Raw genomic sequence first — 113,524 nt, 5'->3', positions numbered from 1 at the left:
CGGCGGTCAGGGAATTGCTGCGGCGCGGTCTTGCCTCCGAAGGCTTCCTGACGGCGGAGCATGGCGTCAAGTCACAGGAATTCGGCGTTCTCATGCCCGATAGCGGGAACGGCAAGGTAAACGGTCAGCCCGGTAAAGCGGCCGATCGGTCGTCGGAGTGAGGGGCGCTTTGGCTGGGATGCGCCAAATGCACGGGGAGCGATTGCCTTGATCCGTTTGCGCGCTACCTCATGGCAATGAGCGAAGTCGTGGCGGCGGTAACCGGCATTATGGACGATGAGAGGCAGGACGCGACCGCCGATGCGCGTCTCGCGGCCATTGTCGATTCCTCGTTCGACGCCATCATCAGCAAGGATCTCAACAGCATCATCACCAGCTGGAACTCGGCGGCCGAGCGCATGTTCGGCTACAGCGCCGAGGAAGCGGTCGGCCAATCGATCCTCATGCTGATCCCCGATCACCTCAAGAGCGAGGAAACCGAGATCATCAGCCGGATTCGCAATGGCGGACAGGTGGCAAGCTATGAGACGACGCGACGGCGCAAGGACGGCGTGCTCATCGCCGTCTCGCTGACCGTGTCGCCGATCAAGAACGCGCGTGGCGAGATCGTCGGCGCCTCGAAGATCGCGCGCGACATTTCCGCCGCCAAGGAGAGCGAGCGCCGGATCAGGCTGCTGATGCGCGAGGTCAACCATCGCGTCAAGAACCAGTTCGCCGTCATTCTGTCGATGGTGAGGGAGACGAGCAAGCGTTCGAGCGATCCGCGTGAGTTCGAGGAACTGATCCGTGCCCGCATCATGGCGCTGTCGCGCTCACATGACCTGCTTGTGACCTCGGAATGGGCGGGCGCCAGCCTCTTCGACTTGATCCAGGAACATTTGAAGCCTTTCGGCCGCGAGGAACAGATAACGCTCTCCGGCCCGGTTCTGACGCTGCAGTCGAACGCGGTGCAGAATCTCGGCATGGCGTTCCATGAGCTTGGCACGAATTCGTCCAAATACGGCGCGCTGGGCACCGAAGACGGCCGGGTCGAGATCACCTGGACGATCGGCTCGGGGGGCCAAGGTTCGCGTGCTTCAGGCGAACGGGAATTCCAGCTGTTGTGGGAGGAGACATCCAAGCCCCGCCCAGGAACCAGGCGCGACGAGACCGCGCGCAAGGGTTTCGGCACGGTCGTGCTGCAACGGGTGGCGCCGCAGTCACTCGGCGGCTCCGCCATCCTGGAACGGTTGCCCGGTCATCTCAGTTGGCGCCTCAACGCGCCGCTGACATCGATTATCGTGCCGCAAGTCGGCTCCGACAACGAGGCCGCGGTGGGCTTCGGCCCCTGAAGAGCGTCCCGGTTGACGCTGGTCTGGCCGTCGGGAGCCGTGTTGGTCGGCGACCACGGTTTGGTTCAGTGCCGCTTGAGCGGCCTTGTACCGGGCGGGGCGGCGGGCTTCCCACCACCCCGCCTTTACCGGTCACGGATGATGGAGATGCCTTTCGGCATCGACTTCTCCAACCGTGAAGCTCTGGAATCCCGGCATCAACTGCCATATGGCGGCAAGGCCGATGATTACATAGGCCAGGCGAGCCAGGGTGGCCCCCCCGAAAACCATGCCGATCACGTCATGGCCCGTCAATCCCATGACCAGCCAGTTGAGACCGCCAAGGATGATGAGGGCGAGAGTGACGAGGTTCATGACACGCATAGACGCCTCCTGATGTTGCCCGACAAACGTCTGCGAAAAAAACGCCTGTGGTTTCAGGCGGTTCCATTGGTCACGACATTGTGAACGATGGCAACGATCCGTGGGTGCCTCGCGAAACCAGGCCGGCGGGGTGGGACGGGCCGTTCGAAAGGCGTTCCAACAGCCCGCCCCGGCGCCAGGACGAGTGGCGGGGCAACTCACTCAACCAGGATATGCGCCTCGCGCGCGGCCTCGACGAAGGCCTCCCTGGCGGTATCGGGAGAGACGTCGCCACTTGTCGCACGGCGGCAGGCGCGCAGTGCCGACTGATGCTTCGGGCTGCCTGCGTCGCGCCAATGTGTGGTCAGCAATTCGATGGCCTGCTGTGTATTGGACAGGTTGCGGGTGGCCCCGGTGACGCCGACCGAAACCACCACGGGCTTGGAGAACCACGCAGTTTGCATTGGAACCTCGACAAGGTTGCGGGCTTAGAACGCGTGCCGCCGCGCGTGGTTTCATGCCTGCCAATCACTCTAGCGTGAGGCCAGGGAGCACCGGCCCGTGGCATGGCCCAAGGCCTGGTTAGACGCAATTGCGGTCGCGAAACCGTTTCACGCTTTTCCTGGAATGCTTCAAAGGATGTTGGTCGTCACCTCGACGATGATCGCGGCACCTTCCAGTTTGCCGTCGGGGACGTGCACGACGCGCGAGACCCGCAGGTCCTGGGGACTTCCGTCGACCGACAGGGAAACGCTTTCTCCAATCCGCGGCACCGCCTGGAAAATGGCGTTGGTGGCGTCCGGCCGGTTGTCGATGGATATACGGCAGTTGACGGTCATGGAATGTCTCCTGTCTGGCCATGCCCCCAATCGTCAACGCCGGGGTCCATCAAATGGTTTCAGGAGGGGCGGCGCAAAACCGGTGCTGCCCTGATGAAGGGCTGGTTCCCGCTCATGGGCTCGAACCACGATTCACGCCTTCAAAGGGCGCTGTCCTACCATTAGACGAAGCGGGAGAAGCGAGAACGGTTATGACGCCGGCGCGGCGGAGCGTCAATTCGGGAAGTTGTTGACCGGCTCTTCGCAACGATAGACCGGGCAATGCCCGTCGCGGGACGGGATATAGGCCGACATCGGCACTTCCGGCCAGTCGCATTCATTGCCGAACTGCCTGACATAGCGGTCATAGGTGTTCGGGCCGGTGGTCAGCACCACGGCGCGTTGGCTCTGGATCATGGCCCGGATCTCGGCGCAGCTCATGCCGCGGCTGTCGGGCCGGGCCTCGGCCAGACCGGTCGCCGCGAGCATGGGGACCAGGGTCATCAACAGGATTCGAACGCGAGCGGACATGGCGGTTTCTCTTGGTTTTTGATGCGGTGCCAGGCTCTTGAGGCAACCGTGGGCGGACGACCGCTTCACACCTTTGCGGGAGTTGCCCGAGCGGACATGCATTGTCGCACAAAACCCATTATCTGTCCGCCAGTTCCGCGACAGGCTGTGCGTTGCGCCAGCGACGCTTCCAGCTGGCGGGAGGGAAGTGGCCAACCTTTTCGGCCGATGGACGTTGTTCCTGCGAAGGGAAGGCCGCCGTGGGCGGCCGCGCAAGAAAGGAGGCCGGGATGAAACCTCTCGCCATCGCGTCCCTGATGTTGGCGCTGGCAGTGCCGGCGGCGGCGCAGACGCAGCCGAATACCGACAGCCAGGCGAAACAGACCGACAAGTGCCGTGCACAGACGGATCAAGGCGGCAAACAGCCGCTTGGCGGCGGCAATTTGACCGAAAAGCTCAATGATTGCGGCGGCGTGCTGAAGCCGCCGCCCACCGGCGACCAGGGCATGGCCGCGCCGGCGCCTGACGAAGGCAATACACCGATCATCAAGCCGGGCGAAGTGCCGGCGCAGCCGCCACAGAAGTAAAAGCCAATTCGTCAGCATTATTGCTGGGCAGAGGAACCTCGTACAAGGCCAAACGTTTCTTTTGACAATTGGATTTGAAAGGAACGGATCGTGAGAGATATTGTCATCACCGCCACGTTTCTTGCTTCCATCGCCATCGTGATCGTTTTGATGTTGATGGCGCCTAAGAGTTTCGGGTTCGAGACTTCCCATCCGATCGTGAGCGGCGATCTGCCTACCCCATAATCAGGAGCGGTTCGGCAACAGAAAGGCAGGCGGGAATTCGCCTGCCTTTCTGTTTGAAACCGGACTGTTTCCTTGTCCTGGCGCGATTGCGGACGGAAAACCGCTACGCGATTTTACCGGAACTGCTCTAACGAATGAGAAGGCCGGCGTGATCGCACAGCGCCGTGAAGGCCTCCTGTGCCTGAGCCGCGCCGGCATTGCTTTCGAGCGCCGCCTCGATCTTTTCGCGCGCGGCCTGATAGAAGGGACCGCGCTTGGCATGCGGCCAGTCGATCAGGATTTCACTGGCGTCCTGAAGCGTGGTCACCTCACGGATCGTGTCCGAGCCATGGGGCTTGACCCGCATCGGGGTCGGCAGCATCAAATCGGCCATTGGTTTTGCCCGCTATTGCAGGATCCGCGCTTCGCGCGCGGCGTCGATCATTGCCTCCATCGCCTTTTCCGGCGCCGTCCAGCCATCCAATGCATCGCGGCAGCTGCGCCACGCCGCCCGGTATCGGCGGCCCCGGCCGGCCGGCCAGTCGCCGAGGCATTCCAGACCCTCCCAGGCGCTGCGCACCACGCGCTCCCGCTCGGGGGCAAATTTCAGGCGGATTGGTCGGGGAAACATCTTGTCGTTCAACGGTGGTCTCCGTGACTGGTAATTTCGCCCGGCCGAGCAGCGTTTTTTGGACAACGCAATGCAGCAAGGGCGGCGGATAACGCCGCCGACAACGGAGGGTTCCAATCCGAAAAATCAATTTTCAGTCCTGCGCGACGGCGTCCGACAGAGGTCTGGCCGCCGGCAAATCGGCGTCTGGCGCCTCCGGCCGGTCATGTTCGAATTGTTCGGTGCCGGGCAAGGCATGCAGCCAGGCCTCGCGCCGGCCGATCCACAATTCATATTCGGGAGTAAGGTCGGTCGGCGCGACGTCGAGGCTGCCAAGCATCACCTCGGCCTCATTGTCGCCGACCCAGGCAACGCGGCCGCCGCAGGTCGGGCAAAAGCTGCGCGTGCCATAGGAGGCGACTTCGCCCGATGTCTCGAAAGCGTCGCGCGGCCAGATGGCAAAGGCCGAATAGACCGAGCCGCCCGCCTTGCGGCAGTCCTTGCAGTGGCAAAGACCGACCCGCGACGGCTGGCCGGTGACGACGAACTGCACGCCGCCGCACAGGCAACTGCCGGTCCTGCGTGTGGTGTCGGACATGGTGGCGGCCTCCCTTCGTCAGTCTGCCATGCCGCCGGCTATCCGCGCGCGGCCATGTGATTGTCAAGCTTCTTCCTCGAGGGGCCATAGCGCTTGATGATGGTCTGTGCTTCGCTCTGCGGGATGCCGTATTTGCGGGCGAAGGCGGCGACCTCGTAGGTCTCCTCGCTCGAAACCAGCCTGCGGTCCTGTTTGATCTTCGATTTGTCGTCGGGCATGCCAGGCCTCGCTTTCCGTCAGCGGCCGGTCGCGAAGGCGTCGAATTCCCCGGTTCGCCACGCAATGCCGCGGTCAGACATAACAGCGATCGACGCCGCTGGTTCCATGGAAGGCGGCGGACGGACCGGATAAGGCCTGCCCGGCGCCGGTCGCAAGCGGTCGGTTCAGGCCGAGGGGCAGACGGGGTCAGCGTCGTGCCGGCTGGCGTCGCCGCATTCGGCGCAAGGTGCGCTGGCGCCAGGGCAGCCGCGCTGGTGCGTGCCGGCCGGGCAGCAAAGGCCGTTGGAACTCGTCCAGCGCGGGCATTGGAAAACCTGCCCGGTGCCACCGCAGCCGCTGCACTCCAGAACCGGTGACCGGACCAGATGGGACACCGTCCCCAATCTGACGCTCGCGCCCAATTTTTTTGCCCACCCAACACCGCACCGGTCATGCCCGTGCATTAGCCCCGCCTTGACGATAGCACGATCATGGTTACGAGCAAGTTCGTGATTTCGTCAGCGCCGCATGCCGCGGCGCGCCGATGGTCAAGGCCTTGGCCAGGCTTGATCCTTCCCTTGAACGCTGGGTACATCAGCTGGCAAACCGGAATCAGTTGTGCCGGATTAGCCAGGGGCGGGGACAGCCGGGGAAAAATTTGCCGAGGCCTGTCGGATCGGTGCCTGCCGGCACGTCCTGTGGGCGAACCAAACTGGAGAACGACCATGCCCTCGCAAATCGCTCAATCGCCGTGGCAGACGGCGGCCCTTCTCATTGCCCGCCTGATCTTTGCCGCCGTCTTCCTCATGGCGGTGACCTTCAAGTTCATGGGCATGGGCGCCACCGCGGGCTACATCGCCGCCGCCGGTTTTCCGTTTCCGCTCTTGCTTGCCTGGTGCGCGGCGATCCTGGAGGTCGCGTTGGTGCTGTGTCTCCTCAGCGGAGCCTTCTTCTCGCAGGCGGCCCTTATCGCCGCGGCCTATGTGCTGTTCCTGGCCTTTGCCTTCCACGGCCCCAGCCACTGGGCCGGCAACCAGGCCGAGTTCGGCTTTTTCGTCGACCATTTTTCCTTCCTGGCCGGCCTGCTGTTCGCGGCGGTGCACGGACCGGGAAGGATGCTGGCGCTGAACCTGGGATGGCCGGGCAGGGCGTGAGGCCGAGACCGCTGTCCCGGCCGATGCGGCCCAGGCCGGTCTGGGTTCACATCTGGTCGTTATAGGCCTCCTTCATCTGGCCCACCATGCGGGCCAGTTTCGAAAAGGAGGGTATGTCCGCCTCCGGCTGACACTGGTTGGCCAGCTCCAGCAGCCTGATGGGAAAATTGACGGCGTCCCTGCTCGACGACGACATGCCTTCGGATCGTTCCTCGCTGGTCTCGCTGGCTTCGGCTTTACGCAAGGCGATGTCGATCTCCTCGGCCGACAGCACCCCCTTTCGGACAAGGGCGTGGTTGATGGCGGCGATGGCCATCAGCAGACCTTCGATTTGCAGATTGGCGACGTTCATGGTTTTGCTCCCATTCGATGGATTCCAAACGCATGAAGGCCTATTCCGATCCGGATGACGGTGCGATGCCCCTTGATCGGGCGGCTGACGTTCCATCGGGCGCGCCGCGATGGAGCCGCGTGTCCGCGATGCCTTGTGCGGGAAAAGAGACTATACTGGCGCGGGCCGGGTAGGAAGCAGGAGGTCTGTATGCGACTTGCTCTAGCCTTTGGTTTTATCATGGCGATGACGACGGCCGCGGCCGCCGGCATGACGATGACGTTCGAATGGGGGCCGACAGCCAAGTGCTTTGATCCGAAATCGCCGCCGATAACACTCTCGGGCGTTCCCGCCGGGACGAAGACCCTGGCGTTCAGGATGACCGACCTGGACGCGCCCGACTTCAAGCATGGCGGTGGAACGGTGGCCTTCGCCGGTCAGAAAACCTTGCCCTATGGAACCTTCAGCTATCGCGGGCCATGCCCGCCCAAACCGCACACTTACGAGATCTCGGTGAGGGCGCTCGATGGCACAGGTAAGATCCTCGCCACGGCGAAGGCGCGAAAGCGTTTTCCGTGACACTGGGGTGCAACGGCCTCGACGGGGCCGGATCCACCATTCGGGATCGTGCGCCATCTCGCCGGTTTGACGCAATCCGGGCGGAAACCGGCCACGCGCTTTTCCCGGGCTGCTGAAAAGCGGCGTGCATGTCAGTCTCGGATCACGCCGTTTCGACGCGATGTGAATTTTTTCCTAGGAAATCGTTGACCGGCTGAGGGCAGCCATGCTACATATTTGTCCATGGTGCTGATTTGCGCCAATGACCCGCCGCCGAGGCGGGTTTTGTGTTTCTGGCGCTTTGGGACCTCGGCTGCACTTGTGCGCCAGCGCTCTACGGCGCCCCCTCTGTCCTGCCAGGCATCTCCCCCACAGGTGGGAGATTGGCCGTCCTCCCGGCTTTCGCCAATCGCCCAAGCCGCCAGATCGGGCGACGCGCCCGAACCGCAAACTCCCCAGATGGGGAGGCAGAACAGGGGGCGCGACAGAACGCGACTTCCGCGAAATGTGAGAGACCTCATGCCACGTTACGCCACCATCATCACCGACGATGACGGCCGCGAGGTCGTCAGCGCCATCGGCGAGTTCGAGGGCGCGGCGCCGCAAGCGCGCCTGTGGCGGATCGAGCAAGTCGCATCCGGCGTGCTGATCGGCATGGTGCGGGACGCGGCCGGTGGCTTTTGCTTTCCGCAACCGGGCAGCGGCGCGCGCCCTGCTGGCCTTACCCTGGTGGGGCTCAAGGCCCGAACCAAGGCGACGAAGCCTGCCGGGACGGCAAAGCCCAGGAAGCCCAGGAAGAAAGCCGCCCGCTCGAGGAAACCGGCAAGGCGGGTGCCGAAGGCGGGCAGGGCGGTCTCCGCCAGCGATACCGCCGTAAAGGCGATGGGCGAGGCCAATGGCTGATGAAGTCGCCGGCAGGCCGGCACAGCGCAAGGCAAGGCGCAAACCCGTCGCCAACCCGGCCTCTGCCCCAAAGTCCCGCCCCAAGCGGACGAAGAAAACGCTCGGCGACGATTTCCTGACCGCGGTGCGGGCCGATTTCCGCGCGCACGGCGCCGGCGTCATCGCCGAGGTGCGGGCCGACAAGCCGGACCAGTATCTGAAGATCGTGCTTTCCGTACTGCCCAAGGATTTCGATGTCGCCATCAACCAACTGGATGCCCTGAGCGATGAGGAGATCCGCAACCGCATCCGCGCCCTCGAGGCCGTCGTCAGGCCGTTCCTCGATGAGCCAACTGAGCTCGGCCCGGACGGAATATCTGGCGCTGCTGGCGGAGCTTGACCGCCGTCGCCGCGCGAACCAACTGGCGGCCTATAAGCCGTATCTGACGCTGCCCGTGGTCCAGTATTCCCGCGCCACGGGCCTGCCGCTGGCCAATGACGACACGACCACGCTGGCGGCGGCCTTTCTCATCGGCGTCTGCGCCATGTGGATATCTGATATTTTGTTCGAGGTGATCGTGCGGAAATTCAGGCCAGCCCCGGAGGAATAGCCCCGGTTCTGCCAGCGTCGATAACCGTGCCTGACGGCCCGGTCGATTGAAGCCCGCCTCGGTTCGCCGGGGCGGGCCTTTTTGCGTTTGTGGCTCCTGATCGGCCGCTGCTATATCCCCGCGCAACGCTGCCGAACTGGCAGTGGCATTGATCCAGAACAGGCCCGCGAATGCACATCGAACGATATGACGGGAATCGCGACGCGTTGCTGCCGCTGTTTGCCCTTGCCGACGATTCGCCCACGCAGGTCGCAAGCTATATCGAAGAGGGCGAGGTGGTGGTCGCTCGCGCGGGCGACGAGATCGTCGGCCATGCGCTGATCATCGATACAGGCGATGCCGCCACCTTCGAGCTCAAGAGCATTGCGATCACCCAGGCGCGGCAGGGCGAAGGGCTGGGCCGGGCCCTTGTCGCGGCGGCAATCACCTACTGCCGCGAGCGCGGCGGCAGGCACCTGATTGTGTCAACGGCAACCGCCGATATCGGCAATCTGCGATTTTATCAGCGCCTGGGCTTTCGGATGGCCAGTATAGTCAAGGACGCCTTTGGGCCGGCCACCGGCTATCCCGAAGGCTTGCTCATAGATAGCATTCCGCTGCGCGACCAGGTGGTCTTCGAACTTGATCTGGGCGCCGATTGAGGCAGTGGATGGTTGCCAACCATCAGCGTGCCATTCCCTCTTCCAACTATCAAGACAACCAAAATAGCCCGCTCCGGCTCGCCGGGCGGGCTATTTTGTGTTTCTGGACCTGGATCGCGTCGCGTTTGAACGCCCAAAGCCGTGGCCAGCTTTGGGCGAGATGCATCAGGCGAGAATATTGACGGCGCGGGCCGCGACCAGCGCGATCGTCAGTAGCGAGATCGTCGCCTCCGCCATCATCAGCAGCTTGGCGCGTTGCGAGAGCGGCAAGGTGTCGGTCGGCGAAAACGCCGTCGCATTGGTGAAGGCCAGGAAGAAATAGTCGACGAAGCCCGGCAGCCAGTCGCGGATCTCGCGGTCGCTCAGGGTCATTTGCGGGAACAGGAAATCGGAATGCGCGCGTGCGACGAGGCCGCAGGTCGGCGGCCCGCCGCGGTCGGTGCTCCAGAACCACAAGGCAAAGACGATGACATTTGTGACCCAGATGTTGAGCGCGTCGACCAACAGCGTCTGGCCGCTGGAGCCGGCATGGCCCGCCAGCAGCGCGCGCACCAGGAACACCAGCGAACCGCAATTCATGATGCTGACGACGCCGGTCATCACCAGGGCCGTCCTGCGGATCATAACACGAAACCGGCCGACCAGATACCAGTGCTCCTCCTCGACCGCCTTCCGGGTGGCGACCTGCGTCCAGGCAGTGGCCACCGACAGGGGCACCAGCAGGGCAGCTTCCAGGGCCGGCGCCAGCCAGCGCGGGCCGAAGGAAAGATCGTTGATGACCAGAAGCTGCAGGCAGATGATGACAAGCACCGCGGCACGCGCCAGCCAGAAGTCGAGCGCGCGGTGGTGGATGACGGCATGCTGGTGACGCATCGAGTGTCCGGGAGGTTCAGAGGGGATCGGGTGTGCGGGCTGTTTGCTCGGGGAGGCGGTGTTACGCCGAAATTCCTGCTCAATCTTGGTGTCGCAATGGCACGCAGCTATACTTTTTTGTAAGCTTTGATGTTAGGGCTGTTCGGCAAACTGGGCGATGTGGTTTAAGCGCCGCATGGTGGGAATTGATGACTCCATGGATCGTTGGGTGCCGGCAGGACTGCCCGGCACAGGCTTGGACCCGTCATCGGTCTGGCGTGGCCTGCTTCGTCATCCCTGGTATTTGCTGACGCTTTTGTGCCTGGCGCAGATCCTGTGCTGGACGGTGGTGCCATCGCTGGTCGATCCCGCGCCGCCTGGCGACGTCGTGGAAGGCTTCATGTGGGGCCGCGAATGGGTGCTTTTGACCTATAAGCATCCGCAACTGCCCGCCTGGCTGCTCGAGACCAGCCACCTTCTGACCGGATCGTTCCGCTGGCCGCAATATCTGCTTGCCCAGCTGACGATCTCCACGACTTTCGTCCTGGTCTATCTGCTGGCCCGCGACATGCTGGGGCGAAACCGTGCGCTGGCTGCAGTCTTGCTGATGCCGTCGGTCTATTTCTTCGGCTGGCCAACCCCGCAATTCAATCATGACTACGCGCAGATGCCGTTCTGGGCGGCCATCTGCTGGCTGCTCTGGCGCGCCGGCCGCGGCGGCGGGCCGGGCTGGTGGCTGGCGCTCGGACTGGTGTCGGGCGTCGGGCTCTATGCCAAGTTCTCCACCGGCCTGCTGCTTGCCTTCGGCGCACTCTGGCTGTTGTCCGACGCACGCGCGCGCAGCCGATTGGCGACGCCTTGGCCATGGCTTGGCTTTGCCGTTTTTCTCGCCGTGGCCGCGCCGCTGGCCGTCGAGCTTTATCGCGTCGATTTCTTGCCGCTGACCTATTTCGCCGACCGCGACGCGTGGGTGACCGAACACCGTGCGCGCCTCTACTATATCGGTGTCCAACTGGCCGGGCTCTCCGGTTTCCTCCTGGTGCTGGCCATATCAGGGCTGCTGCGGCGCACGCCAGCTCCGCAAGAGCCCGTCGAGCGCGGTAAGCTCGCCTATCTCGTGTGGATGGGGCTCGGGCCGGCGATGCTGATCATGGTCGCCTCGTTGTTCACCGGCACCGGCGAATCCTGGGGCGCGCCGATGTACAATCTCATTGGCGTCGTGGTGCTCGCTTTCCTTGGCCATCGGCTTGGCGCTGTCCAGATGCGAAGGCTGGCGATCTGCGCCTTCACCTGCATCGTCACCATGTCAGGCGCCTATGCGGCCGTTCGCTGGACGGATTGCAACATAAGGGGGCGCATGGACGCTGTCTGCTGGCCCGCGCAGCCGATCTCGGACGAGGCGGAGGCGATCTGGCACGCGGCGGCACCTGGCCGGCTCGACATTGTCGGCGGCGATACCAATCTGGCCATGCTGGCCGGCCTCAACGCGTATGACAAGCCCTCGATCTTCACTGACCTGAATATGAAGTTCGCGCCCTGGATCACAAGCCAGCGGCTGCATGACCACGGCATGCTGATGGTCTGGTCGGGTCGCGGCGTACCGTTGCCGCTGCGGGCATGGCTGGACAACATCCCGGTCAAGACCGTTCTTTTCAACTGGTCGCGCGGGGCGCCGCCAATAGCCATCAACTTTGCTGTCATTCCGCCCGGCACGCGGTATCCGCGCGGCTGAAGCCTGTCGTCCGGTTCCCACTGGCCGAGGCCGCCGCCCATTCCCAGGCGACTGGACGAAACGGGCGGCAATGCCCATTTATGGGGCAACTCAATTTTCTTTGCGCAATTCCTGACGGGAAACCGTCAAACAGCCGGAATTGCTTTTTGGGAGACGAAACATGGCGACTTCGAGCGAACGAGCGGTACTTGCCGGCGGCTGCTTCTGGGGCATGCAGGATCTGATCCGGCGCTTTCCGGGTGTCCTTTCCACCCGGGTTGGCTACAGCGGCGGCGATGTGCCGAACGCCACCTATCGCAATCATGGTACCCACGCCGAGGCGATCGAGATCAATTTCGATCCGGCCAGGATCAGCTACCGCACGCTGCTGGAATTCTTCTTCCAGATCCACGATCCGACGACGCGCAACCGGCAGGGCAACGATGTCGGGATGAGCTACCGTTCGGCGATCTACTATACCAGCGACGAGCAGAAGCGCGTCGCTGAAGACACCATCGCCGACGTCAATGCTTCTGGTCTGTGGCCCGGCAAGGTCGTCACCGAAGTCGCGCCGGCCGGTGCCTTCTGGGAGGCCGAACCCGAGCATCAGGACTATCTGGAGAAGTATCCCAACGGCTATACCTGCCATTTCGTCAGGCCCGGCTGGAGGCTGCCGGTTCGCGAAAAGGCAGCGTCCTAACGTTTCGGCACAAAGCATCGAACCTTGTTGCGTCCAGAAGGACGCTTCGGCCGATACCTGGCGAAATCCCTGATGCGGTGCGAATCCCTTTCGGGAGCGTTGGGAGCGATATCGAACGGAGAAAGCCGCCAGGCGTCCGCCCGGCGGCTTTCTCCGTTTTTGGCAATGATTTACTTGCCGCAGTTCTTGTCGTTCAAGGTCGGCGCCGTGGCGTTGCCATTGGCATCGGACTGCGCACCTTGCGGGTTGGTCGGGCAATTCTGGTCCGCATTGGAATCGAATCCGCCCGGCGCGATGGTCGTGCTGTTGGTCATTGCCGGATCGAGCGCATCAGGCGAAGCTGGCGTACTCGGTTCTACAGTGACCGACTTGCCGCTGCCGCCAGAGCCATCGTTGCCGCTCGCGCTATTGCTTTGCGCCATCGCGGAACTGGCAAGAGCGACAGTGAGCGCCGAAGCTGCGAGGATTTTCATGAACATGGCTGGTCTCCATTGAACTCGTCGCGTAGCGACTGGCGGGACAATCTCTCGACCAGGTGAAGGTTCCCGGAAAATTTCTCGCCGGCGCAGCCAGCTGCCACTGCTCTGGCGCAACGCTTTTGGCGTAGCGCGCTGAAAAAAACCGCTTCCCCAATCGATCGAATGGTGCTTTAACGCGCTCATCCACAGGGGTGCTCCGTACGGTCGGGGCTGAGACGGGGGCGGCAAGCCCACAGACCCTAGAAGCTGATCTGGGTAATACCAGCGGAGCGAGGCGGGCAATGTTTTCAGGCGCACAGATTTCCCTATATCCCATGGCCGACGATTTCGTCGGCGTCATCCTGGGCGCGCTCGGCGCGCTCGATCCCTACCGGGACAGGCTGCGGATCGAGACCGACGACATCGCGACGCTGCTGGTCGGGCCGCCCGAAGTGCTGTTCCCGGCCATGCGCGACCTGTTCGTGGCGGCCGCGAGGAGCGGCAAGCATTGCGTGCTGTCGGCCGCCGTCTCGCGCGGCTGCCCCGGCGAGCCGGACGACCCGATCTGCCGCTCCGACGAGGTCGGCGGCCCGACAATCCCGCTCGACGAGCGCAAGCTGGCCGCGATCCGCGCCGTGCAGTCGACACTTTCGACCGACCAGCCGGCGGCCGCCCAATTCTCGCTCTATGTGATGGGCGCCGGCGACCACATGGACGAGATCTATGGCTGCATCGACTTCCTGAAGCAGTCGGGCGTCTTCGAACGCTCAAAGCATTTCTGCACCAAACTGCGCGGCGATGCCGGCGCGATCTTCGCCACGCTCAACGAAGCCTTCTGCCGCTTCGGTCCGGGCGCCGGCCACGTGACCCTCGACATCACCATTTCGGCCAACAGCCCGACCGCGGGTTGAGCGGCGGCTGGCGCCGTCGAGGATATTGTCGTGGTTGGTTCGTTTGATCCGCCTGGGGAAAGCGTCCCTACCCCCATCCGCCTCCCACAGGGGGCAGCGAAGCCCTTGGTGATTGGCGAAGGCGGCGGTGACGGCCTATCTCCCCCCTTGTGGGGGAGATGCCTGGCAAGGCAGAGGGGGGCGCTGTCCCGCCGACCCATCAGGTGGTTACGCTCAGCACCTTCAGCACAAGTTTCGAAGGTTGGCGATCCTTCGCGCCCCCCTCTGGCCTGCCGGCCATCTCCCCCACAAGGGGGGAGATCAGCCTTCACGCGAGCTCTCGCCAAGGCCGCCCCCGCGGCCCTCGCTTTCGCCCTGCTGCTTGCCGCCTGGGAACTCTGCGCCCGCTTCGGCGGCGTCGCGCCCGTGCTGCCGGCGCCGTCGCGCGTGCTGGCGCAGGCCTGGGAAAATCGCGCAGCGCTGGCCGACAACACGCTGCCCACCATCCGCGCCACGCTGGCCGGCTTTGCCTGCTCGGTCGTCGCCGCCTTCGTGCTTTCGGCGCTGGTCGATTTCCTGCCGAGGCTGCGCCGCGCGCTGTTCCCGATCCTGATCGCCAGCCAGACCTTGCCGCTGGTGGCGATCGCGCCGCTGGTGGTGCTGTGGTTCGGCTTCGGGCTGCTGCCAAAGATTCTGCTCGTCGCGCTGGTCACCTTCTTCCCGATGATGGTGGCGCTGGTCGAAGGTTATGTGTCGACCAGCAAAGAGATTGCCCAGATGCTCGCCGCCATGGGGGCGGGGCGATGGCGCATTTTCTGGCTGGCTCGCCTGCCTTCGGCGCTGCCCTATTTCTTTGCCGGCCTGCGCATTTCCATCACCTATGCCGTGGTCGGCGCGATCTTCGCCGAATATGCCGGCGCGGCGAAGGGGCTGGGCATCTACATGCTGAGCGCCAAGAACAATTTCCGGCCCGACCTGGTGCTCGCCGCGGTCGCCGTCAGTTCGGCGCTGACGCTTGCCTTGTTCGGTCTGGCGGTGCTCGTTCAGCGCCTTGCCATGCCGTGGGAAAGGGCTGGGCGCGATGCAAAGCCGGAGCCGACCGAGGAGGAACGGCCATGACCCGGCTGGAACTCCGCGACGTGCGCAAGAACTTCGGCACGCTCGAGGTGCTCTCCGGCATCTCGATGACCGTGGACGATGGCGAGTTCGTCTCTATCCTCGGGCCATCCGGCGCCGGCAAGTCGACGCTCCTCCAGTTGCTGACCGGTGCGATTGCGGGCGAGGGCGAGATGCGTTTCGACGGCGCGCCGCTCGACGATCACGGCCGACATTTCGCTTTCATGCCGCAGCGCGACGCGCTGATGCCGTGGCGGCGCGTCATCGACAACGCCGCGCTTGGACTGGAAGTGCAGGGCGTGAGGCGCCGGGCAGCGCGCGAGCGGGTCGCGCCCCTGTTCGCCGAGTTCGGCCTTGCCGGCTTCGAGCGCGCCTGGCCGGCCGAACTGTCCGGCGGCATGCGCCAGCGCGCCGCCTTGCTGCGCACCGTGGTGCAGCGGCGCGACATGCTTCTGCTCGACGAGCCTTTCGGCGCGCTCGACGCGCTCACCCGCACGGCCATGCAGCGCTGGCTGGAGAAGATGTGGGCGAGCCACCGCTGGACGGCGCTGCTCATCACCCATGACGTGCGCGAGGCGGTGCTTCTGTCCGACCGCATCTATTTGCTGTCGGCGCGGCCCGCGCGTGTCGTTGCCGAAGTGGCCGTGCCGCTACCGCGCCCGCGCACCGAAAGTGCAGCGCTCGCCCGCGAGGCGGCGGCAATCGAGGCCAGCATCCTCGACACGCTGCTTGGGGCAGGCCGAACCGAATTCCCGATCGTTTGATGGCCCGATTGTTTGATGGAGAGAAAAATGACTGAACTCAACCGCCGCCAGGCGCTGCTCCTGGCTTTGGCCGCCGGCCTGCCGCTGGCTCCGCTCGCCGGGGCCGCGCGCGCCAGGGCGGAAGCGCAAAAAATCACCGTCGCGCTCGACTGGACTGTCAACACCAACCACATCGGCCTGTTCGTCGCTCGCGACAAGGGTTTCTACCGCGATGCCGGGCTCGATGTCGAAATCCTGCCCTATGGCGATACCGGCTCGGGCACGCTGGTCGCCAACCGCGTCGCCGATTTCGGAATTTCCGGCGCGCTCGGCCTGTTCACGCAGAAGAGCGCGGGCGCGGATCTCAAGGCGGTCTATGCCGTCGTCCAGTCGGAGACCGGCCGCGTCGTCTTCAACGCCGACCGCGCCGCGATCAAAAGCCCGAAGGATCTTGACGGCCTGACCTATGGCGGTTTCGGCAGCGCCTGGGAGAACGCGCTGATCTCGACCATCATCCGCCATGACGGCGGCAAGGGCGATTTCAAGACGGTGACGCTCGGCACCTCGGCTTATGATGCGCTGGCGAGCAGCGCCGTGGATTTCACGCTGGAAGTCTCGACCTGGGAAGGCGTGGAGGCCGGGCTCAAGGGCCTGAAGCAGCGCAGCTTCCGCTATGCCGACTACGGCGTGCCGGACGAGCACACCACCTTCATCGCTTCCAGCAATGCGTTTCTGTCGGCTAATCCAAAGGCGGCCGCCGCCTTCGTGCAGGCGACACGGCGCGGCTACGAGTTCGCCGTCGACCAGCCGCAGGAGGCCGGCGACCTCTTGATTGCCGCGAACAAGGATACGCTCACCAATCCGGCTTTGATTCACGCCTCGCTGAAGGCGCTGAACGACGGTCATTTCCTGAAGAGTGCCGCCGGCGCTATCGGCACCATCGACAAGGCCAAGGTCGAGGCGATGGGCGGATATTTGTTCTCGTCGGGAATACTGCTCGATGGCAATGGCAAGGCGTTGAAGAAAAAGCCGGATTTCGAGGGGTATTTCACCGACGAGTTTGTGGGCGCCTGAGCGAAGGAACGCGGCGTCTGGTCAAGGCACGTCAGCCGCCGCGCCTAATCCTTCACGATGGCGTAGAGCAGGGCGGTTTTGATGTGCCACCCAGGCTCGCCTTGCAGCGACAGGGCGGCGGCGTAAAATTTCGCGACGGCGGGGCAGAGACCCTCAAAGTCCTGGTCTACGTTCGCGATGGCGTCCATCTCGACCGGCGTTCCGCCGCTTCTGATGAAGGCGTCGGCGACCAGCGACCAGTCCTGATCGCTGGGCACGGCCGCCGGCAAACCGCTTCTTTTGGCTGCGCCGAAGGCGTTGAACAGCGTGGCACCGATCTTGTCCAGGTGAGCCAGGAAATCGTGGCTGGGCGCGCGCTGATCGCGTCCGGCCCATTGCGCAGGTAATTGTTGCACGTGGCAGGCGTTTCTCGTGCCATGACATGATTGAGCATGTCGAGCTGCGCGGAAAGCGCTTGCGAGACCTCGCTGTCCGGCGCTGAAGTCAGGAGCGGTGTATATCTTTGCCTCAGATCGGCGACCGCCGCCACTTGCAATCATTTCCACCGCGACATCCGCCGGCCTCCCAACCTTGTTCACTTCGCCCCGAGGCTCAGCGCCTTCTTGCGGTCGGCCTTGGCTCGTTTGTGGTTGCCCTTGGCTTCCCATGCCCGGCTTCGCATCTCATAGAGCCCGTCGAAGTTCGGATTGAGCTTGATGCCTTTGCTTAGGTCGGCAATGGCGCCTTCATAGTCTCCCCGGCTGTTTCGGATGACGCCTCGGCCAAAGTAGCCGTAGAGGTTGTTGGGATCGAGGCTGAGAGCCTTTTGGAAGTCGCCGTAGGCGCCGGCGTCGTCGCGCTGGCCCATTCGAACGAGGCCGCGATCGGCATAGATGTTCGCTTCGGTAGGGGCGAGGCTGATGGCCTTGTCGAAATCCGCAAGAGCCCGTTCGTAGTCTTGCTTCATGGTGAAGCTCTGAGCGCGGCCGTAGCGTGTCGCGGCGTTGTTTGGATCGAGGGCGATTGCCTGATTGTAGTCGTCGATGGAGCGATCGTAGTCGTGCTTGGCATATCGGGCCAGGGCGCGGCCGGAATAGGCGTCACGGAATGTTGGGGCGAGGGCAATCGCCTGGTCGAATTCGGTAATCGCGCCGTCATAGTCCCCCTTCTCATGCAGCGCGCGGCCCTTTTTGAAGAACGACAGGGCGCTTGCCTGATTGTCGGTTTGTGGGGCGCTGTCTTGATCGTGCGTCTCTTTGGCGGCCCCGTTGGCGAGCTTGCCAGGCTTTTTCGAGCGAGACGCTTTCTCCCTTGCCGCCAACGCCAGTTTTCGACTCTGACGAGCAATGTCGTATTTGGGATCGAGCTCAATCGCCCGGTCCAAATCGGCAACGGCGCGGTCGAAATCGCCTATGTAGTACCAGGCGCTGCCGCGTCCGAAATAATACGGCGCATGGTCCGGTTTCATCGCGATCGCACGGTCAAGATCGGCGATGGCTTTTTCCGGCTCCCGCTTCTTCACCAGAGTAAGGGCGCGACCGTTGTAAGCTTCAGCATAGTCGGGATCGAGCTGGAGCGCCTGACTGAAGTCCGCCAATGCGCCGTCATATTCGCCGTTCTGCAAACGTGCCAGGGCGCGCGCCGAATAGGTCGACGCCTCCTTTGGTGCGAGCGCCACGGCACGGCTGTATTCGGTGATGGCGCGAGCGTATTTGCGCTTCTTGTAGAAGGCGTCGCCGCTCTCCAACAGTGCCAAGACCGCACGCGGATCTGGGGCGGACTTCTCGTCGACCTCTACGCTTTGTCCGTTTGCCGCGACCGCCGCATCGCGCCCCTTGCGGGCATCGGCATCGCCGGGCCGCAGGCTTAGCGCCTTGTCGAAATCGGCAATTGCGCGGTCGTAGTCTTTTTTGTCGGCCCAGAGCATACCCCTGGAAACGTACGATGTCACATCCTGCGGCTTGATTGCTAGGGCTTGGGTGTAGCCCTCTATCGCGCGATCTTTTTCGCCTTTGAGCGACAACGCCGCGGCGCGCACGGCCAGCAATTCGGGATCCTTGGGATTGAGTTCAACCGCCCGATTGTAATCCCTGAGAGCCTGGTCGAAATCGCCTTTGTCTCCCCAGGCCAGGCCGCGGGCAAAGTGCGCGTCGGGTAGCGTCGGATCGATGGCGATCGCAACATTGAGGTCGGCAATCGCGCGGTCGTAGTCGCCTTTGGCTATCCACATTCCGGCGCGGCTCGAGAAACCGGCGGCGTTCGTTGGATCGAATTGAAGACCCTTGCTGTAGTCCGCAATGGCGTGGTTGGGGTCGTGCTTGCGACTCCAGGCCCAGCCGCGGCTGAAATACGCATCACCATATTGCGGGTTGAGTGCGAGCGCCCGTGTATGCTCGGCGATGGCACCGTCATAGTCGCCCTTGCTGGCCAGCGCGACGCCGCGACGGTAATGGGCGACCAAATTGTCCGGATCGAGCTTGATGGCCCGGCCGTATTCGGCGATCGCCCGATCATAGTTGCGCTCTTTGGTCAGCCGGTCGGCATTCCTGATGACGTCAGCGACATCGGCAGGTTCGGCTGTGCCGCCGGCGGGCTCGGCAGCCTGTTCTTCCCGTGACGCCACCGCCGCCTTGCGGCTTACGGCGTAGTCGCCATTGTCCGGATCGAGCTTGAGTGCCTGGTCGAAATCGGCGATGGCGCCTTCGTAATCTTTCTGGTCGGCCCACGCCATGCCACGTCCGTAATAGCTGGCGTCATCCTTCGGATCGATCCGGATCGCCACCGAATAGGCAGTGATTGCGGTTCCCGCTTCGCCTTTGGCATGCCAAGCCATGCCCTTGCAGTAAAATGCGTCGCGAGCCTGTGGATCGAGCGTGGCGGCGCGATCGCAATCGGCGAGAGCGCCATCGATGTCGCCAAACGTGACCTTTGCAAGGCCCCGGCGAAAAAGCGCCGCTGCAAAATTGGGGGCGAGTTCGATAACCCTGTCGTAGTCGGCGATGGCCTGCTGATAAGCGCGTTTGGCAGCCCAGGCCTTGCCACGGCCAAAATAGGCGAACCGGTTGTTTGGGTCGAGCGAGATCGCCTGGTTGTAGGCGCCTATCGCCTGATCGTACTTGCCCATGTCCAGAAAGGCATCGCCGCCAAGGGTCGCTTCCAGCGCGCGCGGGTCGGACGCCGCCAAGGCCCTAGCGGCAAGCGTGTCTTGCGTGGCCCCTAAATCAGGAACAATGGCTCGCGGTTTATGCGTATCCGCCGGCGTGGGCGGTTTGCCATCGGCTCCCGCATCCTGCTCGCCACAGCTTCCCCCACGCTTCGGGTCGAGCTCGATGGCGCGCCGGCAATCGGCCGCCGAACCGGCACCGTCTCCCTTGAGCATCCTGGCGCGGCTGCGGCCGAAAAAGGCGTCGGCGTCCTTCGGATCGATGCGGATCGCCTCGTCATATTCTGCTATGGCGCGTGTCAGATCACCCTTCCTGTCCCAGGCGGTGCCGAGGCCGGCATGGGCCTTGCCGTTCCGTGGATCGGCCTCGATCGCCTGTTGGAAATCGAGAATGGCGGCATCGGTGCTGCCTTTGCGCAGGAAAGCGGCGCCACGGCTGGAATAGGCATCGCTGGCCGACGGCTCCAGGCTGATGGCAATGTTGAAATCCGCGATGGCGCGGTCGTTGTCTCCCTTGTTGTACCAATCGGCTCCGCGGTTGAAGTATGCCGAAGCCTGCTTGTTATCGAGCGCAATCGCCTCGCTGTAATCGGCGATCGACCGATCGTAATCCTGCTTGTCGTCCCGGGCGACGGCCCGATAGATGTATGCGGTGGCGCGGATGCTCGGCGGCTCCGCGGTGTCCTCCGCAATCGCCGTGCAGGCGGTTATGCGCTTGTCCGGCTCGACACTCTCGCCAATGCAGGTTGCATAGTCCTTCTCTGACGCGAGGGCCGGTGCGTTCAGCGCAAGGATGACCGCAAGCCCAGCCAACTGCCGCCGGTTTGAGGAGGTCTTCGCCTGCACGAATGATATGATAGCGGCGGCGGCTAGCCCCGCGCCCTTCCAACTCGCCATTTCGCTGGTCCTCCCCCGAAAACCCCTTGGTCCGCTTCAGCGGTAATCCGCCTATTGTTCTTTATTTGTTCCGCAATGCAAGCATAAATTGCAACATGGCGGACACAATTTGCATTGTGGTTCCCGCAGCTCGCTTGCTGGTCGAGGGCATTGCGACCCGTTTAATGCCGATCTGATCTTGTCGGTTAACCGCCCGGCAATGGTTGCGTGCAAAGGTCGCCCCGAGGGATCATCGGGGTGTTTGCCTTGCTTATGTCAAAAAGTGAAGCGCTCTCGCGTGCCAACCGGGACGGGGTTTTGTCCGAGGCGCGCAAGCGCGAGATCCTGACCGACCTGCGCGAAGGCTTCTTTCGCACCTGTGCCCTGGCCTGCGCGGGACTGTTTGTCTTCCGCGGCGTCCATCAACTCCTGGAGGATCCGACCCGGCTCAACACCGCGCTGGTTGCGATTTCCGAGATACTCACCTTCACCTGGCTGCTTTTGTCGCGGCGTCCGGTGACGCGTGACTGGAATCCGCTTGCGGTCATCGTCTCCGTAACCGCAAGTTTTGGAGTAGCGTTGATCAGCCTCAAACCTGGCATCGCGCTTGTTCCGGTCTACATCGCTGCACCGCTGCAGTTGATCGCGTTGTTGTTTGTCATCTGGGGCAAGATATCGCTGGGCCGCTCCTTTGCCATCCTGCCTGCCAATCGCGGCGTGATGACGGGCGGCGCCTACAGGCTTGTGCGGCACCCGATCTATGCCGGCTACCTTGCCGGACACGTGCTCTACCTGCTGTCGGCCTTTTCCTTCCACAATCTCGCGGTCTATGCGGTCATCACCTACATGCAGCTGTATCGAATCCTGCGCGAGGAGGCCCTGCTGGTCGCCGAGCCGGAGTATCGCGCCTATATGGAACGTGTACGCTACAGGCTGTTCTACCGGATATTCTGAAGGGGTTAGCCGACCTGGTTGGGTCGGATTGGCCAACAGCGCTTCCCCGCCATGCTCGAAATGGATCGATTGGTCGCCTTCCAGCGACCGACACGCGATTTTGGCGCTATCCGCGCCGCGAAGCCGTCGGCCCGAGCTTTCAAGCGCACTCTCCTGGCCTCCGGCCGGTCGGAAAGCCCGCCGCTCCAGGCGGCCTTTCCGCGTCATTGGGTCTTCTCAGGTCGCCCCGAATGATCGCTCCTCGCCTTCGATCCGCAGCCTATCACAGCGCCAAGAGGGTGGAGCTAGCCATTTGCCGACGAACCCTTCTTGCTTGGCGATGCCTCGCGGGGCGGAACGGTAAGGCCGCTCGAGCGTTCTCATCTTCGAACATCGCAGCAAGCGATGTCTAACCGGCGCATGAGCGCACACAGGAGCGGGAATCATGAGCTTAGGCACCATACTCATCATCCTTCTAGTCATTGCGTTACTTGGCGGCTTCAGCGGGCTCGGTGGCGGGCCGTTCTACGGAACCGGCTATTATGGCGGCGGTGGACTCGGGCTTTTGCTGCTGATCATCATCATCCTTGTCGTGCTCGGACGCATCTAAGGGCGCGATCCGTGGGTGATCGCGATTTCGTGATCGTATTGATATCGTTGCGCACCGGATTGTGATGAAAAAAGCCGGCTTGTGATCCTGTGTCACGCGAGATTCAGGTATGCTAGTGGCGGTCCACACCCCCGTGGAAACAAGAGGAGAGGGTCCCACCCCTTATCCTCCTCCAAGGCCCGCCCCGGCTTCCCGGAGCGGGCTTTCTTTTTCTCCGGACGACTATGTTGACGCCTTGCCGGCCTTGAGCGCCGCGGGATGCCCGAGTGTTGCCTGCTCGGCGGCGGCTGCCTGCCAGTCCGTGCTCTCGGCTTGCCTGCGTTGTGCGGGCATTCATTCCTTGCTCGTTGACAGAGCTGTCGCGTCAGAGTAGTGAACAGGATTATACAGGTTCACTGGACAGGTGCCCATATGAAGCGCGGCGCGATTCAGCTCTCTCCCGGCACGGGCAAGCCCGAGCAGATCGCCACCGTTCTGGAGCATGAAATCCGCTCCGGCGTGCTCGGCTTCGGCGATCGCCTGCAAAGCGAGAATGAACTGGTCCAGCGCTTCTCCGTCAGCCGCAATACGGTCCGCAAGGGCCTCGAGGAACTGTCAAGCCGTGGGCTGATCACCACCAAGGTCGGCATCGGCTCCTTCGTCACTTTCGACGGAAAGCCGGTCGACGACGCGATCGGCTGGTCGCGGGCGCTGGCCAATGCTGGCGCCAACGCCGAGACAAGGACGCTGCGGCTCGAGGTGATCGAAGATGCGGAGCTTGCCGCGCTGCTTGAGATCGAAAGCCCGTCCTTCATCGCCGTCGATCGTGTACGCACCAATGCAAGCGACGGTCATGCGATCTCCATCGAGCGCAGCCGCCTGCCGCTGTCGCCGGAACTCGAAGACGTTCCGCTGCGCGGCCTGCGTGAGGGATCGCTGCACCAGACGCTGCGCGCCGCCGGACTCGTGCCTGATCATGGCGAGGAATGGATCGGGATCGAGATGCTGAATGCCGAGGACGCGGCCATCCTCGGCTGCCCTGAGGGCACGCCGTTCCTGCGTGGTCGCAGGTTGACCCGCGCCGCTGATGACCGGCCGATCGAATATGTCACCAGTCTGCTCAACCCCGCGCATTTCGCGCTGCATATGAGGTTCTGAGCAATGTCGGACAAACGCACGGATATGATCGACCGCGCCATGGGCGCTCTCATCGGTGGAGCGCTGGGAGATGCGCTCGGCATGCCGACGCAGCTTCTGTCGCCGGCGCGGATCGCCGAGCTCTACGGCCACGTCGAGGATTTCGTCGCGCCCGTTGCCGACCATCCGGTATCGAAGGGGCTGGCGGCCGGGACCATCACCGACGATACCGAACAGGCGCTGCTGCTTGGCCGCATCCTCATCGAATCCGGCGACCGCTTCGACCATACGCGCTGGGTCAATGCGCTGCTCGACTGGGAGCGTGATGTCAAGGCGCGCGGCAGCTACGATCTGCTCGGGCCGTCGACCAAGCGCGCCATCGATGCCATCAACAATGGTGTGCCAGCCGAGGACGCGGGGCGTGGCGGCGACACCAATGGTGCGGCCATGCGCATCGCGCCGGTCGGCATCATGATGCCGGTCGAAGCGCTGGAGGCTTTGGTCGCCAAGGTGGCCGAGACCTGCCGGGCGACACACAACACCTCGATCGCCATTGCCTCTGCCGCTGCCGTCGCGGCCGCTGTCAGCCGCGGCGTTTCCGGCGGTGACTGGCGCGCCGCCTCCGACAGTGCCGTCGCGGCGGCGGGGCGAGGGGCGACGCTCGGCTACTGGGTGACCGGCGGCGATATCGCCGCACGTATTGTCTGGGCGCAGGATCTGGTGCGGGGCAAAGCGACGACGGACGCGATACGGCTGATCACCGACCTGGTCGGCACCGGCGTCGCCAGCCAGGAGTCCGTTCCGGCCGCCTTCGCTGTGCTGGAAGTCGCGGGCGGCGATCCCTGGCAAGCGGCGGTCGTCAGCGCCAATCTCGGCGGCGACACCGACACGATCGGCGCCATTGCGGCCGGCATGGGCGGCGCCTGCACGGGCTTCGCGGCCTTGCCGCAACAGCATATCGCCAGGCTCGTCGGCCTCGACATTGCCGAGATTCGCACCCTTGCCGGAAATCTTGTCGCGACGCGGATGGCCAAAAATGGCGTGGACAAGACCGGCCCGGGCAAGGACGCGGCGGCATGAGCGGGCGGCTCGTCCATACCGGCAGCGCGGTGGTCGACTACGTCTACCGCATTGACGCCTTGCCGGCGCCGGGCACGGAGAAGACGGCGTCAACCTATGCCCAAGTCGCCGGCGGCGGCTTCAACATGATGGTCGCGGCCAGCCGGACCGGCATGACAGTGGTGTTTGGCGGCCAGCTCGGCAGCGGGCCGAATGGTGATTTCCTGCGTGCCGCCCTTGCCGCCGAGGGCATAGAGACGCTGACGCCGCCATCGCCTGCCATGGACAGCGGCAATTGCGTCGCGATGATCTCAAGCGATGCCGAACGCACCTTCGTGTCCTGGCCTGGTGCGGAGAGCATTCTTAGCCTCGGCATGATGGCGCCCGTGGTTGTCTTACCGGGCGACTGGGTGTTCGCCTCGGGCTATACGCTCAGCTATACCGGGAGCCGCGAGGCGCTCACCGACTGGATCGAGGCGCTGCCGGAAGACGTTCCCTTCGTCTTCGATCCGGCGCCCGTCGTTGCGGACATCGCTCGTCCCATCCTGAAGCGTGTTCTGGCCCGTACGACCTGGCTAAGCTGCAACACGACTGAAGCCCGAGAGATCGCTGGTCCAGGCGACGACGTCGAGTCGCTTGCGGCACAACTGCTTGCGGAGCATTGCCCGAAAGCCGATGGCGTCATCATCCGCAGCGCCGCCAAGGGCTGCCATATGCGGTTGGCGGATGGGTCCGCCGAGACCATTCCCGGGTTCAAGGTGGCGGCGGTGGACACCAATGGCGCCGGCGACACTCATATCGGCGCCTTCGTCAGCGCGCTGGCGCGCGGCGTGCCGCCCTTCGAGGCGGCGCGCTACGCCAATGCGGCGGCCGCCATTTCGGTCACCCGCCATGGTGGCTCGTCAGCGCCGACCGACGCGGAGATCCAGATTTTCCTGAGCCAGGTCAACGGTCCTTTGACCGGCACACCTGGCCAGACAAAGAAGGCCCATCAGACAGCCTGACAAGCCCCGGAAGCGGGCAAACACAGAGAGGAACGAACCATGCGCATGCCTGACTTGACTGCACTCTTGACGGCAACCGCCGTCTTCACCTCCGCACTTGCCTTCGCTGCCCAGGCCGCCGAAGAAGTGCATGTCCTCAACTGGAAAGGCTACGGCGCCGATGAACCCTGGGCGGTCGCCAATTTCGAGAAGGCGACCGGCTTCAAGGTGGTCAACGACTTCTTCAACTCCGAACAGGAGATGCTGACGAAGATCAGGACCAATCCGGGTCTCTATGACGTCGTCATGATCAATGCCGCCTTCAACGACCAGGCAATGGCCGAAAAGCTGATCCAGCCGATCGATATCTCCAAGCTGCCGAACTATGCCGACATCAGCAAGGACAAGGCCGGGTCGCCGATGCTCGATCATGATGGCAAGGTCTACGGCGTGCCGTGGGTCTGGGGCCTGACGGCGCTCGCCATCAACGAAAAATCCTTCGACAAGCCGCCAACGTCGATCGCCGAGATGTGGAATCCGGCGCATAAGGGCCGCGTCATCATCCGCGACGACGCTGTCGAGGCGGTGCAGTTCGGCGCCATCGCCACCGGCCAGAATATCAACGACATCAAGGATATGGATGCGGTCAAGACCAAACTGACCTCGCTGATGCCGCAGATCAAGACCTTCTGGAGTTCGGAGAACGACTGGAACCAGATGGTCGCCTCCAACCAGATCGACATCGGCACTTACTGGAGCGGCTCGGCCGACCGCGCCAAGACCCACTTCAAGCTGCCGGTCTCACTGGTCATCCCGCAGGAAGGCGCTGTCGCCTGGCTCGACGCCTTCTCCATTCCGGTCGGCTCCAAGAATGTCGCCGGCGCCGAGGCTTTCATCAACTACATGATCGACCCGAAATTCTATGTCGAATGGGTCACCAAGGTCGGTGCTCCGGTCTCGGCCAACACCAAGGCGGTGGAAGCGCTGCCGGAGGATGCCTTCAACCGCAAGGTGATGGGCGACCCTGCGGTGGCCAAGCGCATCCAGTTCCAGGCGCCGATCACCGACGCCCAGCGCGAAGCCTATCTGGCGCTTTGGCAGCAGCTCAAGGTCGATGTGAAGTAAAGTTCACGTCTGGACCAGCCGGCGGCTCGCGCCGGCTGGTTCCTCAATCCTGGGGAGGAGGGTTCTCATGGCAGCGCAGGGTGCGATCGCGTCGCACAACGGGCTGAGAAAGGCGTTGCCGTGGCTGGCGCCTGCCTATCTCTGGCTGACCGTGGCGATCTTCCTGCCGCTCTCGGCGATGGTCTTCTTCTCGTTCATGACCGACCTGCCGCTGTCGGGAAAGCCATGGGCATTCACGCTTGGCAACTATGCCGCCTTCTTCTCGCAGAGCCTCTATCTGACATTGCTGCTGGCCTCGCTGCGCCTCGGTCTCGAGGTGACGCTGTGGTGCATCATCATCGGCTATCCGGCGGCCTACGTGCTGGCCAAGGTACTGAAGGGCAGAAGCCGCGAGGCGATTTTCCTGCTCGTCATCCTGCCGTTCTGGTCGAACGGGCTGGTGCGCATCTTCTCCTGGGCGATGGTTTTGCGCGAGGGCGGCATCCTCGACACTGCGCTCAATGCCGTGCTGCCGTTCAAGATCAACATCGATCTCATGTATTCCTATCCGGCGGTCATCATCGGGCTGGTGCACTCCTATGTGCCCTATATGGTGCTGACCTGTTACCTGACCCTCCAGGCAATCGATGACTCGCTGATCGAGGCCGGGCGTTCGCTCGGCGCCTCGCGGCTTCAGGTGCTGAAGCGGGTGATCATCCCGCTGTCGATGCCCGGCCTTGTGGCGGGCGCCGCGCTGATCTTCGTGCCGGTCGTCGGCTCCTTCATGGAGCCGCGCATCCTCGGCGGACGCACCGGCACTTTTTACGGCACCGTTATCGAGGACCAGTTCGTCGCCGTGTTCAACTGGCCGCTGGGGGCTGCTCTCTCCTTCATCCTGCTGGCTGTCGTGCTGGTCATCCTGGCGGTTGCCTCGCCGGTGCTGAAGAGGGCCAACTGATGATGATCACCCGCATCCTGGAATGGTTCGGCCGGCTCTATATCTTCATGCTGCTCGCCTTCCTCTACCTGCCCATCATCATCATGGCGCTGATGTCGTTCAATGTCTCGCCCTTCTACCAACTGCCATTCGAGTGGACGACGGACTGGTATGCCTCGCTCTGGCAGAACGACCAGCTGATCTCGGCCACCTGGAACAGTCTCGAGATCGCCGTCATCGCCACCATCATCTGCGTGGTTCTCGGCACGGCGGCGTCGCTGGCACTCTTTCGCTATGAATTTCGCGGCAAGAAATTGCTGCAGGCGCTGCTATTCCCGCCGATCGCCATTCCATGGCTGATCACCGGCACGGCGATGCTGATCTTCTTCTTCGGCGTCGGCATCGGGCGCGGCCTGTTCGCCATCCTGCTCGGCCATGTCGCGCTGGCGCTGCCCTATGTCATCGTCGTCGTCTCGGCGCGGCTGCAGACCTTCGCGCCGGAACTGGAAGAGGCGGCGCGTTCGCTGGGCGCCAACCAGTGGCAGGTGACCAATCGCGTCACGCTGCCCTGGATCATGCCGGGCGTGATCGCCGGCGGGCTGTTCGCCTTTGCGGTTTCGTTCGACCAGTTCGTCGTCTCCTACTTCCTGTCGACGCCGGGACAGACGACGCTGCCGGTCGAAATCTATGCCGCGATCCGCAAGGGTTTCACGCCCGAGATCAATGCGGTCTCGACCATCATCATTGTCGTGTCGATGGCGCTGATGCTGCTCACGGCGCGCTTCTTCAAATTCGGCGGAGAGAAATAATGGCCGGCGTGCAGGTATCGAACGTCTCGCGCAGCTTCGGCGCGCACAAGGCGCTGGACGATGTCTCCATCGATTTCGCCGATGGCGGCTTCTATGCGCTGCTTGGGCCGTCCGGCAGCGGCAAGACCACGCTGCTGCGTCAGATCGCCGGTTTCGACTTTCCCGACTCGGGCCGTATTTCCATCGGCGGTGAGAGCGTCGAGCGGGTGCCGGTCGAGAAGCGGCGCATCGGCATGGTGTTCCAGAACTATGCGCTGTTTCCCAATATGAGCGTTGCCGACAATGTCGCCTTCGGCCTGTCGGTGCGCGGCGAGGCGAAGGCGGTGATCGCCACCGAAGTGCAGCGCGCACTGGATCTCGTGCAACTCGGCAAGCTTGGCGCCCGGCGCCCGCATCAGCTCTCCGGCGGCCAGCGTCAGCGCGTGGCGCTGGCGCGTGCCATCGTCACCAAGCCGCGCGTGCTTTTGCTCGACGAGCCATTGGGCGCGCTCGACAAGGCGTTGCGCGTCGACATGCAGATCGAGTTGAAGCGCATCCAGCGCGAGATCGGCATCACCACCATCTTCGTCACGCACGACCAGGAAGAGGCGCTGACGATGAGCGACCGCATCGGCATATTGCGCGACGGGCGGCTGGTGCAGGAAGGGCCGCCGGAGGAGATCTACGACCGGCCAAAGAGCGAATTCGCCGCCACTTTCCTCGGCGACGCCAACATCTTTCGCGGCGACGCGACCGGCAACGGCATTCGCCTGCCGGATGGCACGGCGATCGCGGCCGATGTGGGCGACCGGCTTGCTGCCGGCGCCAAGGCGAGTTGCGCGGTGCGGCCCGAGCGCATCCGCATCGCGGCCGATCCCGGGGTTCTGGACGCCGCCAACGCCAACGAATTGCGAGGGCAGGTCTCCAAGCGCATCTTTGCCGGCAACAACAGCACCTATTTCGTCGAGCGTGCCGGCCAGACGCTGAAGGTCATCGTGCAGAACACCGGCATGGACCGGCTGGCGGAAGGGCAGGACGTGGTGCTGCGCTGGTCGCCGGAGAGCACGGTGCTGATCGCGGCGGGATAGTTGGCGCTGTAAATAGCTGCAACTATTGGCGTTCCTTCGCGCCCCCCTCTGTCCTGCCGGAGATCTCCCCACGAGCGGCGAGATCGGCTGTTGTTGCCGGTTTCGCGGAAATTCCACGTTGCAAAAAGTGCAATAAGGCCGAAGCTGCCCATCTCCCCTTGTGGGGGAGATGCCCGGTAGGGCAGAGGGGGCGCTGTCCCGCCATGCTGTCGAGTAAGCTGCTGGAGTACCGATGACTTTGGAATTGACTGTCGGAGATCAATCCATGCTCGACGGCGAGCAAGGTCCTTCGGCCGCTGCCGCGATGAAAATCCTCGTTGCCTTTTCCAACGCGGTAGGCGCGCATGGCCTCCTCGATGTTTCGGGCGCCCACATCGATGGCTGCCTTTATCACGGCAAGGCGGGGCTCGATTTCGTCGAACGGCTGGTCGAGGGCGGTGGCCGCGTGCTGGTATCGACGACGCTCAATGTCGGCTCGTTCGACCTCATCCATCCAGGCATGGTGAAGATGGCGGCAGCGGAGGAAGTGCCAGCGCGGCGGCTGATGAAGGCGCATCTGGAGCTTGGCTGTCAGGCGACCTTCACGTGCGCGCCCTACCAAACGCGCTTTCGGCCTAGCTTCGGCCAGCAGATCGCCTGGGGTGAATCCAACGCCATCGTCTTCGCCAATTCGGTGATCGGCGCGCGCACCAACCGCTATGGCGACTTCATCGATCTGTGCTGCGCCATGACCGGACGCGCGCCGGCCTGGGGCCTGCATCTGAGCGAAAACCGGCGCGGCCGCATCCTGTTCGAACTGGCGGTTGCCGATCCGGAACCGAGCGACAGCCTGTTCGTCGGCGTCGGGCTGATCATCGGGCAAGCGAGCGGCGATCGTGTTCCGGTTATCACTGGCCTGCCGCAACCGCGCGACGAGGACCAGTTGAAGGCGTTGGGTGCCGCGGCGGCAACGACAGGTGCTGTGGCGCTGTTTCATGCGGTCGGCATCACGCCGGAAGCGGGAACGCTTGATGACGCATTCCAGGGCATGCCGCCCGAGGAGACTATCCGCATCAGCCGTGCCGACATCGATCATGCTTTGGCCAGGCTGTCTGGAGTGGCCGACGGTGCGCCGCTCTCGGCCGTGTCGCTGGGCACGCCGCACTTCTCCCACGAAGAATGGGCGCGCCTGTTGCCCATGCTGCGCGAGGTCGCGCCGGGCAGGGGCATTCCGATCTATGTCAACACCGGGCGGGCGACGCTGACGCGACTGCAGGAGGAGGGCGCGCTTGATGGCATGGAGGCGTTCGGCCTGATCCCCGTCGCCGACACTTGTACCTATGTCACAGCGATTCTCGAACGGCTCGACGGCGTGGTGATGACAAATTCCGGCAAATGGGCGCATTACGCGCCAGGCAATATCGGCGTGACTGTCGCTTTCGCCGAGATGAGGGATTGCATCCGTTCCGCCGCTGTCGGACATGTCGTGCGGAGTGTGTTATGACGATGCCGGTGGAAACGGAAGTTGTCGAGCGATCCGGTACATTCCAGCTGGCCGGCACCGCGGAAGGGCAGGCCTTGGTGTTTTCGCAGCCGCTCAGCTTCTGGGGCGGCGTCGATGCGGAGTCGGGCGATATCATCGACCATTCCCATCCCGGTCTCAGCCAGAATGTCGCCGGCAAGATCCTGGTCATGCCGAGCGGGCGGGGCTCATCCTCCTCGTCCTCGGTATTGGCGGAGGCGATCCGCAGGGGCATGGCACCGACCGGAATTCTCATTGAGCGGCCGGACCCGATCCTGGCCGTCGGCGCCATCGTGGCGGAGTTCCTTTACGGGATCAGCATGCCGCTGGTGGTGTGTGATATTGCCGGCATTGTTTCTGGTGAGCGGATTTTCATCGGTGTTGATGAGGATGGCAAGGCGATCGTCCGCTTTGTCGATGCCGCGGTCGCCGAGGGAGCAGCGGTCCAATAAGGGCAGACATCGCCTCGCGATTTTCGACGCCGCGCCCAACTGAGCCGGCCTTTTTGCTTTTAACCTTCACGGCTTTCACCTCCATTGTCCTGATGGGAAATGATGGTGCAGGCCTTGGCCGATGCCGGGGCCATCGCGTTATATCCAGTCCTCGACGGGAGGACTGGATGGCGAGCATGGGATTCGAGCCGGACGTCAAGGTGCGCGTCAGGGAATACCGGATCGGCTGCGTCGGCGGCGGCATGATCATGGCCGAGTGCCACCTGGCCGCTTATGCGCAAGCCGAATTTCCAGTGGTGGCGATCGCCTCGCGGACGAAGGCCAGCGCCGAGAAGGTGGCCACACGCTGGGGTATCCCGACCGTGCACGACACGCCGGAGCAGCTGATCGAAGACAATAATGTCGAGATCGTCGACCTTGCCTTTCCTCCCGACCAGCAGCCGGCGTTGATCCGTCATGCGCTGAAGCAGAAGCACATCAAGGCGATCCTGGCGCAGAAGCCGTTGGCGCTGTCGGTCGAGGAAGCCGTCAAGCTGCGCGACGAGGCGGCAACTTCAGGCAAGATCCTCTCGGTCAACCAGAACATGCGCTACGACCAATCCATGCGCGTGCTGAAGCAGATCATCGATACTGGCGCGCTCGGCGACATCGTCTTCGCGCAGATCGATATGCATGCGATCCCGCACTGGCAGGCCTTCCTCGCCGATTACGACCGGCTTACACTTGCCAATATGAGCGTGCATCATCTCGACGTGCTGCGCTTCCTGTTCGGTGATCCCCTGGAGATCACCACGCTGACGCGCAAGGATCCGCGCACGACGTTCGAGCACTCCGACGGCATCACGGTGTCGACCTTGCGGTTCCCTTCCGGCGTGCTCGCCGTGTCGCTGGAGGATGTGTGGTCCGGTCCGCGTCAGCAGGGCTATCGAGACGATCAGCACATCAACTGGCGTGTCGACGGCACAAAGGGTGTCGCCAAGGGCACGATCGGCTGGCCGACTGGCGTGGCTTCGACCTTGACCTACGCCTCGACCGAAACGACCGGCGGTGAATGGGTCAGCCCAAGCTGGGATACGATGTGGTTCCCGCACGCCTTCATCGGCGTGATGGAGCAGCTTCAATATGCCGTGAAGACCGACACGCCACCGGCGCTGTCGGTCGCCGAGAACGTCAAGACCATGGCTCTGGTCGAAGCCGGTTATCGCTCGATGGCGGAAGGTCGCACTGTCAGGCTCGCCGAAATCTCGACCGACTGAACATCCTGCCGCCGATTAGCGTGGCGGCTGAATCGCTTACCGGGAGGACTTCACCCCATGATGCAGGCAGGTATCTTTACAGGCTATTTCCCTTACGAGCTGGAGGAGGCCGCAAGGCGCATCCGCACGCTCGGTTTCAACACAGTACAACTCGACCTGCATTTCAGGGATATCGACCTGTCGGCCGGGCAGATCACTGGGGACAAGGCGAAAAAGGTTCGCGATACATTCCGCGACCATAATCTGCCGGTCTGCTGCATTTCAGGCTACACCAACATCATCCATCCCGACAAAGCCGAGCGCGAAAGGCGCGTCGGCTATCTCAAGGAGATCATCCGCAACGCGCGCGATTTCGGCTCGCCCTATGTGATCTCCGAAACCGGCACCTACAACACCGAATCCGACTGGGTGCATCATCCCAAAAACAAGACCGAAGAGGGGTTCGAGGAATGCCGCAAGGTGATCTCCGACCTTGCCCGGACGGCCTATGACCACGGCGCGGTGTTCCTGCTCGAAACCTATGTCAACAATGCCGTCGGCTCGGTCGAGGAGACGGTGAAAATGTTCGCGCAGGTCGATCACCCCGGGCTCGGCCTGCTGATGGACCCGACCAATTATTTCGAGGCTCACAACATAGATCGCATGGACCAGGTGCTGAACCAGGTGTTCGACACGCTGACGGACAAGATCAGGATCGCGCATGCCAAGGACGTCAAGCGCTCGGGCGGCGACAAGTCGGAGAAGCATGCCGACATTGGCGACGAGAACGCCCATGAAGGGCTGACATTCCGTGGTGTCGGCGAGATCGAGTTGCCCGCACCTGGTCTAGGCTCGCTCAACTACGACCTCTATCTCAAGCGGCTCAGCGAGAAGCACCCGAACATCCCGGTCATCATCGAGCATCTGACCGAGGATGACGTGCCGCGCGCCAAGACATTTCTGGACGGGAAATTCCGCGCCAACGGCCTTTGAGGCCAGCGGGAGAAGACGATGGCGAAGCGCGACTACAGCCTGGTCGGCGAAAGCACACGGATCGCGATCGAGACCGGGCTTGCCTCAGCCGAGTGGTACCACACCGATGTGCCGCGCAAGGTGATGAAGGAGCTGATGCAGCGCTCCGACGGCCCGGCGATCCGCGAGACGGCGATCTGGCTCGCGGCGATCCTGGGCTCCGCCGCCGGGATCGTCTGGTTCTGGGGCTCGTGGTGGGTGGTGCCGTTCCTGTTCGTCTACGGCGTGCTCTACGGCTCGTCGAGCGACTCGCGCTGGCACGAATGCGGCCACGGCACGGCGTTCCGCACGCGCTGGATGAATGATTTCGTCTACCACATCGCCTCCTTCATGCTGATGCGCAATCCCGTGCAATGGCGCTGGAGCCATGCCCGCCACCACACCGACACCATCATTGTCGGCCGCGACGCCGAGATCGCCGTCATGCGTCCGCCGGACCTGCTGAAGGCGGCGCTGGCCTTCACCGGCATTCTCGACTTCCGCTATTCGCTGCCGACGCTGGCGCGTCAGGCCTTTGGCCGACTGTCCGATGAAGAGAAGAGCTATATCCCCGAGATGGAATGGGCAAAAGCTGTGGGGGCCGCCCGCTGGCATATCGCGATCTATGTCGCAACGATCGCTCTCGCCATCGCCCTGCGGTCATGGGTACCCCTGGTGCTGATCGGCCTGCCGCGCCTTTACGGCACCTGGCACATGGTGCTGACGGGTCTGCTGCAGCATATCGGCCTTGCCGACAATGTCGTCGATCACCGGCTCAACACCCGCACCGTCTACATGAACCCCATCAGCCGGTTCATCTACTGGAACATGAACTACCATGTCGAACACCACATGTTCCCGATGGTGCCGTACCACGCGCTGCCAAGGCTGCATGAACTGATCAAGCACGATTTGCCGGAGCCGAACCCGTCTATGTGGCATGCCTATCGCGAGGTCTGGCCGGTGCTGCTCAGGCAGTTGAAATACGAGGACTATTACCTCAAGCGCGAATTACCACCGACGGCCAGGCCCTATCGCGGCGAGTTCCACGAGGTCGATATGTCGGCGGCGGCCGAGTAGCGATCACCAATGTCCTGAGGAGACCGAGATGGCCGATTGGGTTGAAGCGTGCGCTGTGGACGACGTCGAGGAAGAGGATGTCATCCGCTTCGATCATGGTGGCCGTACCTTCGCGGTCTACCGTTCGCCAGATGACGAGTTCTTCGCCACCGACGGCTACTGCACGCATGAGAAGGCGCATCTGGCCGACGGGCTGGTGATGGACGACATTATCGAATGCCCCAAACACAATGGTCGCTTCAACTACAAGACCGGCCACGCCAGGGGCGCGCCGGTCTGCGTCAATCTCAAGACCTATCCGGTAAAGATCGAGGCCGGTAAGGTGATGATCGAGATCGACTGATCGGCCGACATGGCCTCCCGCCCACACAACGAAGGAACAAGTTCGATGAGCCGAAAGAGACCGACCGTCGCCGATCTGCGCGCGATGAAGGGTAAGCGCCAACTGACCATGCTGCGCGTGCTGACCCTGGACGAGGCCGAGGCCGCCGAACGGGCAGGGGTCGACATCGTCTCGGTGCCGCCCGAACTGGTGCTCAACCCGCAATACCGCGATGCGGCACCCAGCCTGTTCACCATGCCGGGCGAGAATTTCTTCGAGATCGGCACGGCGGATGATTTCGTCCGCTGGGCCTTCCGCCTCTACAAGGCCAGCGCCGACGCGGTCTATTGCAGCGCCGGCTATGCCACCATCAAGCGCATGGCGGACGATGCCATTCCCGTCATCGGCCATGTTGGCCTCATCCCGTCGCGCGCGACCTGGACAGGCGGCTTCAAGGCTGTCGGCAAGACCGCCGATACCGCCATGCAGGTCTTTGAAGCAGTGAAGCAACTTGAAGCGGCGGGCGCCGTCGGCGCCGAGATCGAGGTTGTGCCGGCCGAGGTGGCCAAGGCGATCTCTGAGCGGACATCACTCATCATGCTGTCGATGGGAGCGGGCACGGGCTGCGACGCGCAATATCTGTTCGCCGAGGACATTCTTGGCCAGAACCGTGGCCACATGCCCCGCCACTCCAAGGTCTATCGCAACTTCGCCGCCGAGTACGACCGGCTGCAAGCGGAGCGGGTGGCGGCGTTCTCCGAATATGTCGCCGACGTCAAAAGCGGTGCCTATCCCGAGGACAGGCATATCGTGCATATGGATCCGGCCGAGCTACGCCTGTTCCTGGACAAGGTCGGCCTGACGTAAGCTCGGCTGCCAGGAGCCACCGGCGAGCGCGGCATGGAGCGCTTCGGCGTCTATGCCGAGCGGCCTGTCCTCCTTCAGCGCCGGAACCAGCGCGCGGATCGCGGTGTGGACGGCCGATGTGCGTGGTGCCAGCGTCAACCCTTCACGCAGGTCAACGGCCTGAGCGGCGGCCATCAGTTCGAAGGCGATCAGCCGCCGCCACAGCGCGATCATCCCGGCGCATTTCGCAACGGTCAGGGGTGACTGGGTCGCATGATCCTCGACCCCTTCGGAGACAGGCAGGAAATCGAGCATAACCGGATTGGCCTTGTGGCGGATGGCGGCCAGGATCGATGTCGCCGTCTTTTGCAGCGGCACGAAACCGGCCGACGCACCTCCCACCGGCGACAGATATTTGGGCAGGCCGTTGCGGCCCGAACCGGTGAGCTGGATGAAGCGGGCCACACTCGCCGCGGCGCATTGCGCGATCGCCAGGCTGAGTGTCTCGAAGGCGAGCGAGAGTGCGGCGGTGTGGAAATTGCCCGCAGACATCACCACGCCGTCATCACCCAGCACCAGCGGGTTGTCGGCAGCGGCGTTGAGCTCGATCTCGACGGCCCGCTTTGCCTGACCGATCGCCTCGATCAGTGCGCCATGGATCGACGGCATGCAGCGGATCGATAGCGGGTCCTGCAAGGTGGTGGGCGCGGGCGCCACGTCACGGGCGAGAAGGTCATGCAGCGCCTTTGCGGCCTCCTGCTGACCAGCCGCCGGGCGTGCCATGTGCAGGCGCGGATCAAGGATGGTGCGGTTGGCGCCGATACCTTCCATGGTCAGCGCACCGGCCTGCTGCTGCTGGACAAGGGCTGACAGCGTATCCGTCACCACGAGCGCGCCGCTGCCGGCGGAGACCGCCGAGGCGTTGATCAGCGACAGCCCATCCTTGGGAGCCAGGCTGACAGGGACGAGGCGGGCCATCATCAGCGCCTTTGCCGCCGGCATGCGCCGGCCCTGATAGTCGGCCTCGCCTTCGCCGATCAGCAGGCGGGCGAGCGCGGTCATCAGCACCAGGTCGCCGGCGCCGATGGAACCGAGCGATGGCATCACCGGATGGACTCCGGCGTTGAGGACGTCGACCAAAGCCACGAACACGGCAGGCGAAAGGCCGGAGCCGCCGGCTGAAAGCATCGCTGCGCGCGCGACCATGGTGGCGCGGACAGTCTCGATCGGCAGCGTTTCGCCGACCGCTCCGCTGCGCCCTTCCAGCAATTGGCGCTGGAAAACGCTGGCGTCGCCTTCGACCGTCGTGCCGAGATTGGCGCCAAGTCCGGTGTTCAGGCCATAGATCTGCTGGCCAGAGGCGGCGGCATGATCGAGCACTTTTCGCGCCTTCTCCAGCTTGCCGATGACATCCGACCCGATTTCCACCCTGCGCCCTGCACGGGCGACGGTGGCGACATCGGCAATGCCGACACCGGCCCCGGTGAGGACCAGCGCGCTCATGCGAAGCGCAGCCTCTGGCCGATGCCTTTTTCTCCCGCCTTGGTCAGCATCGCCTTGCCGAGTGCAATGTCGGAGAGCGACAGGCCGCGATGCCAGAACAGAATGGTCTCGTCGTCTCGCTCCCGTCCCGGCTTCAGGCCGGCGGCGATCTGGCCAAGCTCGGCATGCAGCGTCTTTTCGTTCAGCCGCCCGGTCTCGACATGGGCGCGCAGCGAGCCGAACTTGCCTCCTTTACATTGGCCCCAGTCGTCGACGACCATCTTCTGCATGATGTCGGTCAGCGACAGTTCCACCGCGCTCATCGTACCGTAGGGTATCACGAGCGCGCCGGGCTTTATCCATTCGGTCTTGAGCAGTGGCGGCGGTTCCGGCAGCCGCGAGGCCTCGACGACGATGTCGGCTCCCTCGACGCAGCTTTCCCAATCGGCCACCGCCGTAACCGTCTTGCCGAGATCGGCCGACAGTTTGGCGGCAAAGCCGTCGCGGCTTTCTGGGCGGCGCGAATGGACGCGGATCTCGTCGAAGTCGAAGAGATGGTCGAGCAGCCGCACGTTCCAATAGGCCGTGCCGCGCGCGCCGATATGGGCCAGCACCTTGGAATTCCTGCGCGCCAGATGCTTCGCGCCGATGGCGGTGACAGCTCCGGTGCGCATGTCGGTGATGACGGTGGCGTCGAGGATGGCGCGCGGCGTGCCGGTGCGCGGGTCGAACAGATTGAGGATGCCGAACTCGGATGGCAGTCCATGCAGATAATTGTCGACATAATCGCCGACGATCTTCACGCCCGCCGCATCGAGTGGCGCCACATAGCCGCGCAGTACGTTGAAATGACCATGGAAGGACGGGTCGGGTTCGAGATGGACGCGCGGCTCGATCACCGTCTGGCCCTTGCCTTGCGCGACGAGCCCGGCCTCGACCGCGCCGATGATTTCCGCATCGGTCATGGCAAGGGCGTCGATGTCGAGGGCATTGAGATAGTCGATATAGATGGGCTTCATGCGCGCACTGTTCCTCGGGAGCCCCCATTCCCTCCATAACAGGCAAACAGGCGATACGAAAGTTTGTTGGATAATCTATGGACTGAGCCAGCCGGATGCTGTTCAAACCAGGTCGTCATGACTGCTCTTTCCCAAGACGAAGCCCCTTCCCAACCGACGACGACAGCAACAAACGCACGGCGCGTGGCGCTGATCGTTGCCATCGCCTTCTTCATGCAGTTGCTGGATTCCACGATCATCTCGACGTCGCTGCCGCAGATGGGCGCCTCCTTCGGCGTCCCGGCGGTGGCGATGAGCATCGGCATCACCGTCTATATGCTGACCATGGCGGTGTTCGTGCCGCTGTCGGGCTGGCTCGCCGACCGGTTCGGCGCGCGCAACATTTTCCTCGTCGCGATCGCGCTGTTCACGCTCGCCTCGCTCGCCTGCGGCTTCTCGCAGAATCTGACAGAATTCGTCGCCGCGCGCGCCGTGCAGGGCCTTGGCAGCGCGCTGATGACGCCGGTCGGGCGCATCCTCGTCCTGCGCAATGCGTCGAAGTCCGAGCTGCTCAACGCCACCGCTCTGATCACCTGGCCGGCGCTGTTCGCGCCCGTCGTTGGACCGGTGCTCGGCGGCTTCATCACGACTTATTTGTCCTGGCACTGGAATTTCTTCATCAATATCCCGCTTGGGCTGGTCGGGCTGGCGCTTGTCGCCCGCTTCATCCCCGGCGACCGGGAGGCCGATCCCAAGCCACTCGACTGGCCGGGATTTTTCCTGACCTCGCTCGGGCTCGCCTGCCTGCTCTACGGCCTCGAGCGCATCGCGCATCCCGAGGATGGCATGCTGCCAACGGTGCTGCTGATCGCGGCGGGGATCGTCGTAGGCTGGCTGGCGGTGCGGCATCTCTGGCGCGCGCCGCACCCATTGCTCGACCTGTCCTCGTTCAAGGTGCAGACCTTCGCCATCTCGACGCTGGCCGCCGGCACCATCTTCCGGGTGGCGATCAACGCCACGCCGTTCCTGCTGCCGCTTTTGTTCCAGGTCGGCTTCGGCCTCTCGCCCGTCGATGCCGGCATGATGATCCTGGCCTATTTTCTCGGCAATCTCGGCATGAAGACGGTGACGACGCCGACGCTGCGGCGTTTCGGTTTTCGCTCGGTGATGGTCGTCAACGGCATCATCGCCTCGGCCTCGATCATGGCCTGCGCAGCGATCTCGCCGCAGACACCGCAGGCCCTGGTTGTCGTGTTGATGCTGATCGCCGGCCTGTCGCGTTCGATGCAGTTCACCGCACTCAACACGCTGGCCTTCGCCGATATCGCCGCGGCGCAACGCAGCTCGGCGGCGACGCTGTCCTCGATGCTGCAGCAGGTGGCGATGCTGTTCGGCGTCGCGGTGGCGGCGGCGATCCTCAACCTGTCCCTGATCGCCAGGGGTGGGCCAGCACTCGGCCTCGTCGATTTTCGAATCGCCTTCCTCGCGATCGGCGCCATCGGGCTGGTGGCGGCGCTGCGTTTCCTCGTGCTGCCGCAAGGGGCAGGTGCCGAGGTTTCCGGCCACGCGGCGAGGAATTGAAATCGAATTTTTCCAGTCGACGCGGAGGTGAATTCCGCACCGGCCGTTCGCCTTGATGCGGTGCTTTCGCGCATGCCCGATCTCGTCAACAATTTCTAGCGCGGGCTGGCCAATTATCCGGTGTCGACGGCGAATGGTTGCTCCTACTGTGTCCACTCGCACGCGGCGGCGGCGCGGGCCAAGGGCATGACCGAGGCCCGGCATGGCGAGTTGGTCTCGATCATCGGGCTGGCCGCCCAGACCAATCATCTTGGTTACGGGGATGCAGATTCCGGTCGATCCGCAAAGTGAAATGAGGCTTCCCATCTCCCACAAGGGAGAAGGGAGCAGCATCCACGCCGCCAGCCGGCCGATATGCATGGCGGGAACATTTGTCCCCATGTTGTTAAGGAAGTGACATGTAACGGCACTATGGAAGCCTCACGCGAAGTTGGTCGCCTGGGGTTCTCCGGCGTCGGCTCTCGCAGTGGAGCCGTCATGAAAATCGTTCAGATCACCGACACCCATTTCAGCCCGACCAAGCCGCACTTCAACGGCAATTGGCAGCCGCTGGCCGCCTGGATCGAGCAGAGCGGCGCCGACCTTGTCATCCACACCGGTGACCTCAGTGTCGACGGCGCCGACAGGGACGACGACATCACCTTCTGCATGGATATGATGCAGGAAATCTCGAAGCCGATGCTGATCGTGCCCGGCAATCACGATGTCGGCCATCTGCCCGGATCGCTGCAGCCGGTCAATGCCGGGCGGCTCGATCGCTGGCGCCGGCTGGTCGGCCCCGACTACTGGATGGAGGACGCCGGAAGCTGGCGGCTCGTCGGGCTCGACAGCCTGCTGATGGGCTTCGATGATGCCGAGGAAGGGGCCCAGTTCGAATGGCTGCGGACCGTGCTGGAAAGCCGCGGCGACCGGCGCGTCGCGCTCTTCGCCCACAAGCCGCTCTTTATCGACGAACCGGGTGAAGGCGATACCGGCTATTGGAGCGTCCGCCCGGCACACCGCCAACGCCTCTACGATCTGATCGCCGCTCATGATGTCGCCCTGTTTGCAAGCGGTCACCTGCACCGGGCGTGGCAAGGCAAATACGCCAACACGTCGCTGGTGTGGGGCCCGTCGGCGGCCTTCGTCGTCGGCGACATGGAACGCGACATGCCGGGCGAGCGGCTGCTTGGTGCAGTCATGCATGATTTCGGCGACACGGTCTCCAGCGAGATCGTCGCTATTCCAGGCATGACCATTCACGTCCTCGACGATGTGGTCGAGGAGGTCTATCCGCACGAGGCGCACAAGGTTCGCAAGAAGGTCGCATCATGAGCGCGCTCTCGCTTCGCGGCCTGAAGAAGTCGTTTGGCGGCAACGCCATCCTGAACGGCGTCAGCCTCGATGTGGAACCCGGCGAGTTCATCGCTCTCGTCGGTCCTTCGGGCTGCGGCAAGAGCACCTTGCTGCGTATCCTGGCAGGGCTCGACCATGCCGACAGCGGCGAAATCGTCGTCGGCGGCAAGGACATGTCGCCGGTCGCCGCGGCCGACCGCAACATCGCCATGGTGTTCCAGTCCTACGCGCTCTATCCGCATCTCACCGCCGGCCAGAACATCGCGGTTCCCTTGGCCATGAAGCGGCTGAGCGGGGCGCAGCGCTTGCCGGTGATCGGCTCATTGCTGCCTGGCCAGAAGGATATTCGCGCCGGTATTTCACGCGACGTCCGCGAGATGGCGACTGTCTTGAAGATCGATCATCTGCTCGACCGCAAGCCGGGGCAGATGTCGGGTGGCCAGCGGCAGCGCGTGGCGCTGGCTCGCGCCATGGTGCGGCAGCCCAGCATCTTCCTGATGGACGAACCGCTTTCCAACCTCGATGCGAATCTGCGCGTCCATGCGCGCGGCGAGATCGTCGAATTGCACCGCCGCGCCGGCGTGCCGACGCTCTATGTGACGCACGACCAGGCCGAGGCACTTTCGATGGCCGATCGTGTGGCGGTGATGATCGGCGGCAATCTGCTGCAGCTGGCCGCGCCCGATGTGATCTATAACGATCCCGCCCATATCGAGGTCGCGCGTTTCGTCGGCCAGCCGAGGATCAACATCGTCCAGGCGCAGGCCGAAAGCGGCCGCGTCGGCTTCGAGGGGATCCGGCTGGCCCTGCTGGAAAAGGTGGCGACCGGCCCGGTCAGCCTCGGCATCCGGCCTGAGTTCGTGAAGCTGTCACCAAACGGGCGGAGCGGCATTGCCGGGCGTATCGAGCGTCTCGAATTCCTCGGGTCGGAAGTCATTGCCCATTGCCGGCTCGACGCCTCTGGCGAGACCGTCATCGCCAAGCTCGTGCCGCACGAGGCGAGGGAACTGATCGCGGGAATGCCGGTGGGCGTCCTTGTGTCCATCGAGCAGGCCATGGTCTTTGGGCCGGAGGGAAGGCGCCTGCGCATCGCCGGCACGACGGGCGCGCGGCAGGAGCCGGCCTATGTCTAGCGTTGCGGTGGCGGGCAACGTCCCGAGTGCCGCCGCTCTTCGGCAGCGCAGCGAAGACCGGACCGCCTGGCTTCTGGCATTGCCGGCCATCGTGCTGTTGCTGTTGTTCGTGCTCTTGCCCGTGGCCGCCGTGATCTTCCTCGGCTTCACAGATTTCGAACTCGGCTATGGCAAGTTTCGCCTGGTCGGCTTCGAGAATTACGCGCATCTGCTGGGCGACCGCACCTTCCGCAGATCGTTGTGGAACACATCGGTCTATACGGCGATCGTCGCGCCGGTCTCGATCGTCCTCGGCCTGGGCGTCGCCCTGCTGATCGAAGGCGAGGGGCGCGCGCGCGGCTTCTTCCGCACCGTCTATTTCCTGCCCGTCGCCTCGCTGATCGTCGCCATGGCGACTGTCTGGCAATACATCTTCCACCCGACGATCGGGCCGCTCAACGCGCTGCTTTCGCTGGCCGGCATTCCCGGCCCGAACTGGCTCGGCGCGTCGAATACCGTCCTCTACAGCCTGTCGATCATCGGAATCTGGCAGTCGGTCGGCTTTAACATGGTGCTGTTCCTGGCCGGCCTGACGGCGATCCCGCGCGAGCTCTACGCCGCTGCTCACGTCGACGGCGCGAGATCGGCGCTCGACCGGTTCTTCCTGGTCACCTGGCCGATGCTCGGACCGACGACGCTGTTCGTCGTCACCATCAGCATCACCAATGCGGTGAAGGTTTTCGAAACTGTGAAGATGCTGACCGATGGCGGCCCCAACAAGGCCTCCGAAGTGCTGCTCTTCACCATCTACCAGGAGGGTTTCGTCTATCTGCGCGTCGGCTACGCCTCGGCGATGACCGTCGTCTTCCTGGCGATTCTGGTCGTGCTGATGCTTCTGCAGTACCGCGTGCTCGACCGGCGGGTGCACTACACATGAGAAGCACCGCCATCCCCGCAGGCCGCATCATCCGCTTCGGGCTGCTTTCGCTTGGCGCGCTGATGATCCTCGCGCCCTACATCTTCATGATCTCGACGGCGGGCAAGACGCAGAGCGACATCTTCACCTCGTCGCTGTCGCTCTTGCCCCAGCATTTCTACTTCGCCGAGAATTTCGCCAAGGCGCTGAACAAGGTGCCGATGGCAACGCTTTTGTGGAACGGCGTGGTGGTGTGCGGCCTGATCTTCTTCTTCCAGGTCGCGGTCGCGATCCCTTGCGCCTACGCCATGGCCAAGCTGAAGTTCCGGGCCGCGCGGCTGATGATGGTGCTGGTCATGCTCGGCCTGCTGGTGCCGATCCATGCGACGGCGCTGCCGCTTTATGTCGCCTTCGACAGGCTGTCCCTGCTCAACAGCTACACCGCGCTGGTGGCGCCGTTCACCATATCGGTGTTCGCGATCTTCATGTTCCTGCAGTTCTTCCGCGCCATGCCCGACGACCTGCTGCACGCGGCACGGCTCGACGGAATGTCCGAGCTCGGCATCGTCGCGCGCGTCATCGTGCCCAATGCATGGCCGGCCGTCACCGCATTCGCGATCTTTTCCGTCGTTGCGCACTGGAACGATCTCTACTGGCCGCTGATCGTCGTCAGCAAGCAGGCCTACGCCACGCCGCCGCTCGGCCTGATGTATTTCCGGGCCGCCGAGGCCGGCGACGACTATGGCGCGCTGATGGCCGCCACGCTGATCATCACCCTTCCTCTCGTCGCCGCCTTCCTGCTCGCGCAGAAGCGGTTCGTCGAGGGGATCACCATGACCGGTCTCAAAGGCTGACCGGACCAACAACAAGGAGCACGAGCAATGAAGCATTTCTCAAGGATATTTGCCGCAACGGCGCTGTCGCTGGCGGCGGCCCTTCCGGCCTATGCCGAAACGACGCTGACGGTTCACTACCCGATGCCAGGCTTCTTCAAGAACGTGATGGACACGATCTCGAGGAAGTTCATGGAGGAAAATCCCGACATCAAGATCCAGTTCGCCAGCCCGTCCGCCACCTACGAGGAAGGTATCCAGACTATCCTTCGCCAGGCCGGCACCGACGAAATGCCCGACATCACCTTCATCGGCTTGAACCGCCTGCGCATGCTCAACGAGCGCAACGTTCCCGTCGATCTCGGCCCGCTGGTCAAGAAGGAAGGCAACATGGCGGAGCTCGGCTTCTCCGACACCATCCTGAAATTGGCGCAGGTCAACGGCAAGCAGGTCGGGCTGGCCTTCGCCACCTCGAACCCGATCATGTATTACAATGCCGACTTGGTGAAGGCCGCCGGCGGTGACCCGGACAATCCGCCCAAGACCTGGGACGAGGTGATCGCGCTCGGCGGCAAGATCAAGGCGCTCGGCAATGGCGTCGACGGCATCGATTTCCGCTGGCAGGGCGATGACTGGATGTTCTCGGCGCTGCTGTTCGGCGCCGGCGGCAAGATGCTGAACGAGGACGAGAGCAAGGTCGCGTTCAACGGGCCTGAAGGCGAGAAGGCGGTCGAGATATTGCAGCGGATGGTGAAGGAGGGCGGCATGCCGGTCTTCACCAAGCCGGCTGGCGAACAGGCTTTCGCGGCCGGCAAGGTCGGCTTCGAATTCCAGACCACCGGCGCCCTCGTCAACACGATCAAGAATGTCGGCGACAAGTTCACGCTGCGCACGGCCAAAATCCCGCTGATCGATCCGGTCAACGGCCATCTGCCGACTGGCGGCAACGCCGTGGTCATCCTGACCAAGGATGCCGCCAAGCAGGACGCCGCCTGGAAGTTCGCGAAATTCGCAGCTGGTCCTTATGGTGCGTCGGTCGTGGTGCCCGGCACGGGCTATGTCCCCAACAACGAGCTCGCGGCGAAATCCTCCGACTATCTCGGCGATTTCTACAAGAAGAATCCGCTGTTCCAGGCCGGCCTCAGCCAGATGCCGCGGATGATTCCGTGGTACGCCTTCCCCGGCACCAACGGTGTGAAGGTCACGCAGACGATCGTCGACAATTTGTCGCGGATCGTCGACCAGTCGGCGTCGCCCAAGGACGTGCTCGCCGACGCGGCGGGCGACGTCGAAGGCATGCTGCCGACGCAGTAAGGGGTTGCCGCTGGCTTTCGCCTTCTCTCCTTTGTGGGAGAAGGCGAGGTCGGGCGCTTACACAGGCTTGTAAACTCGCTCGGCCGTGTTCCAGAAGATATCAGCTTCCGCGGTCGGCCCATGTTTCGCCACCGCATCGCGGTGCGCCTTGATCAGCTCGGCGTGACTGGTCCAGAGCTTCTCGATCGGAAAGTTCGAGCTGAACATCAGATGGTCCGAGCCCGGAATGTCGATCGCGTTGTCGATGATGCAGGCGATCAACGCCGCATCATTGCGATGCACGAACCTGCCGAGGCCGGAGAGCTTGGCGTGGGAATCGGGTGCCGCCGACAGCGTGCGCAGGCTCTCATTCCAGGCATCCGTGGTTTCTGGCTCCATGCCAGTCAGCATTCCGGCAAGGATGAGGATGAAATTGCCCGACCAATGTCAGCCCGTCCTTCTTCTGGGCCGGGAAAAGCCGCAGGCCGAAGGACAGGCCAGACTGAACGATAGGAACCGGAACGAATAATGCTTCGACGGCGACAGGCTGTTAGTCGCTGCGCCTGAAATTGCGGATGCGGTCGAACAGCACCGCCAGCAGGATGGCTCCGCCGATGAAGGTGCCTTGCCAGAAGGCGTTGATGCCGAGCAGGCCAAGGCTGTTGCGGATCACCTCGATAAGCGCCGCGCCGACAATGGCGCCGAAGGCTGTGCCGACGCCGCCGGCCAGGTTTGCGCCGCCGATGACGGTGGCGGCGATCACCTGCAATTCCATGCCGGTGCCGAGATTGGTGGTGACGGCGCCCAGCCAACCGGTCTGGATGATGCCGGCAACGCCGGCCGACAGCGCCGAGATCATGTAGACGGCGACCGTGATCCGCTTCACCGGGACGCCGGTCAGCGTCGCGGCATGCTCGTTGCCGCCTATGGCGAAGATATGCCGGCCGAACTTCGTCCAGCGCAGGATGAAGCCGGTGATCAGCGCCAGCAAGATCATGTAAAGCACAGGATTGGCGATGCCGAACAGCCAGGCGCCGCCGCCCAGCGCCAGAAGCTTGTTGTGGTCGGGCCCAAACTGGAAGACGACCGTGTTGTTGGATGCGACCATTGCAAGGCTGCGGGCAATCGACAGCATGCCCAGCGTCACCACGAAGGGCGGGAAGCCGAGATAGGCGATCAGAACGCCGTTGAAGGCGCCGATGGCGAGCGCGGTGGCGATCGAGGCCAGGATGCCGACCTCGATCGAATAGCCGGCGTGCATGGTCACGGCCAGCACCATCGAACACAAGCACAGCACGGACCCGACCGACAGGTCGATGCCGCCGGTGATGATGACGAAAGTCATGCCGAGCGCGACGATTGCTACGAAAGTGATGTTGCGGGTGATGTTGTAGAGGTTCTTCGAGGTGGCGAAGGCGTCGGTGGCGAACGACAGGAAGACGCAGGCCAGGATAACGGCGATGACCACCCAGAAGGTCTGGCTGGAGAACAGACGCGACAGGAAAGTGTGCTGCTTCTGCGCTATCGTCTGGTCAAGGGTGACTGCCATTATCGTTCTTTCCTGCCAGCGCCGATGCGTGCCGTCGTGGTGAAATCCGGGTTTCGCGCTGTCATGCCACCTGCTCGATGGCGCCGGTGATCAGCCCGGTGACTTCCTCGGGCGAACTGGACGCGATCGTCTTGTCAGCGACCTTGCGGCCGCGCCGCATGACGATGACACGGTCGGCGACGTCGAAGACATCGGGCATGCGGTGGCTGATCAGCACAACGGCAATGCCCTGATCGCGCAGATGGCGGATCAGGTTCAGCACTTCGGCGACCTGCCTGACCGAGATCGCCGCCGTCGGCTCGTCCATCAGCACGATCCTGGCCTGCGACAGCATGGTGCGGGCGATCGCCACCGCCTGGCGCTGGCCGCCCGACATCTGCTTGACCAGGTCACGCGGCCGCGTCTCCGACTTCAGTTCGGCGAAGAGCTGGCCGGCGCGCTTGTACATGGCGGCATAGTCGAGGATGCGGAACGGACCGACGCCGCGCCGCAACTCGCGGCCGAGATACACATTGGCGGCGGCCGTCAGATTGTTGCACAGCGCGAGGTCCTGGTGGACGATCTCGATGCCGTGCTGGCGGGCTTCCGCCGGCTTGTGCAGGATCAGTTCCCTGTCGTCCATGCGCATGACGCCGTGGCTCGGGCGGAAATTGCCGGCGATCATCTTGACCAGCGTCGACTTGCCGGCGCCGTTGTCGCCCATCAGGCCCACGACCTGTCCGGGCTCGATCGACAGCGACACGTCATTGACCGCCTGGATGGCGCCGAAATGCTTCGAGATGTTGGTGAGTTCGAGAACAGCCACCAGCCTTTGCCTCCCGTGCTTGCCGCTTGCCCATGGCCGGCGCAGCCTCGCATCGCTCTCCTCCAGCTCCCCCCGGGAACAGCGATGCCGTCATTTACGCAAATGGCCGCGCGGGCGTCAATTGTCGGATGAATAGGAACCGGCAATTGTCAGACGAATAGTGCGACACTGTTTTGAAAAATCCGTTTTGTAGGACAAATTGCAATTGACGTTGACGCTTCGCCGTTATTAGCTTGGCGCCGGAGGAAGACATGCCGTCTCCCTGACGCCATCATTGCCGGCGGGAGCGGCTGAAGATTATCGATCGTGCCGGCGATTGCCGGTCCGCTCGCATCTGAAAATGCTTATCGGCCTGGCTTGGTGGCACGAGCGCTCGCGCCTCTGTCGTCTCGATCCGGGCTGGTTCGTGTGGCGGGCACGCCGTGTCCGTCTGTTTCCAAAGGGAGGACTGACATGAGGAAAACAGTTTTGCTCGCCGCCGTCGCCGCCATGGCGCTGGGCGCCGGGCCGGCTCTGGCCAAGAAGCAGGTCGTCATCGTGGTGAAAGGTCTCGACAATCCGTTCTTCGAGGCCATCCATCAGGGCTGCGAGAAATGGAACAAGGAAAACGCCAGCGCAGAATATGAATGCTTCTACACCGGTCCGGCGTCGACTTCGGATGAGGCCGGCGAGGCGCAGATCGTGCAGGACATGCTGAGCAAGCCCGATACGGCGGCGATGGCGATTTCGCCGTCCAACGCGCCGCTGATCGCGCAGACGATCAAGAGCGCCAACCCGACGATCCCGATCATGACCGTCGACGCCGACCTGACCAAGGAGGACGCTGCCCTTCGCAAGACCTATCTCGGCACAGACAATTATCTGATGGGCAAGAAGATCGGCGAATACATCAAGAAGGCCAAGCCGAAGGGCGGCACGATCTGCACCATCGAGGGCAATCCGGCTGCCGACAACATCCTGCGCCGCGCGCAAGGCATGCGCGACGCGCTGTCCGGCAAGGAAGGACTTGCGGCTTTGGCAGGTGAGGGTGGCTGGACAGAAGTCGCCGGCTGCCCGGTGTTCACCAATGATGACGGCGCCAAGGGCGTGCAGGCGATGACCGATATCCTCGCCGCCAATCCCAAGCTCGACGCGTTCGGCATCATGGGCGGCTGGCCGCTGTTTGGGGCGCCGCAGCCCTACCGCGACCTGTTCGGGCCGCTGAAGGACCGGATCGCCAAGAACGACTTCGTCATAGGCGCCGCCGACACGATCGGCGACGAGGTGGCGATCGCCAGGGATGGCCTTGTCACCGCGCTGGTCGGCCAGCGGCCGTTCGAGATGGGCTACAAGGCCCCGTCGGTGATGATCGATCTCGTCAAGGGCACCAAGGTCGCGGATCCGGTGTTCACCGGCCTTGACGAATGCACCAAGGACACAGTCGATACCTGCATCCAGAAGTAGGTTTTCGATCCGGGGGTGCTCGGTAGCGAGCGCCCCCGGTCTATCGAAGTCTTCAAGAAGACGCTGTGTTTGGAGCCACCGGCTCCGGCTTCGACGCGTCCACAATTTGGATTTTCGGCTGCAGGATCGGCACGCCCGCGCAGGTTCGGATCAATCCGGACGACAGCCGGCCGACCTATTGGAACGTGGATGCCGCACGAGAAGGCAAAGGGAAAAGCCAGCAGGACCAAGACGCCAGCCGGTCGCGATCAGCTTGCCGTGCGCAGGGCGGATGCGGCGCACTTTCCCGGGTCCAGTGTTCATGCTTCGCTCGCCAGCGAGATTGGTCTCCGGATCGTGCGTGGGGACTATCCGCCCGGCAGCATCCTGCCCAACGAGGCCAGATGGGCCGAGACCTTCAATGTCAGCCGCTCGGCGGTGCGCGAGGCGATCAAGATGCTGATGGCCAAGAGCCTTTTGGCATCACGCCCCAAGATCGGCAGCTGGGTCGAACCGAGGGAGCGCTGGAACCTGCTCGATCGCGACGTGCTTGCCTGGTACGCCACGGCGCCCGATCGCGAAGCGTTCCTGCGCACCGTCCAGGAGTTTCGCCACATCATCGAACCGGAAGCGTCCGCCTTCGCCGCCATGCGGCGCAGCGACGAGCAGATGGCCGAGATCAGCCTGGCCTGCCGCGAGATGGGCGAGGCGGCGAGCCTGCCGGAGCGCATCCGCGCCGACACACGCTTTCACCTCGCCATCCTGCGGGCCTCGGGCAACGACCTTCTGGTGCCGCTCGGCGTGCTGATCGAATCCGCGCTCGACCATCTCTTCGTCTTCACGACGCGGCAGGTCGGCGACCAGCGGCGGGCGCAGAAGCTGCACGAGGCGATCGAGAAGAACATCCGCCTGCAGCGCCCGGCGGCGGCCCGCAATGCCGTGCACAAGCTGCTCGCCGACACCGATGAGGGGATCGGAAGAGGGCGGCGGTGACCCAAGGCAGGTGGTGGAGGTGGCTTACGACATAGGTTGGCGCTGCCCCTCATCCGCCTGCCGGCACCTTCTCCCCGTAAAGTGACGGGGAGAAGGGAGGCCAATCGCACCCTCTGCGCTTTTTTCAAAACGCCGACGATTGGCGAAATCGCCGATGACGTCGTCTTTCTCCCCGTCACTATACGGGGAGAAATGTCCGGCAGGACTATGAGGGGCAGCGCAGCCTTTGTTAGAAGTGTCAGCGTCCAGGCTCTCAAATCGTCTGTTTCTTGCCATCCTTCGTCGGCATCAGGTCGACGCCGTTGATCTTGCCGATATGGGTCGCCAGCATCGGCACGAACTGCTCGGTCGGGCCGGTGGCGTGAGCGCCGGCGAAGGAATTCTTGGTCGCGTTGCCGAGCGGGTTGGCGATGCCGGCCGCGCCCGCCATGGACTCCAGATAGGTCAGGTCCTTGAAGGCGTTGGCGATGGTGAATTTATGGGCGTCGCGGTCGCCCTCCAGCGTCCAGCGCATGAAGGTCTGATAGAAGGGGCAGTCCATGCGGCCGTTGCGAATGACGCTGTCGAAGCGCGGTGGCGAGATGCCGACCTTTTCAGCCAGCGCCAAGGCCTCGGAATAGATGGCGGCGTAGCCGAGCGAGATGAAATTGTTGAGCAGCTTCATGCGGTGGCCATCGCCGGTGTCGCCGATATGGACGATGCGGCCAGCCCAGGTTTCGATCACCGGCTTCACCCTGGCAAAGACGGCGTCGGGCGCGCCGACCATGGCGTCGAGAGTGCCTTCCCAGGCTTCCTTCGGCGTGCGGCTCAACGGCGCGTCGACATAGTCGATACCAAGCGCCTTGAGTTCGGCCGCAAGGGCCACGGTGGAGACCGGGTCCGAGGTCGAGCAATCAATGACGATCGAGCCTTTCTTCAAGCCTTCCTTGAGGCCGCCGGGGCCGCGGATGATGGCTTCCACTTCGCGCGAACCGGTGACGCAGATGAAGACGATATCGGATGCCGCCGCGACGTCGCGCGACGACGTCGCTTCCTGGGCACCCCGGCCCAGAAGGTCTTCCGCCGGCTTGCGGTTCTTGCGGCCAAGGAATGTCAGGGGATAGCCCTTGTCGACGATGTTCTTGGCGATGCCGTGTCCCATCAGGCCAAGGCCGATGAAGCCGATCTTTTCGCGCGCGGCGGTGGTGTTCATGTCATCCGTCCTGTCGGGGATTATCGATAATTGCGCTGTCGTTTTAGCCTTGAGTGGTTGCGAAATGCAATATTGTCTGACAATAGACGGGAATTCCAGAGCCTGCGAGGAGACCAGAATGACGAAGCGCATCATGTTCACCGGCGGCAGCGGCAAGGCTGGGCGCCATGTCGTGCAATATCTTGTCGAGCAGGGTTGCCAGGTGCTCAACATCGACACCAGGCCGCTCGACAATCCCAAGGTCCGCACGCTGATCACCGACATCACCGACAGCGGGCAGGTATTCAACGCGCTGTCGAGCTATATGGGCCTGCATGAATTCGATCCGTCGCTGCGTCCCCAGCCGGTCGACGCCATGGTGCATTTCGCCGCCATCCCGCGCATCATGATCACGCCCGACAATGAGGTGTTCCGCATCAACGCGATGGGCACCTATAACGTCATCGAGGCCGCGGTGAAACTTGGCATCCGCAAGGTCATCATCGCCTCTTCAGAGACGACCTACGGGCTGGTCTTCGCCAACGAGCCGCGCAACCCCACGCATTTCCCGCTCGACGAGGAGTATGACGTCGACCCGATGGACAGCTACGCGCTGTCCAAGGTCGTCAACGAGAAGACGGCGCGTGCCTTCGCGCTGCGCAGCGGCATCGACATCTATGCCTTGCGCATCGGTAATGTCATCGAGCCGCATGAATACCAGTTGTTCCCGAAATGGTTCGCCGATCCGGGTTTCCGCAAACGCATTGCCTGGAGCTATGTCGATGCGCGCGACCTTGGCCAGATCACGCTGCGCGCCATCGAGAAGGATGGGCTCGGCTACCAGGTGTTCAACGCCGCCAATGACGACACCTCGTCGGACCTGCCGACGGCGGAGCTGCTGGAGCGCTTTTATCCCGGCGTGCCGGTCAAGGGCGAGCTTGGCGAATACGAGACGCTGCTGTCGAACCGCAAGGCCCGCGACATGCTCGGCTTCCGCCCGGAGCACAGCTGGCGCAAATATGTCAAAACGGCCTGAGCAAGCGAGCAAACCGGGCTGGGCTGTGCATAGCGGCGGGCTTTGCGGCCCAACCGCCCGGGGGTTCTTGACAGCTTTCGCAAACCGGCCTTTCTGAAGTGTATGCGGGACGCAAAGCCGAACAAGGAAAAATCGCCAAAAAAGCCGACAGCCGCCGAAGGGTCCTCCGGTGTTCGCCGGCCCGACGCTGCGCGTATTCCTGGCGCCAGCGTGCACACGTCGCTGGCGAGCGAAATTGGCCTGAGGATCGTGCGCGGCGACTATCCGCCCGGCACCATCCTGCCCAATGAAGCGAAGTGGTCGGAGACTTTCAGCGTCAGCCGCTCGGCGGTGCGCGAGGCGATCAAGATGCTGATGGCCAAAAGCCTGCTTGCCTCACGCCCCAAGATCGGCAGTTGGGTCGAGCCCAAGGAGCGCTGGAACCTGCTCGATCGCGACGTGCTCGCCTGGTACGCGACCTCGCCGGATCGCGAAGTGTTCCTGAAGACGGTACAGGAGTTCCGCCACATCATCGAGCCGGAAGCGACGGCATTCGCCGCCATGCGGCGGACCGACGAGCAAATGGCCGAGATCAGCCAGGCCTGCCGCGAGATGGGGGAGGCGGCCAGCCTGCAGGAGCGCACGCGTGCCGACACGCGCTTCCACCTCGCCATTCTGCGGGCCTCCGGCAACGACCTTTTGGTGCCGCTCGGCGTGCTGATCGAATCCGCCTTCGACCATCTCTTCACCTATACGACGCGGGCGGTGGACGACCTGAACTACGCGCAGAAACTGCATGAGGCGATCGAGAAGAACATCCGCCTGCAGCGGCCGGACGCGGCGCGCGCCGCGGTGCGGAAACTGCTCGCCAACACCGACCACGTGATCAAATCACGCTAAGCCCGAGCTGACTGCTAATCCTCTTTTTCGCGGCCGAAGGCCACGCGCAGTTCGTCCTTGGCGCGCTCGAGCACTTGTCTGCGTGCGGCGGGCAGGTTCTTGCCGGCGCGGTTGATGTAGAAATTCAGCATCGACATGGCGGACTGGAATGGTTCGGCCTTGCGGCGATGACTGTGTTCGGCCGAGCGCTTGAGCGATGAGGCGATTTTCTTGGCATCGTCGGATTCGAAGATATGATCCTCGAGATCCATCGCGTCGCTGTGCTCGGTCACTTCGGCCGACCATTTCTTCTTGGTTGCGGTCATGACGGGCTCCTTTGCAGGGTTGCTGGTCGCAAAACTCCATGGATTGGCGTCGGTTCCCGCGTCCCGCCTGCTCTGGAGCCACCGATTTTCCCGCCGTGGCGCTGCCGTAGGCCCAGAATGCGCCGATAGTGGCGGTAACGGCAGCCGATTTCGAGATCGCCGACAGGAAACGCCTTGACCCGAACCGACTTGAGCCAGCCGCCCCCTAGTATCGACAGCTCCTATGCCTGGATGCGGCTCGCCATCTCGATGCTGCTGGCGACGATCGGCGGCGTCGGCATGTGGGCCGTTGTCGTGGTGCTGCCCGCCGTGCAGGCCGAGTTCGGCATCGACCGCGCCGCGGCATCCATGCCCTACACCGCGACCATGGTCGGCTTCGCCGCCGGCAACGTGCTGGTCGGTCGGGCCATTGACCGCATGGGCTACTGGATGCCGGCACTGCTCTCGTCTGTCGCGCTCGCCGCCGGCTTCCTGCTCGCGGCGCTGTCGACATCGATCCTGCAATTCACCCTTGCCCAGGGGTTGCTGATCGGTGTCGGTACGTCGGCGATCTTCGGCCCGCTGATTGCCGACATCTCGCACTGGTTCAACCGTCGGCGCGGTGTCGCGGTGACGGCGGCCGCGGCCGGCAACTATCTTGCGGGGACGATCTGGCCGACCGTCATGCCCACGCTGATGAAGGCGGAAGGCTGGCGTTTCACCTATGCGGCGATCGGTATCGTCTGCCTGGTGACTATGGTGCCGCTGGTGCTGATGCTGCGGCGCGGCGCTCCGGAGGCGGCGGCCGCCGGTTCGCCAGGAAGCCGGCTGGTGCAGCCGATCTCCTTGTCGCCCGCGGCGCTGCAGGTGCTGCTGGTCGTCGCCGGCCTGGGCTGCTGCGTGGCGATGTCGATGCCGCAGGTGCATATCGTCGCCTATTGCATGGATCTCGGCTACGGCGTGGCGCACGGCGCCGACATGCTGTCGATCATGATGGCGGCGGGCGTCGTCAGCCGGCTTGCCTCGGGCTTTGTCGCCGACCGGATCGGCGGCGTGAAGACGCTGCTCATAGGCTCGGTGCTGCAGTGCCTGTCGCTGTTCTTCTACATCCCGTTCGACGGGCTCGCCTCGCTCTATGTCGTGTCGCTGGTCTTCGGCCTGTCGCAGGGCGGCATCGTGCCTTGCTACGCAATCATCGTGCGCGAGTACATGCCCGCCAGGGAAGCCGGCCAGCGCATCGGCATCGTCATGATGGCAACCATCTTCGGCATGGCGATCGGCGGTTGGATGTCGGGCTGGATTTACGACCTGACCGGCTCCTACGCCGCCGCATTCCTGAACGGCATCGCCTGGAACCTGCTCAACATACTGGCCATGGTGCTGGTGCTCTGGAAGGCAATGCACAGGACCGCCGCAGCGGTCTGAGGCAAGGGACGGGGCGTGGCCCTCGATCACCTCGGCTTGACAATGGCCAGTCACTGCGCGACGCCAGAGGCCGAGGGGCGCGGCAGCGGGCCGGTGAGATGACGACAGCTGGAATGATCGTATTGCAGCCGCGCTTCGGCGGCCATGCGCACGGGCCATGGCCTTGATCAAGCCGCGCTCACGCCGCGGAGGCGGCCGCCCGACCATAGCGGACGTCGCGCGGAAGGCCGGTGTCGGCGCCATCACCGTGTCGCGCGCACTGCGCGAGCCGGAACGGGTCAGCCAAGATTTACGCCGCCAGATCCAGGCCGCTGTCGACGAACTCGGCTATGTGCCGGATCCCAATGCGCGGGCCCTGGCCTCGGCGCGTGCCGAGGTGTTCGGCGTGCTGGTGCCGTCGCTTACCAACAACGTCTTCGCCGAGGTGGTGCGCGGCATCTATGACAGCCTGTCGGACAGCCCGTTCCGGATACAGCTCGGCAACACGCATTATTCGGGGCTGGAGGAAGAGCGGCTGCTGCAGGTGTTCGGCTCCCAGCGGCCAGCGGCGCTGATCGTGGCCGGCATCGACCAGACGCCGAGCTCGCGAAAGCTCCTGGAGAATGCCGGTTGCCCGGTGGTGCAGGTCATGGAGACCGGGCCCGATCCGATCGACATGATGGTTGGTTTCTCGCATCTCGATGGCGGCAGGACGGCGACCGAACATCTGATCGAAGTGGGGTATCGCCGCATCGGCTTCATCGGCGCGCGCATGGATCCGCGCTCGCAGCGGCGTCTGGCCGGCTACCGCGCGGCGATGGAGAAGGCCGGCCTGTTCGATCCGCGTCTGGTAACGACCACGCCGGTGCCGTCCAGCGTATCGCTTGGCCGCGACCTGTTTCGCGATGCCCTGGCCAAGATGCCGACGCTCGACGGCGTCTTCTGCAACAATGACGACATCGCACTCGGGGTGCTGTTCGAATGCCACCGCGCCGCGATCGGAGTGCCGAACACAATCGGCATCGTCGGCTTCAATGATCTTGATATGATGCAGGTGGCCTTTCCTTCGATCACCAGCGTCCGCACACATCGTTATGAAATCGGCAGGCGCGCGGTCGCCATGGCGCTGGCCGCGATCGCCGGTGACAGGCCGCGGGAGCGGATCGTCGACCTCGGCTTCGAACTGCAACGGCGCGAGAGCACGGCACGCTGAAAACATTTTAGAACCTGCTGATATAACACTTTACAGCCCTTCTTGGTAGCGCTACCATTCGTCGGCGGCCTGAAGTCGAGTGTGCTGTTTATTATATATAAGCGACAGATGATCCTTGTTTATTATTGATAAAATGATAGTTTCGTTGCCGCTCAAAAGAGCGGCAGGGCCCACAGGGGCGATCAGGTCGGCGCCGGCCACCTGACATGCGAGCGGGCCGGGGCAGGAGGTGCTTGGGAACGCGTCATCGTATCGCAGCCAAACAAACAAATCAGAACTGCAACTGGGAGGAATATCAATGATCAAGTCACTCGTCGGTGGCATCGTTGCCGCCACTGCATTCGTCATGTTGAGCTCGGCGGCGATGGCCGCAGGCCCAGAAATCGTCAAGGGACCAGCAGCCGAGCCGGACTGCTTCGCCCCATGGGCAACCGATACGCAATTCTTCAAGTTCCCCAAGAAGCCCGGCCCATACCGGATTGCACTTGCAAACGGCTATATCGCCAACACCTGGCGTATCCAGATGGTACAGACCGCCAAAGCTTATGCCGCACAGCCGGAAGTCGCCAAGAAGCTGAAGGAATTCAAGGTTGTGTCGACCGGCGAGGATGTTCCGGCGCAGATATCCGCGATCAACAACTTCATCGATTCCGGCTTTGACGCGATCGTCGTCAACGCGCAGAATCCGACGGCCTTCGGGCCAGTCATCAAGCGCGCCAAGGAAGCGGGGGTCGTGCTCGTCGCCTTTGACAACATCCTCGACACCAAGGAGGCCATCAACGTCAATGTCGACCAGAAGGGCCTTGGCCAATTGTGGGGCAAGTGGCTGGTCTCGCATGTTCCCAATGGCGGCAAGGTGCTCGAAGTGCGCGGCGTGGCCGGCACTTCCGTGGACACGGACCGTCATGCCGGCATCCACGAGGTGCTGGACGGTTCCGGCAAGAAATGGGCCGTCACAGAGGTCGTCGGCAAATGGGACGACGGTGTGGCTCAGAAGGCGACCGCCGACGCGATCGCCACCAACGGTCCGTTCGACGGCATCACCGGCCAGGGCGGCGACACCGGCATCGTACAGGCGATGATGGACGCCAAGCATCCATTCGTGCCATTCGGCGGCGAAACGGAGAACGGCTTCCGCAAGTTCTGCGCCGCGCATGCGACGGATGGACTCAAATGCTCGTCAGCCGGAACTGGACCAGCCCAGGTCGCCGTCGCCATCAAAACGGCGATAGCTGCCCTTGAAGGCAATGTCGTGCCCCAGTCGGTCAAGCTGCCGTTGGCGATCGTCGAGGATCCCAACTTCAAGGCCGGCCAGGATTTCTTCCCCGACCAGTCCGACAATTTCTTCGTCGGCAATTCCTTCCCCACCTGCGGCATCAATTTCACAGCCCAGGAAATCATGGGCCAGACCAAGGAGAACAAGTAGTCGGACAGGCCGGTGGCGCGGGGGGCAAACCCGCGGCATCGGCCGCATGCGTCAATCGGAAATAGCCTGGGAGGGCTGATGGACAGCGCGGTTCCGCTCTTGCGCGTGGAAGACGTATCCAAACGCTATGGTGGCGTACGGGCGCTGGAGAAGGCTGATCTGTCGGTTTCCATCGGCAGCATCCATGCCATCCTCGGTGAAAACGGTGCCGGCAAGTCGACGCTGATCAAGGTCGTGGCCGGCGTCGTGGCCCCCGACGAGGGCCGCATGCTGTTGGATGGGCGTGAGGTGACCTTCGCCTCGCCGGCGGCGGCAAACCAGGCCGGCATCGTCTGCATCTTCCAGGAGCTCTCGCTCATCCCTGAGCTCAGCGTCGCCGACAATATCGTCATCTCCGACCCGCCCAAGCGCTTCGGCATGATCGACCGCAAGGCCCAGCGCCGCATTGCGGAAGTCGCGCTGGCGCGGGCGGGCGCGGCCGACATCCATCCGCAGGCGTTGGTCAAGGACCTGCCGCTGTCACGCCGACAGATGGTCGAGATCGCCAAGGCGCTGGCCAGGAAGCCGCGCATCCTGATCCTTGACGAAGCGACCTCGGCGCTGACGGCCGGGGATGTCTCGAAGATATTCGGTGTCCTGAAGCGGCTGCGTTCGGAAGGGCTGGCGCTGCTCTATATCTCGCATCGCATGAACGAGATCGCCGAACTCGCCGACCAGTGCACGGTATTCCGCAATGGCCGTAACGTCGCCAGCTACAAGGCCGGCTCGAAGAGCGACAATGAGGTGGTCGAGCTGATGATCGGCCGCGAATACAGCCACATTTTCCCGCCCAAGCTGCCGGCGGCTCCGGCCAGCGCCGCCCCTAGGCTTGAGGCGCGCAAGCTCAGTTGGACGGACCGGCTGGACAATATTTCGCTGAGCGTCAGGGCAGGAGAGGTGGTCGGGCTTGGCGGGCTCGACGGCCAGGGCCAGCGCGAATTGCTGCTCGCCTTTTTTGGCGTGCTGCGTGGTCTTTCCGGCCAAATCCTGGTCGACGGCAAGCCCGTGGCGATCAGCAGTCCCGCAGCCGCGAGGCAGGACGGCATCGGCATGGCGCTCATCCCCGAAGACCGCAAGACCGAAGGCCTGATGCTGCCGATGACGGTGCGCGAGAACCTGTCTTTCGCCTCGCTCGACCGGCTGTCGAAGGGCGGCATCATCGACCGCGCTGCCGAACAGCGGCTGATCGACGATATGGTTGGCCTTCTGGCGATCAAAACCGCCGGTCTCGACATTCCGGTCGGCGCGCTGTCGGGCGGCAACCAGCAGAAGGTGGTCATCGCCAAATGGCTGATGCGCCAGCCGCGCATCATCCTGCTCAACGATCCGACGCGCGGCATCGATGTCGGCACCAAACAGGAGATCTATCAGCTGATGCGCAAGCTGGCGGATGCCGGGGCGGCGATCCTGTTCTATTCGACCGACTATGACGAGCTGATCGGCTGCTGCGACCGGGTGCTGGTGCTTTACGATGGGGCGATCAAGCGCGAACTGGTCGGCGCCGAGATCACCGAGCGGGCGCTGATAGCAAGCGCGCTCAACATCCATGGCGAGGAGAGCCCGGTGGGCCTGGGAGTAGAGGCGTGAAGGATTGGCGCTATTGGCTGGCCGAGCAGCGCGGAACGTTGCTCGCGCTCGGAATCTTCATCGTCATGTTCGTCATCTACACCTCGAACCATCCGGCCGGCTTCACCGCCAATGTGGTGCAGACGGCGGCGAACAAGGGCGTGCTGCTTGCCTTCGTCGCCATTGCGCAGACACTGGTGGTGATCACCGCCGGCATCGACCTGTCCGTCGGCATGATTTTCCTCCTCACCAACTGCCTGGCCTCCTGGCTTGTGGTGGGCACTCCGATCCAGACGGCGCTTGGCGTGCTTGCCGTGCTGGCGGTCGGCCTTCTGTGCGGCGCCATCAACGGCGCCGTCGTCATCTACGGACGGCTGCAGCCGATCGTCGCCACCATCGCCACAGGCGCGGTCTATTACGGCATAGGCCTTCTGCTGCGGCCGTTTCCGGGCGGTTCGGTCAATGAGGACCTGGCCGATGCGCTGACCGGCCGCGTGTTCGGCGTGGTGCCGGCGAGCCTTGTCGTGCTGCTCGCCGTCGTGCTGGTGATCTGGGTGCCGTTCAGCCGCTCGGTGCTTGGCCGCGCGGCCTATGCGGCGGGGTCGTCGGAGACGGCGGCCTATATGTCCGGCGTGCCGATCCGTCGCGGCAAGTTCGCCGCCTACGCGCTGGCCGGGCTGCTGGCCTCGATCGGTGGGCTGTTCCTGACCTTCTTCACCTATACGGGCGAGGCGGCTTATGCCAGCGGCAACGCCTACACGTTGTTCTCGATCGCCGCCGTGGTGCTGGGCGGCGTCTCGTTGTTCGGCGGCAAGGGCAGTGCCATAGGGGCGATTTTCGGCGCGCTTGCCTTCCGCACCATTGGCGACCTGTTGTTCGTGTTTGATTTCGATCCGCTCTGGCAGCCCTTGTTCCAGGGCATTATCCTGCTGGTCGCCGTCAGCCTCGGCGCCTTCGCCCTGTTTCGGGTCCGCAACCGGCTGGAGTGGTTCCTGTGAGCGAAACGACGCTTGGCGGCATTGCCGGCCGCATGCCGAAATTCATTCGTCGCGCCGATCCGGCGGTGCTGACGGCCTTTGCCTGCATCGTGGTGCTGCTGCTCCTCGGCAGCCTCTATTCGCGCAGCTTCCTGTCGCCTGAGTATCTTTTGCAGCAGCTCAAGGTGGCCGCATTTCTCGGCGTCATCGCGACCGGCATGATGCTGGTCATCCTGCTTGGCCAGATCGACCTGTCGGTGCCATGGTCGGTTGCGGCGGGAGCGATGATGGCTTGCGCGGCCGCGGCCTACGGTCCGGCTGGCGTGGCGCTGGCCATCCCGTTCGGCATCTTCTGCGGCGTGCTGATCGGCATCGTCAACGGCATCGGCGTCGCCTATCTGCGCATCCCCTCGATGATCATCACGCTCGCCACAAACGCCGTCGCGCAAGGGCTGATGGTCGTCTACACGGGGGGGTTCTCGCCACAGGATTCGGCCACGGGCGCCATGCGATATCTTGCGACAGGCTTTACCATTCCCGGCGTCCCCAACGCGGTCATCATCTGGGCGCTGATCGGTGCGGCGATGGTGTTCGTGCTGACCCGCACCGGCTTCGGCCGCACGGTCTATGGCATCGGAAACCGCGAGCGCGCGGCCTATCTCTCCGGCGTCGATACGCGGCGCGTGGTGATGATCGCCTTTGCCGTCTCCGGCGGGCTCTCCGCCTTCGGTGGCGTGCTCCTGGCCGGCTACGCGTCCAAGGCGGCACAATCGATGGGCGACGCCTACCTGCTGCCTTCGATCGCCGCTGTCGTGCTGGGCGGCACCTCGATCCTGGGCGGGCGCGGCTCCTATCTCGGCACCGTCGCCGGCGTCATCCTCATCACGCTGCTGCAATCCATCCTGTCGGTCATGCAGATGCCGGAAGCGGGACGGCAGATCATCTATGGCGTCGTCATCGTGGCCATGCTCTTGCTTTATGGCCGCGCGCCGGCAAGCCGCTGACAGTGAACGAAAGGGCAGCGCAGGCGCCGGCGGGCGCTCCCGGCTCGGCGCCTCCGGCCATCGTGGTGATGGGCGTCGCCGGCTGCGGCAAGTCGGCCGTCGGCGCCGCACTGGCCGCGGCGCTGGGTGCGGCCTTCATCGAAGGCGACAGACTGCACCCGCCTGAGAATGTCGCCCGCATGGCACGTGGCGAGCCGCTCACCGACCAGCTGCGCGAAGGCTGGCTCGATGCGATCGGCGAGCGCATCGCGGCGTCGGTTGGCAAGGGGCAAGGCGTGGTCGCCGCCTGCTCGGCGCTGAAGCGGAGTTATCGCGCACGCCTGCGCGGCTTTTGCCCTGACATCGTCTTCCTCTATCTGGAGATCGATGCCGCCACGGCCAAGCGGCGCGTCGGCAACCGCAAGGGGCATTTCATGCCGGCGAGCCTCGTCGACAGCCAGTTCGCCATCCTCGAACCGCCTGGAGCGGAAGAAGGCGCATTGACGCTCGACGCGACGCGCCCGGTTGACGAACTCGTCACCGACGCGGTCCGTTCGATACGCCGGTCATGAGGCTTCTTCGGCGCCGATGCCGACACTTGGAGCCGCCTCTGTCAGCCGCCGGCGCCCGGACCAGGACATCATCTGCTCGGGGCAATGTTTCAGGGCCTGCAGCAGACAGTCGCGCTTCAGCAGGATGTAATGCGCCTGCAAGGCAAGGTTCTTCGCTCCGTCCCTGGCTGGGTCTGTCGCCGATGTCGCCGGCAGCAGTTCGGGGCTGATCGCGGCGCGGTAGTCGCGGAAGGGAACCGCCTCGAAAGTCGACATGGCAAACAGCGCCGTCTTGCTTCTGGCGGCGAAATTCGCCGGTGCCGAGGCCAGGTGCGTCCAGCCGCTCTCGCCCATGGCGGCCTCGGTAAAGGTCGAGCCGGCATGGATGGTGTTGGTCATCAGCACAACGCCGTTCTGCCTCAGGATCTTCTGGATGCGGATCGTGACCTGATAGGCGTCGTCGCGATCGAAGACGATCCGGCTTTTCAGGAACCGGTTTTCGACACGGACCATCGCCGGGTTGAGAAAGCGCATGCCGAAAGGCGTTTCCGACACGCCATGCGTGTTGACGCTCACCTGATGCGCTTCGATGCCGGCCTCATGCAAGGCGCGCTTGCCGATGATGGTCTGGGCGGTGAACTGATCACACCAGAGGATGGCGCCGTGGCCGCGCCGCAGGGCGGCCTGCAGTCCGTCGAGCCCTTCCAACCGGATCACAGGTGACCAGCGTCTGGCAGCCAGATGCGCGGCAAGCTGCAAGCGGCGGCGATGGTGCGCGGCGAGCAAGGCCTCGAACAGCTTGCGCGCGTCGATGCCGTCGCCGAGCACGGCGCGCACGGCGCCGGCATAGCCGGAAAAGTCCTTGCGCATATGGCGCTTCAGGCGAAGCCGGGACGCCCGGTCGCAGATCGGCGCCCACCAGCGCACCGGCAGCATCGCCGCGACCGCCAGATAGAAGACGGCAAGCAGGCTTTCGCGAAAATCCCGGTTGGAAAAGCGGCGCAGCCTGCCGGGATGAACCAGCTTGCGGCTGAAGAAGCGCACATCCTCGGCATATTCCGGGACAAAGATGTCGGCGATGATTTCAGTGCGAAAGCCGGCAGCCGATGGCTGCTTGCGGGTGGCTTTTCGGGATTTCGCGAACCTCGGCAGCCTCATCCACCGGCTCTAGATCTGGGATGTCAACTCGACTGGAAAATCATCATTGTCGGCATCGCGCATGGCGGCGAGGCTGCGATTGTCCAGCACCTCGGCGATTGCCTGGCGTACTTCCAGCATCATGTGCCGGACCTGACAGGTGGCCTCGTCGCAGTCCTCGCAGCGCTGATATTGCGTGCGGCTGGCGCAAGGGATCGGCGCCAGCGGCCCGTCGAGCACGCGTACGACGTGGCCGATCTTGATCTCGGAGGCGGGGCGGGCGAGGCGATAGCCGCCTTCCTTGCCCTTGCGGCTTTGGACGAAGCCGGCATTGCGCAATTCGCCCAGGATGGCGTCGAGGAATTTCTTCGGGATGTTGTTGGCGACGGCAATGTCGTTGACGAAGGCCAATTGGCCAACCGGAAGGCTGGAAAGATGCACGAGGGCCTTGAGGCCGTATTTGCCTTTTTTCGTCAGCATGCCCAGGTCAACCCGCTAAAAACCCCAACCACCCCGCATCTGGCGGCTGTTTGTGTGCAAATGATGACGCTTTTCCCGCGCGCTGCCGTTTCGCGACAACAAGCCGCCGGATGGCACGTTAGGCACAAACGCGTTGATTCTTTGTAACGTTTTGCACTGCCCCGGCAGAATCCCGGCCGGAACTGGCTGCCGGCACATAAACGAAAAAGCCGGCAAAGCGCCGGCTCTCTCATCGCGTCTCGGTGCCGCGGCTCTCAGCGGCTGCCATAGGCCTGGTCGAGCAGGCCGCCGGCGGCGAAATGCTCTTTCTGGATCTTGTCCCAGCCGCCGAAAACATCTTCCACCGTCAGCAGCCGGATATCGGGGAAATCGGCCTTGTATTTGGCGGCGACGGCGGGGTCGCGGGCCCTCAGGCCATTTTCGGCGGCTATGTCCTGGCCCTCTGGCGTGTAAAGGAAGTCGAGATAGGTCTTGGCCAGGTCACGCGTGCCGTGCTCGTCGGCGACCTTGTCGACGATCGCCACCGGGAACTCCGCCAAAAGGCTGACCGAAGGCGTGACCTGTTCGAACTTGTCGCTGCCATATTCCTTGCGGATGCCGCGCGTCTCGGACTCGAACGTGATCAGCACGTCGCCGATCTCGCGCTGCACGAAGGTGGTGGTCGCGGCGCGCCCGCCAGTGTCGAAGATCGGCACGTTGTTGAACAGCTTGGTGATGAACTCCTTCACCTTGGCGTCGTCGCCCTTGAAGGCTTCCTTGGCGTAGGCGGTCGCCGCCAGATAGGTGTAGCGCGCATTGCCCGAGGTTTTCGGGTTGGGGAAGATCACCTGCACGTCGTCGCGCACCAGATCGTTCCAGTCCTTGATGTGTTTGGGATTGCCGGCGCGCACCAGGAAAGAGGGCAGCGAATAGAAAGGCGAGGCGTTGTCGGGAAAGTCCTTCTGCCAGTCGGCGGAGACGAGGCCTTTCTTGACCAGGAAATCGACGTCGGTGACCTGGTTGAAGGTGACGACATCGGCGCCAAGGCCCTCGGCGATGGCGCGCGCCTGCGCCGAGGTGCCGGCATGCGACTGGTCGATAGTCACGCCGGGATGTTTCTCGATGAAGGCCTTGTTGATCTGGACGAACAGTTCGCGGCCGACGTCATAGGAGGCATTGAGCAGCTTGTCGGCCGACCAGGCTTGGGAGGATGCGAGGACAAGGCCGGCGACAGTGGTGAGGCCAAGGAAAAATCGCTTCATGAAAATGGCTCCGGATGCAATGCGTGTATGGCTTGAAGATAGCCGTGTCGCACAGTGTAGGGCGAGGCATGGTCTCGAGACAGATTGGCCGCGGTTGGAAAAACCTTCTCTAAAATAACCTGTTCGTAGGGTTCCATTCAAACGGCGTTTGCTTAATGGGCTTCGGAAACCGATCCTCCCAGACCGGCTCAGCAACGAAATAGATACACATTGTGTATGCGGCATGCTACGGTAGAGAGCAGGAGCCATCATGACCAAAAGCACAGCTGAGACCCATGCCAAGCCTGTCAATCTTCGCATCCGAGAGGATATACGCGTGGTGATTGACCGCGCCGCCAAAATACGTGGGAAAACCCGCTCCGACTTCATGATCGATGCCGCCTATCGTGCCGCCGAGGACACGCTGCTCGATCAAACATTGATCAAGGTGGATGCGGAGAGTTACCAGCACTATCTCGACATCCTGGACGAACCGCCAAGCGGCGAAGGGTTTGCACGCCTTATGAACGCAAGCAGGCCATGGCAGGGGTGATGCTGTCGGCGCCCACGCCGCTGATCGAACACCACGACATTGAACTTTTCCAGAGCGGGACGGAAAGCCTCGATCAATGGCTTCGACGCAGGGCGCGGGCCAATCAGATCAGTGGTGCATCACGGACTTACGTGGTGGCGGAAGGAGCGCGCGTCGTTGGCTATTATTGTCTCTCTTCGGGCGCGCTCGATCTGGCGGAAGCACCGGGCGCCGTTCGCCGCAACATGCCAGATCCCATTCCAATGGTCGTACTCGGACGTCTCGCCGTCGACGCCAGTTGGCAAGGAAAAGGCCTAGGTGTGGCGCTCTTGCAAGATGCTGTTCTGCGAGCCGGTCAAGCCGCGGCGATCCTGGGGATTCGTGGCATTTTCGTTCATGCGCTATCGGGCGAGGCAAAAGCCTTCTACGAATATCATGGCTTTGCGGCTTCCCCTAGAAATCCAATGACCTTGGTGCTTTCCTTGAAAGGCACGTCGAGCTAGCTCGACGGAAACAGCTTCCAGCGTCCAGGCCTGAAAGCAACCCGGCTTTTCTGCGCCGCCGGGTGGTCGACGGGCAACTCTATCTCCACCCGCTGGCGTTCGCCCCCGATCTCGAGCTCTACCCGCCGCGTGCCGGCGACGCGGCGGCTGGCGGCCACCGTGCCGGCGATGCAGCCGCTGCAGCCGTCCAGCAGTTCGACATCGTGCGGGCGGAAGTACAGCGTCGCATCGCCCGAAGGGGCGTGCGGCGCCGACAGCCCGATCGGACGGTCGGCGAGCCAGATCTCGCCATTCTCGACCTTGACCGGAAGCGAGCTCGATTCGCCGATGAAGCCGTAGACGAAAGGAGAGTTTGGGGTGTCGTAGATGTCGTCGGCGGTGCCGACCTGCTCGATGCGGCCCTGGCTCATCACCACGACGCGGTCGGCAAGTTCCAGCGCCTCCTCCTGGTCATGGGTGACAAAGACCGTGGTGTGGCCGGTGCGGTCGTGGATTTCGCGCAGCCAGCGGCGGAGTTCGCGGCGCACCTGCGCATCGAGTGCGCCGAACGGCTCGTCGAGCAGCAGCACCTTGGGTTCGATCGCCATGGCGCGCGCCAACGCGACACGCTGGCGCTGGCCGCCGGAGAGCTGCGCCGGATAGCGTTTCTCCAACCCTGAAAGCTGGACGAGATCGAGAAGCTCGGAGGCACGGCGGCGGATTTCCGCCGCCGGCGGGCGCGTCGATCCGTGCCGGACCTTGAGGCCGAAACCGATATTATCGGCCACCGTCATATGGCGAAACAGCGCGTAATGCTGGAAGACGAAGCCGACATTGCGATCCTGGATCGATTTCTGCGAGGCGTCCTCGTCGCCGAAGAAGATCTTTCCGCGCGTCGGCCGCTCCAGCCCGGCGATGAGCCGCAGCAAGGTCGTCTTGCCAGACCCCGATGGCCCAAGCAACGCGATCAGCTCGCCGGACTTGATGTCGAGCGACACTTCGTGGAGCGCCGGAAAACGCTCGAACTCCTTGCGCACATTGGCAACGCGAACTTCCATCAACAGTCCCTTTGTAGTGGATGCATGCCTTTATCCCAAACCGGTAGCCGCTCTGGGCGGCATGCGTTTGTCAGTGTCCGCGCGTCGCGGCGAGTTCGGCGCCGTAACGCATCTCGAGCAATGTTTTCAACACCAGCGTGACGAGCGCCAGCCCGGCAAGCAACGAGGCGACGGCGAAGGCGCCGACGGCATTGTACTCGTTGTAGAGGATTTCGACATGCAGCGGCATGGTGTTGGTCAGGCCCCTGATATGGCCCGACACCACCGAAACCGCACCGAATTCGCCCATTGCGCGGGCGTTGCACAAAAGCACGCCGTAGAGCAGCCCCCATTTGACGTTGGGCAGCGTCACATACCAGAAGGTCTGCCAGCCATTGGCGCCGAGCGAGAGGGCCGCCTCCTCGTCGCCATTGCCCTGTTCCTGCATCAACGGGATCAGTTCGCGGGCGACGAAGGGGAAGGTGACGAACACGGTGGCCAACACGATACCGGGCACGGCGAACAAGATCTGGATGCCATGTGCCTTCAGCCACTCGCCAAGCAACCCCTGGGCGCCGAACAGCAGCACATAGACGAGGCCCGAGATAACGGGCGAGACCGAGAAGGGCAGGTCGATCAGCGTGGTCAGGAAAGCCTTGCCCTTGAACTCGAACTTGGCGATCGCCCAGGCGGCGGAAATGCCGAAGACGATGTTGAGCGGCACCGAGATCGCCGCCACCAGCAGCGTCAGCCGGATCGCTGAGCGCGTGTCGGCATTGCCGAGCGCTTCGGTATAGGCACCGATGCCCTTGGCGAAGGCTTCCTTGAAGACGATGACCAACGGCAAGAGTAGGAAGATGCCGAGGAAGGCGAAAGCGATGGCCATCAGCACGGCCTGCGCCGGGCGGCTTTCGGTCACCGCCGCCGACCTGCTCTCGTGATGCGGCTCGTAGGATTTGATCTCGGGATCAGCCATAGCGCTTGCGGCTCCATGTCTGGACCAGGTTGACGACCAGAAGCATGATGAAGGACAGCGCGAGCATGATCGCCGCGGTCGCGGTCGCCGCGGGGTAGTTGTACTCCTCGAGCCGGATGACGATCAGCAGCGGCGCGATCTCGGATTTGTAAGGCAAGTTGCCGGCGATGAAGATGACCGAGCCGTACTCGCCGACGCCGCGGGCAAAGGCCAGCGCGAAGCCGGTGACGATGGCCGGTGCCAGGCCTGGAAACAGCACACGGATGATGATCTGGAACCGGTTGGCGCCAAGCGTGGCGGCGGCTTCCTCTACCTCCTCGTCGATTTCCTCCATGATCGGCTGCACGGTGCGCACGACGAAGGGCAGGCCGATGAAGACCAGCGCGATGATGATGCCTGATGGTGTGTAGGCGACCTTGATGCCAAGCGGCGCCAGCAGATGGCCGACCCAGCCGTTCGGCGCGTAGAGGGTGGTCAGCGCGATGCCGGCGACCGCCGTCGGCAGCGCGAAGGGCAGGTCGACCATGGCATCGACGACGCGCCGGCCGGGAAAGCGGTAGCGCACCAGGACCCAGGCGACGAGCGTGCCGAAGACGACATTGACGGCAGCCGCGACGAAGGCGGTGCCGAAACTGATTTCCAGCGCGTTGATCGTGCGGCGATCGGTGGCGATTGCCCAGAACTCGGTCCAGCCAAGGGCGGCCGAGCGCCAGATCAGCCCGGATAGCGGAATGAGGATGATGAGGGTGAGGTAGGCAAGCGAGAAGCCGAGCGTCAATCCGAAACCCGGAATGACGCTCGGCTGCTTGAACCGCCACCCCGTCTGGGCGGGTGCTGTGGCCATGGAATTCTGGATCGTCCCTTTTTAGTCAACCAGATTGCGGACCGGGCAGATTGCGGACCGGGCAGATTGCGGACCGGGCGGATTGCGGACCGGGCGGATTGCGGACCAGACTTTCACCGCTTGAGAGAGGCGAGCCTGCCGGACTTCCCCTCTCGCCATCGCGGCCTTATTTTGGCTTATAGATCTGGTCGAATATACCACCGTCGCCGAAATGGTAAGGCTGTGCCTTCTTCCAGCCGCCGAACTGCGGGTCGTCGATGGTCACCAGCTTGATAGGCGGCAGCTTGGCGAGATCCTCGGCTGGCACCAGATCGGGCTTGGCGGGACGATAGTGGTTCTTGGCGATGATGGTCTGTGCTTCCTTGGAGTAGAGCCAGCCCAGATAGGCTTCAGCGACCTTGCGCGTGCCCTTGGCATCGACATTGGCGTCAACCACCGCAACCGGCGGCTCGGCAAGGATCGAGGTCGGCGGATAGACGATGTCGAAATTGTCGGCGCCGAACTCGTCGAGTGCCAGATAGGCCTCGTTTTCCCAGGCGATCAGCACATCGCCGAGCCCTTTCCGCGCGAAGGTCACCGTCGAGCCGCGCGCGCCCGTATCGAGCACCGGGGCGTTGGCGTAGAGCTTGCCGACGAATTCCTTGGTCTTGGCTTCGTCGCCGCCATCATTGGCTTTGGCGTAGGCCCAGGCGGCCAGATAATTCCAGCGCGCGCCGCCGGAGGTCTTGGGGTTCGGCGTGATCACCTGGACGCCGTCCTTGACGAGGTCGCTCCAGTCATGAATGCCCTTGGGATTGCCCTTGCGGACCAGGAAGATGATGGTCGAAGTGTAAGGCGCTGAATTGTTTTCGAATTTCGTACGCCAGTCTGGATTGATCTTCTGTGTCTTCGAGACGATGGCGTTTATGTCGCCTTCGAGCGCCAGCGTCACCACATCGGCGTCGAGGCCATCGATTACGGCACGGGCCTGAGCGCCCGATCCGCCATGCGACTGCTGGATGGTCACCGTCTCGCCGGTCTCGGCCTTCCAGTGCGCCGTGAAGGCCTCGTCATAGGCTTTGTACAACTCGCGTGTCGGATCGTAGGACACGTTGAGAATGGTGGTGTCGGCAAACGCGAAACCGAGCGTGCCGAACTGGACAGATGTGGCGATCAGCGCGCCGAGCAGTTTCATGAAATGAGGTTTGGTCATTTCTGCCTCCATTGAACCCATGCCAAGTCTACGGAATTGGTAGAATTTAGATGCAATGAATGTTGCCTTTTTTGCCCTTCTGAAGAAAATCTTTGACGACCTTTGGCGACATCGGGAAATATTTTCCTCGCCGCCGCCCTGCGCAAAGCCAGCGTCCGCCATCGCCCCTATCTAGAGATGGGCAGGTCCGGGGCAAGGCCGTTTAGGGTTGGTGCGGGCCGGTTGGTCGGCGGTTACCGGGAAATCGAAGCGCTGGCTCGCGAACGGTTCGTTCGAGCGGATGGTGCGCGGTTTCGCTCGTCAGCGCGCAAAAGCCAAGGCGCTGAATCGCATGGAGCATTCTGTTCAAGGAACGCTTTCACTGGACAAACACTTTCACGCTGGCCGCCCGTCCCACGGCGTCGATCACGGTCAGCGTCGAATAGCCGGCACCGTCCGGCAGCCAGGTCGCCGTGCGGCGGCGGTCGATGCCGGTGAGCGGCTTGCCGTTGGCCAGCCAGCGGAACGGCGCGCGGCCGCCTTGCAGCTTGAGCACCAGCGGCGTGGCATCGGCCGAGTTGGTGCCGAGATCGACACGGGCGCCGTTGGGCGGAAAGATGATGGTCGGCGCGGGCTCGGTCGGCGCCGCCTGTACCAGGCCGTCCGCACCGGCGCCGAAGCGGGCGAGCGTCACCGGCAGGTCCTCGCGCCTGGGGGTGAAGGAGCCGGGCGGCTTGCCGGGCAATGGGACGGTGGCGAGACCCGATCGGACAAAGCCCTCGAACAAGATCGGCGCGGCCGAGACGTAGCCCGAGAGGCCTGGCACGGCGCCAGCATCGGGACGACCGACCCAGACACCCAGCACATAGCGGCCATCGAAGCCGACCGACCAGGCGTCGCGGTAGCCGTAGGAGGTGCCGGTCTTGTAGGCGATGCCGCGCTGCGAGGCGCCTTCCGGCGGCTTGACGCCTGACAATATGTCGATGATCTGCCAGTTGGCCTGGTCGTTCAGAATGGTGGCGGTCGAGCTTTCGGCATCGGCCGGCTCGGTGCCGTCACGCAGCGAGTGCGTCTTGCCGCCATTGGCGAGCCCCGTATAGAGCTGGACGAGATCGCGCAGCGTGACGCCGACGCCGCCGAGGCCGATGGCGAGGCCCGGCGCCTCGTTGACCGGCAGGATCGGATTTACGCCCGCCTGGCGAAACCGCGCCGTCAGCCGCGCCGGACCGACCGCGTCGAGGACGCGGATCGCCGGCACGTTGAGCGACAGTTGCAGCGCCTGGCGGATCGAGACATCGCCCTGGTAGCCCATGTCGAAATTCTTCGGCCTGTAGCCGCCGAAATCGACGGGGCTGTCCTCGATCAGCGTTTCCTGCGCCACCAGCCCCTGTTCGAAGGCGAGGCCGTAGATGAACGGTTTCAGCGTCGAGCCGGGCGAACGTACCACCTTGGTCATGTCGATCCAGCCGGAACGGCTGGCGTCGAAGAAGTTGGCCGAGCCGACTTCGCCCAGAATGTCGCCGGTGCGGGAATCGGCCAGCACCATGGCGACGGAGAGACGCGGCCCAAGCTTGGCGGCGGCGTCGCGCGCCACCTGTTCGAGGCCCTGCTGGACGCTTTTGCGGATCGTCAGCTTGAGCGGCTGGCCGGGAACGGCCTTGGGCAGCATCGCAAAAGAGGCATGTGCCGCCAGCGCCGGCAAGGTGCGGCGCAGGCCCGACACATCGTCGAGTGCTGCGCGTCTCGCCTCGCGCTCGCCGATCAGGCCCGAAGAGACCATGCGGCTCAGCACACGGTCGCGGGCGGCGTGGGCGATCTCTAGGTTGCGGTCAGGCCGGCGCTTTTCCGGTAATTGGGGCAGGGCGACGAGCAGCGCGGCTTCGGAGACGGTGAGCCGCTTCGGTTCCTTGCCGAAATAGGCGAGCGAAGCGGCGCGCACGCCTTCGAGGTTGCCGCCATAGGGCGCCAGGGTGAGATAGCGTTCGAGGATCTCGCGCTTGGACAGCCGCCGCTCGATCTGGATGGCGCGCAGCATCTGCTTGATCTTGGAGCCGAGGCTGCGGCTTTCGCGCGGCTCGATCAGACGGGCAAGCTGCATGGACAGGGTCGAGCCCCCGGAAACGATGTGGCCGCTGGTGACGAGTTGGCCGGCGGCGCGGCCAAGCGCCAGCACGTCGACGCCCTCATGATCCCAGAAACGCTTGTCCTCATAGGTGACCAGCATGTCGACGAACTGCTTGTCGACCTGATCGAGGCTGGTTCCGAGCCGCCAGTAACCGTCCGGCGTGGCGAAGGCGCGCAGCAACTGGCCATCGCGGTCCTGGACCTCAGTGGAGACGGCGAGTTTTTCAGGAAGCGGGGGCGGGAAGGCGCGGTCGAGCTCCCAAAGGGCTGCCAAGGAAAGTGCCAGGAAGCCGGCGCAAGACGCTGCGGTTATGGCTGCCCGACGCAGAAATTTTCTGGAGAGCATGGCGCCGCCCCTCATTGCCCTGTCGGGCATTTCTCCCCGTATAGGGACGGGGAGAAAGAGGCCTGCGCCGAGGCTTTCGCCAATTTTCGACGTTGCAGAGCAGGTGCCGGCGACCGCGGCAGCCCCCTTCTCCCCGTCACTATACGGGGAGAAGGTGCCGGTAGGCGGATGAGGGGCAGCACCATCGCCATTTTCATCGGCCCCTTACGGCGCCTTGATCTCCATCATGCCGGTGGCGGTGCGCGCCGAATATTGCGGCCGGTACATGTCCTCCACCGTTGCCGCGGGATGGGCGTAGGTGCCCGGCGTCACGGCACGCACGACATAGGCGAGCGTCAGATTGTGGTCGTGGTCGCCGTCGGCCGGGTTGAAAGCCGCGACGAAACGGTCGTCGCGGAATTCGAGATGCGCGGCGTCGGTCTGTGCCAGCCAGGAGAAGTTCGTCAATTGCGCGCTCGAGACCAGGCCGGGATTGTCGATCTCGAAGCCGGCGGGCAGAAGGTCCGTGACCAGCAGGCGCGAGGGCCAGCTGTTCTGCTCGGTGACCTTGAGCACGACGACATAGCGCTCGTTCTGGGTCGCCTCCGTCACATTGGCTTCGGTGCCGTCGAGCTTGTAGTAGGTGCGCGCGATGGTGAAGCCTTCGCCGCCGGCCGGCAAGGGCTGAACCGGCGACGCCACGGTGGTGACGACGGCCTGCAGCGGGGCTTTGCCGGTGTTGGCGATTTCGAGCGGGCTGTCGACGAGGTCGGCGCCGTTGACCTGGTTGGAATAGCCGCCGGAATGTGGCGCGCCATTGACGGTCAGCGTGATCGAATCGTTCCCCTCCTTCAGCGCCCGAGCCGCCAGCAGCATCCAGGAATCGTCCTGGGTGCTGGTCCAGCGGGCTTCGGCGCGTTCCCTGGTCACCAGCTTGACCAGCTCTGGTACGATCGTCGACACCGGCTTCGATTCCGCCGCCAGCGCCAGCATCGCAGCGCCGTCACGCAGCGCCGAGCCATAGTCGGAGCGGTACCAGTCGTAGTCGGTGCTCGACTTGGCGAGCCGCAGCGCGGTCTTGAACGTCGCCTCCGAGCGCTGTGTGTCGCCGTAGAGCGCCAGGCTCGCCGCCAGCTGGGCGACGGCCATCGGGCTCGAGAAGGCTTCCAGCTGGGTATCGGCATAGTAACGCAGGTCGCCGATCGAGGCCTTCTTGTTACGGGCCAGAACATAGAGGGCGTAGGCGATCTCGCTGCCGCGGTCCTGTACGCTCTGGTCGTAGCCGAGCGAGTTCTGCAGGTTGTTCAGCGCCTGGTTCATGGCTTGGGGAGGCACGTCGTATTTCTGCTCACGCGCCCGGGTCAGGAACTCGCTGACATAGGCGTCGAGCCACAGGTCGCCTGATCCCGGACCCCACAGTCCGAAGCTGCCGCTCGAGGATTGGTAGCTCAGGACCTTGTAGATGGCATCCTGGACGCGGCCATGCAGATCGGGATCGCTTTCCATGCCGATGCCGGATGCCATTTCGTTGACGTAAAGGAGCGGCATGGCGCGGCTGGTCGTCTGCTCGGCGCAGCCATAGGGATAGCGGTCGAGCGTCATCAAGAGCGAGGGCACGTCGAAGGCTGCTGCTTGCGAAACACCGACGCTGACCGAAGCGCCGTCAAGCAGGCTCGCCGCCAAGAGTTCCTTGTCGACGCGCAGCGCACCGCCATTGCCCTTGAGGTCGACGACAAGGCGCGTGGTGACCGGCAATTGCGCCGGGCGCACCGGCACATAGAGCGTCTGCTCGACCTTGGTGCCGTCGGCGTGCGCCAGCTTGATGGTGAGCGAGGCATTGCCCGCCGTCCTTGCGATCAACGGCACGGTCAGCGTCTGGCGCTTGCCCTGGGCGAGCGTCAGCTTCTGGGTCACGGGCTTGTCACCCGTCGAAAGGTCGCCGGTGGTGTCGATCGACAGCGCGTAGTCGCCGGCAGGGCCGTCGGTGTCAGCCACGTCGAGCCGCATGACGGCGTTGTCCCCGGGTGCCAGGAAGCGCGGCAGGCCGGCGGTGATCACGATGGGATCGCGCACGATCACATCCGACTGGGCATGACCGACCGCATCCTTGTTCCAGGCGACAGCCATGACGCGCACGGTGCCGTTGAACTGCGGGATGTCGAAGTCGATCCGCGCCTTGCCGTCGGCATCGAGCTGGACCGGGCCGGAGAAGAAGGCGACCAGCTTTTCCGTGGGCGGGCTCCCTTGCGTCTTCATGTTGGCGCCGTCACCGCCGGTCCGCAGCTTGCCGGTGGTGCCCAATGAGCCGTCGATAAGGCGGCCATAGATGTCGCGGATCTCCATGCCCAGCATGCGCTGGCCGAAGAACCAGTTCTCAGGGTCCGGCGCCTTGTAGTTGGTCAGGTTGAGGATGCCGACATCGACGGCGGCGACCATGACATAGGCGTTGCCGCCCGGCTTTACGCCGGCCACGGAAACCGGGATCGACAGCTGCCGGCGCGGCATGGTCTTGTCGGGCGGCGTCAGCGTGACGGCGAGCTTCTTGGCGCCTGGGTCGACCTTCAGCCATTTCACGCCAATGGCGCGGGCCGGCATGCGCGTTTCCTGCGCGTCGCCCGGCCGGAATAGGGTAGCCGTGACATAGGCGCCGGCACCCCAGTCGTCGCCAACCGGGATGTCGACGGTGCTGCCGCCAGCGGGCACGGTCGCCGTGATGGTCTTCAACAGCTTGTCGGAACCGATATTGATCAGAAGCTCGCCGGCAAAATGCGGCGAGACCTTCAGCCTGGCCACTTCGCCCGCGGCATAGTTTTCCTTGTCGAGAGCGATCTCCAGGCCGTCAGGCGTTTCGGTCGTGGTCGAGGCGACATACCAGCCGGCGTCGAACTCATAGCTGGTCGCCGGCCCCTCGGGGTCCGAGGTTTCGACCTCGAGCCGGTACTGGCCCCAGTCGACCGGCACGGAGACGGTGGCGTCGCCATCGGCGCCGAGGTCGATCTGGCCGTTGGCGATCGACTTGGTGAAGGTGACCGGCTCGTAGCTCCACGAATTGTTGGAACGGTACCACTGGTAATTGCGCTCGACCTTGACCAGCGTCCACTGCGCGCCTTTCAGCGCCTCGCGATTGCCGTCCGGATCGACGGCGATCAGGCTGAATTTGGCCGTGCCGCCCTGCGGCACTTCATTGTCGGCGAAATCCGGGCGAATGCCGATCATGTGGCCCTGCGGACGGATGCCGATATTGAGCGAGCGCTCGATGGCGCGCCCTCCGGTTTCGCGCATGCGCACCGTCACCTTGCCGTCGACCAGCTTGGTGGTCGACGGCAGTTGATCGACGGAGATCGGGAAGGTCGCCTTGCCGTCATCGCCAACCACCGGCAGATTGGTGAGCGGCGTGACCGTGGGTTCGGCCGACTGCTCGTCGGCGAGGCCGAAGGAGAAGTTGGGGAAGCGGTCCCAGTCGCGCGACGTCGACAGCGTCAACTCGCCTTCCAGTGCCAGGCCCGCCGCCGGTGCGCCATAGAGGAAGCGGCCGTCAATGTTGATGTTGGCGGTTTCGCCTCGCGCGATTTCCTGCTTGTCGGCCTTCATGTCGAATTCGATGCGATCCGGTACGAAATCCTCGACCAGGAACATCTGGCTGGCCACCGCCGGCTGCTTGGGATCGGTGTGGATCGACACCGACCAGGTGCCGCGCATCGCGTTGGGTTCCAACGGCAAGTCGACGGCGCGACCGCCGGCCGAGGCGCCGTCGCTGACGATGCGGCGGTCCTCGACGCCATCGGGGCGCGAGAAGATGAAGGTCAGCGGCAGGTTCTCGACCGCATTGGCGGCGCCGTCGCGGGCAAGGGCGGCGACATGAACATCCTCGCCGGCGCGGTAGATGCCGCGTTCGGTCCAGGCATAGACATCCAGCGCGCCGGGTGCCGCGCGCCCGGTGACGCCACGGTCGGACAGGTCGAAGCCTGCCTTGGACATGTCGAGGAAGACGAAATCATTGTCGCCCTGCTTGGCCATCAGCACGGCCGGCACCATGCCGCCGTCGCCGCGCGTCAAGCCGGGATTGAACACCGCGTGACCGTCGGCATCGGACGTCGCGGTGCCGAGAACCTCGTTGTTCCTGGCAACCAGTGTCAGTTCTGCGCCGGCAATCGGCTTGGCCGAGCCCAGCGACCGGGCAAAGACGTTGAGACCGTCCTGACCGGTATAGGTGGACAGGCCGATGTCGGAGACGACGAACCACTGCGTGGCCATCGAATTGTAGCTGTCGCTCTTGTCGTTGACCGCCCGCGCGGTCAGCACATAGACGCCGGGCTTGCGCTGCGGCAGGGCTTCGTCGACCGGGAACGAGGTGGTGACCTCCTTGTTGAGGTCGTTGACGATATCGAGCTGGCCATGCCAGACCGGCGCGCCCATCTGCTCGGAAATGTTGGAGATGTCATAGCCGTCGAGCTGGTGCAGGAACTGGTAGCCCGACAGAAGCTGCGCCAGCGAACGGTCGCCGATGCGGTAGAGCTTCATTTCCGCGGCGTTCATGTTGACGGTGACGACCGGAATGCCGCGGCGCGCGCCGGCCGGCAGCACGAAGCTGTCGCCGGTGAAGCGGGCGGACGGCGCGCGGTCCTGTACATAGATCGACAGCACCGTGGGAGCGGCGGTCACTTCGCCGATCGCCGCCGGCAGACCGGCGCGGAAGGTGACGTCGTAATGCTGGCCGTGTTCGAGACCTTCGACGCAGATCTGTTTGTTCTTGGCCTCGACGCCCTTGGGCGGCGCATTGTCGACGGTCACGAATTGCGCGTAGTCGACGCCGGTCTTGACCAGATCCTCGGAAAATTGCGCGCAGATACGCGGCGCACTGGTATCGGCGTCGACGCTGTGGTCGATGACGCGGAAACCCTTGCGGGCCTTGAGATCGGCATAGTCAGCCTGGACGGAAGGCGAACTCACCAGCGCAAGGCTGGCCTCATAGGCCTGCAAGGCCGGCCGGTAGAGATCGCGCTTGTCAAGACCGGCGCCGAGCAGCGCCAGTACATCGGCGCGCGTCCGGGTGGTGCGCAGCAGCTTGTAGGCGTTGAAGGCCGCCGACGTGCCGTTTGTCGGCAAAGTGGAGGCTTCGGATGTGTTGGCGGCGGGCTGCACGGCCAGCGTTTCGCGCGCCAGGTTGAGCCAGAGCTGGCCGTCGTCGGGCATCACCGAGACCGCGGCCTCGTATTTCTGCATGGCGGAGCGATGGTCGCCGGTCAGCACGGCCTGCTCGGCGGCATTGGTCAGTGCGGCCATGCCTTCGGTCGGCTTGTCAAAGGCGGGGCCGAGCAGCTTGTTGCGGTATTGCTGGGCCTGGTCGGCCATCCAGTTGGGGAAGAAGGCAAGCTCCGGCGGCGCGCCGATATCGGGGTCGCCGTCGATGTTGACGATCTTGCCCGCAACCGCGCCATTGAAAGGCTTCAGCTGGTTGTAGTCGGATTTGAGGAAGCACCATTTGGCCTTGGTGTTGTAGGTGAAGGCACGGCAGGCCGGATCGCCGAGGCAGGTCGTCTTGCACTGGTCGAGCGTGACGTTCTGGTCGGATCGGAGGTCGAAACCGAAATAGTCGGAATTGTCCGTTGTTGCGATTTTTCGCGCCTCGGCCGCTTGCGCGACAGTGCCCAAGGCAAAAAGGAGAAGGATGAGAATCGACAGACCACGAGCCGCGCGCATTGCCATAACACCCTCCAGACAATTGCAGACGTCCGGGCATGTTCAAGCTTCAGTCGGGCTTGTCAACGCGCGGGCGCGGCAGGTTTCCGCCTGCCAACGGTTTATTTTCCGGCCGATCGCCGGTATGCGGACAATAACCTCCATAGGACAGGGGATCACGCTTTCTTGCGGAGCCGCAAAAGGTGTGAATTCCAAGCCCGTCCTATTTCAGACAATTGGATTGTGGCCCCTTTACGAGCGCTTCAGAACTTCATTCCAATTTTAGTTTTGTGAATTAGGTTGTCTTAATGCCGGCGTATGAAAAGCAGATGTCAGGGGGTACCGCGCCAGGGCGCGTGCTTCCGCGCGCCCTGCTTTTGGCCATGATGTGCTCGGCCGCGCTGGTTGCCGGATCGAGATCAGCGGCCGCGTTCGAGCTTTTCGGCATCAAGCTGTGGGGGTCCTCCAGCGACGAAGACGCCGACATCGTCGATCCGCTGCGCTACGCGGTGACCCTCACCGCGCCCGATGCCGACAAGGACCTCGTCAAGAAGCTCGAAAATGCGTCAGCGCTGAAAGGCGACGAGGGCCGGCCCGTCTCGGGCTCGCTCGGGCTGATGGCCAAGGCGCGCAGCGACCGCGAACAGCTGGTCGCGGCCCTTTATGCCGATGCCCGTTACGAAGGCGTTGTCACCATCACCATCGATGGCAAGCCGCTCGACGCGTTGCCGCCGGACGCCGAATTCAAAGGCCCGCAGCCCATTCCGGTGGCGATCAATATCTCGGCCGGTCCCAAATTCACCCTCGGCAACATCCGGCTGGAGGGCGACGCGGCTGGGCTGATGGGCGCCGACTATGGCCTGATATCAGGCGGCGACGCCGGCTCCGGCGCGGTGCTCAAGGCCGAAGCGTTGGTCGTGCGCACGCTGAAAGAGCAGGGCAGGCCGCTGGCCAAGGTGACGGACCGCCAGATCGTCGCCGACCACGCCACCTCGACGCTCGACGTGACGCTGACGGTCGCCGCCGGCCCGGTCGCCGGCTATGGCGCGACCACGGTGGAAGGCACCCAGAAGGTCGACCGCGACTTCACCGAATACATGACCGGGCTGAAGCGCGGCAAGCAATACTCCCCGCAGGAGATCAGCGATGCGCGCGACAGGCTGCTGGCGCTCGAGGTCTTCAACAGCGTGACGTTCAAGGAAGCCGACAAACTGGACGCCGACGGCAATATTCCAATCGGCGTCCAGGTCAGCGAACGCAAGCCGCGCTATTTCGGGCTTGGCGGCACGTTTTCGAACACCGAGGGCCTCGGCCTGGAAGGCTATTGGGGACACCGCAACCTGTTTGGTCACGCCGAGAAGCTGCGCATCGACGGCGCCATCAGCGGCATCGGCAACAACAATCTGTCGGACCTGAACTACAATGCCGGCATCATGTTCGAGAAGCCCGGCGTGATCGGACCGGCCTCGAAATTCTTTGCCAGCGTGAAAACGGTCTTCGAGCACCCGGACGCGTATGACCATTTCTCGGTCAAGGGCAGCACCGGCCTGTCCTATGAACTCGACAAGAAGCAGACCGTTTCGGCCGAGGTGGCGCTCGACTATTCACGCATCCGCGATGCCTTCGGCAAACACACTTACCTGATCGCCAGCGTTCCCCTGCAGTATGTCTATGATAACAGGGACAGCCGCCTGAACCCGACCAAGGGCTTCAGGGTGCTGGCCTATGCGGAGCCCAGCTACGACATTCTGAGCGGCGCGGCCTTCCTCAAGCTGAAGGGCGAGGGATCGGCCTATCAGTCGCTGGATACAGCCTCGAAATTCGTCCTGGCCGAACGCGTCTCCGTCGGCTCGATCGTCGGCACGGGGCTCGAGAATGTTCCGGCCGACAGGCGCTTCTATTCCGGCGGCGGCGGCTCGGTGCGCGGCTATGCCTATCAGGGCATCGGTCCCAAGGATTTCACCGGCCAGCCGATCGGCGGCCTGTCCTTCTTCGAGACCTCGGTTGAGATGCGCATCGCCGTCACCGACACAATCGGCATCGTGCCGTTCGTCGATGCCGGCACGGTGTCGACCAGGTCGGTTCCCAACTTCTCGGACGTCAAGGTCGGCGCCGGCATCGGCTTGCGCTATGTGACGCCGTTCGGGCCGCTGCGCATCGACGCCGCCGTGCCGCTCAACCGCGACCCCAGCGATCCGCATTTCGGCATCTATGCCGGCATCGGGCAGGCGTTTTGAGATGAAGACGGTCTGGCGCATCCTTCGCATTGTCCTCTACACGCTGCTGATCGTGGTCGCGGGCGCGATCGGTGCGCTGGTCGTGCTGACCAAGACCGAACGCGGACGCGACAATCTCGCAGGCATCATTTCGCGCCTGGCCTCGAGCGACGACCGCAAGGTCACCGTCAGCGGCATCGACGGCATATGGTCGGGCGCGCTCAGCGTCGACCATGTCGTGCTGGAGGACCGCGAGGGTGCCTGGTTGGTGGCGCGCAAAGTGGCGGTCGATTGGTCGCCGCTGGCGCTGCTGTCGAAAAACTTCAGCGCCGACCGCATCGCGGCCGACCGCATCGAATTGGCACGGCTGCCGGCGGCCAGCACCCAACAACCGCCCGCGCAGAGCGGCACGACGACGCTGCCTGTTTCCATTGATATCAAGCAGATCGACTTGCCCGAAATCGCGCTTGGCCAGGAGCTGGCCGGCAGCGGCATCGCCGAGCTTGCGGCGAAGGGATCGGTCAAGGCCGAAGCCGCGCCGCTGGCGGTCGAGACGGTGCTCAATGTTACCCGCCATGACGGCAAGCAAGGCAATGTCGACGCCAAGATCCACTTCGCGCCGGCAGACAACAGGCTTGACCTCGACCTCAAGGCTTCGGAGCCGGCCGGCGGCATCATCGCCAATCTGCTCAAGCTGCCCGATACGCCGCCCGTCGACATAGTCATCTCAGGCACCGGGCCGCTCGCCAACTGGAACGGCATAGCCACGTTCACCGTCGACGGCGAGATCGTCACCCAGCTGACGGGCCGCCACCAGTCGACCGACAAGGGCAGCCATGTCGAGGCCAAGGGTGACGGCGATTTCGCCCGCTTCCTGCCGGAGAATTTGAAGCCACTGTTTGCCGGCAAGACCAGCTTCGATGTCGCGGGCACCGCCACATCAGCCGGCGGTATCAGTGTCGACCGGGCCAATATCGACAGCGATGCCATGCACGGCACCGCCGCCGGCATCGTCGATCCCGCCGGGGCCAGCGATCTCTCGGTTCAACTCGCCGCCAAGGGCCCGCCGGTCGTGGTCAGCGTCGGCAGCAAGGCGCAACCGATCACGCTGGCGATCAAGAACGCCACCGCCCGTGCCTTTGGCGACGGCAAGGCCCCGATTATCGATATCGGCGCCTCCTTCGTTTCGATCGTCGCCGGCGGCACGCGGCTCGACGATCTGGCGGCGCAAATCCACTCCGACGGTTTCGACATCCAGAATCGGGCCGGGCCGGTTGCGGTCAAGCTGGAGGCTGGCGGCCTCAAAACCGACGTCGCGACGCTGGCGCCGCTGGTCACCGGCAAGGTCGACGTCGATCTGGCTGGCTCCGTCAGCAAGGACGCCATCACCATCGACCAAGGCACGCTGCGCTCCGATGCGCTCAACGCCTCGCTGACGGCGACGGTTGCGCTTGCCGACCTGTCGATGCAGCTCAAGATGAACGCCGACGCCGTGGCGACGGCCCTGCCGCAGCAGATCGCCTCGGTGCTCGGCGCACGGGTGAAGTTCTCGGCCGCCGCGACCCGCGATCCGCAGGGGGCGTTCGCCGCCAATTCGATCGAACTCACCTCCGGATCGCTTAGCGCCAGCGGCACCGCCAGCATGCACGGCACGGACATCCAGGCCGACATCAAGGGCAAATTGGGCAACGTTTCGGTGTTGTCGCCGACGGTCGGCGTGCCGGTTGCCGGCGGGGTCGATTTCGCGCTGTCGGCAAGCGGCGCCATGACGGCGCCCGATTTCACGGTCTCCGCCGACAGCGACAGCCTGACGGCCTCGGGCCGCACGGTGAAGGCGATCAAGCTGACGGCGAGCGGCAAGGCCGACATATCGAGCCCTTCCGCCAACGTCTTGCTGACCGGCGCCGTCAATGATCAGCCGCTGGACATCAAGGCGGCGCTGGTCACCAGCGAGGGCAAGCGTTCGATCAATGGCTTCCAGGTCTCGCTGGGTGACAACAAGGTGTCTGGCGACCTGGCGCTGGACGACAAATACATGCCTTTGGGCACGCTCACGCTTGCCGCTCACGCCATCGATCAACTGGCCGCGCTCGCCGGCCAGGCTGTGACCGGCGACATCAACGGCAGCATCGTCTTTGCCAAGGAGGGCGGCGCGCCCTCGGTGGCCATAGACGCCAAGAGCACATCGATCGCGCGCGGCGAGGTGACGGCCAAGACGATCGCCGTCAATGCGCTCATCGCCAACTATCTCGAGGCGCCGGCGATCTCGGGCACCATCAAGGCCAATACGGTCACTTCGGGCACCACCGAAATCAGTGGCCTCGGCGTCGACCTGAAACGCGACGGCGACTGGACCAATTTCACCGGCGGCGCCTCCATAGCGGGCATTCCGGCGACCGCCGCCGGGCGGGTGAAGATCGCCGATGGGACCACCAGTGTGGAGATCGCCTCGGGCGAGGCCACGGTTCGCGGCATCAAGATGGCGATCGCCAAGCCCTCGTCGCTGACCATCGCCAATGGTACGACTAACATCGAGAAGCTCGCGCTCGATATCGGTGGCGGCTCGGTGACGCTGTCGGGCAGCGCCGGCCAGACGCTCGATCTCGCGGCACAATTCTCGGCGCTGCCGGCGGCCCTTGCCAATGAATTTTCGCCCGGCCTCGATGCCGCGGGCACGCTCAGTGGCATCGCGCAAGTGACCGGAACGCCGGCTGCTCCGGAGGTCCGGTTCAACGCGCAACTCGCCGGTGTTGAATCCAGCCAGACGCGCCAGGCCGGGCTCGGGCCGCTCGCCGTCGATGCGGCGGGTGGCTACACGATGGCCGGCGGTGTCATCCTCGACCACGCCACGCTCTCCGGCGACAAGATTTCCGGCCAGGCCGCCGGCACCATCAATCCGAACGGCCCCAGCGATTTCGCGCTCGACCTCACCTCATCCGGCCCCAGCCTGCCGCTGACGGTTGGAAGCGCGCAGAGCCCGGTCAAGATCGAGGTCCGGTCATTGTCGGCCAAAATCGCGGGCGAAAGCACGCATGCCCGGCTGGACCTTTCCGCGATCCTGCCCTCGGTCACGACCAGCCCGGCGAAAGTGGACGGGCTTGCGGTGGCACTGCATTCGGATGCGTTCGATCTCAAGAACCGCGCCGGACCGGTTTCCGGCACGGTATCGGTGGACAAGGTGGGTCTCGAGAATGCCACGATCGCACCGCTGATCGCCGGCAAGGTTACTGCCGCGCTCAGCGGGCGCCTGACAGCCGATGCCGTGGCCATCGACAGCGGCTCTCTCAAGAGCGAGGCGCTCAACAGCCAGGTCGCTGGCCAGGTATCGCTGCGTGACGGTGCCATCGATCTCAAGCTGAATGCGGATGCCCCATCATCGGCCTTGCCGGCGGCGGCACGCGGCATGCTCGGCGAACGCGCGCAGTTGAGCGCCACGCTGAAGCGCGATCCCAATGGTGCTATTAACGTCGATGGATTGAAGCTGATCTCCGGCGCGCTGAGCGCCGAGGGACAGGCAAGCCTAGCCGACAACAAGGTGGCCGCCGGCATCAAGGGCGCGTTGAGCGACATCTCGCTGCTGTCGAAGGATGCCAGGGGCGCCATTGCCTTCGCGTTGAATGCACAGGGGCCGGCCACCGCCCCCGACCTGTCGCTGACCGTCGACAGCGACAAGCTGTCGGTGGCGTCGCGCGACATCACCGGGCTGAGGCTGACCGCCACCGGCAAGGCGGATGCCGCCAACCCGGCGGCGAATGTGCGGCTGACCGGCAATGTCGCGGGACAGGCCTTGCAAGGCAGCGCCGTGCTCGCGACCGCGGACGGCAGGAGCGCCGTCAACGGCCTGCTTCTGTCGCTGGGTCAGAACAAGATCTCCGGCGATCTGGCGCTGGACGACAAGTTCGTGCCTGAAGGCACGATCTCGCTCGACCTGCCCGACATCGGGCCACTGGCCGCGCTGGCGCTGGAAAAGGCCGAAGGCGACGTGCGCGGCACGATCGCCTTTTCGAAGAACGGCACGGCACCCCAGCTCGCCATCAAGGCGGCCAGCGCCTCGATCACGCGCGGCGACCTCCAGGCGAAAACCGTTTCCATCGATGCGCTGATCGCCAACTATCTCGCGGCGCCGGTGATCTCGGGAAAGATCCATGCCGACACCGTCATATCGGGCGGCACGGTGATCAGCGGCATCGACGTCGATCTGAAGCGCGATGGCGACTGGACCGGCTTCTCCGGCGGTGCCACGGTCAAGGGCATTCCGGCCAAGGCGGCTGGCCGGGTGAAAGTCGCCAACGGCACGACGACCATCGAACTTGCCTCGGGCCAGGCGACTGTCCAGGGAATCCAGGCCGCCATCGCCCAAGCGTCCACCGTCAGCATCGCCAATGGCATCACGACGCTGGACAGGCTGGTGCTAAACCTTGGCGGCGGCACGGCGACGGTGACGGGCAAGGTCGGGCAGACGCTCGACATCAATGCCACGCTGGCCAAGGTGCCGATGTCGCTCGCCAACAGTTTTTCGCGCGGCCTCGATGCGGCGGGTTCGATTTCGGGCACGGTGAAGGTGACCGGTGCGCCGGCGAGCCCGGCGGTTGCTTTCAACATTGACGCGGCTGGTGTGCAGACGTCGCAGACCCGCGGCGCCGGTGTCGGCGCGGTGAGCGTTTCCTCGTCCGGCACCTTTGCCGCCAACAAGCTGACCTTCAACGCCAATGTCAGCGACGGAGCCGGCCTTGGCCTCAAGGGCGGCGGCACGGTGACGACGACGGGCACGCCGGCGCTGGCGCTCGATTTCAATGGCGGCGTGCCCTTCGACATCCTCAGCCAGAAGCTTGCCGCGCAAGGCCTGTCGCTGACGGGAACCGCCAACGTCAATGTTCAAGTGCGCGGTCCCGCGACGTCGCCGGTCATCGGCGGCAGCGTCAACACTTCCGGCGCGCGGCTCGTCGATGCGCGCTCGGGCCTCGCGGTCAACGATATCGCCGCCAACGTCTCGATCGGGGGCGGCGTCGCCAGGATCAACCGGCTGACCGGAACATTGTCGACGCGCGGCAGTCTGTCGGCCAGCGGCACGGTCGGCATAAATCCGGCGCAAGGCTTCCCGGCCGACCTGTCGATAAAGCTCACCGACGGCCGCTATACGGACGGGCGTGTGGTGACCGCCAATCTTGGCGGCGACCTGACGATCAAGGGCCCGCTGACGTCGGCGCCGGCGATTGCCGGCACCGTCAACCTGGGCAAGACCGTCATCACCGTTCCCGACAAGCTGCCGGGCTCGCTTTCGGCGCTCGATGTCAAGCACAAGAACGCGCCGGGCGCGGTCAGGGCGCAGGACAAGGCGCTGCGGCCGGCGACGACGAGCGGTAAGAGCGGCGGCAGCGGCCTCGCACTGGACGTCACGGTCAACGCGCCGAATCAGATCTTCATCCAGGGCAGGGGTGTCGACGCCGAGCTTGGTGGCTCGCTGAGGCTGACCGGCCCGGCTTCGTCGCCGCAAGCGGTCGGTACCTTCACCCTGCAGCGCGGCCGGCTGTCGATCCTCGGCAAGCGGCTGACCTTCACCGAGGGCACGGTCGGCTTTTCCGGCTCGCTGGTGCCTTATCTCAACCTGACCGCGACAACGACCACCACCAGCGCCACCGTCACCATCGTGGTGTCGGGCGAGGCGACAAATCCGAAATTCACCTTCACTTCGGTGCCGGCGCTGCCCGAGGACGAGGTGCTGGCGCAACTGATCTTCGGCCGTTCGATGTCGAATCTGTCGCCGCTGCAGATCGCGCAACTGGCCGAAGCGGCGGGGCAACTGGCCGGTGTCGGCGGTTCGACGTCGTTGCTGGAGAATCTGCGCAGCGCCATCGGCGTCGACGATCTCGACGTCACCACCGACGACAAGGGCGGCACGGCGGTCTCGGCCGGTAAGTACCTGAACGACCGCACCTATGTGACCATCCAGAGGGGCGACAAGCCGGGATCGGGCAAGGCGGCCATCGACCTCAATGTCGGGCGCGGCGTCAAATTGCGGGGCGAGGCGACGGATGCCGGCGAGGCCAAGGGCGGCATCTTCTACGAAAAGGAATATTGAGGGGTCTGGCCCTCACCATGGCCGGGGCTGGCGCTGTCGTAACCTGTGTAAATGTCTCAGTTTAATGGCCCGAAGAGATTTTGGCGAAATCTGGGCGCACTAGCAATTTTGCGCCAAGACTGTCGTTATCGCGCGAACCGCTCTCTTTCCAAAGTTGCACATTCGCTAACATGTTCCCATTCCATGCCGTCTTTGACATCACGGCCCGGATGCGGAATGTTAATCGGCGGAAAGCCAACAATGGGAGTTAATCATGACAATTTATAAGAGCAACGGCGACAGCGTTCCGGACCACATCCTGGCGATGGCCGAAGAAGCCAAATCGGGCAAGGTGGACCGCCGCGAATTCCTGGCGCTCGCCAGCATCTTCGGCGCTTCGACCGCCATGGCCTATGGCCTGCTCGGCCTTGCCGCGCCGACACCGGCCAAGGCCGAGGACGTGCAGGGCAAGAAGGGTGGCGTGATCAAGGTCGCCATGTCCGTCAAGGATCCCAAGGATCCGCGCACGGCCGACTGGTCGGAGATCGCCAATGCCGAACGCCAAGCGCTGGAGCCCCTGGTGAAGTACACCCACCAGTACACGTTCGCGCCGTATCTGCTGGCAAGCTGGGACATCAATGACGACGCCACCGAGTACACGCTGCATGTGCGGCCTGGTGTCGAGTGGAACAATGGCGACAAGTTCACCGCCGACGACGTCATCTACAATTTCACCCGCTGGGCCGACAAGGCCGCGGAAGGCAATTCGATGCCGGGCCGCCTCGGCAGCCTCGTCGACGAGAAGACCAAGAAGCTGAGCGAAGGATCGATCGTCAAGGTCGACGACATGACCGTCAAGCTGAAGCTCAGCAAGCCCGACATCGCGCTTATCGCCAACCTGACCGACTATCCGGCACTCGTCGTGCACAAGACCTTCGATGCGAAGGGCGCCAACTTCAAGAACTGCCCGATCGGCACCGGCCCGTTTGAGCTCGTGTCCTACGATGTCGGCCAGAAGGTGGTCTACAAGCGCCGCGAGACCGGCAAGTGGTGGCAGGGCGAAGTCTTCCTCGACGGCGTCGAGTTCATCGACTACGGCACCGATCCGGCCGCGACGGTTTCGGCCTTTGAGTCGGGCGAAGTACAGACCAACCACGAGACGACCGCCGACTACGTCAAGATCATCGAAGGCGTCGGCGCTCCGGTTTCGGAAGTGGTGACGGCGGCGACCGTGGTGTCGCGCTTCAACGTCAACGCCAAGCCCTATGGCGACCAGAAGGTACGTCAGGCGATGTGCCTGGCCGTCGACAATTCCGTGGTGCTGCAGCTCGGCTACGGCAATGCCGGCACGCCGGCTGAAAACCACCATGTCGCACCGATCCATCCGGAATATGTCAAGCTGCCGGAGATCAAGCGCGATATCGCCAAGGCCAAGCAGATGCTGACGGAAGCCGGCGTGATCGATTTCGAGCACGAGCTGATCAGCAACGACGAGGACTACCACAAGAACACCACCGACGCGATCGCGGCCCAGCTGCGCGAAGCCGGCATCAAGGTGAAGCGCACCGTGCTGCCGAGCTCGACCTTCTGGAACGACTGGACGAAATACCCGTTCTCGGAAACCAACTGGAACATGCGCCCGCTGGGCATCCAGGTCATCGCCATCGCCTATCGCTCTGGCGAGGCCTGGAACGAGACGGCCTATGCCAATCCGGAGTTCGACAAGAAGGTGGGCGAGGCGCTTGGCATCGCCGATGCAGAAAAGCGCAAGGTGGTGATGAAGGACATCGAGCAGACGCTGCAGGATTCCGGCATCATCATCCAGCCGTACTGGCGTAAGCTCTACATCAACATCAAGCCCGAAGTTAAGAACCACTCGATGCACCCCACCTACGAGCACGATTTCGGCAAGGTCTGGCTCGATCAGGCGTGACCCACGGCTTGAGGAATGCGAGGGGCGACCGCCCCTCGTTTCCGCAGGATCGTCGCCGTTGCCTTGGCTGCAGCGGCGACGTGACGTCACAAGGTTTTCGACACAGGGTTGACCATATCTGACCCCAACCCGGCCGGCAGGGGGCACAAATGTTCTCATTCATCGCCAGACGCATCGGTACGATTCTGCTCACGATGCTGTGCCTGACGCTGGTCGTCTTCTTCCTCGTCAATCTCGAACCCAACCTGAAGAAGCTGGCGATCAGCCAGACTGAAATGCACACATCGGCCGAGCAGCTCGAGAGCTGGCTGGTCAACCATGGCTACCGCCAGAACTTCTTCGTGCGCTACGGCCAGTGGCTTGGCATCGTACCCAAGCAGCCGATCACCGATCCGGCGACCGGAAAGACCACGCAGCGTTTCTCCTTCTGCAATGACCCGGCCGTGCCGACATTATCCGGCGTGATCGAAGGTGATTTCGGTTGCTCGACAAAGTTCAAGACCACCGTCGCGGCCAAGCTGTTCCCGGCGCTCGGCGCCACCGGCATTCTGATGCTCTGCGTGCTGGGGGTGATGGTGCCAGTCTCGCTGCTGGTCGGCATCCTTGCCGGCATGCGGGAGGGGTCGCGCACCGATCGTGCGCTGTCGGTCGCCTCGATCGCCTCGACGGCGACGCCTGAATATGTGTCTGGCGTCATCTTCACCGTCATCTTTGCCTCCTGGCTCGGCTGGCTGAACGGGTCGGCAGCGTCAGCGAGCCAGGGCATCACCTTCTATAACTTCACGCTCCCGGTGATCACGCTCGCCATCTACGGCATCGGCTACATCGCCCGCATGACGCGCGCCTCGATGGTCGAGGTGATGACGCAGCAATATATCCGCACCGCACGATTGAAGGGCCTTTCGTTCGGCAGCGTGGTGGTCAAGCACGCGCTGCGCAATGCGCTGATCGCACCCTTCACCGTCATCATGCTGCAGTTCCCGTGGCTGCTCACCGGCGTTGTTATCGTCGAGGTGATGTTCCGCTACCAGGGCTTCGGCTACACGCTGGTCGAGGCCGCCGGCAACAACGACATCGATCTTCTGCTCGGCTGCTCGCTGGTCTCGGTGTTCATCGTCCTGATCACGCAGCTTATTTCCGACGTCGGCTACGCGTTCCTCAATCCGCGCATCCGGGTTCAGTAGGGGAGACGGCGCATGCAAACCCAATATATCAGCGGCTCCGCCATCATCCTCGAAGTGCTCTGGCGCTTCTGGCCGGTCTGGGTCGCGCTCGCCATCGTCATGGGCGCGAGCTTCCTCTACAAGAAGAAGCTGGCGCTCTACGGCCAATTGTTCGACAGCGGCGTCGGCATGGCGGGCGTCTTTATCTGCCTGTTCTGGCTGTTCACCGCGATCTTCGCCTCGACCATCTCGCCTTTCGATCCGCTCGGCCAGATCCCGATCATGAAGGACACGCTGCCGGGCGCCATCGAACCGCAATCGGGGCTCGTCTATCTGTTCGGCGGCGACAAGCTGGCGCGCGACGTCTTTTCGCGAATGGTCTATGGCAGCCAGATCGTGTTGATCATCGCGCCCGCGGCGACCGGTTTCGCGCTCATGGTCGGCATCACGCTCGGCCTGCCGGCCGGCTATTACGGTGGCAAGATCGATTCGATCCTGTCGTTCCTGGCCAATCTCGTGCTGGCCTTCCCGGTGATCCTGCTGTTCTACCTGCTGGTGACGCCGGGCATCATGGACACGCCGATCCCCTATGCGCTCGCCGGCGTCTTCTTCCTGTTCCCGATCATCTTCTTCTGCGTGCTGTTCTGGACACGCTTCAAGAACCGGCCGGACCGGATCTACATCCTGCTCGGGCTTACGCTTATCATTGGTGGCTGGATCTATATCGGCCTTGTCTTCGACAGGGATCCGCTGAAGATCGTCCATATCGATCCCAACCAGCTCAACATCTTCGTGGCGGTGGTGTTCGCCTCCAGCCCCGGCGTGTTCCGCATCGTGCGCGGCCTGACCATGGACATCAAGACGCGCGACTATGTGGCGGCGGCGCAGACTCGCGGTGAATCGCCCTGGTACATCATGCTTTGGGAGATCCTGCCCAATGCGCGCGGACCGCTGATCGTCGACGCCTGCCTGCGCATCGGCTACACTACGATCCTGCTCGGCACGCTGGGCTATTTCGGCCTGGGCCTGGCGCCCGAGAGCCCGGACTGGGGCACGGCGATCAAGGACGCCAGCCGGCTGCTGCGCTCCTTCATCCACCCGGCACTGCCGCCGACGATCGCGCTGATGTCGTTCGTGCTGGGGTTGAATTTGCTGGCCGATTCCCTGCGTGAGCAATCGATGAAGGATTGATGGCGGGGTTCTTGACCCTAATTGCCCAGAGCATGATCCCGAAAGTGGCATCCGGTTTTCGGGATCATGCTTAAACGGAAGAACCAAGGATTGGAGCGACCCATGAACGAGGCAGTTCGAAATCCGGCCAAGCCGACCAATGGGCCGACCAATGGGCCGATCATCGAGATCGAAAACCTGTCGATCTCCTTCTTCACCCGCAAGGGCGAGATACCGGCCGTGATGGACTTTTCCTGCACGGTCATGCCCGGCGAGGCGATGGGCATCGTGGGCGAATCCGGCTGCGGCAAGTCGACCGTGTCGCTCGGCATCATGCGCGATCTCTCCAACATCGGGAGGATCGTCGGCGGCAGGATCAAGTTCCAGGGCAAGGACATGGGCGAGCTCTCCGAGGACGAACTTCGTTCGATCCGCGGCAACAAGATCGCCATGATCTACCAGGAGCCGATGGCCAGCCTCAATCCGGCGATGAAGATCGGCCAGCAGCTGATGGAAGTGCCGCTGATCCACGACAAGGTGTCGAAGGAAGAGGCCCATAGGCGCGCGCTCGAAATGGTGCGCTCGGTCAAGCTTCCGGACCCTGAGCGCATGATGCGCTCCTATCCGCACCAGCTGTCAGGCGGCCAGCAGCAGCGCATCGTCATCGCCATGGCGCTGCTGTCGAAGCCGGCACTGCTTCTTCTCGACGAGCCGACCACGGCGCTCGACGTGACGGTGGAGGCGGGCATCGTCGAACTGGTCAAGGGGCTGGGCGAGAAGTTCGGCACCTCGATGATCTTCGTGTCGCACAATCTCGGCCTCATCCTCGAGACCTGCGACCGCATCACGGTGATGTATTCGGGCGAGGCGGTCGAGACCGGCAAGATCAAGGACGTGTTCGACCGGATGCGCCATCCCTACACGCAGGGGCTGTTCCGCTCGATCCCGCTGCCAGGCGCGGACAAGAACTCGCGGCCGCTTATCTCGATCCCCGGCCAGTTGCCGCTGCCGCATGAGCGGCCGAAGGGCTGCAATTTCGGCCCGCGCTGCCACCATTTCGTCGAGGGCGTCTGCAATGCCGCCGAAATCCCGATGGTCGAGGTCGCGGGACATGAAGGCCATTTCTCGCGCTGCGTGCGCTTCAACGAGATCGACTGGGAAGCGCTGCCGCCCGGTGCCAAGAAGGTCAACGAAAAGGTCGTGCCCGGCGCCCCCGTGCTCAAGATCGAGGACCTCAGGAAATACTACAAGGTTGGCGGCAGCGAGGTGTTCGGCTCGAGCGAAGGCCGCGTCGTGAAGGCCAACGAGACGATCTCGTTCACGGCGCGTGAATCCGAAACGGTCGCCATTGTCGGCGAATCCGGCTGCGGAAAATCGACGCTGGCCAAGGTGCTGCTCGGGCTTGAGACGGCAAGCTCTGGCAGTGTCAAGCTCGGCAACAAGGAAATCCAGTCGACCGGCATCGAGAGCCGCAGCGTCGATACGGTGTCGTCGATCCAGATGGTGTTCCAGAACCCGTTCGACACGCTCAACCCCAGCCATTCGGTCGGAGCACAGATCATCCGCACGCTGGAGAAATTCAAGGTCGGCAAGACGGTCGCCGACCGGCGCAAGCGCATGCTAGAACTGCTCGACCTGGTGAAGCTGCCGCGTGCCTTCGAGACGCGCAAGCCGCGCCAGCTTTCGGGCGGCCAGAAGCAGCGCATCGGCGTGGCGCGCGCCTTTGCCGGCGACGCCAAGGTGGTGGTGGCGGACGAGCCTGTGTCGGCGCTCGACGTGTCGGTGCAGGCGGCCGTAACCGAGCTGCTGATGGACATCCAGCGCAAGAACAAGACGACGATGCTGTTCATCAGCCACGACCTGTCCGTCGTGCGCTACATCGCCGACCGCGTCGTCGTCATGTATCTCGGCTACATCGTCGAGCAGGGCACGACCGATCAGATCTTCGCGCCGCCTTACCACCCCTATACCGAGGCGCTTCTGTCGGCGATCCCGATCGCGGACACCAGCGTGATCAAGAAGCACATCGTGCTCGAAGGCGACATCCCCTCGGCGATGAACCCGCCATCCGGCTGTCCTTTCCAGACACGCTGCGGCTACAAGAAGCTGGTGCCGGACAATCTGTGCGAGACCAAGGTGCCGCCGGTCAAAAACCTCGGCGACGGCCATATGAGCCTGTGCTGGCTCTCCGACGACGTGCTGGCGAAGATGGAGCCGGTGATCAAGTTCGACAAGGACCATGCCGCCCAGGAGGGTGTGCCGGACGATGCGCCGCATGGTGCCGGCCCCGGCTTTGCCGGCACCCAGCCCAGCCGGCCGCATGGCAAGACGGGAAGTTTGGAGGCTGACCAAATCGGAGAGGCCGTCGAGGAAAGCGAGGCTGCCATGCGAGCCCGTCGTCACGAAGTCCGCGACGAGGTTTCGGAAACCGGGGTTTCAAAGCCTGACGATACGACAAGGCGGCATTGAGCGAGAGCGGTTCAGCGTTTGATGGAATGTTGACCCGCTATAGATCTTTGTCTTACGCAATTCCGGACGGAAAACCGCCGCGCACTTTCCTGGAATTGCTCCTGGCGGCGCGTCAGCTGCCGCATTGCCTCAGCTGTTCGGCATAGTCGCGGGCCATCTTGTCGGTGGCCCGGGCGTAGCTCTGCACACCGGCGTCGCCACGGTTGCCGCGACCGTAGGCGGTCCAGCCGAGATAGTAGGCGAGGTAGAGGTTGTAGGTGTCGTTGCGGGCGACGCCGTAGCTATCGGCTGTCTTGGAGTGGTACCAGCCGACGAAATCGACGGCATCGGCGAACTTGGTCCGCCGCGCCGCCCAATTGCCGGTTTCGTTCTGATATTGCGACCAGGTGCCGTCCAGCGCCTGCGAGAAGCCGGTGGCTGACGAGACGTGCTTCCATGGGATGAAGCCGAGCAGCTTGGTGCGCGGCGGCCTTGCGTTGCTCTTGAAGCCGGATTCCTTGCGCACGGTCGCCATCAGCACAGGGACCGGCACGCCGTATTTCTGCGAGGTGCGCTCGGCGGCCGACTGCCAATTGTCGAACCAGCCATCATTCTGGTCGAAGACAGCGCACACATTGTTGATATGGCTGGGCGCGGTCGCGCAGGCCGAAAGTGCCAGCAACACACCAACCGCTACAATTTTACTAAAACTCGACCTGCGCATTGGATGAGCAATAGGCCGAAATCATAAAAGGAATCTTGCTGCGTCCGTTAATGCTTCGTCGGCACGGGCGCGTGAAAAAATGCCGTAGGGATATTCCGACGTCAGTTGTCGCTTTTTATAAAACGATGCTGCATGGATGCCGCCTTGGCTAAAATCACGCCTGTAAATGACGTATTTCTGAAAGCTCGCCCGGTTTGCCGAGGCTTTGATGTCGGGCATGAACGAGCCAAGACGCAAGCGCGGCGCCGAGCGCACCAGCAACAGGGGGCCAGCGCCCATTCCGCAACTGCCGCCCCGGCGGGTGAGGAATCCCTATCCGCCGATGGCGTTGCTGTCCGCCGACCAGATCGAGGCAATCCACCAGGCGTCGATGCACGTCCTGGAGAATTTCGGCATCGAGGTAATGAGCCCGCGGGCGCTGTCGCTGTTCGAGAAGGCTGGCGCCAAGGTCGATCACGCAACGGCCAATGTCCGTATCGATCGCAGCATGGTCGACGAGGCGCTGAAGACGACGCGGTCCAGCTACCGCCTAACACCGCGCAACCCAGCCAATACGGTCCATCTTGGCGGCAACACCATCAATTTCACGCTTGTTGCCGGGCCGCCCAATGTGCACGACATGGAGCGTGGCCGGCGCGCGGGCAATCTGCGCGATTATGCCGACCTCACCCGGCTGGCGCAGCATTTCAACTGCGTCCACATGCTCGGCAACCAGGTCTGCGCGCCGGTCGAACTGCCGGCCAATTCGCGCCACCTCGATACCTATTTCACCAATCTGACGCTGACCGACAAAAGTTTCCATGTCTCGGCGATCGGCCGGGGCAGGGCGCTGGACGGCATCGAGATGATGGCGATCGCGCGCGGGCTGACGCTGGACCAGATGCGCGACGATCCCGGCATCGCCACCATCATCTCGGTCAATTCGCCGCGCCGCTTCGACGAGATGATGGCCGAGGGGTTGATGACGATGGCCGAGTACGGCCAGTCGGTGGCGGTGACGCCCTTCACGCTGATGGGGGCGATGAGCCCGGTGACGCTGGCGGGCGCGCTGGCGCAGCAGAATGCCGAGGCGCTGTTCGGCGTGGTGTTGACGCAGCTGGTACGGCCCGGCGCACCGGTCATGTATGGCGCCTTCACTTCCAATGTCGACATGAAGTCGGGTGCGCCGGCCTTCGGCACGCCGGAGAACACCAAGGCCAATATTGCATCGGGACAACTGGCCCGGCGCTACGGGCTGCCGTACCGGACGACACCAGGATCGGCCTCCAACGCCGCCGATGCGCAAGGCGCTTACGAGACGCTGATGGCGCTCTGGGGCGCGGTGCTCGGCCACGGCAATCTCGTCTACCATGCAGCAGGCTGGCAGGAGGGCGGGCTGACGGCGTCCTTCGAAAAGTTCATCATCGATGTCGAGATGATCCAGCACATGATGGAGTTCCTGCGCCCGATCGTGGTCGACGAGGCCGAGCTTGCCGTCGAGGCGCTGGGGGCAGTGCCGACCGGCGGCCATTTCTTCGGCGAGCCGCATACGCTGGAGCGTTATGCCACCGCCTTCTACCAGCCGATGCTGTCCAACTGGCAGAATTACGAGGCCTGGCAGGAGGCCGGCGGCCTCGACGCCACCGCGCGCGCGACGCGGCTGTGGAAGAAGGCGCTGGAGGACTATGCCGAGCCGGCGATGGACATCGCCGTGCGCGAGGCGCTGGAGGCCTACATGGCGAAGCGGCGTGAGGCTATCGGGCAGGGCGAGCCGTGATGGTTTTCAAAGGTCGGCGCTGCCCCTCACCCTTACCCTCTCCCCGTGAAGAACGGGGAGAGGGGGGCGCTAACGTCGCAGCTTCTCCCTTCTCCCCGTCCCTATACGGGGAGAAGGTGCCGGCAGGCGGATGAGGGGCGGCGCCAACCTTTACGAATCCCAAATAGATCCCTCCCATCCTGAATCCGCTCATCCATCCAACTCACTGATATCAGAGAAAAATCCATGAAATCGCATGCAAAGGTCGTGGTCATTGGCGGCGGTGTCGTCGGGTGTTCCGTGCTGTTCCATCTTGCCCGCCACGGCTGGACCGACGTGGTGCTACTGGAACGCGACGAGCTGACCTCCGGCTCGACCTGGCACGCGGCGGGCGGCATGCATACGATCAATGGCGATCCCAACGTCGCCAAGCTGCAGAAATACACCATCAATCTCTACAAGGAGATCGAGGAACTCTCCGGCCAGGCGACCGGCGTGCACCTGACCGGCGGTGTGCTTCTCGCGGCGACCGAGGCGCGGCTGGACTGGCTGCGCGGTGTCGTCGCCAAGGGCCGCTATCTTGGCATCGACCTGGAAGTGATCTCGCCGAAAGAGGCGGCCGAACTGATGCCGCTGCTCGACCCCAAGCAGTTCGTCGGCGCCGTCCGCAACAAGGAGGACGGCCATCTCGACCCTTCGGGCGTGACGCACGCCTATGCAAAGGCCGCGCGCAAGCTCGGCGCCGAGGTCGAGCGCTTCACCAAGGTCGACGACATCGTGCGGCGGCCCGACGGGATGTGGCGCGTCATCACCAACAAGGGCCAGGTGGTGGCCGAGCATGTCGTCAATGCCGGCGGCCTGTGGGCACGCGAAGTCGGCCGCATGGTCGGGCTCGAACTGCCGGTGCTGGCCATGGAACACATGTACCTGATCACCGAGGACATGCCGGAGGTTGCCGACTGGAACGCCAAGACCGGCACCGAGATCATCCACGCGGTCGATTTCGACGGTGAGCTCTATCTGCGCCAGGAGCGCGGCGGCATGCTGATGGGGACCTATGAGAAGGCCAACAAGCCATGGTCCGAATACCAAACGCCATGGAATTTCGGCCATGAATTGCTGGGGCCGGACATCGACCGCATCGCACCGTCGCTGGAGGTCGGCTTCCGGCATTTCCCGGCCTTCCAGAACACCGGCATCAAGCAGATCATCAACGGGCCCTTCACCTTCGCGCCTGACGGCAACCCGCTGGTCGGGCCGGTGCGCGGCCTGCCGGGCTTTTGGGTCGCCTGCGGCGTGATGGCCGGCTTCAGCCAGGGCGGCGGCGTCGGCCTGGCGCTGTCCAACTGGATGATCGAGGGCGATCCCGGCGCCGATATCTGGGCGATGGATGTGGCGCGCTACGGCGACTGGGCGACGATGGCCTACACCAACGCCAAGGTGCGGGAGAACTATTCCAGGCGCTTCTCGATCCGCTTTCCCAATGAGGAATTGCCGGCCGGACGGCCGCTGAAGACAACTCCTGTCTACGACCTGTTGTCGGCCAGAGGCGCGCAATGGGGCGTCGCCTACGGGTTGGAAGTGCCGCTCTGGTATGCGCCGGAGGGCGTCAAGGACGAGTTCTCATGGCGCCGTTCGAGCGACTTCACCCATGTCGCCAGCGAGGTCGCGACAGTCCGCGGCGGCGTCGGCCTGTCGGAGATTTCGAGCTTCGCCAAATACAAGGTGACAGGGGAGGGCGCGGCGGCCTGGCTCGACAAGATGCTTGCATGCAAGCTGCCGAAGCCCGGCCGGATGACGCTGGCGCCGATGCTGAAGGAGGACGGCAGACTGATCGGCGATTTCACGCTGGCCAATCTCGGAGCCGATGGCTGGTTCCTCGCCGGCTCCGGCATTGCCGAGGAATACCACATGCGCTGGTTCGAGGCGCATCTGCCGAAGGACGGTTCGGTGCGCATCGAAGCGCTGGGAGCGAAACTCACCGGCCTTGCCATCGCCGGGCTGAAAGCGCGGGATGTGTTGGCCAAGGTCAGCCGAGCGGATGTCTCCAACGCTGCGTTTCCGTTCATGGCGGTGGCGAAAATGGATATCGGCATGGCGCCGTGCCTGGTTGGCCGCGTCAGCTACACCGGCGATCTCGGCTACGAGATCTGGGTGGCGCCGGAATATCAGCGTGCGGCGTTCCAGGCGCTGATGGCGGCGGGCGCGGAATTCGGCATCGGCCTGTTCGGTTCACGTGCCCTCAACGCGCTCAGGCTGGAGAAGAACTACGGCTCGTGGGGACGCGAATACAGGCCGATCTACGGGCCGCTGGAAGCCGGGCTCGACCGCTTCGTCGCCTATGGCAAGGAGGCCGATTTCATCGGCAAGGCGGCGGCACTCGCCGAGCGCAAGCAGGGCGGCAAGCTGCGCCTGCGCACTTTCATCGTCGAGGCCGACGACGCCGATGTCATCGGCGACGAGCCGATCTGGTTCGGCGGCACGGTGCGCGGCTGGGTGACGTCGGGCGGCTTCGCGCATCATTCCAAGAAATCCGTCGCCGTCGGTTACGTGCCGAAGGAGATCGCCGACGAGAGCGACGGGTTCGAAATCGAGTTGCTGGGCAAGCGGCATGTGGCGCGCATCCAGGCCACGCCACTGTTCGATGCGAATTTCGAGCGCATGCGGGGGTGAGGTTCACCCCCGCACGGGGGCATCATGCGTTGCGTTGGTTGTCGAGCGCGAAGGCTCCGGCACCGGCAAAGACCAGATAAAGGAAGATGAAGCAGAATGAGATCGCCGCGTCGCCGCTGTTGTTGACCGGGAAGAAGTCGCGCGGCATGTGCGCCGAGAAATAGGCGATTGCCATTTCGCCGGCCAGGAGGAACGCGACCGGGCGCGTGAACAGGCCAAGCGCCAGCAGGATGCCGCCGGCGAATTCAAGGATGCCGGCAGCGGTGGTCAGTCCGGTGAGGGCGTGGGCTTGGGCGCTTGCCGGGAAGTTGAACAGCTTCTGGCTGCCATGTTCGATGAACTGCAGCGCGGTCATGATGCGCAGCATGCCGAGCGCCTGCGGCTGGTATCTGGCAAGACCTTCGAAAAGCTTCATCTAGAACTCCGATTTGTCCCTCCCGGCCCGGCCATAAAGCATCCCCGATAGCCGGACCATTCACAACGTTCGCACCGATATCAATTGTCGGTGAGGAGGACATGATCGGGCAGACAAAGAAGGCGAAGCGGACCGATTGGTTCCACTGGTCATCTTGCTTCGTGGCGCTATAGTTGGCGCAAATCTCTCCCGATCCGCCATTCGGTCCTACGGAGCCCGCCATGAAGACACTCGTTTTTGGTTTCGCAGCCATGCTGGCGGCGACGACCGCCGTCATGGCCGAGGACGCGGGGTGTGAGGCCTTCAAATGGCCGGTGACGCGCGAACAGGCACTGTTTCCCGCGGCGCCAGCAATGCCGTCGGGGGCAACGCTGGCGGTCGGTGCGGCAGCGGATCTCGCACTGGTGCCGGTCGAGAAGGCCGGCTTCGCGATGCGGCCCGAGCATGCGCCGGCGCCGGGCACGTTTGGCGCCGTCGCAAGTGTGGCCGTGCCGCCCGAGGGGAGCATCCAGATAAGCCTGTCGGGCGAGGCCTGGATCGATGTCATCCAGGATGGCAAGGCCGTGAGATCGGCCGATTACAGCGGCGTCAAGACTTGCCCGGGTATCCGCAAGAGCGTGCGCTTCAAGCTCGCGGCCGGCCAGGCCACCCTCCAGTTCAGCGGTGCGAAGAAAGCTGATCTCAAGGTCGCCGTGCTGGCGCCGGAATAACTGGCGCCAGCCGGGACCGCCGTTCGTCGGCGACGTGATGAATGGCCGTCTGTCGTGCGAGCCGTCGCCGTTCCCCTAACGTCCCGGCGCCATCAGCGCGAAATGGGCGCCCTGCGGATCCTGGCACTGCACGATCCAGCTGCCGCCGGGCACATCCATCGGTCCCATCAGGACCTTGCCGCCATTGTCGGTCACGCGTTTGGCCGCCGCGTCGATGGCTGTCACGTTGAAATAGAACTGCCAGACCGGCACCGGAATCTGCTCCGGCTTGTTCATGATGCCGCCGCCGGATTCGGGGCCGGCCGTGAAGGTCTGATAGATGCCCATCGGCCCCATGTCGAAATCGCCGGCATTGGCCCAGCCGAACTGGCTGGAATAGAAGTCGAATGCGGCCTTCCAATCCGACGTGTAGAGCTCATGCCAGCCGATATGGCCAGGCGTCGCGGCCGGCACGACGGGTTGGTCCGGGCCGTTCGGCTGCAGGAACATGAAGGTCGCGCCTTGCGGATCGGCGACGACGGCGAAGCGGCCGACGCCTGGAATGTCGTCGGGCTGGCGATGAACGGTGCCGCCGGCTTTCTTAAGCGATGCCGTGGCGGCATCGATGTCCTTGGTATGGATATAACCCAGCCAGGCGGGCGGCATGCCCATCTTGGCCGCATCCTCGGGCATCGTCATCAGGCCGCCGACGCCACGCTCGCCGACATTCATGACGATGTAGCGCGGCATGCCGGGGGCCTTCTCAAAGGGCTGCGCCGTCCAGCCGACAACCTTGGTGTAGAATGCCTCGGCGGCGTCGAGGTCCGTGGTCATCAGCTCGTACCAGAAGAAGGGCATTGGGGATTTCGGCATTGTCGGTCTCCTCACCTTTATGCACCGATCGTGTTTCGATCCATCATAGGACGATCTTCGAGACGGAATCCGACAACTTTGCGCAAAGATGTGCCGTCGAGTAAGATGTTTCGTCCACGATGCTACGGGTCGCCCGATTTCAGCTGATAATATGAGTGAAAAAATCATGTTCTTATCGAAGTTTTTCAGCGACTTATCCAGAAAATTGACCAATTGATAAAAAAATAAAACGTGCTAGCCTTCCCCAAAACGAAAACATGGGGAACTGAAAATGCCAGAAGGCCAGTTCAAGGAAGGCATTGCCGGCGGACGGCTTGCGGCCGAGCAGTATGCCGACAATTTTTCCGACCTGCATCCACCGCTCGATCACCACGAGGCGCTGGTCGAATCCGACCGCTGCTATTTCTGCTACGACGCGCCATGCATGAATGCATGCCCGACCTCGATCGACATCCCGATGTTCATCCGTCAGATATCGACCGGCAACCCGATCGGGTCGGCCAAGACCATCTTCGACCAGAACATTCTTGGCGGCATGTGCGCCCGCGTTTGCCCGACCGAGACGCTGTGCGAGGAGGTCTGCGTTCGCGAAGTGGCGGAAGGCAAGCCGGTGCAGATCGGTCGGCTGCAGCGCTACGCCACCGATATCGCGATGGGCGAGAACAAGCAATTTTACAAGCGCGCCGAACCATCAGGAAAGACGGTTGCCGTTGTCGGCGCCGGCCCGGCCGGTCTTGCCGCCGCGCACCGGCTCGCCCGTCATGGCCATGACGTGACCATCCTGGAAGCGCGCCCGAAGGCCGGCGGCCTCAACGAATACGGCATCGCCGCCTATAAGAGCGTCGACAATTTCGCCCAGGCCGAGGTCGACTACGTTACCTCGATCGGCGGCATCGACACCCAGAACGGCAAGGCACTCGGCCGCGACTATCAGCTCTCCGACCTGATCCGCAATTATGATGCTGTGTTCCTCGGTATGGGGCTTGGCGGCGTCAACGCGCTGCGCGCCGATGGCGAGGATGCGGCCGGCGTCACCAATGCGGTGGAGTTCATCGCCGAACTGCGGCAGGCGAGCGATCTCTCGGGCCTGCCGGTTGGCCGTCGCGTCGTCGTCATCGGCGGCGGCATGACGGCGATCGACGCCGCCGTGCAATCGAAGCTGCTTGGCGCGGAAGAGGTGACCATCTGCTACCGGCGCGGCCAGGAGCACATGAACGCCTCCGAATTCGAACAGGATCTGGCCGCCGCCAACGGCGTCACCATCCGCCATTGGCTGCAGCCGAAGCGGGTGATTGCCGAGGGCGGCAAGGTGTCGGCCATCGAACTCGAATACACAGCGCTGAGTGGCGACAGGCTTGCCGGCACCGGCGAGACGCTGACGCTCGTCGCCGACCAGGTGTTCAAGGCCATCGGCCAGAGCTTTGTCCCGGCCGCCCTCAACGGCAGCAGTGCTGCGATCGACCTCGAAGCCGGCCGCATCAAGGTCGATGCGGAAGGGCGCACCTCGCTCGCCAAGGTCTGGGCCGGCGGCGACTGTATTTTTGGCGGCGATGACCTGACCGTCTCGGCCGTGGCGCAGGGGCGCGATGCGGCGGAGTCCATCCACCGGGCACTGACCTTTAACGGGAGGGCGTGAGCATGGCAGACATCCGCAACACTTTCGTCGGCATCAAATCGCCCAATCCGTTCTGGTTGGCCTCGGCGCCGCCGACGGACAAGGCCTATAATGTCATCCGCGCCTTCAAGGCCGGCTGGGGCGGTGTCGTCTGGAAGACGCTCGGCGAGGAAGGCCCGCCCGTCGTCAACGTCAACGGCCCGCGCTACGGCGCGATCTGGGGTGCGGACCGCCGTCTGCTCGGCCTCAACAATATCGAGCTGATCACCGACCGCGATTTGCAGACCAATCTGCGCGAGATGAAGCAGGTCAAGATGGACTGGCCCGACCGGGCACTGATCGCCTCGATCATGGTGCCTTGCGTCGAGGAAAGCTGGAAGTCCATCCTGCCTCTGGTCGAGGAGACCGGTGCCGACGGTATCGAGCTCAATTTCGGTTGCCCGCACGGCATGTCGGAGCGTGGCATGGGTGCCGCCGTCGGCCAGGTGCCGGAATATATCGAAATGGTGGTGCGCTGGTGCAAACAGTACACGCGCATGCCGGTCATCACCAAGCTGACGCCCAACATCACCGACGTCCGCAAGCCGGCGCGGGCGGCACATGCCGGCGGCACCGACGCGGTGTCGCTGATCAACACCATCAATTCGATCACTGGTGTCGACCTCGACAATTTCGCGCCGATGCCGACCATCGACGGCAAGGGATCGCATGGTGGTTATTGCGGTCCGGCGGTTAAGCCGATCGCCATGAACATGGTGGCCGAAATCGCGCGCGATCCCGAAACACGCGGCCTGCCGATCTCCGGCATCGGCGGCATCACCACCTGGCGCGATGCGGCCGAATTCATGGCGCTTGGCGCCGGCAATGTGCAAGTGTGCACGGCGGCGATGACCTACGGTTTCAAGATCGTGCAGGAGATGATCGCCGGTCTCGAAAACTGGATGGACGAGAAGGGCCACCGCTCGCTCGACGACATTATCGGCCGCGCCACGCCCAATGTCACCGACTGGCAATATCTCAACCTCAACTATGTCGCCAAGGCGCATATCGACCAGGATGCCTGCATCAAATGCGGCCGCTGCCACATCGCCTGTGAGGACACCTCGCACCAGGCGATCACCAGCATGGTCAACGGCGTCAGGCATTTCGAGGTGATCGAGGCCGAGTGCGTCGGCTGCAATCTGTGCGTCAATGTCTGCCCGGTCGACAACTGCATCACCATGGAGCCGCTGGCAGCCGGCGCGATGGATGAGCGGACGGGCAAGCCGGTGTCGCCGGTCTACGCCAACTGGACCACGCACCCGAACAACCCGATGGCCAAGGTGGCAGCGGAGTAGCGGCTGGTCGTAACGTCGGTTGAGTTCAGTCGCCCCCGTGTTTTGAACGGGGCGGTTCTATTTGGCGCAATGCTTCAATTCACGGGTTGGCGCCGCCCCTCATTGTCCTGCCGGACATTTCTCCCCGTATAGAAACGGGGAGAAAGGGCTGGCCGCGACGCCAGCTCCTCTTCCTCAACGTCGGAGATTGGCGAAAGCTCTCACGACAGCACCCCTCTCCTCGTCTCTATATGGGGAGAGGATGCCGGCAGGCAGGTGAGGGGCAGCGCCAGCGCCGAATTGGAAGGCGTCTTGGCACGACAACGGGTCTTCGTTCTCCAAGAAAACCTCTCTCAAAAATCAGGCTCCTACGATTCTCCTATTGCAGATAAAATATATCGAGGATAATTATATCGACGAATTTGGAGACCGACAATGAAGCTTGGCGAGGGCGTTGAGGCGGCCATCCACTGCGCGGCCACGCTGGCGGGCGTCGAAGGCAACAGCACCATTCCAGGCGCCGCGCTGGCAGAATCCTTTGGCCTCTCGCCGAGCTATCTCCTGAAGCATCTCAACATGCTGACTTCATCCGGCATCCTGGAATCGGTGCCAGGGCCAACCGGCGGTTACCGGCTGGCGCGGCCGGCTGAACGCATCACCCTGCTCGATATCGTGCTGGCGGTCGAAGGGCGCGAGCCGGCTTTCCGCTGCGGCGAAATCCGCCGCAATGGTCCGGTCAAGCTCGATGCCTCGGCCTATGTCAAACCCTGCGGCATCAACGCCGCGATGCTGAAGGCGGAGAGGGCCTATCGGGCCGCGCTTGCCGAGACCAAGCTGTCCGACGTCGTGGCCAATTTCGCCGAGGAAGGCGATCCCCGGTCGATTGCAGCGAGCTGCGCTTTCGTTGAGCGCCACCAGCGGCCGCAGAAATCCGGTTCAACCAAGCAAATCTAAAACCCAGTCGATGTGAAAGGACAACACGATGAAACAGAGGATACAGTTCTTCGCCAAGGCGCCGGAGGTCATGAAGGCGGTGATGGCGCTCAACAAGGCGGTCGACGAATGCGGGTTGGAGGTGAGCCTGCTGCACCTGATCAAGCTCAGGGCCTCGCAGATCAATGGCTGCTCGTTCTGCGTCGAGATGCACAGCCGCGAGGCTCGCCGTGACGGCGAGACCGAGCCGCGGCTCTATCTGGTCTCGGCCTGGAAGGAATCGCCACTGTTTTCCGAGCGCGAACGCGCGGCCTTGGCCTGGACCGAGGCGGTGACGCTGATCGCCAACAATGGTGTTTCGGACGAACTCTATGCCAGCACGCTCGAGCATTTCTCGGAAGAGGAACTGGTCAAGCTGTCGGTCGCGCTCGGCATGATCAACACCTGGAACCGGCTTTGCATTCCGTTCCACGCCATTCATCCGATGCCGGCCGCCAAGACTGCCTGATTGCCCCCATTGCCCGGGGGCGCCGCCAAGGCGGCGGCGCTCCAGCTGTTTGAAGGAAGCGGTCGATGCAGCCGGTTTCCGGGGGACCATCAAGGCCCTGACACCGGGCAGCGCATGAACGGCTTCAGCGGCAATGTCGCGCTGAGCGGGGCCTGACGCTTCATAGGGCAATACTTCCGAGCGGGCCGGGGAACTCGGCGCAATCGACGCCACCCGTGTTAATCGCTCCGTTGCGATTATCCTGTATGAAATCGTGGGTTCACGAGTGGAGCGGGCATGGAGCAAGGCTGGACCGCATTCTGGGCACGCGTTTCGGAGATCTTCCATCAGGCGCTGTTTCCGTTCCGCGCGATCGCGGAAGCCGTTGGCTGGCATCCAAGCGACTTACAGATCTGGTGCTTCCTGTGCGGCGTCTTCTTCCTGGCGCCCATCGGCGTGCAGAGCTATGGCGGTTTTGTCCTCAAGCGGCGTGGCATCTTTGCCACCGGCAAGGTGGTGGACATCGATAAGTCTGGCGAATATTCGGACAACCCGATCATAGAATTCGCCGATCGCTCCGGACGAACCTGGCGTTTCGAGTCCTATCTGCCGGTTAATGGCAGGACACGGTCTATCGGTGCCGCGGTCGACGTCATCTACGATCCTCTGCACCCTAAGCGAGCCCGGGAGATGGGCCGCCCCGTCATGAAAGCAGTCCACCTCGCAGTCGGTTACGCAATTGTCGCCGGGCTGCTGCTGTTCGCCTTCTGGCCCGGCCTGATCTCCAACTGATCCCGCCGCAGTGCCGCAGCCTATCCGTCAAAGGACGACCAGGATCCTCTCGGCCTCCTTCCCACTTTGATCATAGCACTGAACAAACACACAGGATCCTCGGGTCTGCGCTGCGTCGCTTCGCTCCTTGCTCCGCCCGTGGATGACGAAATGATGAATGCCCCGGCCAATCCTTCCGGTCGGTAACAACCAAATCACCGGTAAGTCGGTGACTGGTGAGTTGGTCTCGCCTGCTAGGCCGTTCTGATGTCCCTAGCCCTTCGGCTTCAGCCCATCGAGGAACAACTGTTCCAGAAAGCGCGCCGCGTCCTCGAAGCGGCCGTCGCCGCCGCGGTTCGGCCCCAGCACGGCGCGGACCTGGACGTCGAAATCGGCGTAGTGCTGCGTCGTCGCCCAGATCGAGAAGATCAGGTGCCAGGGGTCGGTTCGGGCGATCTTGCCGGCACGCATCCAGCCCTTGATGACGGCGGCCTTCTCGTCGACCAATGTCTTCAGTTCACCCGCCAGCAGCGGCATGATGCGCGGCGCGCCTTGCAGGATCTCGTTGGCGAACAGCCGGCTTTCGCGGGGAAAATCGCGCGCCATTTCGAGCTTGCGCCTGATGTAGCTGCGCAATTCGGTCATGGGATCGCCGATGTCGTCGAGTTCCCTGAGCGGCGCCAGCCAGGTGTCGAGCAGGCGCTGCATCAAAGTCTCGTGAATGTCTTCCTTGCGGCGGAAATAATAGAGCAGGTTGGGCTTCGACATGCCGGCGGCTTCAGCGATCTGGTCGATGGTCGAGCCGCGGAAGCCGTTGGTGGAGAACACCTCGAGCGCTGCCTCCAGGATCAGTTCGCGCTTTTCCTGCTGGATGCGGGTGCGGCGAGGGGCTTCCGTGCCGGTGTTCACCGTTGCGGATCCCCGCGTTGGCGTCTGTCTGGACCAATTCTCTGGACCAGTTTTTCCCCAGCCTGTGGAACGCACTTCAGGAGCCGCATTTCCGCTAGTAATCCCTTGACCGCCGACAGGGCGGTGCTAACGTTTGTCCAATCGGTCAAAAATTTGCGTAGCACGAAAGCGCGGCAAAGACCAAGCGTTGGACGCACCGAAACAGGTTACAAGGGGAAGTCTTGGTCATGTCCAACCGGCTGAAAGTCACGCCGAACGATCTCAGCGCATTCTGGATGCCGTTCACGGCAAACCGGCAGTTCAAGCAGGCGCCACGCATGTTCGTGTCCGCCAAGGATATGCATTACACGACCAGCGATGGCCGCAAGGTGCTGGACGGCACCGCCGGCCTCTGGTGTGTCAATGCCGGCCACTGCCGTCCGAAGATCACCGAGGCGATCCAGCACCAGGCCGCCGAGCTCGACTACGCGCCGGCCTTCCAGATGGGCCATCCTATCGTGTTCGAACTGGCGAACCGTCTGGTCGACATCGCGCCCAAGGGCATGGACCATGTGTTCTTCACCAATTCCGGTTCGGAATCGGTCGAGACGGCGCTGAAGATGGCGATCGCCTATCACCGCGTGAAGGGCGAGGGCTCGCGCACCCGTCTGATCGGCCGCGAGCGCGGTTATCATGGCGTCAATTTCGGCGGCATCTCGGTCGGCGGCATCGTCTCCAACCGCAAGATGTTCGGCACGCTGCTTGGCGGCGTCGACCACATGCCGCACACGCATCTGCCCGAGAAGAACGCCTTCTCCAGGGGCGTGCCGGAATATGGCGCGGAGCTCGCCAACGAGCTGGAGCGCATCGTCGCCCTGCATGACGCCTCGACCATCGCCGCCGTCATCGTCGAGCCGGTCGCTGGTTCCACCGGCGTCATCCTGCCTCCCAAGGGCTATCTGCAGAAGCTTCGCGAAATTTGTACCAAGCACGGCATCCTGTTGATCTTCGACGAGGTCATCACCGGTTTCGGCCGTCTCGGCGCGCCGTTCGGCGCCGATTATTTCGGCGTCACGCCCGACATCATGACCACCGCCAAGGGTGTCTCCAACGGCGTCATCCCGATGGGCGCGGTGTTCGTGAAGAAGGAAATCCACGACGCCTTCATGACCGGCCCCGAGCACATGATCGAGTTCTTCCACGGCTACACCTATTCGGGCAATCCGGTTGCTTGCGCCGCCGCACTCGGCACGCTCGACACCTACAAGGAAGAAGGCCTGCTGACCCGTGGCGAGGAACTGGCGCCCTATTGGGAGGACGCGCTGCATTCGCTGAAGGGCGAGCCGCATGTCATCGATATCCGGAACATCGGCCTGATCGGCGCGATCGAACTGGCGCCGATCGCCGGCCAGCCGACCAAGCGTGCCTTCTCGGCCTTCGTCAAGGCGTTCGAACGCGGCGCGCTGATCCGCACCACCGGCGACATCATCGCGCTGTCGCCGCCGCTGATCATCACCAAGGGCCAGATCAACGAACTGATCGACCATGTGCGTGAAGTGCTGAGGTCTATCGATTGAAGAACTGGGCGCAGATATCCCTCCCCCTCGAGGGGAGGGTGGCCGCGAAGCGGCCGGGTGGGGTCAGCGCGGCAGTGCGCCGACCTGATCTTTTGCAGCGAGGCGGCCACTGATGCCCCGTACCCGCGTGAGCTTCGAAATGCGCCAGAAGGCGCGCGCGCTTCGAGTTCACGCGACCAAGGGTGAATCTCTCCTTTGGTATGAGTTGCGTGAGCTGAAATCGGCAGGCATCAAATTCCGGCGCCAGTGCCCGTTTGGGCCTTACATCGTTGACCTTGCCTGCCTTTCCGTGAAGCTGATCGTTGAAGTCGACGGTGATCTTCACGAGTACGAGAAGGGCAAACGGCACGATGCTGTCCGTGACGCCTATCTGCATTCGCTCGGGTTTGACGTCTTTCGCGTCGACGAGCCTGATGTCATAAACAGCGCTTGGCACGTCGCGCAGGTGGTCAAGGAAAAGGTCGAGCGCATGAGCGGCGACCCCACCCGACCGCTTCGCGGCCACCCTCCCCTCGAGGGGGAGGGGGACGCCGCGCAATCGATGGGGTTTTGAATGGCCGCACCCGGCGAGAATCTGCGAATCAATTCAGACCGTTTGTGGGATTCCATCATGGAGATGGCGAAGATCGGCCCCGGCATTGCCGGCGGCAACAATCGCCAGACCGTGACCGACGAGGATGGCGAGGGTCGGCATCTGTTCAAGCGCTGGTGCGATGCCGCAGGGCTCGAAATGGGCGTCGACGAGATGGGCACCATGTTCGCCCGCCGCGAGGGCACCGACCCCGACCTGCCGCCGGTCTATGTCGGCAGCCATCTCGACACGCAGCCGACCGGCGGCAAGTATGACGGCGTTCTTGGCGTTCTCGGCGGGCTGGAGGTCGTGCGCTCGCTCAACGACCTCGGCATCAAAACCAAACATCCGATCGTCGTTACCAACTGGACCAACGAGGAAGGTGCGCGCTTCGCACCGGCGATGATGGCCTCCGGCGTGTTCGCCGGCGTGCTCGAACAGGCCGACGTCTACGAGCATACGGACAAGAACGGCAAGAAATTCGGCGAAGAACTGGAGCGCATCGGCTGGAGGGGCACCGAGAAGGTCGGCGACCGCAAGATTCACGCCTTCTTCGAGCTGCATATCGAACAAGGCCCGATCCTAGAGGACGAAGGCATCGACATCGGCGTCGTCACCCACGGCCAGGGCCTGAAATGGCTGCAGGTGACGCTGACCGGCAAGGAGGCGCATACCGGCTCGACGCCAATGCCGAAGCGCCGCAATGCCGGGCTCGGCATGGCTCGCGTGATCGAACTGGTGCACGAGATCGCCATGGACTACCAGCCCGACGCCGTCGGCGCCGTCGGCCATATGGAAGTCTACCCCAACTCGCGCAACATCATTGCCGGGCGCACAGTCTTCACCATCGACATCCGCTCGCCGGAGAAGGAAGTGCTCGACGCCATGGACGGTCGCATCCGCGAAGGCATCGACACGATCTGCGACGCGCTCGATATCAAATACAAGATAGAGCAGGTCGGGCATTTCGATCCGGTGACCTTCGACAAGGGCTGCGTCAAGGCGATCCGCGATGCCGCCGAGCGCCTCGGCTACACGCACCGCAACATCGTCTCGGGTGCGGGCCACGATGCCTGCTGGATCAACCGCGTGGCGCCCACCGCCATGGTGATGTGTCCCTGCGTCGATGGCCTCAGCCACAACGAGGCGGAGGAAATCACCAAGGAATGGGCCGCCGCCGGCGCCGACGTGCTGTTCCACGCGGTGGTGGAGACGGCGGTGATTGTCGAATGAGATGTCGGCGCTGTACCCCCACCCCTAACCCCTCCCCACAAGGGGGAGGGGGACCGTCCTCGCCGGGGTATTTTCCTGTACCACGAAGCTTTTGCGGTTGCGTAATGATGGCGCTATCCCAAGCCTCCCTCCCCCTTGTGGGGAGGGATTGAGGGTGGGGGTACTCGCCTTGGCACCGACCGCGATCGACCCTGCTGCCATAAAACGTGCCAGGGCGTTGCGCCGGAATATGACGGAAGGCGAGCGTAAACTCTGGTCCGAGCTAAAGGAGTTCCGTCGGCTCTATGGTCTGCATGCCAGGAAACAGGCGCCAATCGGCCCTTACATTGTGGACTTCGTTCTCCACGAGAGTTTGGTCATCGAGGTGGATGGACAGCACCATTTTGCACCGGAGCAGATGGAGAAGGACCGGATACGTGATGGCTGGCTGAGTACGCAAGGCTATCGCGTGCTGAGGTTTTCGACAGGTGAATTGGCGGAATCGTTCGACGGGTGCGTGGAAGAGATATTGCGGAAAGTCGGAGTCATGTAGCGTCCATTCCAATGGGGATGACGCTGATCCAGGTGGTCGGCTGATCGAGAATAGAAGCAAAGCGCTCTAAAAGAAGCGCAGCAAAACAAGGGAACAAAAATGACCAAAGTCATCAGGAACGGCACCATCGTCACGGCCGACCGCACATGGAAGGCCGATGTGCTGATGCAGCATGGCAAGATTGTCGCCATCGGCTCCAATCTGCACGGCGATCACGAATTCGACGCCACCGGCTGCTATGTGATGCCCGGCGGCATCGATCCGCATACCCATCTGGAAATGCCGTTCATGGGCACCTATTCGGCCGACGATTTCGAATCCGGCACGCGCGCGGCACTGGCCGGCGGCACCACCATGGTGGTCGATTTCTGCCTGCCGGCGCCGCAGCAGTCGCTGCTCGAAGCCTTGCAGATGTGGGACAACAAGACCTCCGGGGCCTCCTGCGATTACTCCTTCCACATGGCGATCACCTGGTGGGGCAAGCAGGTGTTCGACGAGATGGCCATCGTCGTCGACAAGGGCATCACTTCGTTCAAGCACTTCATGGCCTATAAGGGCGCGCTGATGGTGGATGACGACGAGATGTATGCGTCGTTCCAGCGTTGCGCCGATCTTGGCGCGCTGCCGCTGGTGCATGCCGAGAACGGCGATGTGGTTGCGGCCCTGTCGCAGAAGCTGCTCGCCGCCGGCAATAACGGCCCGGAAGGTCACGCCTATTCGCGTCCGCCGGAAGTGGAGGGCGAGGCCACAAATCGCGCGATCATGATCGCCGACATGGCGGGCGTGCCGCTCTATGTCGTGCATGTCTCCTGCGAGCAGAGCCACGAGGCGATCCGCCGCGCCCGCCAGAAGGGCATGCGTGTGTTCGGCGAGCCGCTGATCCAGCATCTGACGCTGGATGAGAGCGAGTATTTCGACAAGGATTGGGACCATGCGGCGCGCCGCGTAATGAGCCCGCCCTTCCGCAACAAGCTGCACCAGGATTCGCTGTGGGCCGGCCTGCAGGCGGGCTCGCTGCAGGTGGTGGCGACCGACCATTGCGCCTTCACCACCAAGCAGAAGCGCTTCGGCGTCGGCGATTTCACCAAGATCCCCAACGGCACCGGCGGGCTCGAGGACCGCATGCCGGTGCTGTGGACCAAGGGCGTCAACACCGGGCGGCTGACGATGAACGAGTTCGTCGCGGTGACCTCGACCAACATCGCCAAGATCCTCAACATGTATCCGAAGAAGGGCGCCATCGTCGAAGGCGCGGATGCCGATATCATCGTCTGGGATCCGAAGCGCAAGAAGACGATTTCTTCGAAGAAGCAGCAGTCGGTCATCGATTACAACGTGTTCGAGGGCGTCGAGGTGACCGGCCTCCCTCGTTTCGTCTTCTCGCGCGGCGAACTGTCGATCCAGGAGGCCGAGGTCAAGGCGAAGCCTGGGCATGGCGAATTCGTCGGCCGCGAGCCGAATGCGGCGGTCAACCGCGCGCTGTCGACATGGAAAGAGATCACCGCGCCGCGCAAGGTCGAGCGGACAGGCATTCCGGCGACCGGGGTTTGAGGTGAGGCACGCGGGACATTTTCCCACCGCTGTTTTTGTTCTGCTTGCCGGCTCCGCTTCGGCTGCCGGCATCGACCTGTCCAAGCCGTACGGCAACAAGTCCGGCTGCATCAACAAGAACGGCCAGGAAGTCTATGCCGAGGACATGCTGCTGCTGACCAGCGAGGCATTCGTCACTGTGGCGAGCGCTTGCACCTTTACCGAAAAGAAGGCCCAGGCCGACGGCTCGCTGACGGTCAAGGCTGACTGTGAAGCCGAAGGCGAGGAGGGAAAGTCGCCCGCCACCTTCACCATCAAACACAGCGCCAAGAATGCCGGGAAATTGGTGATCGCTGATGAGGAAGGCACCGTATACGGGGAAGTGTCTCGGTGCAGATGATTGCCGACGTCGGCGCCGCCCCTCATCTGCCTGCCGGCATCTTCTCCCTGTATAGAGACGGGGAGAAGGGGGCTGAGTGCGATCTCGGTGCTCTTTCTGGCAACGCAGGCTATTGGCGAAATCCTTCGCGACGGCGTCCATCTCCCCGTCTCTATACGGGGAGAAGTGCCCGGCAGGGCGATGAGGGGCGGCGCGGACCTGAAGCTATTGAGCGTCGGCCGCCTAACCCGCCAATAACGGCCTCACGCAACCAGGGCATCGAGCTCGGGCAGCAGGACGACGCTTTCCTGTTCGTTGGGGTCGGTGCGGGCAATGACGGCCGAAGAGGGAGCGTTGCTCAGATTGGCCGGCAGATGCGGCACACCAGCCGGGATGTAGAAGAGGTCGCCGGCCTTGACGACGATGTGGTGCTCGAGCCGGTCGCCATACCAGGTGTGGACCTCTCCGGAGAGCACATAGATCGCGGTTTCATGGTTCTCGTGCAGATGCGCCTTGGCGCGCGCGCCGGGCGGCATGGTGAGCACGTGCATGCAGATACCGGAGGAGCCGACCGATTCCGTGGCAATACCGGCGAAATAGGTCAATCCCTGCTTGCCTTCATAAGTGCTTTCAGGGCGGATAAGATGGCATGTCGGTTTGGGCGACATCGGGAAAACTCCGGGCGTCAATCGAGTGGGACAAATTCAATGGCGAGTGGGACAAATTCAATGGGACTGGGCGAGTGGAAAACAACATCGCGATAAAAGCAATCGGAATCCCGCCGCAGGGACAGGACAAGGCAGGCACCCGCCGATGACTGGGATTTCGCCAGCCGTCGTCGCGGCAAGCAAACTTGGCCTCACTTTCCAGACCAATGACGGGCCGGTGCAGGCGCTGTCCAATGTCGATCTCACCATCGGCAAGGGTGAGTTCGTCTCTTTCATCGGCCCATCGGGTTGCGGCAAGACCACCCTGCTGCGCGTCATTGCCGACCTGGAGAAGCCGACGTCCGGGACGATATCGGTCAACGGCATGACAGCGGAACAGGCGCGCGAGAAGCGCGCCTACGGGTATGTCTTCCAGGCCGCCGCACTGTTTCCGTGGCGCAGCATCGAGCGCAATGTCGCGCTGCCGCTGGAGATCATGGGCCTGTCCAGGGCGGAGCAGGTGGAACGGATCAAGCGCACGCTCGATCTCGTCAACCTTTCGGGCTTCGAGAAGAAATATCCCTGGCAGCTTTCCGGCGGCATGCAGCAGCGCGCCTCGATCGCCCGTGCGCTGGCCTTTGACGCCGACCTCTTGTTGATGGACGAACCGTTCGGCGCGCTGGACGAGATCGTGCGCGACCATCTCAACGAGCAGTTGCTGCAATTGTGGGGGCGAACGAACAAGACCATCTGCTTCGTCACCCACTCCATTCCGGAAGCGGTGTATCTGTCGACGCGCATCATCGTCATGTCGCCGCGCCCGGGCCGCGTCAGCGACATCATCGAATCGACACTGCCGAGGAAGCGCCCGCTCGACATCCGCGAGAGCCCGGAGTTTTTGGCGATCGCGGCGCGGGTACGCGATGGGCTCAGGGCAGGGCACAGCTATGATGATTGAGCGAGCGGTCAATAGCGCCTTCGTCATCCTAGGGCGGAGCAGGCGCGAAGCCGCCTGCGCAGACCCTAGGATCCATGCCGTGACGTCGATCGAGGGGTGTGAGCGGTCGAGAATGTTCGCCTTCCGAGGCGCG

The 113,524-nt window shown here is 63.5% G+C and carries 107 protein-coding genes, 1 tRNA gene, 1 pseudogene and 1 riboswitch (1 of these 110 cut by a window edge); of the genes and pseudogenes, 73 read left to right on the top strand and 36 right to left on the bottom strand.

What is annotated here, in order from left to right; genetic code table 11:
* On the top strand, positions 1-161 hold the 3' portion of the coding sequence (locus tag FJ930_RS21020) for a hypothetical protein (RefSeq protein WP_140741593.1). It extends 106 nt beyond the left edge of the window; the window shows 161 of its 267 coding nt (coding positions 107-267); the start codon falls outside the window, past its left edge; its stop codon occupies positions 159-161.
* Between the two features lie 69 nt (positions 162-230).
* A complete protein-coding gene (locus FJ930_RS21015; RefSeq protein WP_181176333.1) occupies positions 231-1,331 on the top strand; it encodes a PAS domain S-box protein in 1,101 nt (366 codons plus the stop codon).
* A 132-nt stretch (positions 1,332-1,463) separates the two neighbouring features.
* On the opposite strand, the gene FJ930_RS21010 is transcribed toward FJ930_RS21015, so the two are convergent.
* The 5 genes from FJ930_RS21010 to FJ930_RS20990 all read right to left on the bottom strand — a co-directional run bounded on the left by FJ930_RS21010 (position 1,464) and on the right by FJ930_RS20990 (position 3,022).
* On the bottom strand, positions 1,464-1,694 hold the full coding sequence (locus tag FJ930_RS21010) for a DUF378 domain-containing protein (RefSeq protein ID WP_140741595.1): 231 nt from the start codon (positions 1,692-1,694) through the stop codon (positions 1,464-1,466).
* Between the two features lie 197 nt (positions 1,695-1,891).
* Entirely contained in the window at positions 1,892-2,137 is a 246-nt protein-coding gene (locus tag FJ930_RS21005) for a DUF982 domain-containing protein (RefSeq protein ID WP_140613195.1), read from the bottom strand.
* Positions 2,138-2,305: 168 nt separating this feature from the next.
* Complete coding sequence (locus tag FJ930_RS21000) at positions 2,306-2,512, bottom strand: hypothetical protein (protein WP_140741599.1); 207 nt, start codon at positions 2,510-2,512, stop codon at positions 2,306-2,308.
* A 102-nt stretch (positions 2,513-2,614) separates the two neighbouring features.
* A tRNA-Gln gene (locus tag FJ930_RS20995) sits at positions 2,615-2,688 on the bottom strand.
* Between the two features lie 37 nt (positions 2,689-2,725).
* Positions 2,726-3,022 carry a hypothetical protein gene (locus FJ930_RS20990; protein ID WP_181176334.1) on the bottom strand — a complete coding sequence of 99 codons (297 nt, stop codon included), beginning with the start codon at positions 3,020-3,022 and terminating at the stop codon, positions 2,726-2,728.
* A 269-nt stretch (positions 3,023-3,291) separates the two neighbouring features.
* Between FJ930_RS20990 and FJ930_RS20985 the strand changes: the two genes are divergently transcribed.
* Together FJ930_RS20985 and FJ930_RS30765 are read left to right on the top strand one after the other, a co-directional pair.
* Positions 3,292-3,588: a hypothetical protein gene (locus FJ930_RS20985; protein WP_140741603.1), complete on the top strand. Its 297-nt coding sequence runs from the start codon at positions 3,292-3,294 to the stop codon at positions 3,586-3,588.
* Between the two features lie 90 nt (positions 3,589-3,678).
* Positions 3,679-3,813: a hypothetical protein gene (locus FJ930_RS30765; RefSeq protein WP_281408916.1), complete on the top strand. Its 135-nt coding sequence runs from the start codon at positions 3,679-3,681 to the stop codon at positions 3,811-3,813.
* A gap of 127 nt (positions 3,814-3,940) precedes the next feature.
* Here FJ930_RS30765 and FJ930_RS20980 read toward each other — a convergent pair whose 3' ends face one another.
* From FJ930_RS20980 to FJ930_RS20965, 4 genes are all read right to left on the bottom strand, one after another.
* On the bottom strand, positions 3,941-4,186 hold the full coding sequence (locus FJ930_RS20980; RefSeq protein ID WP_140741605.1) for a DUF982 domain-containing protein: 246 nt from the start codon (positions 4,184-4,186) through the stop codon (positions 3,941-3,943).
* A gap of 12 nt (positions 4,187-4,198) precedes the next feature.
* A complete protein-coding gene (locus FJ930_RS20975) occupies positions 4,199-4,435 on the bottom strand; it encodes a DUF982 domain-containing protein (RefSeq protein WP_140613191.1) in 237 nt (78 codons plus the stop codon).
* A gap of 121 nt (positions 4,436-4,556) precedes the next feature.
* Positions 4,557-5,000 (bottom strand): GFA family protein, encoded by a 444-nt coding sequence (locus FJ930_RS20970; RefSeq protein ID WP_141839944.1) that lies wholly within the window; start codon positions 4,998-5,000, stop codon positions 4,557-4,559.
* Positions 5,001-5,038: 38 nt separating this feature from the next.
* Positions 5,039-5,218: a DUF3606 domain-containing protein gene (locus tag FJ930_RS20965; protein WP_140741609.1), complete on the bottom strand. Its 180-nt coding sequence runs from the start codon at positions 5,216-5,218 to the stop codon at positions 5,039-5,041.
* Between the two features lie 705 nt (positions 5,219-5,923).
* On the opposite strand from FJ930_RS20965, the gene FJ930_RS20960 reads away from it, so the two are divergent.
* Positions 5,924-6,352: a DoxX family protein gene (locus tag FJ930_RS20960; RefSeq protein WP_141839943.1), complete on the top strand. Its 429-nt coding sequence runs from the start codon at positions 5,924-5,926 to the stop codon at positions 6,350-6,352.
* Between the two features lie 46 nt (positions 6,353-6,398).
* On the opposite strand, the gene FJ930_RS20955 is transcribed toward FJ930_RS20960, so the two are convergent.
* Entirely contained in the window at positions 6,399-6,704 is a 306-nt protein-coding gene (locus FJ930_RS20955) for a hypothetical protein (RefSeq protein ID WP_140613187.1), read from the bottom strand.
* Between the two features lie 189 nt (positions 6,705-6,893).
* On the opposite strand from FJ930_RS20955, the gene FJ930_RS20950 reads away from it, so the two are divergent.
* The 5 genes from FJ930_RS20950 to FJ930_RS20930 all read left to right on the top strand — a co-directional run bounded on the left by FJ930_RS20950 (position 6,894) and on the right by FJ930_RS20930 (position 9,375).
* Positions 6,894-7,262, top strand: a complete 369-nt coding sequence (locus tag FJ930_RS20950) for a phospholipid-binding protein (protein ID WP_141839942.1) — start codon at positions 6,894-6,896, stop codon at positions 7,260-7,262.
* A 498-nt stretch (positions 7,263-7,760) separates the two neighbouring features.
* Complete coding sequence (locus FJ930_RS20945) at positions 7,761-8,144, top strand: hypothetical protein (protein ID WP_141839941.1); 384 nt, start codon at positions 7,761-7,763, stop codon at positions 8,142-8,144.
* Positions 8,137-8,523, top strand: coding sequence for a hypothetical protein (locus FJ930_RS20940; protein WP_141839940.1), 387 nt, complete (start codon positions 8,137-8,139; stop codon positions 8,521-8,523). Before FJ930_RS20945 ends, FJ930_RS20940 begins: the two co-directional genes overlap by 8 nt.
* Complete coding sequence (locus FJ930_RS30145; protein ID WP_246676971.1) at positions 8,468-8,734, top strand: hypothetical protein; 267 nt, start codon at positions 8,468-8,470, stop codon at positions 8,732-8,734. The genes FJ930_RS20940 and FJ930_RS30145 overlap by 56 nt, the downstream gene beginning before the upstream one ends.
* 170 nt (positions 8,735-8,904) lie before the next feature.
* Entirely contained in the window at positions 8,905-9,375 is a 471-nt protein-coding gene (locus FJ930_RS20930) for a GNAT family N-acetyltransferase (protein ID WP_141839938.1), read from the top strand.
* A gap of 165 nt (positions 9,376-9,540) precedes the next feature.
* Here FJ930_RS20930 and FJ930_RS20925 read toward each other — a convergent pair whose 3' ends face one another.
* Complete coding sequence (locus tag FJ930_RS20925) at positions 9,541-10,248, bottom strand: hypothetical protein (protein ID WP_141839937.1); 708 nt, start codon at positions 10,246-10,248, stop codon at positions 9,541-9,543.
* A gap of 196 nt (positions 10,249-10,444) precedes the next feature.
* On the opposite strand from FJ930_RS20925, the gene FJ930_RS20920 reads away from it, so the two are divergent.
* Positions 10,445-11,959 (top strand): glycosyltransferase family 39 protein, encoded by a 1,515-nt coding sequence (locus FJ930_RS20920; protein WP_141839936.1) that lies wholly within the window; start codon positions 10,445-10,447, stop codon positions 11,957-11,959.
* A gap of 160 nt (positions 11,960-12,119) precedes the next feature.
* Entirely contained in the window at positions 12,120-12,638 is a 519-nt protein-coding gene (msrA, locus tag FJ930_RS20915) for a peptide-methionine (S)-S-oxide reductase MsrA (RefSeq protein WP_140741695.1), read from the top strand.
* 170 nt (positions 12,639-12,808) lie between these two features.
* On the opposite strand, the gene FJ930_RS30535 is transcribed toward msrA, so the two are convergent.
* On the bottom strand, positions 12,809-13,300 hold the full coding sequence (locus FJ930_RS30535) for a hypothetical protein (protein WP_246676970.1): 492 nt from the start codon (positions 13,298-13,300) through the stop codon (positions 12,809-12,811).
* A riboswitch (TPP riboswitch) is annotated at positions 13,295-13,408 on the top strand. (Overlaps the previous gene by 6 nt.)
* On the opposite strand from FJ930_RS30535, the gene FJ930_RS20905 reads away from it, so the two are divergent.
* The 4 genes from FJ930_RS20905 (at position 13,399) to FJ930_RS20890 (ending at position 16,919) form a co-directional block, all read left to right on the top strand.
* A complete protein-coding gene (locus FJ930_RS20905) occupies positions 13,399-14,007 on the top strand; it encodes a YkoF family thiamine/hydroxymethylpyrimidine-binding protein (protein ID WP_141839935.1) in 609 nt (202 codons plus the stop codon). It overlaps the preceding riboswitch by 10 nt.
* 354 nt (positions 14,008-14,361) lie before the next feature.
* The gene (locus FJ930_RS20900; protein WP_246676974.1) at positions 14,362-15,105 is read left to right on the top strand and encodes an ABC transporter permease; all 744 of its coding nucleotides are present in this window, start codon (positions 14,362-14,364) and stop codon (positions 15,103-15,105) included.
* Positions 15,102-15,866: an ABC transporter ATP-binding protein gene (locus FJ930_RS20895; protein ID WP_141839934.1), complete on the top strand. Its 765-nt coding sequence runs from the start codon at positions 15,102-15,104 to the stop codon at positions 15,864-15,866. The genes FJ930_RS20900 and FJ930_RS20895 overlap by 4 nt, the downstream gene beginning before the upstream one ends.
* Before the next feature lie 27 nt (positions 15,867-15,893).
* A complete protein-coding gene (locus FJ930_RS20890) occupies positions 15,894-16,919 on the top strand; it encodes an ABC transporter substrate-binding protein (protein ID WP_141839933.1) in 1,026 nt (341 codons plus the stop codon).
* A gap of 44 nt (positions 16,920-16,963) precedes the next feature.
* Here the strand turns inward: FJ930_RS20890 and FJ930_RS20885 are convergent, their stop codons facing one another.
* Positions 16,964-17,464 (bottom strand): hypothetical protein, encoded by a 501-nt coding sequence (locus tag FJ930_RS20885; protein WP_181763435.1) that lies wholly within the window; start codon positions 17,462-17,464, stop codon positions 16,964-16,966.
* A gap of 29 nt (positions 17,465-17,493) precedes the next feature.
* Positions 17,494-20,958 (bottom strand): tetratricopeptide repeat protein, encoded by a 3,465-nt coding sequence (locus FJ930_RS20880; protein ID WP_141839932.1) that lies wholly within the window; start codon positions 20,956-20,958, stop codon positions 17,494-17,496.
* Positions 20,959-21,210: 252 nt separating this feature from the next.
* Between FJ930_RS20880 and FJ930_RS20875 the strand changes: the two genes are divergently transcribed.
* The 16 genes from FJ930_RS20875 (at position 21,211) to FJ930_RS20800 (ending at position 36,023) form a co-directional block, all read left to right on the top strand.
* The gene (locus FJ930_RS20875) at positions 21,211-21,891 is read left to right on the top strand and encodes an isoprenylcysteine carboxylmethyltransferase family protein (RefSeq protein WP_246676969.1); all 681 of its coding nucleotides are present in this window, start codon (positions 21,211-21,213) and stop codon (positions 21,889-21,891) included.
* Positions 21,892-22,315: 424 nt separating this feature from the next.
* The gene (locus tag FJ930_RS20870; RefSeq protein ID WP_140741709.1) at positions 22,316-22,480 is read left to right on the top strand and encodes a DUF3309 family protein; all 165 of its coding nucleotides are present in this window, start codon (positions 22,316-22,318) and stop codon (positions 22,478-22,480) included.
* Positions 22,481-22,891: 411 nt separating this feature from the next.
* The gene (locus FJ930_RS20865) at positions 22,892-23,617 is read left to right on the top strand and encodes a GntR family transcriptional regulator (protein WP_140741711.1); all 726 of its coding nucleotides are present in this window, start codon (positions 22,892-22,894) and stop codon (positions 23,615-23,617) included.
* A gap of 3 nt (positions 23,618-23,620) precedes the next feature.
* Positions 23,621-24,676 (top strand): ADP-ribosylglycohydrolase family protein, encoded by a 1,056-nt coding sequence (locus FJ930_RS20860; protein WP_141839930.1) that lies wholly within the window; start codon positions 23,621-23,623, stop codon positions 24,674-24,676.
* On the top strand, positions 24,673-25,659 hold the full coding sequence (locus FJ930_RS20855; protein WP_141839929.1) for a PfkB family carbohydrate kinase: 987 nt from the start codon (positions 24,673-24,675) through the stop codon (positions 25,657-25,659). Before FJ930_RS20860 ends, FJ930_RS20855 begins: the two co-directional genes overlap by 4 nt.
* A gap of 39 nt (positions 25,660-25,698) precedes the next feature.
* Positions 25,699-26,763 carry an ABC transporter substrate-binding protein gene (locus FJ930_RS20850; RefSeq protein WP_141839928.1) on the top strand — a complete coding sequence of 355 codons (1,065 nt, stop codon included), beginning with the start codon at positions 25,699-25,701 and terminating at the stop codon, positions 26,761-26,763.
* Positions 26,764-26,830: 67 nt separating this feature from the next.
* Positions 26,831-27,700 (top strand): ABC transporter permease, encoded by an 870-nt coding sequence (locus FJ930_RS20845; protein ID WP_141839927.1) that lies wholly within the window; start codon positions 26,831-26,833, stop codon positions 27,698-27,700.
* Entirely contained in the window at positions 27,700-28,488 is a 789-nt protein-coding gene (locus FJ930_RS20840) for an ABC transporter permease (RefSeq protein WP_141839926.1), read from the top strand. The genes FJ930_RS20845 and FJ930_RS20840 overlap by 1 nt, the downstream gene beginning before the upstream one ends.
* Positions 28,488-29,555, top strand: a complete 1,068-nt coding sequence (locus FJ930_RS20835; protein WP_141839925.1) for an ABC transporter ATP-binding protein — start codon at positions 28,488-28,490, stop codon at positions 29,553-29,555. Before FJ930_RS20840 ends, FJ930_RS20835 begins: the two co-directional genes overlap by 1 nt.
* Positions 29,556-29,787: 232 nt before the next feature.
* Positions 29,788-31,038, top strand: a complete 1,251-nt coding sequence (locus FJ930_RS20830) for an aconitase X (RefSeq protein WP_141839924.1) — start codon at positions 29,788-29,790, stop codon at positions 31,036-31,038.
* The gene (locus FJ930_RS20825) at positions 31,035-31,508 is read left to right on the top strand and encodes a DUF126 domain-containing protein (protein ID WP_141839923.1); all 474 of its coding nucleotides are present in this window, start codon (positions 31,035-31,037) and stop codon (positions 31,506-31,508) included. The genes FJ930_RS20830 and FJ930_RS20825 overlap by 4 nt, the downstream gene beginning before the upstream one ends.
* A 167-nt stretch (positions 31,509-31,675) precedes the next feature.
* Positions 31,676-32,764: a Gfo/Idh/MocA family oxidoreductase gene (locus FJ930_RS20820; RefSeq protein WP_141839922.1), complete on the top strand. Its 1,089-nt coding sequence runs from the start codon at positions 31,676-31,678 to the stop codon at positions 32,762-32,764.
* 57 nt (positions 32,765-32,821) lie between these two features.
* On the top strand, positions 32,822-33,736 hold the full coding sequence (locus tag FJ930_RS20815; protein WP_141839921.1) for a sugar phosphate isomerase/epimerase: 915 nt from the start codon (positions 32,822-32,824) through the stop codon (positions 33,734-33,736).
* 18 nt (positions 33,737-33,754) lie between these two features.
* Positions 33,755-34,834, top strand: coding sequence for a fatty acid desaturase family protein (locus FJ930_RS20810; RefSeq protein ID WP_141839920.1), 1,080 nt, complete (start codon positions 33,755-33,757; stop codon positions 34,832-34,834).
* A gap of 28 nt (positions 34,835-34,862) precedes the next feature.
* A complete protein-coding gene (locus tag FJ930_RS20805; protein WP_141839919.1) occupies positions 34,863-35,177 on the top strand; it encodes a MocE family 2Fe-2S type ferredoxin in 315 nt (104 codons plus the stop codon).
* A 45-nt stretch (positions 35,178-35,222) separates the two neighbouring features.
* A complete protein-coding gene (locus tag FJ930_RS20800) occupies positions 35,223-36,023 on the top strand; it encodes a 3-methyl-2-oxobutanoate hydroxymethyltransferase (RefSeq protein WP_141839918.1) in 801 nt (266 codons plus the stop codon).
* Here FJ930_RS20800 and hutH read toward each other — a convergent pair.
* Together hutH and FJ930_RS20790 are read right to left on the bottom strand one after the other, a co-directional pair.
* On the bottom strand, positions 35,988-37,505 hold the full coding sequence (gene hutH / locus FJ930_RS20795) for a histidine ammonia-lyase (RefSeq protein ID WP_141839917.1): 1,518 nt from the start codon (positions 37,503-37,505) through the stop codon (positions 35,988-35,990). The genes FJ930_RS20800 and hutH overlap by 36 nt on opposite strands.
* On the bottom strand, positions 37,502-38,503 hold the full coding sequence (locus FJ930_RS20790; protein ID WP_141839916.1) for an ornithine cyclodeaminase family protein: 1,002 nt from the start codon (positions 38,501-38,503) through the stop codon (positions 37,502-37,504). The genes hutH and FJ930_RS20790 overlap by 4 nt, the downstream gene beginning before the upstream one ends.
* A 117-nt stretch (positions 38,504-38,620) precedes the next feature.
* Between FJ930_RS20790 and FJ930_RS20785 the strand changes: the two genes are divergently transcribed.
* From FJ930_RS20785 to FJ930_RS20755, 7 genes and pseudogenes are all read left to right on the top strand, one after another.
* Complete coding sequence (locus FJ930_RS20785) at positions 38,621-40,063, top strand: DHA2 family efflux MFS transporter permease subunit (protein ID WP_141839915.1); 1,443 nt, start codon at positions 38,621-38,623, stop codon at positions 40,061-40,063.
* Positions 40,064-40,090: 27 nt separating this feature from the next.
* Positions 40,091-40,361 (top strand): annotated as a pseudogene (locus tag FJ930_RS20780) (carboxymuconolactone decarboxylase family protein); the annotation flags it as partial.
* A gap of 179 nt (positions 40,362-40,540) precedes the next feature.
* The gene (locus tag FJ930_RS20775; protein WP_141839914.1) at positions 40,541-41,377 is read left to right on the top strand and encodes a metallophosphoesterase; all 837 of its coding nucleotides are present in this window, start codon (positions 40,541-40,543) and stop codon (positions 41,375-41,377) included.
* Positions 41,374-42,531 (top strand): ABC transporter ATP-binding protein, encoded by a 1,158-nt coding sequence (locus FJ930_RS20770; RefSeq protein WP_141839913.1) that lies wholly within the window; start codon positions 41,374-41,376, stop codon positions 42,529-42,531. The genes FJ930_RS20775 and FJ930_RS20770 overlap by 4 nt, the downstream gene beginning before the upstream one ends.
* Positions 42,524-43,447 carry a sugar ABC transporter permease gene (locus FJ930_RS20765; protein WP_141839912.1) on the top strand — a complete coding sequence of 308 codons (924 nt, stop codon included), beginning with the start codon at positions 42,524-42,526 and terminating at the stop codon, positions 43,445-43,447. Before FJ930_RS20770 ends, FJ930_RS20765 begins: the two co-directional genes overlap by 8 nt.
* The gene (locus tag FJ930_RS20760; RefSeq protein WP_141839911.1) at positions 43,444-44,280 is read left to right on the top strand and encodes a carbohydrate ABC transporter permease; all 837 of its coding nucleotides are present in this window, start codon (positions 43,444-43,446) and stop codon (positions 44,278-44,280) included. Before FJ930_RS20765 ends, FJ930_RS20760 begins: the two co-directional genes overlap by 4 nt.
* Before the next feature lie 27 nt (positions 44,281-44,307).
* Positions 44,308-45,573 (top strand): ABC transporter substrate-binding protein, encoded by a 1,266-nt coding sequence (locus tag FJ930_RS20755; RefSeq protein WP_141839910.1) that lies wholly within the window; start codon positions 44,308-44,310, stop codon positions 45,571-45,573.
* Positions 45,574-45,630: 57 nt separating this feature from the next.
* On the opposite strand, the gene FJ930_RS20750 is transcribed toward FJ930_RS20755, so the two are convergent.
* From FJ930_RS20750 to FJ930_RS20740, 3 genes are all read right to left on the bottom strand, one after another.
* Positions 45,631-45,951: an amidohydrolase family protein gene (locus tag FJ930_RS20750; protein WP_246676967.1), complete on the bottom strand. Its 321-nt coding sequence runs from the start codon at positions 45,949-45,951 to the stop codon at positions 45,631-45,633.
* Between the two features lie 151 nt (positions 45,952-46,102).
* On the bottom strand, positions 46,103-47,101 hold the full coding sequence (locus FJ930_RS20745; protein WP_141839909.1) for an ABC transporter permease: 999 nt from the start codon (positions 47,099-47,101) through the stop codon (positions 46,103-46,105).
* Positions 47,102-47,162: 61 nt separating this feature from the next.
* Positions 47,163-47,906, bottom strand: coding sequence for an ATP-binding cassette domain-containing protein (locus tag FJ930_RS20740; RefSeq protein WP_140741756.1), 744 nt, complete (start codon positions 47,904-47,906; stop codon positions 47,163-47,165).
* A gap of 453 nt (positions 47,907-48,359) precedes the next feature.
* Between FJ930_RS20740 and FJ930_RS20735 the strand changes: the two genes are divergently transcribed.
* A complete protein-coding gene (locus tag FJ930_RS20735; protein WP_140741758.1) occupies positions 48,360-49,349 on the top strand; it encodes a sugar-binding protein in 990 nt (329 codons plus the stop codon).
* Between the two features lie 189 nt (positions 49,350-49,538).
* Complete coding sequence (locus FJ930_RS20730) at positions 49,539-50,321, top strand: FadR/GntR family transcriptional regulator (protein ID WP_181763434.1); 783 nt, start codon at positions 49,539-49,541, stop codon at positions 50,319-50,321.
* A 253-nt stretch (positions 50,322-50,574) separates the two neighbouring features.
* On the opposite strand, the gene FJ930_RS20720 is transcribed toward FJ930_RS20730, so the two are convergent.
* Entirely contained in the window at positions 50,575-51,513 is a 939-nt protein-coding gene (locus tag FJ930_RS20720; protein ID WP_140747769.1) for an NAD(P)-dependent oxidoreductase, read from the bottom strand.
* 118 nt (positions 51,514-51,631) lie between these two features.
* Between FJ930_RS20720 and FJ930_RS20715 the strand changes: the two genes are divergently transcribed.
* Together FJ930_RS20715 and FJ930_RS20710 are read left to right on the top strand one after the other, a co-directional pair.
* Entirely contained in the window at positions 51,632-52,528 is an 897-nt protein-coding gene (locus FJ930_RS20715) for an NAD(P)-dependent oxidoreductase (RefSeq protein WP_141839908.1), read from the top strand.
* A 102-nt stretch (positions 52,529-52,630) separates the two neighbouring features.
* Positions 52,631-53,407, top strand: a complete 777-nt coding sequence (locus FJ930_RS20710) for a FadR/GntR family transcriptional regulator (protein WP_141839907.1) — start codon at positions 52,631-52,633, stop codon at positions 53,405-53,407.
* Positions 53,408-53,421: 14 nt separating this feature from the next.
* Here the strand turns inward: FJ930_RS20710 and FJ930_RS20705 are convergent, their stop codons facing one another.
* Positions 53,422-53,712 carry a DUF3175 domain-containing protein gene (locus FJ930_RS20705; RefSeq protein ID WP_141839906.1) on the bottom strand — a complete coding sequence of 97 codons (291 nt, stop codon included), beginning with the start codon at positions 53,710-53,712 and terminating at the stop codon, positions 53,422-53,424.
* Between the two features lie 174 nt (positions 53,713-53,886).
* On the opposite strand from FJ930_RS20705, the gene FJ930_RS20700 reads away from it, so the two are divergent.
* The 7 genes from FJ930_RS20700 to FJ930_RS20670 all read left to right on the top strand — a co-directional run bounded on the left by FJ930_RS20700 (position 53,887) and on the right by FJ930_RS20670 (position 61,871).
* The gene (locus FJ930_RS20700; RefSeq protein ID WP_141839905.1) at positions 53,887-55,116 is read left to right on the top strand and encodes an MFS transporter; all 1,230 of its coding nucleotides are present in this window, start codon (positions 53,887-53,889) and stop codon (positions 55,114-55,116) included.
* Positions 55,117-55,273: 157 nt separating this feature from the next.
* Complete coding sequence (locus FJ930_RS20695; RefSeq protein ID WP_181763433.1) at positions 55,274-56,308, top strand: LacI family DNA-binding transcriptional regulator; 1,035 nt, start codon at positions 55,274-55,276, stop codon at positions 56,306-56,308.
* 298 nt (positions 56,309-56,606) lie between these two features.
* Positions 56,607-57,734 carry a sugar ABC transporter substrate-binding protein gene (locus FJ930_RS20690; RefSeq protein WP_141839904.1) on the top strand — a complete coding sequence of 376 codons (1,128 nt, stop codon included), beginning with the start codon at positions 56,607-56,609 and terminating at the stop codon, positions 57,732-57,734.
* A gap of 78 nt (positions 57,735-57,812) precedes the next feature.
* Entirely contained in the window at positions 57,813-59,360 is a 1,548-nt protein-coding gene (locus tag FJ930_RS20685) for a sugar ABC transporter ATP-binding protein (RefSeq protein ID WP_141839903.1), read from the top strand.
* Entirely contained in the window at positions 59,357-60,337 is a 981-nt protein-coding gene (locus FJ930_RS20680; RefSeq protein ID WP_141839902.1) for an ABC transporter permease, read from the top strand. The genes FJ930_RS20685 and FJ930_RS20680 overlap by 4 nt, the downstream gene beginning before the upstream one ends.
* Entirely contained in the window at positions 60,334-61,320 is a 987-nt protein-coding gene (locus FJ930_RS20675) for an ABC transporter permease (RefSeq protein ID WP_140747792.1), read from the top strand. The genes FJ930_RS20680 and FJ930_RS20675 overlap by 4 nt, the downstream gene beginning before the upstream one ends.
* Positions 61,321-61,322: 2 nt before the next feature.
* On the top strand, positions 61,323-61,871 hold the full coding sequence (locus FJ930_RS20670; RefSeq protein ID WP_141839901.1) for a gluconokinase: 549 nt from the start codon (positions 61,323-61,325) through the stop codon (positions 61,869-61,871).
* On the opposite strand, the gene FJ930_RS20665 is transcribed toward FJ930_RS20670, so the two are convergent.
* The 3 genes from FJ930_RS20665 to FJ930_RS20655 form a co-directional block, all read right to left on the bottom strand.
* On the bottom strand, positions 61,866-63,008 hold the full coding sequence (locus FJ930_RS20665; protein ID WP_141839900.1) for a hypothetical protein: 1,143 nt from the start codon (positions 63,006-63,008) through the stop codon (positions 61,866-61,868). The two genes, FJ930_RS20670 and FJ930_RS20665, sit on opposite strands and share 6 nt — an antisense overlap.
* Positions 63,009-63,017: 9 nt before the next feature.
* Positions 63,018-63,467 (bottom strand): Rrf2 family transcriptional regulator, encoded by a 450-nt coding sequence (locus FJ930_RS20660; RefSeq protein WP_023768256.1) that lies wholly within the window; start codon positions 63,465-63,467, stop codon positions 63,018-63,020.
* 254 nt (positions 63,468-63,721) lie between these two features.
* Positions 63,722-64,708 (bottom strand): sulfate ABC transporter substrate-binding protein, encoded by a 987-nt coding sequence (locus FJ930_RS20655; RefSeq protein ID WP_141839899.1) that lies wholly within the window; start codon positions 64,706-64,708, stop codon positions 63,722-63,724.
* A 247-nt stretch (positions 64,709-64,955) separates the two neighbouring features.
* Between FJ930_RS20655 and FJ930_RS20650 the strand changes: the two genes are divergently transcribed.
* Both FJ930_RS20650 and FJ930_RS20645 read left to right on the top strand, forming a co-directional pair.
* Positions 64,956-65,240, top strand: a complete 285-nt coding sequence (locus FJ930_RS20650) for a DUF1778 domain-containing protein (RefSeq protein ID WP_140747804.1) — start codon at positions 64,956-64,958, stop codon at positions 65,238-65,240.
* Positions 65,240-65,722 (top strand): GNAT family N-acetyltransferase, encoded by a 483-nt coding sequence (locus FJ930_RS20645; protein WP_141839954.1) that lies wholly within the window; start codon positions 65,240-65,242, stop codon positions 65,720-65,722. The genes FJ930_RS20650 and FJ930_RS20645 overlap by 1 nt, the downstream gene beginning before the upstream one ends.
* On the opposite strand, the gene FJ930_RS20640 is transcribed toward FJ930_RS20645, so the two are convergent.
* The 6 genes from FJ930_RS20640 to FJ930_RS20615 form a co-directional block, all read right to left on the bottom strand.
* Positions 65,719-66,759 carry a sulfate/molybdate ABC transporter ATP-binding protein gene (locus FJ930_RS20640; RefSeq protein ID WP_141839898.1) on the bottom strand — a complete coding sequence of 347 codons (1,041 nt, stop codon included), beginning with the start codon at positions 66,757-66,759 and terminating at the stop codon, positions 65,719-65,721. The two genes, FJ930_RS20645 and FJ930_RS20640, sit on opposite strands and share 4 nt — an antisense overlap.
* 70 nt (positions 66,760-66,829) lie before the next feature.
* A complete protein-coding gene (gene cysW / locus FJ930_RS20635) occupies positions 66,830-67,714 on the bottom strand; it encodes a sulfate ABC transporter permease subunit CysW (protein WP_140747810.1) in 885 nt (294 codons plus the stop codon).
* Positions 67,707-68,558, bottom strand: a complete 852-nt coding sequence (cysT, locus tag FJ930_RS20630) for a sulfate ABC transporter permease subunit CysT (protein WP_140747813.1) — start codon at positions 68,556-68,558, stop codon at positions 67,707-67,709. The genes cysW and cysT overlap by 8 nt, the downstream gene beginning before the upstream one ends.
* A gap of 166 nt (positions 68,559-68,724) precedes the next feature.
* Positions 68,725-69,750 carry a sulfate ABC transporter substrate-binding protein gene (locus tag FJ930_RS20625; RefSeq protein WP_141839897.1) on the bottom strand — a complete coding sequence of 342 codons (1,026 nt, stop codon included), beginning with the start codon at positions 69,748-69,750 and terminating at the stop codon, positions 68,725-68,727.
* 358 nt (positions 69,751-70,108) lie between these two features.
* Complete coding sequence (pbpC, locus tag FJ930_RS20620) at positions 70,109-72,214, bottom strand: penicillin-binding protein 1C (RefSeq protein WP_141839953.1); 2,106 nt, start codon at positions 72,212-72,214, stop codon at positions 70,109-70,111.
* 189 nt (positions 72,215-72,403) lie between these two features.
* Positions 72,404-77,884, bottom strand: a complete 5,481-nt coding sequence (locus FJ930_RS20615; protein WP_141839896.1) for an alpha-2-macroglobulin family protein — start codon at positions 77,882-77,884, stop codon at positions 72,404-72,406.
* Between the two features lie 281 nt (positions 77,885-78,165).
* On the opposite strand from FJ930_RS20615, the gene FJ930_RS20610 reads away from it, so the two are divergent.
* From FJ930_RS20610 to FJ930_RS20585, 6 genes are all read left to right on the top strand, one after another.
* A complete protein-coding gene (locus FJ930_RS20610) occupies positions 78,166-80,094 on the top strand; it encodes an autotransporter assembly complex family protein (protein WP_141839895.1) in 1,929 nt (642 codons plus the stop codon).
* A gap of 1 nt (position 80,095) precedes the next feature.
* Positions 80,096-86,152, top strand: coding sequence for a translocation/assembly module TamB domain-containing protein (locus FJ930_RS20605; RefSeq protein WP_141839894.1), 6,057 nt, complete (start codon positions 80,096-80,098; stop codon positions 86,150-86,152).
* Positions 86,153-86,405: 253 nt separating this feature from the next.
* Complete coding sequence (locus FJ930_RS20600) at positions 86,406-88,064, top strand: ABC transporter substrate-binding protein (RefSeq protein ID WP_141839893.1); 1,659 nt, start codon at positions 86,406-86,408, stop codon at positions 88,062-88,064.
* Between the two features lie 149 nt (positions 88,065-88,213).
* Positions 88,214-89,248: an ABC transporter permease gene (locus tag FJ930_RS20595; protein WP_140747832.1), complete on the top strand. Its 1,035-nt coding sequence runs from the start codon at positions 88,214-88,216 to the stop codon at positions 89,246-89,248.
* A 12-nt stretch (positions 89,249-89,260) separates the two neighbouring features.
* A complete protein-coding gene (locus FJ930_RS20590) occupies positions 89,261-90,418 on the top strand; it encodes an ABC transporter permease (RefSeq protein ID WP_140747835.1) in 1,158 nt (385 codons plus the stop codon).
* 102 nt (positions 90,419-90,520) lie between these two features.
* Positions 90,521-92,866 (top strand): ABC transporter ATP-binding protein, encoded by a 2,346-nt coding sequence (locus tag FJ930_RS20585; protein ID WP_141839892.1) that lies wholly within the window; start codon positions 90,521-90,523, stop codon positions 92,864-92,866.
* Positions 92,867-92,978: 112 nt separating this feature from the next.
* Here the strand turns inward: FJ930_RS20585 and FJ930_RS20580 are convergent, their stop codons facing one another.
* Together FJ930_RS20580 and FJ930_RS20575 are read right to left on the bottom strand one after the other, a co-directional pair.
* On the bottom strand, positions 92,979-93,569 hold the full coding sequence (locus FJ930_RS20580) for a transglycosylase SLT domain-containing protein (protein ID WP_140747841.1): 591 nt from the start codon (positions 93,567-93,569) through the stop codon (positions 92,979-92,981).
* A gap of 21 nt (positions 93,570-93,590) precedes the next feature.
* A complete protein-coding gene (locus tag FJ930_RS20575) occupies positions 93,591-93,788 on the bottom strand; it encodes a hypothetical protein (RefSeq protein WP_141839891.1) in 198 nt (65 codons plus the stop codon).
* On the opposite strand from FJ930_RS20575, the gene FJ930_RS20570 reads away from it, so the two are divergent.
* Entirely contained in the window at positions 93,787-95,325 is a 1,539-nt protein-coding gene (locus FJ930_RS20570) for a trimethylamine methyltransferase family protein (RefSeq protein ID WP_141839890.1), read from the top strand. The two genes, FJ930_RS20575 and FJ930_RS20570, sit on opposite strands and share 2 nt — an antisense overlap.
* Positions 95,326-95,550: 225 nt before the next feature.
* Complete coding sequence (locus tag FJ930_RS20560; RefSeq protein WP_141839888.1) at positions 95,551-97,977, top strand: FAD-dependent oxidoreductase; 2,427 nt, start codon at positions 95,551-95,553, stop codon at positions 97,975-97,977.
* A 22-nt stretch (positions 97,978-97,999) separates the two neighbouring features.
* On the opposite strand, the gene FJ930_RS20555 is transcribed toward FJ930_RS20560, so the two are convergent.
* Positions 98,000-98,392, bottom strand: a complete 393-nt coding sequence (locus tag FJ930_RS20555) for a DoxX family protein (RefSeq protein ID WP_141839887.1) — start codon at positions 98,390-98,392, stop codon at positions 98,000-98,002.
* 221 nt (positions 98,393-98,613) lie between these two features.
* Here FJ930_RS20555 and FJ930_RS20550 point away from each other — a divergent pair, with 221 nt between their 5' ends.
* Positions 98,614-99,102, top strand: coding sequence for a hypothetical protein (locus FJ930_RS20550; protein WP_141839886.1), 489 nt, complete (start codon positions 98,614-98,616; stop codon positions 99,100-99,102).
* A 75-nt stretch (positions 99,103-99,177) separates the two neighbouring features.
* Here the strand turns inward: FJ930_RS20550 and FJ930_RS20545 are convergent, their stop codons facing one another.
* The gene (locus FJ930_RS20545) at positions 99,178-99,954 is read right to left on the bottom strand and encodes a VOC family protein (RefSeq protein ID WP_141839885.1); all 777 of its coding nucleotides are present in this window, start codon (positions 99,952-99,954) and stop codon (positions 99,178-99,180) included.
* Between the two features lie 271 nt (positions 99,955-100,225).
* Between FJ930_RS20545 and FJ930_RS20540 the strand changes: the two genes are divergently transcribed.
* The 5 genes from FJ930_RS20540 to FJ930_RS20515 all read left to right on the top strand — a co-directional run bounded on the left by FJ930_RS20540 (position 100,226) and on the right by FJ930_RS20515 (position 105,097).
* Positions 100,226-101,590, top strand: a complete 1,365-nt coding sequence (locus FJ930_RS20540; RefSeq protein ID WP_141839884.1) for an NAD(P)-dependent oxidoreductase — start codon at positions 100,226-100,228, stop codon at positions 101,588-101,590.
* Between the two features lie 2 nt (positions 101,591-101,592).
* Entirely contained in the window at positions 101,593-102,906 is a 1,314-nt protein-coding gene (preA, locus tag FJ930_RS20535) for an NAD-dependent dihydropyrimidine dehydrogenase subunit PreA (RefSeq protein ID WP_141839883.1), read from the top strand.
* A 414-nt stretch (positions 102,907-103,320) separates the two neighbouring features.
* Positions 103,321-103,839, top strand: a complete 519-nt coding sequence (locus tag FJ930_RS20525) for an Rrf2 family transcriptional regulator (RefSeq protein WP_141839882.1) — start codon at positions 103,321-103,323, stop codon at positions 103,837-103,839.
* Positions 103,840-103,867: 28 nt separating this feature from the next.
* A complete protein-coding gene (locus FJ930_RS20520; protein WP_141839881.1) occupies positions 103,868-104,326 on the top strand; it encodes a carboxymuconolactone decarboxylase family protein in 459 nt (152 codons plus the stop codon).
* A 276-nt stretch (positions 104,327-104,602) separates the two neighbouring features.
* A complete protein-coding gene (locus FJ930_RS20515) occupies positions 104,603-105,097 on the top strand; it encodes a DUF3592 domain-containing protein (protein WP_141839880.1) in 495 nt (164 codons plus the stop codon).
* 252 nt (positions 105,098-105,349) lie between these two features.
* Here the strand turns inward: FJ930_RS20515 and FJ930_RS20510 are convergent, their stop codons facing one another.
* The gene (locus FJ930_RS20510) at positions 105,350-105,985 is read right to left on the bottom strand and encodes a TetR family transcriptional regulator C-terminal domain-containing protein (RefSeq protein WP_027051045.1); all 636 of its coding nucleotides are present in this window, start codon (positions 105,983-105,985) and stop codon (positions 105,350-105,352) included.
* A 227-nt stretch (positions 105,986-106,212) separates the two neighbouring features.
* Between FJ930_RS20510 and FJ930_RS20505 the strand changes: the two genes are divergently transcribed.
* From FJ930_RS20505 to FJ930_RS20480, 6 genes are all read left to right on the top strand, one after another.
* Positions 106,213-107,541: an aspartate aminotransferase family protein gene (locus FJ930_RS20505; protein WP_141839879.1), complete on the top strand. Its 1,329-nt coding sequence runs from the start codon at positions 106,213-106,215 to the stop codon at positions 107,539-107,541.
* A gap of 112 nt (positions 107,542-107,653) precedes the next feature.
* A complete protein-coding gene (locus tag FJ930_RS20500) occupies positions 107,654-108,094 on the top strand; it encodes an endonuclease domain-containing protein (RefSeq protein ID WP_141839878.1) in 441 nt (146 codons plus the stop codon).
* Positions 108,095-109,345, top strand: a complete 1,251-nt coding sequence (locus FJ930_RS20495; RefSeq protein WP_141839877.1) for a Zn-dependent hydrolase — start codon at positions 108,095-108,097, stop codon at positions 109,343-109,345. It abuts the gene before it with no gap.
* Between the two features lie 154 nt (positions 109,346-109,499).
* Positions 109,500-109,877: a DUF559 domain-containing protein gene (locus FJ930_RS20490; RefSeq protein WP_246676965.1), complete on the top strand. Its 378-nt coding sequence runs from the start codon at positions 109,500-109,502 to the stop codon at positions 109,875-109,877.
* A 99-nt stretch (positions 109,878-109,976) separates the two neighbouring features.
* Complete coding sequence (hydA, locus tag FJ930_RS20485) at positions 109,977-111,428, top strand: dihydropyrimidinase (RefSeq protein ID WP_141839876.1); 1,452 nt, start codon at positions 109,977-109,979, stop codon at positions 111,426-111,428.
* A 1-nt stretch (position 111,429) separates the two neighbouring features.
* Positions 111,430-111,807: a hypothetical protein gene (locus FJ930_RS20480; RefSeq protein ID WP_181763432.1), complete on the top strand. Its 378-nt coding sequence runs from the start codon at positions 111,430-111,432 to the stop codon at positions 111,805-111,807.
* A 242-nt stretch (positions 111,808-112,049) separates the two neighbouring features.
* Here the strand turns inward: FJ930_RS20480 and FJ930_RS20470 are convergent, their stop codons facing one another.
* Positions 112,050-112,454: a cupin domain-containing protein gene (locus FJ930_RS20470; protein WP_015317160.1), complete on the bottom strand. Its 405-nt coding sequence runs from the start codon at positions 112,452-112,454 to the stop codon at positions 112,050-112,052.
* A gap of 145 nt (positions 112,455-112,599) precedes the next feature.
* On the opposite strand from FJ930_RS20470, the gene FJ930_RS20465 reads away from it, so the two are divergent.
* A complete protein-coding gene (locus tag FJ930_RS20465; protein WP_141839875.1) occupies positions 112,600-113,391 on the top strand; it encodes an ABC transporter ATP-binding protein in 792 nt (263 codons plus the stop codon).
* Positions 113,392-113,524 lie beyond the last annotated feature (133 nt).

Origin of the sequence: Mesorhizobium sp. B2-4-15, from assembly GCF_006658505.1 — a bacterium.
In the GTDB taxonomy this organism is placed as follows: Bacteria; Pseudomonadota; Alphaproteobacteria; order Rhizobiales; family Rhizobiaceae; genus Mesorhizobium.
Note: the sequence above shows the minus strand (reverse complement) of the source record. Positions and strands in the feature narration are given on the sequence as shown.

Coding starts and splice junctions, on each gene's coding strand:
- FJ930_RS21015 (WP_181176333.1), top strand. CDS start 231: ATGGCAATGAGCGAAGTCGTGGCGGCGGTAACCGGCATTATGGACGAT.
- FJ930_RS21010 (WP_140741595.1), bottom strand. CDS start 1,694: ATGCGTGTCATGAACCTCGTCACTCTCGCCCTCATCATCCTTGGCGGT.
- FJ930_RS21005 (WP_140613195.1), bottom strand. CDS start 2,137: ATGCAAACTGCGTGGTTCTCCAAGCCCGTGGTGGTTTCGGTCGGCGTC.
- FJ930_RS21000 (WP_140741599.1), bottom strand. CDS start 2,512: ATGACCGTCAACTGCCGTATATCCATCGACAACCGGCCGGACGCCACC.
- FJ930_RS20990 (WP_181176334.1), bottom strand. CDS start 3,022: ATGTCCGCTCGCGTTCGAATCCTGTTGATGACCCTGGTCCCCATGCTC.
- FJ930_RS20985 (WP_140741603.1), top strand. CDS start 3,292: ATGAAACCTCTCGCCATCGCGTCCCTGATGTTGGCGCTGGCAGTGCCG.
- FJ930_RS20980 (WP_140741605.1), bottom strand. CDS start 4,186: ATGGCCGATTTGATGCTGCCGACCCCGATGCGGGTCAAGCCCCATGGC.
- FJ930_RS20970 (WP_141839944.1), bottom strand. CDS start 5,000: ATGTCCGACACCACACGCAGGACCGGCAGTTGCCTGTGCGGCGGCGTG.
- FJ930_RS20965 (WP_140741609.1), bottom strand. CDS start 5,218: ATGCCCGACGACAAATCGAAGATCAAACAGGACCGCAGGCTGGTTTCG.
- FJ930_RS20960 (WP_141839943.1), top strand. CDS start 5,924: ATGCCCTCGCAAATCGCTCAATCGCCGTGGCAGACGGCGGCCCTTCTC.
- FJ930_RS20955 (WP_140613187.1), bottom strand. CDS start 6,704: ATGAACGTCGCCAATCTGCAAATCGAAGGTCTGCTGATGGCCATCGCC.
- FJ930_RS20950 (WP_141839942.1), top strand. CDS start 6,894: ATGCGACTTGCTCTAGCCTTTGGTTTTATCATGGCGATGACGACGGCC.
- FJ930_RS20945 (WP_141839941.1), top strand. CDS start 7,761: ATGCCACGTTACGCCACCATCATCACCGACGATGACGGCCGCGAGGTC.
- FJ930_RS20940 (WP_141839940.1), top strand. CDS start 8,137: ATGGCTGATGAAGTCGCCGGCAGGCCGGCACAGCGCAAGGCAAGGCGC.
- FJ930_RS30145 (WP_246676971.1), top strand. CDS start 8,468: ATGAGCCAACTGAGCTCGGCCCGGACGGAATATCTGGCGCTGCTGGCG.
- FJ930_RS20930 (WP_141839938.1), top strand. CDS start 8,905: ATGCACATCGAACGATATGACGGGAATCGCGACGCGTTGCTGCCGCTG.
- FJ930_RS20925 (WP_141839937.1), bottom strand. CDS start 10,248: ATGCGTCACCAGCATGCCGTCATCCACCACCGCGCGCTCGACTTCTGG.
- FJ930_RS20920 (WP_141839936.1), top strand. CDS start 10,445: ATGGATCGTTGGGTGCCGGCAGGACTGCCCGGCACAGGCTTGGACCCG.
- msrA (WP_140741695.1), top strand. CDS start 12,120: ATGGCGACTTCGAGCGAACGAGCGGTACTTGCCGGCGGCTGCTTCTGG.
- FJ930_RS30535 (WP_246676970.1), bottom strand. CDS start 13,300: ATGAGCGCGTTAAAGCACCATTCGATCGATTGGGGAAGCGGTTTTTTT.
- FJ930_RS20905 (WP_141839935.1), top strand. CDS start 13,399: ATGTTTTCAGGCGCACAGATTTCCCTATATCCCATGGCCGACGATTTC.
- FJ930_RS20895 (WP_141839934.1), top strand. CDS start 15,102: ATGACCCGGCTGGAACTCCGCGACGTGCGCAAGAACTTCGGCACGCTC.
- FJ930_RS20890 (WP_141839933.1), top strand. CDS start 15,894: ATGACTGAACTCAACCGCCGCCAGGCGCTGCTCCTGGCTTTGGCCGCC.
- FJ930_RS20880 (WP_141839932.1), bottom strand. CDS start 20,958: ATGGCGAGTTGGAAGGGCGCGGGGCTAGCCGCCGCCGCTATCATATCA.
- FJ930_RS20875 (WP_246676969.1), top strand. CDS start 21,211: ATGTCAAAAAGTGAAGCGCTCTCGCGTGCCAACCGGGACGGGGTTTTG.
- FJ930_RS20870 (WP_140741709.1), top strand. CDS start 22,316: ATGAGCTTAGGCACCATACTCATCATCCTTCTAGTCATTGCGTTACTT.
- FJ930_RS20865 (WP_140741711.1), top strand. CDS start 22,892: ATGAAGCGCGGCGCGATTCAGCTCTCTCCCGGCACGGGCAAGCCCGAG.
- FJ930_RS20860 (WP_141839930.1), top strand. CDS start 23,621: ATGTCGGACAAACGCACGGATATGATCGACCGCGCCATGGGCGCTCTC.
- FJ930_RS20855 (WP_141839929.1), top strand. CDS start 24,673: ATGAGCGGGCGGCTCGTCCATACCGGCAGCGCGGTGGTCGACTACGTC.
- FJ930_RS20850 (WP_141839928.1), top strand. CDS start 25,699: ATGCGCATGCCTGACTTGACTGCACTCTTGACGGCAACCGCCGTCTTC.
- FJ930_RS20845 (WP_141839927.1), top strand. CDS start 26,831: ATGGCAGCGCAGGGTGCGATCGCGTCGCACAACGGGCTGAGAAAGGCG.
- FJ930_RS20840 (WP_141839926.1), top strand. CDS start 27,700: ATGATGATCACCCGCATCCTGGAATGGTTCGGCCGGCTCTATATCTTC.
- FJ930_RS20835 (WP_141839925.1), top strand. CDS start 28,488: ATGGCCGGCGTGCAGGTATCGAACGTCTCGCGCAGCTTCGGCGCGCAC.
- FJ930_RS20830 (WP_141839924.1), top strand. CDS start 29,788: ATGACTTTGGAATTGACTGTCGGAGATCAATCCATGCTCGACGGCGAG.
- FJ930_RS20825 (WP_141839923.1), top strand. CDS start 31,035: ATGACGATGCCGGTGGAAACGGAAGTTGTCGAGCGATCCGGTACATTC.
- FJ930_RS20820 (WP_141839922.1), top strand. CDS start 31,676: ATGGCGAGCATGGGATTCGAGCCGGACGTCAAGGTGCGCGTCAGGGAA.
- FJ930_RS20815 (WP_141839921.1), top strand. CDS start 32,822: ATGATGCAGGCAGGTATCTTTACAGGCTATTTCCCTTACGAGCTGGAG.
- FJ930_RS20810 (WP_141839920.1), top strand. CDS start 33,755: ATGGCGAAGCGCGACTACAGCCTGGTCGGCGAAAGCACACGGATCGCG.
- FJ930_RS20805 (WP_141839919.1), top strand. CDS start 34,863: ATGGCCGATTGGGTTGAAGCGTGCGCTGTGGACGACGTCGAGGAAGAG.
- FJ930_RS20800 (WP_141839918.1), top strand. CDS start 35,223: ATGAGCCGAAAGAGACCGACCGTCGCCGATCTGCGCGCGATGAAGGGT.
- hutH (WP_141839917.1), bottom strand. CDS start 37,505: ATGAGCGCGCTGGTCCTCACCGGGGCCGGTGTCGGCATTGCCGATGTC.
- FJ930_RS20790 (WP_141839916.1), bottom strand. CDS start 38,503: ATGAAGCCCATCTATATCGACTATCTCAATGCCCTCGACATCGACGCC.
- FJ930_RS20785 (WP_141839915.1), top strand. CDS start 38,621: ATGACTGCTCTTTCCCAAGACGAAGCCCCTTCCCAACCGACGACGACA.
- FJ930_RS20775 (WP_141839914.1), top strand. CDS start 40,541: ATGAAAATCGTTCAGATCACCGACACCCATTTCAGCCCGACCAAGCCG.
- FJ930_RS20770 (WP_141839913.1), top strand. CDS start 41,374: ATGAGCGCGCTCTCGCTTCGCGGCCTGAAGAAGTCGTTTGGCGGCAAC.
- FJ930_RS20765 (WP_141839912.1), top strand. CDS start 42,524: ATGTCTAGCGTTGCGGTGGCGGGCAACGTCCCGAGTGCCGCCGCTCTT.
- FJ930_RS20760 (WP_141839911.1), top strand. CDS start 43,444: ATGAGAAGCACCGCCATCCCCGCAGGCCGCATCATCCGCTTCGGGCTG.
- FJ930_RS20755 (WP_141839910.1), top strand. CDS start 44,308: ATGAAGCATTTCTCAAGGATATTTGCCGCAACGGCGCTGTCGCTGGCG.
- FJ930_RS20750 (WP_246676967.1), bottom strand. CDS start 45,951: ATGGAGCCAGAAACCACGGATGCCTGGAATGAGAGCCTGCGCACGCTG.
- FJ930_RS20745 (WP_141839909.1), bottom strand. CDS start 47,101: ATGGCAGTCACCCTTGACCAGACGATAGCGCAGAAGCAGCACACTTTC.
- FJ930_RS20735 (WP_140741758.1), top strand. CDS start 48,360: ATGAGGAAAACAGTTTTGCTCGCCGCCGTCGCCGCCATGGCGCTGGGC.
- FJ930_RS20730 (WP_181763434.1), top strand. CDS start 49,539: ATGCCGCACGAGAAGGCAAAGGGAAAAGCCAGCAGGACCAAGACGCCA.
- FJ930_RS20720 (WP_140747769.1), bottom strand. CDS start 51,513: ATGAACACCACCGCCGCGCGCGAAAAGATCGGCTTCATCGGCCTTGGC.
- FJ930_RS20715 (WP_141839908.1), top strand. CDS start 51,632: ATGACGAAGCGCATCATGTTCACCGGCGGCAGCGGCAAGGCTGGGCGC.
- FJ930_RS20710 (WP_141839907.1), top strand. CDS start 52,631: ATGCGGGACGCAAAGCCGAACAAGGAAAAATCGCCAAAAAAGCCGACA.
- FJ930_RS20705 (WP_141839906.1), bottom strand. CDS start 53,712: ATGACCGCAACCAAGAAGAAATGGTCGGCCGAAGTGACCGAGCACAGC.
- FJ930_RS20695 (WP_181763433.1), top strand. CDS start 55,274: ATGGCCTTGATCAAGCCGCGCTCACGCCGCGGAGGCGGCCGCCCGACC.
- FJ930_RS20690 (WP_141839904.1), top strand. CDS start 56,607: ATGATCAAGTCACTCGTCGGTGGCATCGTTGCCGCCACTGCATTCGTC.
- FJ930_RS20685 (WP_141839903.1), top strand. CDS start 57,813: ATGGACAGCGCGGTTCCGCTCTTGCGCGTGGAAGACGTATCCAAACGC.
- FJ930_RS20665 (WP_141839900.1), bottom strand. CDS start 63,008: ATGAGGCTGCCGAGGTTCGCGAAATCCCGAAAAGCCACCCGCAAGCAG.
- FJ930_RS20660 (WP_023768256.1), bottom strand. CDS start 63,467: ATGCTGACGAAAAAAGGCAAATACGGCCTCAAGGCCCTCGTGCATCTT.
- FJ930_RS20655 (WP_141839899.1), bottom strand. CDS start 64,708: ATGAAGCGATTTTTCCTTGGCCTCACCACTGTCGCCGGCCTTGTCCTC.
- FJ930_RS20645 (WP_141839954.1), top strand. CDS start 65,240: ATGCTGTCGGCGCCCACGCCGCTGATCGAACACCACGACATTGAACTT.
- FJ930_RS20640 (WP_141839898.1), bottom strand. CDS start 66,759: ATGGAAGTTCGCGTTGCCAATGTGCGCAAGGAGTTCGAGCGTTTTCCG.
- cysW (WP_140747810.1), bottom strand. CDS start 67,714: ATGGCTGATCCCGAGATCAAATCCTACGAGCCGCATCACGAGAGCAGG.
- cysT (WP_140747813.1), bottom strand. CDS start 68,558: ATGGCCACAGCACCCGCCCAGACGGGGTGGCGGTTCAAGCAGCCGAGC.
- FJ930_RS20625 (WP_141839897.1), bottom strand. CDS start 69,750: ATGACCAAACCTCATTTCATGAAACTGCTCGGCGCGCTGATCGCCACA.
- pbpC (WP_141839953.1), bottom strand. CDS start 72,214: ATGAGGGGCGGCGCCATGCTCTCCAGAAAATTTCTGCGTCGGGCAGCC.
- FJ930_RS20615 (WP_141839896.1), bottom strand. CDS start 77,884: ATGGCAATGCGCGCGGCTCGTGGTCTGTCGATTCTCATCCTTCTCCTT.
- FJ930_RS20610 (WP_141839895.1), top strand. CDS start 78,166: ATGCCGGCGTATGAAAAGCAGATGTCAGGGGGTACCGCGCCAGGGCGC.
- FJ930_RS20605 (WP_141839894.1), top strand. CDS start 80,096: ATGAAGACGGTCTGGCGCATCCTTCGCATTGTCCTCTACACGCTGCTG.
- FJ930_RS20600 (WP_141839893.1), top strand. CDS start 86,406: ATGACAATTTATAAGAGCAACGGCGACAGCGTTCCGGACCACATCCTG.
- FJ930_RS20595 (WP_140747832.1), top strand. CDS start 88,214: ATGTTCTCATTCATCGCCAGACGCATCGGTACGATTCTGCTCACGATG.
- FJ930_RS20590 (WP_140747835.1), top strand. CDS start 89,261: ATGCAAACCCAATATATCAGCGGCTCCGCCATCATCCTCGAAGTGCTC.
- FJ930_RS20585 (WP_141839892.1), top strand. CDS start 90,521: ATGAACGAGGCAGTTCGAAATCCGGCCAAGCCGACCAATGGGCCGACC.
- FJ930_RS20580 (WP_140747841.1), bottom strand. CDS start 93,569: ATGCGCAGGTCGAGTTTTAGTAAAATTGTAGCGGTTGGTGTGTTGCTG.
- FJ930_RS20570 (WP_141839890.1), top strand. CDS start 93,787: ATGAACGAGCCAAGACGCAAGCGCGGCGCCGAGCGCACCAGCAACAGG.
- FJ930_RS20575 (WP_141839891.1), bottom strand. CDS start 93,788: ATGCCCGACATCAAAGCCTCGGCAAACCGGGCGAGCTTTCAGAAATAC.
- FJ930_RS20560 (WP_141839888.1), top strand. CDS start 95,551: ATGAAATCGCATGCAAAGGTCGTGGTCATTGGCGGCGGTGTCGTCGGG.
- FJ930_RS20555 (WP_141839887.1), bottom strand. CDS start 98,392: ATGAAGCTTTTCGAAGGTCTTGCCAGATACCAGCCGCAGGCGCTCGGC.
- FJ930_RS20550 (WP_141839886.1), top strand. CDS start 98,614: ATGAAGACACTCGTTTTTGGTTTCGCAGCCATGCTGGCGGCGACGACC.
- FJ930_RS20545 (WP_141839885.1), bottom strand. CDS start 99,954: ATGCCGAAATCCCCAATGCCCTTCTTCTGGTACGAGCTGATGACCACG.
- FJ930_RS20540 (WP_141839884.1), top strand. CDS start 100,226: ATGCCAGAAGGCCAGTTCAAGGAAGGCATTGCCGGCGGACGGCTTGCG.
- preA (WP_141839883.1), top strand. CDS start 101,593: ATGGCAGACATCCGCAACACTTTCGTCGGCATCAAATCGCCCAATCCG.
- FJ930_RS20525 (WP_141839882.1), top strand. CDS start 103,321: ATGAAGCTTGGCGAGGGCGTTGAGGCGGCCATCCACTGCGCGGCCACG.
- FJ930_RS20520 (WP_141839881.1), top strand. CDS start 103,868: ATGAAACAGAGGATACAGTTCTTCGCCAAGGCGCCGGAGGTCATGAAG.
- FJ930_RS20515 (WP_141839880.1), top strand. CDS start 104,603: ATGGAGCAAGGCTGGACCGCATTCTGGGCACGCGTTTCGGAGATCTTC.
- FJ930_RS20505 (WP_141839879.1), top strand. CDS start 106,213: ATGTCCAACCGGCTGAAAGTCACGCCGAACGATCTCAGCGCATTCTGG.
- FJ930_RS20500 (WP_141839878.1), top strand. CDS start 107,654: ATGCCCCGTACCCGCGTGAGCTTCGAAATGCGCCAGAAGGCGCGCGCG.
- FJ930_RS20495 (WP_141839877.1), top strand. CDS start 108,095: ATGGCCGCACCCGGCGAGAATCTGCGAATCAATTCAGACCGTTTGTGG.
- hydA (WP_141839876.1), top strand. CDS start 109,977: ATGACCAAAGTCATCAGGAACGGCACCATCGTCACGGCCGACCGCACA.
- FJ930_RS20470 (WP_015317160.1), bottom strand. CDS start 112,454: ATGTCGCCCAAACCGACATGCCATCTTATCCGCCCTGAAAGCACTTAT.
- FJ930_RS20465 (WP_141839875.1), top strand. CDS start 112,600: ATGACTGGGATTTCGCCAGCCGTCGTCGCGGCAAGCAAACTTGGCCTC.